The sequence below is a fragment of the Streptomyces niveiscabiei genome, assembly GCF_033794345.1.
In the GTDB taxonomy this organism is placed as follows: domain Bacteria; phylum Actinomycetota; class Actinomycetes; order Streptomycetales; family Streptomycetaceae; genus Streptomyces; species Streptomyces niveiscabiei.
Map to the genome: position 1 here is coordinate 113,334 of NZ_JARAYJ010000013.1, position 111,228 is coordinate 224,561.

At 69.5% G+C, this 111,228-nt stretch carries 120 protein-coding genes, 3 tRNA genes and 2 pseudogenes (1 of these 125 cut by a window edge); 91 read left to right on the forward strand and 34 right to left on the reverse strand.

Translation table 11 applies throughout. From position 1 onward, the window contains the following. Positions 1-240 precede the first annotated feature (240 nt). Positions 241-999 carry a GntR family transcriptional regulator gene (locus PV682_RS20000; protein WP_319731691.1) on the forward strand — a complete coding sequence of 253 codons (759 nt, stop codon included), beginning with the start codon at positions 241-243 and terminating at the stop codon, positions 997-999. Next, positions 996-1,667, forward strand: a complete 672-nt coding sequence (locus PV682_RS20005; RefSeq protein ID WP_319731692.1) for an AAA family ATPase — start codon at positions 996-998, stop codon at positions 1,665-1,667. Before PV682_RS20000 ends, PV682_RS20005 begins: the two co-directional genes overlap by 4 nt. A gap of 91 nt (positions 1,668-1,758) precedes the next feature. On the opposite strand, the gene PV682_RS20010 is transcribed toward PV682_RS20005, so the two are convergent. Both PV682_RS20010 and PV682_RS20015 read right to left on the reverse strand, forming a co-directional pair. Next, positions 1,759-2,244: a type II toxin-antitoxin system VapC family toxin gene (locus tag PV682_RS20010; protein WP_319731693.1), complete on the reverse strand. Its 486-nt coding sequence runs from the start codon at positions 2,242-2,244 to the stop codon at positions 1,759-1,761. Then, complete coding sequence (locus PV682_RS20015) at positions 2,237-3,064, reverse strand: hypothetical protein (RefSeq protein WP_319731694.1); 828 nt, start codon at positions 3,062-3,064, stop codon at positions 2,237-2,239. Before PV682_RS20015 ends, PV682_RS20010 begins: the two co-directional genes overlap by 8 nt. Positions 3,065-3,365: 301 nt before the next feature. Between PV682_RS20015 and PV682_RS20020 the strand changes: the two genes are divergently transcribed. Then, a complete protein-coding gene (locus PV682_RS20020; RefSeq protein ID WP_319731695.1) occupies positions 3,366-3,629 on the forward strand; it encodes a hypothetical protein in 264 nt (87 codons plus the stop codon). Between the two features lie 241 nt (positions 3,630-3,870). Here PV682_RS20020 and PV682_RS20025 read toward each other — a convergent pair whose 3' ends face one another. Next, positions 3,871-4,143 carry a hypothetical protein gene (locus tag PV682_RS20025; protein ID WP_319731697.1) on the reverse strand — a complete coding sequence of 91 codons (273 nt, stop codon included), beginning with the start codon at positions 4,141-4,143 and terminating at the stop codon, positions 3,871-3,873. 97 nt (positions 4,144-4,240) lie between these two features. On the opposite strand from PV682_RS20025, the gene PV682_RS20030 reads away from it, so the two are divergent. Then, the gene (locus tag PV682_RS20030; RefSeq protein ID WP_319731699.1) at positions 4,241-4,453 is read left to right on the forward strand and encodes a hypothetical protein; all 213 of its coding nucleotides are present in this window, start codon (positions 4,241-4,243) and stop codon (positions 4,451-4,453) included. A gap of 50 nt (positions 4,454-4,503) precedes the next feature. On the opposite strand, the gene PV682_RS20035 is transcribed toward PV682_RS20030, so the two are convergent. Both PV682_RS20035 and PV682_RS20040 read right to left on the reverse strand, forming a co-directional pair. After that, positions 4,504-5,160 carry an SDR family oxidoreductase gene (locus PV682_RS20035; RefSeq protein ID WP_319731701.1) on the reverse strand — a complete coding sequence of 219 codons (657 nt, stop codon included), beginning with the start codon at positions 5,158-5,160 and terminating at the stop codon, positions 4,504-4,506. Positions 5,161-5,271: 111 nt separating this feature from the next. Next, positions 5,272-6,525: an amidohydrolase family protein gene (locus PV682_RS20040; RefSeq protein WP_319731703.1), complete on the reverse strand. Its 1,254-nt coding sequence runs from the start codon at positions 6,523-6,525 to the stop codon at positions 5,272-5,274. Positions 6,526-6,771: 246 nt separating this feature from the next. Here PV682_RS20040 and PV682_RS20045 point away from each other — a divergent pair. The 6 genes from PV682_RS20045 (at position 6,772) to PV682_RS20070 (ending at position 9,410) form a co-directional block, all read left to right on the forward strand. Continuing rightward, positions 6,772-6,844: transfer RNA gene (locus PV682_RS20045), tRNA-Thr, on the forward strand. A 61-nt stretch (positions 6,845-6,905) separates the two neighbouring features. Continuing rightward, a tRNA-Met gene (locus PV682_RS20050) sits at positions 6,906-6,978 on the forward strand. An 89-nt stretch (positions 6,979-7,067) separates the two neighbouring features. Next, the gene (gene rpmG, locus PV682_RS20055) at positions 7,068-7,232 is read left to right on the forward strand and encodes a 50S ribosomal protein L33 (RefSeq protein ID WP_003948671.1); all 165 of its coding nucleotides are present in this window, start codon (positions 7,068-7,070) and stop codon (positions 7,230-7,232) included. Between the two features lie 102 nt (positions 7,233-7,334). Next, positions 7,335-7,790: a MaoC family dehydratase N-terminal domain-containing protein gene (locus PV682_RS20060; RefSeq protein WP_319731705.1), complete on the forward strand. Its 456-nt coding sequence runs from the start codon at positions 7,335-7,337 to the stop codon at positions 7,788-7,790. Positions 7,791-7,798: 8 nt separating this feature from the next. Further along, complete coding sequence (locus tag PV682_RS20065) at positions 7,799-8,227, forward strand: MaoC family dehydratase (protein WP_112476976.1); 429 nt, start codon at positions 7,799-7,801, stop codon at positions 8,225-8,227. Between the two features lie 127 nt (positions 8,228-8,354). After that, the gene (locus PV682_RS20070) at positions 8,355-9,410 is read left to right on the forward strand and encodes a UDP-N-acetylmuramate dehydrogenase (protein ID WP_319731708.1); all 1,056 of its coding nucleotides are present in this window, start codon (positions 8,355-8,357) and stop codon (positions 9,408-9,410) included. Positions 9,411-9,442: 32 nt separating this feature from the next. On the opposite strand, the gene PV682_RS20075 is transcribed toward PV682_RS20070, so the two are convergent. Beyond that, complete coding sequence (locus PV682_RS20075) at positions 9,443-10,075, reverse strand: NAD(P)-dependent oxidoreductase (protein WP_319731710.1); 633 nt, start codon at positions 10,073-10,075, stop codon at positions 9,443-9,445. Between the two features lie 113 nt (positions 10,076-10,188). Between PV682_RS20075 and PV682_RS20080 the strand changes: the two are divergent. Beyond that, positions 10,189-10,773 (forward strand): annotated as a pseudogene (locus tag PV682_RS20080) (TetR/AcrR family transcriptional regulator); the annotation flags it as partial. A 1,319-nt stretch (positions 10,774-12,092) separates the two neighbouring features. Here the strand turns inward: PV682_RS20080 and PV682_RS20085 are convergent. Both PV682_RS20085 and PV682_RS20090 read right to left on the reverse strand, forming a co-directional pair. Further along, positions 12,093-13,166: an adenosine deaminase gene (locus PV682_RS20085; protein WP_319731712.1), complete on the reverse strand. Its 1,074-nt coding sequence runs from the start codon at positions 13,164-13,166 to the stop codon at positions 12,093-12,095. A gap of 116 nt (positions 13,167-13,282) precedes the next feature. After that, entirely contained in the window at positions 13,283-14,506 is a 1,224-nt protein-coding gene (locus PV682_RS20090) for a pyridoxal phosphate-dependent aminotransferase (protein WP_319731714.1), read from the reverse strand. Between the two features lie 206 nt (positions 14,507-14,712). Between PV682_RS20090 and PV682_RS20095 the strand changes: the two genes are divergently transcribed. The 12 genes from PV682_RS20095 to PV682_RS20150 all read left to right on the forward strand — a co-directional run bounded on the left by PV682_RS20095 (position 14,713) and on the right by PV682_RS20150 (position 29,616). Beyond that, positions 14,713-14,785, forward strand: a tRNA-Trp gene (locus PV682_RS20095). A gap of 108 nt (positions 14,786-14,893) precedes the next feature. After that, entirely contained in the window at positions 14,894-15,181 is a 288-nt protein-coding gene (secE, locus tag PV682_RS20100; RefSeq protein WP_010354295.1) for a preprotein translocase subunit SecE, read from the forward strand. An 81-nt stretch (positions 15,182-15,262) separates the two neighbouring features. Next, positions 15,263-16,138, forward strand: coding sequence for a transcription termination/antitermination protein NusG (nusG, locus tag PV682_RS20105; protein ID WP_055723460.1), 876 nt, complete (start codon positions 15,263-15,265; stop codon positions 16,136-16,138). 168 nt (positions 16,139-16,306) lie between these two features. Next, complete coding sequence (gene rplK / locus PV682_RS20110) at positions 16,307-16,741, forward strand: 50S ribosomal protein L11 (RefSeq protein ID WP_010354293.1); 435 nt, start codon at positions 16,307-16,309, stop codon at positions 16,739-16,741. Positions 16,742-16,820: 79 nt separating this feature from the next. After that, positions 16,821-17,546 (forward strand): 50S ribosomal protein L1, encoded by a 726-nt coding sequence (gene rplA, locus PV682_RS20115; protein ID WP_055723461.1) that lies wholly within the window; start codon positions 16,821-16,823, stop codon positions 17,544-17,546. Positions 17,547-17,665: 119 nt separating this feature from the next. Beyond that, the gene (locus PV682_RS20120) at positions 17,666-18,454 is read left to right on the forward strand and encodes a hypothetical protein (protein ID WP_319731720.1); all 789 of its coding nucleotides are present in this window, start codon (positions 17,666-17,668) and stop codon (positions 18,452-18,454) included. A gap of 102 nt (positions 18,455-18,556) precedes the next feature. Next, positions 18,557-19,549: a LolA-like protein gene (locus PV682_RS20125; protein WP_319731722.1), complete on the forward strand. Its 993-nt coding sequence runs from the start codon at positions 18,557-18,559 to the stop codon at positions 19,547-19,549. 299 nt (positions 19,550-19,848) lie between these two features. After that, positions 19,849-20,379, forward strand: a complete 531-nt coding sequence (gene rplJ, locus PV682_RS20130) for a 50S ribosomal protein L10 (protein WP_055723463.1) — start codon at positions 19,849-19,851, stop codon at positions 20,377-20,379. Between the two features lie 125 nt (positions 20,380-20,504). Then, positions 20,505-20,888, forward strand: a complete 384-nt coding sequence (rplL, locus tag PV682_RS20135) for a 50S ribosomal protein L7/L12 (RefSeq protein ID WP_055723464.1) — start codon at positions 20,505-20,507, stop codon at positions 20,886-20,888. A 552-nt stretch (positions 20,889-21,440) separates the two neighbouring features. Continuing rightward, entirely contained in the window at positions 21,441-24,926 is a 3,486-nt protein-coding gene (rpoB, locus tag PV682_RS20140; RefSeq protein WP_112482587.1) for a DNA-directed RNA polymerase subunit beta, read from the forward strand. Positions 24,927-25,020: 94 nt separating this feature from the next. Continuing rightward, on the forward strand, positions 25,021-28,920 hold the full coding sequence (locus PV682_RS20145) for a DNA-directed RNA polymerase subunit beta' (RefSeq protein ID WP_319731726.1): 3,900 nt from the start codon (positions 25,021-25,023) through the stop codon (positions 28,918-28,920). Positions 28,921-29,067: 147 nt separating this feature from the next. Then, positions 29,068-29,616, forward strand: coding sequence for a DUF1707 and DUF4190 domain-containing protein (locus PV682_RS20150; protein WP_407705705.1), 549 nt, complete (start codon positions 29,068-29,070; stop codon positions 29,614-29,616). A 39-nt stretch (positions 29,617-29,655) separates the two neighbouring features. Here PV682_RS20150 and PV682_RS20155 read toward each other — a convergent pair whose 3' ends face one another. Then, on the reverse strand, positions 29,656-30,906 hold the full coding sequence (locus PV682_RS20155; RefSeq protein WP_319731728.1) for a glycosyltransferase family 39 protein: 1,251 nt from the start codon (positions 30,904-30,906) through the stop codon (positions 29,656-29,658). A 72-nt stretch (positions 30,907-30,978) separates the two neighbouring features. On the opposite strand from PV682_RS20155, the gene PV682_RS20160 reads away from it, so the two are divergent. From PV682_RS20160 to PV682_RS20195, 8 genes are all read left to right on the forward strand, one after another. After that, entirely contained in the window at positions 30,979-31,974 is a 996-nt protein-coding gene (locus PV682_RS20160) for a glycosyltransferase family 2 protein (RefSeq protein ID WP_319731730.1), read from the forward strand. A 254-nt stretch (positions 31,975-32,228) separates the two neighbouring features. Next, positions 32,229-32,600, forward strand: a complete 372-nt coding sequence (rpsL, locus tag PV682_RS20165; RefSeq protein ID WP_003948652.1) for a 30S ribosomal protein S12 — start codon at positions 32,229-32,231, stop codon at positions 32,598-32,600. A 2-nt stretch (positions 32,601-32,602) separates the two neighbouring features. Next, complete coding sequence (rpsG, locus tag PV682_RS20170) at positions 32,603-33,073, forward strand: 30S ribosomal protein S7 (protein ID WP_003992340.1); 471 nt, start codon at positions 32,603-32,605, stop codon at positions 33,071-33,073. 39 nt (positions 33,074-33,112) lie between these two features. Next, entirely contained in the window at positions 33,113-35,239 is a 2,127-nt protein-coding gene (gene fusA / locus PV682_RS20175) for an elongation factor G (protein WP_319731733.1), read from the forward strand. Positions 35,240-35,394: 155 nt separating this feature from the next. After that, positions 35,395-36,588 (forward strand): elongation factor Tu, encoded by a 1,194-nt coding sequence (gene tuf / locus PV682_RS20180; RefSeq protein WP_055719325.1) that lies wholly within the window; start codon positions 35,395-35,397, stop codon positions 36,586-36,588. Positions 36,589-36,709: 121 nt separating this feature from the next. Then, the gene (locus PV682_RS20185; RefSeq protein ID WP_319731736.1) at positions 36,710-37,819 is read left to right on the forward strand and encodes an acyltransferase family protein; all 1,110 of its coding nucleotides are present in this window, start codon (positions 36,710-36,712) and stop codon (positions 37,817-37,819) included. Between the two features lie 105 nt (positions 37,820-37,924). Next, on the forward strand, positions 37,925-38,311 hold the full coding sequence (locus tag PV682_RS20190; protein ID WP_319731738.1) for a hypothetical protein: 387 nt from the start codon (positions 37,925-37,927) through the stop codon (positions 38,309-38,311). An 86-nt stretch (positions 38,312-38,397) separates the two neighbouring features. After that, complete coding sequence (locus PV682_RS20195) at positions 38,398-38,808, forward strand: hypothetical protein (protein WP_319731740.1); 411 nt, start codon at positions 38,398-38,400, stop codon at positions 38,806-38,808. Positions 38,809-38,819: 11 nt separating this feature from the next. Here PV682_RS20195 and PV682_RS20200 read toward each other — a convergent pair whose 3' ends face one another. Both PV682_RS20200 and PV682_RS20205 read right to left on the reverse strand, forming a co-directional pair. Beyond that, the gene (locus PV682_RS20200) at positions 38,820-39,413 is read right to left on the reverse strand and encodes a Uma2 family endonuclease (RefSeq protein WP_319731742.1); all 594 of its coding nucleotides are present in this window, start codon (positions 39,411-39,413) and stop codon (positions 38,820-38,822) included. A 49-nt stretch (positions 39,414-39,462) separates the two neighbouring features. Next, entirely contained in the window at positions 39,463-40,320 is an 858-nt protein-coding gene (locus PV682_RS20205) for a helix-turn-helix domain-containing protein (protein ID WP_319731744.1), read from the reverse strand. A 429-nt stretch (positions 40,321-40,749) separates the two neighbouring features. Between PV682_RS20205 and PV682_RS20210 the strand changes: the two genes are divergently transcribed. From PV682_RS20210 to PV682_RS20245, 8 genes are all read left to right on the forward strand, one after another. Continuing rightward, a complete protein-coding gene (locus PV682_RS20210; protein ID WP_319731746.1) occupies positions 40,750-40,947 on the forward strand; it encodes a tautomerase family protein in 198 nt (65 codons plus the stop codon). Between the two features lie 115 nt (positions 40,948-41,062). Next, positions 41,063-42,358: a multidrug effflux MFS transporter gene (locus PV682_RS20215; protein WP_319731748.1), complete on the forward strand. Its 1,296-nt coding sequence runs from the start codon at positions 41,063-41,065 to the stop codon at positions 42,356-42,358. Between the two features lie 138 nt (positions 42,359-42,496). Continuing rightward, positions 42,497-43,402, forward strand: a complete 906-nt coding sequence (locus PV682_RS20220; RefSeq protein ID WP_319731750.1) for a LysR family transcriptional regulator — start codon at positions 42,497-42,499, stop codon at positions 43,400-43,402. 374 nt (positions 43,403-43,776) lie between these two features. Continuing rightward, positions 43,777-44,472: a beta/alpha barrel domain-containing protein gene (locus tag PV682_RS20225; RefSeq protein ID WP_319731752.1), complete on the forward strand. Its 696-nt coding sequence runs from the start codon at positions 43,777-43,779 to the stop codon at positions 44,470-44,472. A gap of 35 nt (positions 44,473-44,507) precedes the next feature. Further along, on the forward strand, positions 44,508-45,263 hold the full coding sequence (locus PV682_RS20230; protein WP_319731754.1) for an alpha/beta fold hydrolase: 756 nt from the start codon (positions 44,508-44,510) through the stop codon (positions 45,261-45,263). After that, positions 45,260-47,452, forward strand: a complete 2,193-nt coding sequence (locus tag PV682_RS20235; protein ID WP_319731756.1) for an isocitrate/isopropylmalate family dehydrogenase — start codon at positions 45,260-45,262, stop codon at positions 47,450-47,452. Before PV682_RS20230 ends, PV682_RS20235 begins: the two co-directional genes overlap by 4 nt. Then, positions 47,449-48,138, forward strand: a complete 690-nt coding sequence (locus PV682_RS20240) for an RraA family protein (protein WP_319731757.1) — start codon at positions 47,449-47,451, stop codon at positions 48,136-48,138. The genes PV682_RS20235 and PV682_RS20240 overlap by 4 nt, the downstream gene beginning before the upstream one ends. Then, positions 48,135-49,019, forward strand: a complete 885-nt coding sequence (locus tag PV682_RS20245) for a DUF6282 family protein (protein ID WP_319731758.1) — start codon at positions 48,135-48,137, stop codon at positions 49,017-49,019. Before PV682_RS20240 ends, PV682_RS20245 begins: the two co-directional genes overlap by 4 nt. A gap of 22 nt (positions 49,020-49,041) precedes the next feature. Here PV682_RS20245 and PV682_RS20250 read toward each other — a convergent pair. Together PV682_RS20250 and PV682_RS20255 are read right to left on the reverse strand one after the other, a co-directional pair. Then, positions 49,042-49,163, reverse strand: a pseudogene (locus tag PV682_RS20250) (IS5/IS1182 family transposase); the annotation flags it as partial. A 31-nt stretch (positions 49,164-49,194) separates the two neighbouring features. Further along, complete coding sequence (locus tag PV682_RS20255; RefSeq protein WP_319731760.1) at positions 49,195-49,689, reverse strand: ATP-binding protein; 495 nt, start codon at positions 49,687-49,689, stop codon at positions 49,195-49,197. Positions 49,690-49,848: 159 nt separating this feature from the next. Between PV682_RS20255 and PV682_RS20260 the strand changes: the two genes are divergently transcribed. Further along, positions 49,849-50,724 (forward strand): helix-turn-helix domain-containing protein, encoded by an 876-nt coding sequence (locus tag PV682_RS20260; RefSeq protein ID WP_319731762.1) that lies wholly within the window; start codon positions 49,849-49,851, stop codon positions 50,722-50,724. Beyond that, on the forward strand, positions 50,721-50,933 hold the full coding sequence (locus PV682_RS20265) for a DUF397 domain-containing protein (RefSeq protein WP_319731764.1): 213 nt from the start codon (positions 50,721-50,723) through the stop codon (positions 50,931-50,933). Before PV682_RS20260 ends, PV682_RS20265 begins: the two co-directional genes overlap by 4 nt. Positions 50,934-50,941: 8 nt before the next feature. Here the strand turns inward: PV682_RS20265 and PV682_RS20270 are convergent, their stop codons facing one another. Together PV682_RS20270 and PV682_RS20275 are read right to left on the reverse strand one after the other, a co-directional pair. Further along, positions 50,942-51,247, reverse strand: coding sequence for a helix-turn-helix domain-containing protein (locus PV682_RS20270; RefSeq protein ID WP_319731766.1), 306 nt, complete (start codon positions 51,245-51,247; stop codon positions 50,942-50,944). Continuing rightward, positions 51,244-51,633, reverse strand: coding sequence for a type II toxin-antitoxin system RelE/ParE family toxin (locus tag PV682_RS20275; RefSeq protein WP_319731768.1), 390 nt, complete (start codon positions 51,631-51,633; stop codon positions 51,244-51,246). Before PV682_RS20275 ends, PV682_RS20270 begins: the two co-directional genes overlap by 4 nt. A 114-nt stretch (positions 51,634-51,747) precedes the next feature. Between PV682_RS20275 and PV682_RS20280 the strand changes: the two genes are divergently transcribed. The 4 genes from PV682_RS20280 (at position 51,748) to PV682_RS20295 (ending at position 56,907) form a co-directional block, all read left to right on the forward strand. Next, on the forward strand, positions 51,748-52,383 hold the full coding sequence (locus PV682_RS20280; RefSeq protein ID WP_319731771.1) for a hypothetical protein: 636 nt from the start codon (positions 51,748-51,750) through the stop codon (positions 52,381-52,383). 155 nt (positions 52,384-52,538) lie between these two features. After that, positions 52,539-52,889, forward strand: coding sequence for an effector-associated constant component EACC1 (locus PV682_RS20285; RefSeq protein WP_319731773.1), 351 nt, complete (start codon positions 52,539-52,541; stop codon positions 52,887-52,889). 5 nt (positions 52,890-52,894) lie between these two features. Then, on the forward strand, positions 52,895-55,393 hold the full coding sequence (locus PV682_RS20290; protein ID WP_319731775.1) for a substrate-binding domain-containing protein: 2,499 nt from the start codon (positions 52,895-52,897) through the stop codon (positions 55,391-55,393). 203 nt (positions 55,394-55,596) lie between these two features. Beyond that, positions 55,597-56,907, forward strand: a complete 1,311-nt coding sequence (locus PV682_RS20295; RefSeq protein WP_319731777.1) for an extracellular solute-binding protein — start codon at positions 55,597-55,599, stop codon at positions 56,905-56,907. A gap of 21 nt (positions 56,908-56,928) precedes the next feature. On the opposite strand, the gene PV682_RS20300 is transcribed toward PV682_RS20295, so the two are convergent. Genes PV682_RS20300 through PV682_RS20315 form a run of 4 tightly spaced genes read right to left on the reverse strand, consistent with a single transcriptional unit; the run spans position 56,929 to position 60,153 of the window. Next, positions 56,929-57,600 (reverse strand): hypothetical protein, encoded by a 672-nt coding sequence (locus tag PV682_RS20300; protein ID WP_319731779.1) that lies wholly within the window; start codon positions 57,598-57,600, stop codon positions 56,929-56,931. Between the two features lie 4 nt (positions 57,601-57,604). Beyond that, entirely contained in the window at positions 57,605-59,125 is a 1,521-nt protein-coding gene (locus tag PV682_RS20305; protein WP_319731781.1) for a putative T7SS-secreted protein, read from the reverse strand. A 21-nt stretch (positions 59,126-59,146) separates the two neighbouring features. Then, positions 59,147-59,830 carry a hypothetical protein gene (locus PV682_RS20310; protein ID WP_319731782.1) on the reverse strand — a complete coding sequence of 228 codons (684 nt, stop codon included), beginning with the start codon at positions 59,828-59,830 and terminating at the stop codon, positions 59,147-59,149. Next, entirely contained in the window at positions 59,827-60,153 is a 327-nt protein-coding gene (locus PV682_RS20315) for a hypothetical protein (RefSeq protein ID WP_319731784.1), read from the reverse strand. The genes PV682_RS20310 and PV682_RS20315 overlap by 4 nt, the downstream gene beginning before the upstream one ends. Positions 60,154-60,674: 521 nt before the next feature. On the opposite strand from PV682_RS20315, the gene rpsJ reads away from it, so the two are divergent. The 26 genes from rpsJ to PV682_RS20445 all read left to right on the forward strand — a co-directional run bounded on the left by rpsJ (position 60,675) and on the right by PV682_RS20445 (position 74,986). Next, entirely contained in the window at positions 60,675-60,983 is a 309-nt protein-coding gene (rpsJ, locus tag PV682_RS20320; RefSeq protein ID WP_003948644.1) for a 30S ribosomal protein S10, read from the forward strand. An 18-nt stretch (positions 60,984-61,001) separates the two neighbouring features. Beyond that, a complete protein-coding gene (gene rplC / locus PV682_RS20325; RefSeq protein WP_055718844.1) occupies positions 61,002-61,646 on the forward strand; it encodes a 50S ribosomal protein L3 in 645 nt (214 codons plus the stop codon). Between the two features lie 7 nt (positions 61,647-61,653). Continuing rightward, complete coding sequence (rplD, locus tag PV682_RS20330) at positions 61,654-62,313, forward strand: 50S ribosomal protein L4 (protein WP_319731787.1); 660 nt, start codon at positions 61,654-61,656, stop codon at positions 62,311-62,313. Continuing rightward, positions 62,313-62,732 (forward strand): 50S ribosomal protein L23, encoded by a 420-nt coding sequence (gene rplW / locus PV682_RS20335; protein ID WP_055718842.1) that lies wholly within the window; start codon positions 62,313-62,315, stop codon positions 62,730-62,732. The genes rplD and rplW overlap by 1 nt, the downstream gene beginning before the upstream one ends. Before the next feature lie 38 nt (positions 62,733-62,770). Then, positions 62,771-63,607, forward strand: a complete 837-nt coding sequence (gene rplB / locus PV682_RS20340) for a 50S ribosomal protein L2 (protein ID WP_319731790.1) — start codon at positions 62,771-62,773, stop codon at positions 63,605-63,607. Between the two features lie 12 nt (positions 63,608-63,619). Beyond that, positions 63,620-63,901, forward strand: coding sequence for a 30S ribosomal protein S19 (rpsS, locus tag PV682_RS20345; protein WP_055718840.1), 282 nt, complete (start codon positions 63,620-63,622; stop codon positions 63,899-63,901). 43 nt (positions 63,902-63,944) lie between these two features. After that, positions 63,945-64,292, forward strand: a complete 348-nt coding sequence (gene rplV, locus PV682_RS20350; RefSeq protein WP_055718839.1) for a 50S ribosomal protein L22 — start codon at positions 63,945-63,947, stop codon at positions 64,290-64,292. After that, positions 64,292-65,116 carry a 30S ribosomal protein S3 gene (rpsC, locus tag PV682_RS20355; protein ID WP_319731793.1) on the forward strand — a complete coding sequence of 275 codons (825 nt, stop codon included), beginning with the start codon at positions 64,292-64,294 and terminating at the stop codon, positions 65,114-65,116. The genes rplV and rpsC overlap by 1 nt, the downstream gene beginning before the upstream one ends. A gap of 5 nt (positions 65,117-65,121) precedes the next feature. After that, entirely contained in the window at positions 65,122-65,541 is a 420-nt protein-coding gene (gene rplP, locus PV682_RS20360) for a 50S ribosomal protein L16 (RefSeq protein ID WP_055718837.1), read from the forward strand. Then, positions 65,541-65,765, forward strand: a complete 225-nt coding sequence (gene rpmC / locus PV682_RS20365) for a 50S ribosomal protein L29 (protein WP_003974259.1) — start codon at positions 65,541-65,543, stop codon at positions 65,763-65,765. The genes rplP and rpmC overlap by 1 nt, the downstream gene beginning before the upstream one ends. Next, a complete protein-coding gene (gene rpsQ, locus PV682_RS20370; protein ID WP_009327090.1) occupies positions 65,765-66,052 on the forward strand; it encodes a 30S ribosomal protein S17 in 288 nt (95 codons plus the stop codon). The genes rpmC and rpsQ overlap by 1 nt, the downstream gene beginning before the upstream one ends. A 101-nt stretch (positions 66,053-66,153) precedes the next feature. After that, positions 66,154-66,522, forward strand: coding sequence for a 50S ribosomal protein L14 (rplN, locus tag PV682_RS20375; RefSeq protein WP_055718836.1), 369 nt, complete (start codon positions 66,154-66,156; stop codon positions 66,520-66,522). Positions 66,523-66,524: 2 nt separating this feature from the next. Then, entirely contained in the window at positions 66,525-66,848 is a 324-nt protein-coding gene (gene rplX, locus PV682_RS20380) for a 50S ribosomal protein L24 (protein WP_045559456.1), read from the forward strand. Continuing rightward, on the forward strand, positions 66,848-67,405 hold the full coding sequence (rplE, locus tag PV682_RS20385; RefSeq protein ID WP_055718835.1) for a 50S ribosomal protein L5: 558 nt from the start codon (positions 66,848-66,850) through the stop codon (positions 67,403-67,405). The genes rplX and rplE overlap by 1 nt, the downstream gene beginning before the upstream one ends. A 2-nt stretch (positions 67,406-67,407) precedes the next feature. Further along, positions 67,408-67,593, forward strand: a complete 186-nt coding sequence (locus PV682_RS20390) for a type Z 30S ribosomal protein S14 (protein WP_003956452.1) — start codon at positions 67,408-67,410, stop codon at positions 67,591-67,593. A gap of 213 nt (positions 67,594-67,806) precedes the next feature. After that, on the forward strand, positions 67,807-68,205 hold the full coding sequence (rpsH, locus tag PV682_RS20395) for a 30S ribosomal protein S8 (RefSeq protein WP_030788259.1): 399 nt from the start codon (positions 67,807-67,809) through the stop codon (positions 68,203-68,205). Positions 68,206-68,229: 24 nt separating this feature from the next. Beyond that, on the forward strand, positions 68,230-68,769 hold the full coding sequence (rplF, locus tag PV682_RS20400; RefSeq protein WP_055718834.1) for a 50S ribosomal protein L6: 540 nt from the start codon (positions 68,230-68,232) through the stop codon (positions 68,767-68,769). Positions 68,770-68,772: 3 nt separating this feature from the next. Then, entirely contained in the window at positions 68,773-69,156 is a 384-nt protein-coding gene (rplR, locus tag PV682_RS20405) for a 50S ribosomal protein L18 (RefSeq protein WP_010354226.1), read from the forward strand. A gap of 36 nt (positions 69,157-69,192) precedes the next feature. Next, a complete protein-coding gene (rpsE, locus tag PV682_RS20410; protein WP_010354225.1) occupies positions 69,193-69,801 on the forward strand; it encodes a 30S ribosomal protein S5 in 609 nt (202 codons plus the stop codon). Next, entirely contained in the window at positions 69,801-69,983 is a 183-nt protein-coding gene (rpmD, locus tag PV682_RS20415; protein WP_005313525.1) for a 50S ribosomal protein L30, read from the forward strand. The genes rpsE and rpmD overlap by 1 nt, the downstream gene beginning before the upstream one ends. A gap of 2 nt (positions 69,984-69,985) precedes the next feature. Then, positions 69,986-70,441, forward strand: coding sequence for a 50S ribosomal protein L15 (gene rplO / locus PV682_RS20420; RefSeq protein ID WP_055718833.1), 456 nt, complete (start codon positions 69,986-69,988; stop codon positions 70,439-70,441). A 201-nt stretch (positions 70,442-70,642) separates the two neighbouring features. Further along, positions 70,643-71,956: a preprotein translocase subunit SecY gene (gene secY / locus PV682_RS20425; RefSeq protein ID WP_055718832.1), complete on the forward strand. Its 1,314-nt coding sequence runs from the start codon at positions 70,643-70,645 to the stop codon at positions 71,954-71,956. After that, positions 71,956-72,606: an adenylate kinase gene (locus PV682_RS20430; RefSeq protein WP_055718831.1), complete on the forward strand. Its 651-nt coding sequence runs from the start codon at positions 71,956-71,958 to the stop codon at positions 72,604-72,606. The genes secY and PV682_RS20430 overlap by 1 nt, the downstream gene beginning before the upstream one ends. Positions 72,607-72,809: 203 nt before the next feature. Beyond that, positions 72,810-73,181, forward strand: coding sequence for a hypothetical protein (locus PV682_RS20435; protein WP_319731804.1), 372 nt, complete (start codon positions 72,810-72,812; stop codon positions 73,179-73,181). A 147-nt stretch (positions 73,182-73,328) separates the two neighbouring features. Then, positions 73,329-74,165, forward strand: coding sequence for a type I methionyl aminopeptidase (gene map / locus PV682_RS20440; RefSeq protein WP_319731805.1), 837 nt, complete (start codon positions 73,329-73,331; stop codon positions 74,163-74,165). 161 nt (positions 74,166-74,326) lie between these two features. Beyond that, positions 74,327-74,986 (forward strand): hypothetical protein, encoded by a 660-nt coding sequence (locus PV682_RS20445; protein WP_319731807.1) that lies wholly within the window; start codon positions 74,327-74,329, stop codon positions 74,984-74,986. Between the two features lie 60 nt (positions 74,987-75,046). Here the strand turns inward: PV682_RS20445 and PV682_RS20450 are convergent, their stop codons facing one another. Beyond that, on the reverse strand, positions 75,047-78,784 hold the full coding sequence (locus PV682_RS20450; protein WP_319731809.1) for an nSTAND1 domain-containing NTPase: 3,738 nt from the start codon (positions 78,782-78,784) through the stop codon (positions 75,047-75,049). A gap of 284 nt (positions 78,785-79,068) precedes the next feature. On the opposite strand from PV682_RS20450, the gene infA reads away from it, so the two are divergent. The 7 genes from infA to truA all read left to right on the forward strand — a co-directional run bounded on the left by infA (position 79,069) and on the right by truA (position 83,277). Then, a complete protein-coding gene (gene infA / locus PV682_RS20455; protein WP_003948620.1) occupies positions 79,069-79,290 on the forward strand; it encodes a translation initiation factor IF-1 in 222 nt (73 codons plus the stop codon). A 59-nt stretch (positions 79,291-79,349) separates the two neighbouring features. Further along, complete coding sequence (gene rpmJ / locus PV682_RS20460) at positions 79,350-79,463, forward strand: 50S ribosomal protein L36 (RefSeq protein ID WP_004984509.1); 114 nt, start codon at positions 79,350-79,352, stop codon at positions 79,461-79,463. 196 nt (positions 79,464-79,659) lie between these two features. Beyond that, entirely contained in the window at positions 79,660-80,040 is a 381-nt protein-coding gene (gene rpsM, locus PV682_RS20465; RefSeq protein ID WP_055718827.1) for a 30S ribosomal protein S13, read from the forward strand. Positions 80,041-80,110: 70 nt separating this feature from the next. Then, a complete protein-coding gene (gene rpsK, locus PV682_RS20470) occupies positions 80,111-80,515 on the forward strand; it encodes a 30S ribosomal protein S11 (RefSeq protein ID WP_055718826.1) in 405 nt (134 codons plus the stop codon). A gap of 136 nt (positions 80,516-80,651) precedes the next feature. Further along, positions 80,652-81,674 (forward strand): DNA-directed RNA polymerase subunit alpha, encoded by a 1,023-nt coding sequence (locus PV682_RS20475; protein WP_003966937.1) that lies wholly within the window; start codon positions 80,652-80,654, stop codon positions 81,672-81,674. A 169-nt stretch (positions 81,675-81,843) separates the two neighbouring features. Next, positions 81,844-82,335 (forward strand): 50S ribosomal protein L17, encoded by a 492-nt coding sequence (gene rplQ, locus PV682_RS20480; protein WP_055718825.1) that lies wholly within the window; start codon positions 81,844-81,846, stop codon positions 82,333-82,335. 75 nt (positions 82,336-82,410) lie between these two features. After that, positions 82,411-83,277: a tRNA pseudouridine(38-40) synthase TruA gene (truA, locus tag PV682_RS20485; protein ID WP_055718824.1), complete on the forward strand. Its 867-nt coding sequence runs from the start codon at positions 82,411-82,413 to the stop codon at positions 83,275-83,277. A 15-nt stretch (positions 83,278-83,292) separates the two neighbouring features. On the opposite strand, the gene PV682_RS20490 is transcribed toward truA, so the two are convergent. Next, on the reverse strand, positions 83,293-84,177 hold the full coding sequence (locus tag PV682_RS20490; protein WP_319731815.1) for a hypothetical protein: 885 nt from the start codon (positions 84,175-84,177) through the stop codon (positions 83,293-83,295). A gap of 315 nt (positions 84,178-84,492) precedes the next feature. On the opposite strand from PV682_RS20490, the gene rplM reads away from it, so the two are divergent. The 3 genes from rplM to glmM all read left to right on the forward strand — a co-directional run bounded on the left by rplM (position 84,493) and on the right by glmM (position 87,121). Then, positions 84,493-84,936: a 50S ribosomal protein L13 gene (gene rplM, locus PV682_RS20495; RefSeq protein ID WP_055718822.1), complete on the forward strand. Its 444-nt coding sequence runs from the start codon at positions 84,493-84,495 to the stop codon at positions 84,934-84,936. A gap of 50 nt (positions 84,937-84,986) precedes the next feature. Further along, entirely contained in the window at positions 84,987-85,517 is a 531-nt protein-coding gene (gene rpsI, locus PV682_RS20500; protein ID WP_055718821.1) for a 30S ribosomal protein S9, read from the forward strand. Between the two features lie 245 nt (positions 85,518-85,762). Beyond that, positions 85,763-87,121 carry a phosphoglucosamine mutase gene (gene glmM, locus PV682_RS20505; protein WP_319731819.1) on the forward strand — a complete coding sequence of 453 codons (1,359 nt, stop codon included), beginning with the start codon at positions 85,763-85,765 and terminating at the stop codon, positions 87,119-87,121. Between the two features lie 451 nt (positions 87,122-87,572). Here the strand turns inward: glmM and PV682_RS20510 are convergent, their stop codons facing one another. Both PV682_RS20510 and coaA read right to left on the reverse strand, forming a co-directional pair. Beyond that, positions 87,573-88,508, reverse strand: coding sequence for a DUF389 domain-containing protein (locus tag PV682_RS20510; RefSeq protein WP_319731821.1), 936 nt, complete (start codon positions 88,506-88,508; stop codon positions 87,573-87,575). Between the two features lie 9 nt (positions 88,509-88,517). Then, positions 88,518-89,507 carry a type I pantothenate kinase gene (coaA, locus tag PV682_RS20515; RefSeq protein WP_319731823.1) on the reverse strand — a complete coding sequence of 330 codons (990 nt, stop codon included), beginning with the start codon at positions 89,505-89,507 and terminating at the stop codon, positions 88,518-88,520. Between the two features lie 137 nt (positions 89,508-89,644). Here coaA and PV682_RS20520 point away from each other — a divergent pair, with 137 nt between their 5' ends. Further along, positions 89,645-90,832 carry a COG1361 family protein gene (locus PV682_RS20520; protein WP_319731825.1) on the forward strand — a complete coding sequence of 396 codons (1,188 nt, stop codon included), beginning with the start codon at positions 89,645-89,647 and terminating at the stop codon, positions 90,830-90,832. Here the strand turns inward: PV682_RS20520 and PV682_RS20525 are convergent. Continuing rightward, on the reverse strand, positions 90,810-91,136 hold the full coding sequence (locus PV682_RS20525) for a hypothetical protein (protein WP_319731827.1): 327 nt from the start codon (positions 91,134-91,136) through the stop codon (positions 90,810-90,812). The genes PV682_RS20520 and PV682_RS20525 overlap by 23 nt on opposite strands. A gap of 7 nt (positions 91,137-91,143) precedes the next feature. On the opposite strand from PV682_RS20525, the gene PV682_RS20530 reads away from it, so the two are divergent. From PV682_RS20530 to glmS, 3 genes are all read left to right on the forward strand, one after another. After that, on the forward strand, positions 91,144-92,136 hold the full coding sequence (locus PV682_RS20530) for a COG1361 family protein (protein WP_319731829.1): 993 nt from the start codon (positions 91,144-91,146) through the stop codon (positions 92,134-92,136). Continuing rightward, positions 92,136-93,491 (forward strand): hypothetical protein, encoded by a 1,356-nt coding sequence (locus PV682_RS20535; RefSeq protein ID WP_319731831.1) that lies wholly within the window; start codon positions 92,136-92,138, stop codon positions 93,489-93,491. The genes PV682_RS20530 and PV682_RS20535 overlap by 1 nt, the downstream gene beginning before the upstream one ends. A gap of 141 nt (positions 93,492-93,632) precedes the next feature. Continuing rightward, the gene (glmS, locus tag PV682_RS20540; RefSeq protein WP_319731833.1) at positions 93,633-95,480 is read left to right on the forward strand and encodes a glutamine--fructose-6-phosphate transaminase (isomerizing); all 1,848 of its coding nucleotides are present in this window, start codon (positions 93,633-93,635) and stop codon (positions 95,478-95,480) included. Between the two features lie 91 nt (positions 95,481-95,571). On the opposite strand, the gene PV682_RS20545 is transcribed toward glmS, so the two are convergent. Continuing rightward, a complete protein-coding gene (locus tag PV682_RS20545; protein ID WP_319731837.1) occupies positions 95,572-96,258 on the reverse strand; it encodes an SDR family oxidoreductase in 687 nt (228 codons plus the stop codon). Between the two features lie 74 nt (positions 96,259-96,332). Here PV682_RS20545 and PV682_RS20550 point away from each other — a divergent pair, with 74 nt between their 5' ends. Beyond that, positions 96,333-96,905, forward strand: a complete 573-nt coding sequence (locus PV682_RS20550) for a TetR/AcrR family transcriptional regulator (protein WP_319731839.1) — start codon at positions 96,333-96,335, stop codon at positions 96,903-96,905. A 30-nt stretch (positions 96,906-96,935) separates the two neighbouring features. On the opposite strand, the gene PV682_RS20555 is transcribed toward PV682_RS20550, so the two are convergent. Continuing rightward, the gene (locus PV682_RS20555) at positions 96,936-98,366 is read right to left on the reverse strand and encodes an NAD(P)H-hydrate dehydratase (RefSeq protein ID WP_319731840.1); all 1,431 of its coding nucleotides are present in this window, start codon (positions 98,364-98,366) and stop codon (positions 96,936-96,938) included. A gap of 127 nt (positions 98,367-98,493) precedes the next feature. On the opposite strand from PV682_RS20555, the gene PV682_RS20560 reads away from it, so the two are divergent. The 3 genes from PV682_RS20560 (at position 98,494) to PV682_RS20570 (ending at position 102,864) form a co-directional block, all read left to right on the forward strand. Next, complete coding sequence (locus PV682_RS20560) at positions 98,494-100,029, forward strand: hypothetical protein (protein WP_319731841.1); 1,536 nt, start codon at positions 98,494-98,496, stop codon at positions 100,027-100,029. A 130-nt stretch (positions 100,030-100,159) separates the two neighbouring features. Continuing rightward, positions 100,160-101,383: an AAA family ATPase gene (locus tag PV682_RS20565; protein ID WP_319731842.1), complete on the forward strand. Its 1,224-nt coding sequence runs from the start codon at positions 100,160-100,162 to the stop codon at positions 101,381-101,383. Between the two features lie 149 nt (positions 101,384-101,532). Continuing rightward, the gene (locus tag PV682_RS20570; RefSeq protein ID WP_319731844.1) at positions 101,533-102,864 is read left to right on the forward strand and encodes a vWA domain-containing protein; all 1,332 of its coding nucleotides are present in this window, start codon (positions 101,533-101,535) and stop codon (positions 102,862-102,864) included. 91 nt (positions 102,865-102,955) lie between these two features. Here the strand turns inward: PV682_RS20570 and PV682_RS20575 are convergent, their stop codons facing one another. Continuing rightward, positions 102,956-103,327, reverse strand: a complete 372-nt coding sequence (locus tag PV682_RS20575) for a holo-ACP synthase (RefSeq protein ID WP_319731846.1) — start codon at positions 103,325-103,327, stop codon at positions 102,956-102,958. 81 nt (positions 103,328-103,408) lie between these two features. On the opposite strand from PV682_RS20575, the gene PV682_RS20580 reads away from it, so the two are divergent. Then, the gene (locus tag PV682_RS20580) at positions 103,409-104,344 is read left to right on the forward strand and encodes a hypothetical protein (RefSeq protein WP_319731848.1); all 936 of its coding nucleotides are present in this window, start codon (positions 103,409-103,411) and stop codon (positions 104,342-104,344) included. After that, the gene (locus PV682_RS20585) at positions 104,341-105,987 is read left to right on the forward strand and encodes a M16 family metallopeptidase (RefSeq protein WP_319731849.1); all 1,647 of its coding nucleotides are present in this window, start codon (positions 104,341-104,343) and stop codon (positions 105,985-105,987) included. Before PV682_RS20580 ends, PV682_RS20585 begins: the two co-directional genes overlap by 4 nt. 14 nt (positions 105,988-106,001) lie before the next feature. Here the strand turns inward: PV682_RS20585 and PV682_RS20590 are convergent, their stop codons facing one another. The 7 genes from PV682_RS20590 to PV682_RS20620 form a co-directional block, all read right to left on the reverse strand. Continuing rightward, positions 106,002-106,568 carry a Uma2 family endonuclease gene (locus PV682_RS20590; protein WP_319731850.1) on the reverse strand — a complete coding sequence of 189 codons (567 nt, stop codon included), beginning with the start codon at positions 106,566-106,568 and terminating at the stop codon, positions 106,002-106,004. A 134-nt stretch (positions 106,569-106,702) separates the two neighbouring features. Beyond that, positions 106,703-106,855: a hypothetical protein gene (locus PV682_RS20595; RefSeq protein ID WP_319731851.1), complete on the reverse strand. Its 153-nt coding sequence runs from the start codon at positions 106,853-106,855 to the stop codon at positions 106,703-106,705. A gap of 127 nt (positions 106,856-106,982) precedes the next feature. Beyond that, the gene (gene tsaE / locus PV682_RS20600) at positions 106,983-107,486 is read right to left on the reverse strand and encodes a tRNA (adenosine(37)-N6)-threonylcarbamoyltransferase complex ATPase subunit type 1 TsaE (RefSeq protein WP_319731853.1); all 504 of its coding nucleotides are present in this window, start codon (positions 107,484-107,486) and stop codon (positions 106,983-106,985) included. Beyond that, the gene (locus PV682_RS20605; RefSeq protein WP_319731856.1) at positions 107,458-108,681 is read right to left on the reverse strand and encodes an alpha/beta fold hydrolase; all 1,224 of its coding nucleotides are present in this window, start codon (positions 108,679-108,681) and stop codon (positions 107,458-107,460) included. The genes tsaE and PV682_RS20605 overlap by 29 nt, the downstream gene beginning before the upstream one ends. 24 nt (positions 108,682-108,705) lie before the next feature. After that, entirely contained in the window at positions 108,706-109,854 is a 1,149-nt protein-coding gene (gene alr / locus PV682_RS20610; RefSeq protein WP_319731858.1) for an alanine racemase, read from the reverse strand. A 13-nt stretch (positions 109,855-109,867) separates the two neighbouring features. Then, the gene (locus PV682_RS20615) at positions 109,868-110,716 is read right to left on the reverse strand and encodes a L,D-transpeptidase family protein (protein WP_407705706.1); all 849 of its coding nucleotides are present in this window, start codon (positions 110,714-110,716) and stop codon (positions 109,868-109,870) included. Between the two features lie 4 nt (positions 110,717-110,720). After that, positions 110,721-111,228, reverse strand: the 3' portion of a protein-coding gene (locus PV682_RS20620; protein ID WP_319731862.1) for an SMI1/KNR4 family protein. It continues 53 nt past the right edge of the window; only the last 508 of its 561 coding nucleotides appear in the window; the start codon falls outside the window, past its right edge; the stop codon is at positions 110,721-110,723.

Consider the following 111,228-nt stretch of genomic DNA (forward strand, 5'->3'; position numbering starts at 1 on the left):
CCCTATTGAATTCTCAAACAACTGACGCTGACTTCGTACTGACCCCTGCGGGCTTTCCTCCGGGCGTTGGTGCAGTTCCGAGGCGGTGCGCCCGTGCTTCAATGCGGGCATACCGGGACACGGTGACCCTCGGTCGGCGTTCCGACCGGCGGGCACATCCCTAAGGTTCCCTAGGGTTCCCTGCGGTGTCAAGCGGTAAGCTAGGGAACCTCAGGGAACCGAGACGAAGGAGCAGGTGAAATGGCCGGTCAGGCCGACAATCGGGCGCCGTACGCGAAGATTGCCGCCCACTACGCGGAGCTGATCACGTCCGGCCAACTACCGCCGGGAACGCTCCTGCCGAGCATCAAGAACCTGTCGGAAGAGTGGAGCGTCAGCACGGCCACAGCCGAGAAGGCGTTGCGCAAGCTGCGCAATGAGGGCATGGTCCGGGGCATCCACGGGATCGGAACGGAAGTTCTAGACCAGCCGGGCCCGATGTCGTCGGGATCTCAGCGTCAGGACCGGGGGCGCCGCACAGGATCAAGTTGGGGGTCCGGCGAACGGTCCGACTCGCACAAGGCTGGCGTGGTCCCTGCGCCTCTCGATGTGGCGCAGGCGCTCGGCATCGAGCCTCGCTCCGACGTGATTCGTCGGAGCCGGGTGTATCGGGACCGGCACGGCATCGTGGCGCACAGTACGTCTTGGATCCCGGCTCGATACGGGAAGCTGATCCCGCAGTTGGCGAAGGGCGAGCGGCTGACCGGGGGGACCTCACTCCAACTCATTGCTGAGGCGACCGGCCTCCCGATCAGTCATCGGATCGACACCGCCTCAGCGCGCCTGTTGACAGCGGAAGACACCCAGCTCTTGGAGTTGGACCCGGAGAACCCGCCAGCGGAACCCGTGGTCGTGATGACCGCGAAGTTCATCGACAGCGAGAACAACGTTGTGGAATACGGTGTTGACCTCGGTGGCCCTGGTCGCACCTGGCGGACGGAATCGGAGGTTTCCCCGTGACGACCTTGGATGACACGCTCTTGAGCGTGCTTGAAGATCGGATGGGCGCTCTACTCGCCGCTCGCCGTACCGGCACGCTCGAACCTGAAGCCGAACTGGAAATCCTCACGATCTCCCAGACCCTCACGAGACCGATGACCACACGTTCGCCGTTCTGTGTCCTCATGGCTGGACTCCCCGGCTCCGGCAAGACCACGCTTTCCCGAGTCCTCACCGATCGCGGGTTCGTACGCCTGTGCCCGGATGAGGAGATGTACCGTCGGCACGGCGTGTACGGGGTGGACTTCCCGCGGGGCACTTTCCCCACCCTTGAGCGACCCGTCCTTGAGGATGTCGCGGTTGAGTTGCGCGACCTGCTTCAGTCAGGGCGTGATGTCGTGGTTGACCATGGCTTCTGGACTCCGGAAGATCGCGCTCGGTGGCGAGCCATCGCGGCCGACGCCGGCGCGACTTCGATACTGGTCTATCTCGAAGCGAGCCATGACGAACTCTGGTCAAGGATCAACAAGCGCAACGAGTTCCACGCCGACGATCCGAACTCGATCTACTTTTCCGAGAGCGACCTTCAGCGCTACCGCACCCGTTTCATTCCGCCGGGGTCAGGCGAACCGCACCTTACGTACCACGGCGATCCTGCGGGCGTGATCGCAGCGTTGGGCAGTGAATGAGCGCCCTTGGTCTTCCCGGCGACCAAAAATACTGTTCGGCTAACGGTCAGTGCTGCGCTCGCGCCACGTCGCAGGTGCCGCAGTCAGGTTCTCAGGATCCTAGTTCCGCAGCAGCTAATGCGTCAATCTCTACGTCATCCGTAGTCGGATTCCAAAGCTCTCGGGGGCCCGTAATATGTGTTATCCCAATGGTCTCCCCGTAAGGGAAGGCTTTATCTCTCGAAATGAAGTAGTCGGCTTTCATCCGAATCGCCGTGGCAAGGTGGGTAGCGTCGGGACCCCTGAGTCCGTGATTCGCTGCGAGCTGGCGAACCTCCCTGGCAATCAGTATGTCGACCTCAACCCACTGTATTTCGAGGTTCTCTAGATATTCATCGACGATGCGGTCTCGCTCATCTGGGTCTACGTCACCCTTTTTGCCGTTCAGCTCGACAAGCAGAAGCGTCGAAGCGACTAGCTGGATGTCGCCCCTGTAGGCCGCTCGAAGAACCTTATAAGAGTTTGGCCACAAGCCCTTTTCTTTCTTTATGACGTTGAAGAAGATATCTGCGTCAACGTACACCAAGGGCTCAGGCACTTCTCACCTGCTTCAGGTATTCTTCGGTACTGAGATCACCCGTTATCCGAGGGTTGATGCCAAGGATGCTTGCCGGGTCGATGGGGCCTCGGGGATCGGGAAGGACTTCAAGATCTGTCATCTGCAAAGAAACAGCCTGCCCTTCCGAATTCCTCTGTAGGACTCCTGAAGCAATAACGCGACGCCCCCACGCGCTTCGCAGCATCTCGCTATGATCGCTATGAGCGACAACGCGAACGGCGTGTCGGGTTCTCGGATCGCGAATCAAGGCCCTCGGCGAGCTACCCCTGCTGTGACTCAGAACGTCAAGTGTTCCCGTTACGCTGGAAAATGCGCTCTTAGCCGGAAGGACGGCTTGTGTAGCGTTGGTTACGGTACCTTCATCAACGACGGCTGTGTGATGATCGCCATTCAAACTGGTAACCGCAACCTGCTCAATTCCGCCGGGGCCAATATGTTTCCCGATATGTCCCACGCGGGCAACGGTTCGCTCGCTGAAGAACGGAGGAATCTTTGGCGATTCGGTAAGCATTTCAACGCCGTCAACGAAACCGTTTAGCGGAGCTGCAATGGACTGTAGCGACCGCTTAGCGGGGACAATGGCCGGGACGAGGATAATCCGAATGTCCCTGCCCATTGTCATGCCTTTGATTGCCCACCGAAGTCGAGGGCTGCGCACCGGTAGGGCTGTTCGATCGACCTCTTCAAGGGACAACCTCACCTCACCAAGAATCTGGGTGTAGGTCTTGAGGTCGAGGCGAGACGATGTGGGGGCGATGCGCACTTCTAGGGCGCTGTCTTCACGGACGGCTGTGGTCACGGCTACACCCCTCTCCTGCGTCTAGCCCCATCGTCGCACCATGGTGTGACATAGGGGGGTCGTGCGTGCTGTCCTTTGCCGGGTGGTCGAGGCTACGGAGGTTCGGGCCGGAGCGCTCCATCGTTGATCACCCAAGTGACTCAATCGTTACACGATCAGTTACTACCCGGCTTGGCGGTGTGGCACGCCAGGCAAACCACCGGGGCACCACAGGCCTCATGTCGTCGTCCGGTTCGAGTACTGCGTACGTCCGTGGCCCCTTATGGGGGGTGGTCCCAGTTCAATCCTGGGGCTTCCGTGGGTGATTGACTGCAAGCTGCTGGCGATCTACCTCTCTGTCGGGATCGTCCTGACGTGGAGCACCAACTGGCTCATCACGCGAGTGATCGAACCGAAGGTGATCAAGATGCGGAAGCGCATCGGCAAGATGGAGATCCATGAGGTGGTGGTGGGAATGATCTCAAAGTGCGTGGGATGGATGGGCTCGAAGGCGACCGTCTTCATTCTCGCGGAAGCTGGAGTAATCGGAAGCTCGTCCCCGCTTAAGGGGCCACGGTCGCACTGATGAGCAAGCGCATGGAGCGGCGGTTCCCCCAGGCGTCCCCCGGGGATGCCTGGGGGAACCGAATTTCCTGGTCAGGGCCCCCAGAGCCAGCCCGCTGTAAATCTGCCGGCTCAGCCTTCCCAGGTTCGAATCCTGGCGCCGCCACACGGGAACGCAAGGGCCCGTGATCCACTCAAGCAGTGGATCACGGGCCCTTCGTCATGGGCGCCCCCGCGACGGCTCATGAAGAAGATCACACCCCCTACGGCGCCGGCTCGCGTGCGGTCCGTTTCACCTCCGCCTCGATCTCGCTGCGGGGGCGTTCCCCGGCGCGGGCGTGTTCCGTCACCGCCGCCTGCGTGTCGCGGGCGAGATCACGCCAGGCCCGCCAGGCCGTCTCGTACGTGTCCGTCCGGGTCTCGGACCACGGGGCGGCCGTGGGGGAGCCGTAGCTGTCGAGCAGGTCCCGTACGCGCGTATGCGCCTCGTCGGCGGCGCGCTGACGTTGCACCAGTTCCTCGAAGGTGTGTGACACGGCACCGGATGCTAGGGAGCTGATCGCACTTTTCCGCGCTGCCGCGCAGCGTGCCGCCAGGCCGTACCCGCGTGGCCCACTGAGGCACACTGACCTCATGTCCAGCCGCCGCAGAACCTGCCCCGAGTGCCGCCGCGAGATCGCTGTCGTCGCCGGACGGTTCGCCCGGCACGACCCGCCCGGCGCCCGTGAGGCCGGCGAGCTGACGTCCTGCCCCGGCTCCCGCCGCCCCGCCCAGCTCGGCGCCGCCCAGCCGTCGCTGGACGGCTTCACGGTCCCGGAGTTCCCGGGCCAGATGCCCCTGTTCTGACCCACGCCCTCAGTCCTGCAACGACCCTGAGGCCCCGTCGGTTCCCGGCGTCAGTTCCCCGCCACCGACTTCACCGCCACGGACACCGGCGTGGAACCGCCCACCAGCTCCAGAGTCAGCCCCGCCGTCGCCGGTGTCTCCAGCAACTCCGCGAGTACGGCGGCCACATCGTCGCGCGGAATCATGCCGCGCCCCGTACGCGCCTCCAGGCGCACCAGCCCGGTCCCGGCGTCGTCGGTGAGGCCCCCGGGCCGCAGGACGGTCCAGTCGAGGGCGTCCAGGCTCTGGACGTACGCGTCGGCGGCCCCCTTCGCGCGCAGGTACGCGTCGAAGATCTCGTCCCCGGCGTGCCCGGCGTCCGCGCCCATCGAGGACACGACGAGGAACCGGCGCACGCCCGCGCGTACGGCCGCGTCGGCGAAGAGGACCGCCGCCCCCTTGTCGACGGTGTCCTTGCGCGCGACCCCGCTGCCCGGCCCCGCGCCCGCCGCGAACACGGCCGCGTCGGCGCCCCGGAGAACCCCGGCGACCTCCTCGACGGACGCCGACTCCAGGTCCAGGACGACCGGTTCGGCGCCGGCCGCGCGTAGCGCGTCCTCCTGCTCGGCCTTGCGGACGATCCCCGCGACCTCGTCCCCGCGCGCGGCGAGCAACCGCTCAAGCCGCAACGCGATCTGACCATGACCTCCGGCGATGACAATGCGCATGCTGTCGACCGTACGCCCGCGAAGCCCCGTCCGCCGCACGGCTCCCATTAAGTGTGACGGTCAGTAAATATGACCAGCACCGCCGCTCCCGCGAGCCCCAGACTCAACCCCCTACGACACCTCCCCCCGCCCCTGCCGAGGCAGCCCCAACTCCGCGGCCACAGCCGAATTGCAGTACTCCCGCACCGCACTGGTCCGCGCCACCACCCGCCCCCGATGAATCACGATCCGGCTGTAGGCGAGCGACAACGCCCCCGCGAGCCGCTCCCCCCGCACCGCCAGCAACTCGGCCGGGAACCCCGCCTCCACCCGCACCTCCGGCAACCCGAGCACCACGCGCGCGGACGCGCTGACGGCGTCGTACGCGTCCTCGGGCCGCAACCCCTCGCGCGAGGCCAGCAGATACGCGGCCTCCAGCGGGTCACCGCGCCCCACGGGGTTGGAGACGTCCCGCAGCGCCCCGCTCCCGGCGGCGACCCGCACCCCCGCCGCCCGCAGGAGCCGCACAGGGGCCGTCCCACGGCCCTCCACGGCCCCGCAGGAGCCCTGGGGGAGGCAGACGACGGTGACGCCCGCGGCGGCGAGCTGGTCGGCCGTACGGGAGGCGTGCTCGGCGGGCAGCGCCCCGCAGGGGCCGAGCGTGACGCCGGGCCGCAGGCCCCCGCACTGCGCGGCGATGCGCGCGAGGCGCCCGGGGTCGGCGGCGTCGGTGTGCAGGTCGACCGGGCAGCCGTGCTCGGCGGCGACCTCCAGGACGGTCTGGACGTACCCCGTCGGGTCGGGGTCGAGGTCGGGGCAGCCGCCCACCACGCCCGCGCCCATCTTCAGCGCGTCCCGCAGCATCGCGAGCCCGTCCGCGCCCGCCACCCCGGTCAGCAGCCGGGGCACCGCCACGGCCGTCAGCTCAGCGAGCCCGCGCAGCGAACGGCGCGCCTGGAGGACGGCGCCGAGCGCGCCGAGCCCCTGGACGTCGCCCACGCGCACGTGCGCGCGCAGGGCGGTCGCTCCGTGGCCGAGCTGGAGGAGGGCCGCCTCGGTGGCGCGCCGCTGGACGTCCTCGGGGGCGTACGACACCGGCCCGTCCGTGTCGGCGGACAGCGCGGTGTCCGCGTGCGCGTGCGGTTCGGCGGGGGCGGGGAGCAGGAGGTAGCCGGAGAGGTCGACGCGGCCCCCGCGCGCGGGAGGGCCGGTCAGGCTGCCCGCCGTACCGACGGCCTCGATCCGGCCGCCGCCCAGCCGTACGTCCACGGTTCTGCCGTCGGTGAGCCTGGCGCCGCACAGCAGGAGGGCCGACGGGTCCTGCCGGCCGCCGGAGGATCCGCCGGAGGACGGCGACGGGGACGGCTGAGGCTGGCTGTCGGGCATCGCGCTCCAAAATCTCGGGACGGCGAAGGGGCCCCGGTCCGAGGGGCTGGAAGATCACACAGAGTGAGTCGAGCCTAGGGCGGTCGTCCGGTGCTGTCAGGGAGGGACGAAATAGTCGTACCGGTGTGGTCCGCCGTGCGGGGGAGGCCCCCGAGACCCTTGTGACAGGCCGGAAACCGGGCCCGCACAGGGCTGGACAACGGATTTGGGTGAACGCCCGGGGAGCGTGTAATGTCTTCCTCGCTCGCCCCAATAGCTCAGTCGGTAGAGCGTCTCCATGGTAAGGAGAAGGTCTACGGTTCGATTCCGTATTGGGGCTCTGGTGAGAGAGGTTCCCGCCGCAAGACTTCCGGTCGCGGGGCGGGAACGGATCTCATCACAGCGGTGTAGCTCAGTCGGTAGAGCAAGCGGCTCATAATCGCTGTGTCACCGGTTCAAGTCCGGTCACCGCTACGAACAGTAGCCGATTGTGGGGTCGGTCCTTCAGTCGGCTACTCTTTTATGCGTTAAACCAATCTATCCGTTCGTCAAGGAGCACTCACGTGGCTGCCACCGACGTCCGCCCGAAGATCACGCTGGCCTGCGTGGAGTGCAAGGAGCGGAACTACATCACCAAGAAGAACCGGCGTAACAACCCGGACCGACTGGAGATGAAGAAGCACTGCCCGCGTTGCAACGCGCACACCGCGCACCGCGAAACGCGATAAATCAGGCTCGTACGTGAGGCCGTCCCCGAGAGATCGGGGGCGGCCTCACGTCGTTGAACAGGCAGTACCGGTCAGTAGAGCAACCAGAGAGGTGCCGGACCCATGGCGCTCGACCAGTCCTTCGTGGGGCGGAGCTACCCGCCCACCGAGCCCTACGAGGTGGGCCGGGAGAAGATCCGCGAGTTCGCGGTGGCGGTCGGCGACGACCACCCCGCGTACACGGACCCCGAGGCCGCCAAGGCCCTCGGCCACCCGGACGTGATCGCCCCGCCGACGTTCGTGTTCTCCATCACCTTCAAGGCCGCCGGACAGGTCATCGAGGACCCCCAGCTGGGCCTCGACTACAGCCGCGTCGTGCACGGCGACCAGAAGTTCACGTACGTCCGCCCCGTGCGCGCGGGCGACCGGCTGAGCGTCACCACGACCATCGAGGCGATCAAGTCGATGGCCGGCAACGACATCCTGGACATCCGCGGCGAGGTCCACGACGAGGCCGGCGAGCACGTCGTGACCGCCTGGACCAAGCTCGTGGCCCGCGCGGTCACCGAGGAGGCGTGAGGAATCCCATGACGGCGAAGATTTCTTACGACGAGGTCGAGGTCGGCACCGAACTGCCCGCCCGCACCTTCCCCGTGACCCGTGCCACGCTCGTGCGCTACGCGGGCGCCTCCGGCGACTTCAACCCGATCCACTGGAACGAGAAGTTCGCCAAGGAGGTGGGCCTCCCGGACGTCATCGCGCACGGCATGTTCACCATGGCCGAGGCGGTCCGCGTCGTCACCGACTGGACCGGTGACCCCGGCGCGGTCGTCGACTACGGCGTCCGCTTCACCAAGCCCGTCGTCGTCCCCAACGACGACGAGGGCGCCCTCATCGAGGTCACCGCCAAGGTCGCCGCCAAGCTCGACGACAACACCGTCCGCGTCGACCTCACCGTCACCAGCGCCGGCCAGAAGGTCCTCGGCATGTCCCGGGCGGTCGTCCGCCTGGCCTGAGCCTTTCCGTACGACAGGCGCGCGCACGCGTACGTCGATGTAAGGGGCGTTCTCCATGGCGAGGCGCCCCTTACCCGTGCCCGGCGGGCGACCGGCGTTGTCAGTGCCGTCTCGTAGGCTTGGCCGCGTGCTCGAACTTCACGACGCTCCGCTCGCCCCGCTGACCACGTTCCGGCTCGGCGGCCCCGCCTCCCGCCTGGTGACCGCCACCACCGACGCCGAGGTGATCGAGGCCGTGCGCGAGGCCGACGCGGCCGGGACACCCCTGCTGATCGTCGGCGGCGGCTCCAACCTCGTCGTCGGGGACAAGGGCTTCGACGGCACGGCCCTGCGCATCGCCACCCGCGGGACCGAACTGAGCGGTACGACGCTGGAGCTGGCCGCGGGCGAGGTGTGGACCGACGCCGTCGCGCGCGCGGTGGACGCCGGGCTCGCCGGGATCGAGTGCCTCGCCGGGATCCCCGGGTCGGCGGGCGCGACGCCGATCCAGAACGTCGGCGCGTACGGCCAGGAGGTCTCCTCGACGATCACCGAGGTCGTCGCCTACGACCGGCGCGCGGGCGAGACGGTCACGCTCTCCGCCGCCGAGTGCGCCTTCTCGTACCGCCACAGCCGTTTCAAGGCGGACCCCGAGCGGTACGTCGTCCTGCGCGTGCGGTTCGCCCTGGAGGACGCGGGCGGAATGTCGGCGCCCGTCAAGTACGCCGAGACCGCGCGGGCGCTCGGCGTCGAGGTGGGGGAGCGGGTCGCGCTCGGCGCCGCGCGCGAGACGGTGCTGAGGCTGCGCGCGGGCAAGGGGATGGTGCTGGACGCCGAGGACCACGACACCTGGTCCGCCGGGTCCTTCTTCACCAACCCGATCCTCACGGACGCCGAGTTCGCGGCGTTCCGCGCGCGCGTGCGGGAGCGGCTCGGCGAGGGCACCGAACCGCCCGCCTACCCGGCGGGGGAGGGATACACCAAGACGTCCGCCGCGTGGCTCATCGACCACGCCGGTTTCCCGAAGGGGTACGGCACCGGCCCCGCCCGCCTGTCCACGAAGCACACCCTCGCCCTCACGAACCGGGGCACGGCGACCACGGAGGACCTCCTCACGCTGGCCCGCGAGATCGTCACCGGCGTGGAGAGGGCGTTCGGGGTGACGCTCGTGAACGAGCCGGTGATGGTGGGCGTGAGCCTTTGAGGGCGGGGCTTTGAGGGGGAGCGGCTGCCCCCTCAATACGCCACCCCCACCCCCTGCTTCACCGTCCCCGCCTCGCCGATCATCCCCAGCATCGCGTGTGCCACGTCCGCCCGGCCGATGAACCTCCCCGCGCGCGGGAAGCCGCCGATCACCCTGCGGTAGACGCCCGTGAGGGGCTTGTCCTGGAGGCGGGGCGGGCGGACGAAGGTCCAGTCGGTCGTGGAGCGGGCGACGTCCGCCTCCATCTCGCGCAGGTCGTCGTAGACGGGGCGCAGGATCGCCGAGACGGCGCTGCGCATCCCCCGGTCGAGGAGGCCGTCGTCCGCCGGGGCTGGGCCCACGGGCGCGGCGCTGACCAGCAGGAACCGGCGTACGTCCGTCGACTCCAGGGCCGTCAGGGCCGTACGGGTCAGGCGGGTGGCGACGCCGGCGTCCGCGCGTCCGCGCGGGCCGAGGCCGGAGAGGACGGCGTCGCGGCCGGTCAGTGCGGGGAGCAGGGACTCCGGGTCGGTGAGGTCGGCGCGGACGACCTCCAGGTGCGTGCCGGTGACGGTCAGGCGCGCGGGGTCGCGGACGATCGCGGTGACCTCGTGGCCCGCGTCGAGGGCCTGGCGGACGATCTCGCGGCCGATGCCGCCGGTCGCGCCCAGGACGGTGAGTTTCATGGTGGACCCCCATCGGGAATGATGGGTGAGTGAGTACTCACTCACCTTGTCTTCTCCTAGAGTGGGTAAGTAATCACTCACCCGTCAAGTGCCGATACCGAACGGATGCCCCCATGGAACCCAGGCCCACCCGGACCCGCATCCTCGACGCCGCCCACGACCTGATGCGTACGGCCGGGCTCGCCCGGGCCACCACCAAGGAGATCGCGAAGACGGCCGGCTGCTCCGAGGCGGCCCTCTACAAGCACTTCGACAGCAAGGAGGACCTCTTCGTCCAGGTCCTCACGGAACGCCTCCCGCGCCTCACGCCCCTCCTCGGCAGCCTCGCCGCGGAGCCCGGCCGGGGCACGCTGGAGGAGAACCTCACCGAGATCGCCCACCAGGCGTCCCTCTTCTACGACGAGAGCTTCCCGATCGCCGCGTCCCTCTACGCCGAGACCAGCCTCAAGCGGCGGCACGACCGGGCGATGCGCGAGAAGGGCACCGGGCCGCATGTCCCCATCGACCTCCTCGCCGCGTACCTCCGTGCGGAGCAGGGCCTCGGCCGCGTCGCCCCCGACGTCGACACCTTCGCCGCGGCGTCCCTCCTCCTCGGCGCCTGCGCGCAGCGCGCGTTCGCGTACGACGCGGCCGACACGCGCCCCGACACGGCGACGTTCGCGTCCTGCCTCGCACGCACGCTGGTCGCGGGGGTCGCGGGGGTCGCGGGGGTCGCGGGGGTCGCGGGGGTCGCGGGGGTCGCGGGGGTCGCGGGGGTCGCGGGGGTCGCGGGAACTGCGGCGGCTGCGGGGACTGCTGGGACCGTGGGGATCACAGGGACCGCAGGAGTGGCCGGGAACGCCGGAGCAGCCGTCACCATCGAGGCAACGCGGCCCGCGGACACGGCCGGAACAGCCGACGCGACCCGCCCGGCGCCCGCGAGGCCGGCGAGCTGATGCCTTGCCCAGGTTCCCGCCACCCCGCCCACCCCGAGGCTCGCCTGAGCCGCGTACCTCCACCCCGGGCTCGCCCAAGCCCAGGAACTCGCCCGCCCTGGGCCCGTCTGAGCCGTGCACCTCCGCCCCGGGCCCGCCCGAGCCCAGGAACCCGCCCTCTCAGGGCCCGCCCCAGCCCCCGAACCCACCCCGCCGACACCCCCGCGAAACCCCGTTGCGCACCCCCCGTCCACCCCCGACCCTGACCCCATGAGGCCCCCCGCATGCGCCTGAACCTCACCGAGTTCACGGCGCGCACCCACCGAGTCGTCCGGCCCCGGACCCCCCTCCGCCACACCTCCCTCACCGCTCCCGACCCCATCGGCTTCCTGTACGGCGACCGCGACGGTCTGAACCTCCTCGCGGGCCTCTTCGCGTTCGCGGCCGGCTCCCGCCGCACGATCGTCCATGTCCCCCTGCGCAACGGACTCCCCCCGATCGAGATGCCCGGCGAACGCGTCGACCTGCTCCTGGTCCACCACACCTACGGCCTGCGCGCGAGCAAGTGGCCGGAACTGCGCCGCAGCCTGGGCCAAGGCACGCCGCTGACCGCCCGCACGGACGAGCCCCGAACCGAGCGGTACGCCGAAGCCTGGCGCGCACGCAGCGGGCACGCCGACCTGCGCGACACCTTCCGGCACGCCACACACGCCGGGACGTTCTTCCTGTTCGGCAGCAGAGACCTGTTCGCCCGGACCGCGAGGGAGCTGACGCACGCGGCGCAGCAGGGCCCGCGTCAGAAAGAGGTCGCCGAGGGCCGCTCGACCCTGATGACGAACCTCCCGGCACTGCTCCAGCCCCCCGGCGGCGGCCACCCCCTGGAACTACTGGTCTGCTTCAAGCAGCGCCCCCCCACGCGACAGAAAACCAACCCCCTCCGCAAGACAACCCGCTCCCGCAAGGCCCCCGCCTCCACAAGGCAACCCCCTCCCGCAAGGACCCCGCCTCCACTGGGCCACCCCCCAGCTAGGCTCCCGCCTTCGCTGGGCCCCCGTCTCCGCGAGGCAACCCACCCCCGCCAGGCCCCCCGCCCCGCCCCGCCCTCAAGACACCGGCCCCGTCAGCCAGTCGTCCACCCCGGACAGCAGCTTCCCCCTGACGTCCTCCGGCGCGGCCGAGCCCCGGATCGACTGGCGGGCCAGTTCTGCCAGTTCCTCGTCCGTGAAACCGTGGTGACGCCGGGCGATCTCGTACTGCGCGGCCAGCCGGGAACCGAACAGCAGCGGATCGTCGGCGCCCAGAGCCATCGGGACGCCGGCGTCGTACAGGACCCGGAGGGGGACGTCCTCGGGCTTCTCGTACACGCCCAGGGCGACGTTGGACGCGGGGCAGACCTCGCAGGTCACCCCCCGCTCCGCGAGGCGCTTCAGCAGGCGGGGGTCCTCCGCCGCGCGGACCCCGTGGCCGATGCGGCTCGCGTGGAGGTCGTCGAGGCAGTCGCGGACGGAGGAGGGCCCGTTCAGCTCGCCGCCGTGGGGGGCGGACAGCAGCCCGCCCTCGCGGGCGATGGCGAACGCCCGGTCGAAGTCGCGGGCCATGCCCCGGCGTTCGTCGTTGGAGAGGCCGAAGCCGACGACGCCCCGTTCGGCGTAGCGGACGGCGAGCCGGGCGAGTGTACGGGCGTCCAGCGGGTGCTTCATCCGGTTCGCGGCGACCAGCACCCGCATCCCGAGCCCGAGGTCGCGCGAGGTCGTCTCCACCGCGTCCAGGATGATCTCCAGCGCCGGGATGAGCCCGCCCAGCCGGGGCGCGTACGAGGTCGGGTCGACCTGGATCTCCAGCCAGCCGGAGCCGTCCCGGACGTCCTCCTCGGCGGCCTCGCGCACCAGGCGCCGGATGTCGTCGGGCTCCCGCAGGCACGAGCGCGCGGCGTCGTACAGCCGCTGGAAGCGGAACCAGCCCCGTTCGTCCGTGGCCCGCAGCTGCGGCGGCTCCCCGCTGGTCAGCGCCTCGGTCAGCGCCTCTGGCAGCCGTACGCCGTACTTGTCGGCCAGCTCCAGCACGGTCGCGGGCCGCATCGAGCCGGTGAAGTGCAGGTGCAGATGGGCCTTGGGGAGTTGAGAAAGATCACGTACACCCGGGGGGTTCGGGGGGTGGCCCCCTGAAAGGCTCAGCATTCGCCGATACTGCCGTACGCGGGTGAGGCGCGGGTAATCGGTTCCCCGAACGTGGGTTTGCTCGTACAAAAAGGCGGGCCGCCTCCCCGAAGGAAGACGGCCCGCCCGGCGATGCCCTACTTGGCCTCGGCCAGCAGCTTCTGGATCCGGGAGACGCCCTCGACGAGGTCCTCGTCGCCCAGCGCGTACGACAGCCGCAGATACCCGGGTGTGCCGAACGCCTCACCGGGTACGACCGCGACCTCGGCCTCCTCCAGGATCAGCTCGGCCAGCTCCACCGAGGAGGCGGGCCGCTTGCCCCGGATCTCCTTGCCGAGCAGCTCCTTGACGGACGGGTACGCGTAGAACGCGCCCTCGGGCTCCGGGCAGAACACGCCGTCGATCTCGTTGAGCATCGCGACGATCTTCTTGCGCCGCCGGTCGAACGCGACCTTCATCTCCTCGACGGCCGCGAGGTCACCGGAGACCGCGGCGAGCGCGGCGACCTGCGCGACGTTCGAGACGTTGGACGTCGCGTGCGACTGGAGGTTCGTCGCGGCCTTGACGACGTCCTTGGGGCCGATGACCCAGCCGACCCGCCAGCCGGTCATGGCGTACGTCTTGGCGACACCGTTGACGACGATCGTCTTGTCGGCCAGCTCGGGGACGACGACCGGGAGCGAGTGGAACTCGGCGTCGCCGTAGACCAGGTGCTCGTAGATCTCGTCCGTCAGGACCCACAGGCCGTGCTCGGCGGCCCAGCGGCCGATCTCCTCGACCTGCGCGCGCGTGTAGACGGCGCCGGTCGGGTTGGAGGGGGAGACGAAGAGCAGGACCTTCGTGTTCGCGGTCCGCGCCGCCTCCAGCTGCTCGACGGAGACGCGGTAGCCGGTCGTCTCGTCGGCGACGACCTCGACCGGGACACCGCCGGCGAGACGGATCGACTCCGGGTACGTCGTCCAGTACGGCGCCGGGACGATGACCTCGTCGCCCGGGTCGAGGATCGCGGCGAACGCCTCGTAGATTGCCTGCTTGCCGCCGTTGGTGACGAGGATCTGGGCCGCGTCGACCTCGTAGCCCGAGTCGCGCAGGGTCTTCGCGGCGATCGCGGCCTTCAGCTCGGGCAGGCCGCCCGCCGGGGTGTAGCGGTGGTACTTGGGGTTCTTGCACGCTTCGACGGCCGCTTCGACGATGTAGTCGGGGGTCGGGAAGTCGGGCTCACCCGCGCCGAAGCCGATCACCGGACGCCCGGCGGCCTTCAGGGCCTTCGCCTTGGCGTCCACGGCGAGGGTCGCGGACTCGGAGATCGCGCCGATGCGGGCCGAGACCCGGCGTTCGGTGGGAGAGGTTGCAGCGCTCATGCGGCACATGTTTTCAGACCCGGAACACCACCGGCACGCCGGTTTCACGGACTGGGCAACCCGAGATGAATCCGATCAAGAGCGCTTCACGTTCGACGCACGGCCCCTGAGCACGTACACTCATCCGTCGTTGGCCCTCAACACCCGTGCCACGAGCGGTGCACACCAAGCACCCGGTTGGATACGGTAGGTTGAGGAGCACACAAAGGGTCGTAGCTCAATTGGTAGAGCACTGGTCTCCAAAACCAGCGGTTGGGGGTTCAAGTCCCTCCGGCCCTGCTTCACACTCCTTCTCCAGGAAGTGTGCGCAGGTACATACAGCATTGCACCGTCGTGCGGCTCAGACCGGGCGCGGCACGGCCACGACCCGGGAACAGGTGAGGACGAATGGCGGATGCCGTGGGCTCCATCGACACGCCTGATGCCCAGGACGAAGCGCCTGAGAGCAAGAAGAAGGCGCGCAAGGGCGGCAAGCGGGCCAAGCGGGGGCCGCTGAAGCGACTGGCTCTCTTCTACCGTCAGATCGTCGCCGAGCTGCGCAAGGTAGTCTGGCCCACGCGCAATCAGCTCACCACCTACACCACCGTGGTGATCGTCTTCGTGGTCATCATGATCGGTCTGGTCACGGTGATCGACTACGGACTCAGCCACGCCGCCAAGTACGTCTTCGGCTGAGCCGACCAGCGAAGGGCGCCGAGGAAACCGGCGCCCCTTTCGCATGTTCCACCCTTATGCAACCCAGGAAGAAGCAGCCACGTGTCTGACCAGAACCTGAACGACGACCACGAAGCTGTCGAGGCCGTCGAGTCCGTCGACGACGAGCTCGACATCGTCGAGGGCGCGGACGAGGACCTGGACGAGGTGGAGGCTGCCGACGCCGAGGCCGGCGAGGCCGCTGAAGAGGACGCCGTCCACCTCGAAGAGGACGCCGACGTCGAGGACGCCGAGCTCGAAGAGGGCGGCGAGGACGACGACGAGGAAGAGGAGTCCGGCGGCGACGTCGAGACCGCTCCCGTCGACCCCGTCGAGGCCCTCCGCGAGGAGCTGCGCACCCTTCCCGGCGAGTGGTACGTCATCCACACCTACGCCGGTTACGAGAACCGCGTGAAGACCAACCTGGAGCAGCGCGCCGTCTCGCTGAACGTCGAGGACTTCATCTTCCAGGCCGAGGTGCCGCAGGAAGAGGTCGCCCAGATCAAGAACGGCGAGCGCAAGACGATCCGGCAGAACAAGCTTCCCGGGTACGTCCTGGTCCGGATGGACCTCACGAACGAGTCCTGGGGCGTCGTCCGCAACACCCCCGGCGTCACCGGCTTCGTGGGCAACGCGTACGACCCCTACCCGCTGACGCTGGACGAGATCGTCAAGATGCTCGCGCCCGAGGCGGAGGAGAAGGCGGCCCGCGAGGCGGCCGAGGCCGAGGGCAAGCCGGCGCCGTCGCGCAAGGTCGAGGTCCAGGTGCTGGACTTCGAGGTCGGCGACTCGGTGACGGTGACGGACGGTCCGTTCGCGACCCTCCAGGCCACGATCAACGAGATCAACGCCGACTCCAAGAAGGTCAAGGGCCTGGTGGAGATCTTCGGCCGCGAGACGCCGGTCGAGCTGTCCTTCGACCAGATCCAGAAGAACTAGCTCTTTCTGGAAGACACACTTCCGGCCAGGTCAGACAGGCTGTCACAGCTTGTCTGACCTGCTCGGTTTTTGGCCGCGCATCTATACCCGCTATCGTTGTGCGGTATGCCTGCGTCCGGGTGATTCCCGAGCGCGGGCAGGACCCGAATCGAAAGGACCCGGAGAGCTATGCCTCCCAAGAAGAAGAAGGTCACGGGGCTCATCAAGCTCCAGATCAACGCCGGTGCGGCGAACCCCGCCCCGCCGGTCGGCCCCGCGCTCGGTCAGCACGGTGTCAACATCATGGAGTTCTGCAAGGCCTACAACGCGGCGACCGAGTCGCAGCGTGGCTGGGTCATCCCGGTGGAGATCACGGTCTACGAGGACCGCTCCTTCACCTTCGTGACCAAGACTCCGCCGGCCGCGAAGATGATCCTCAAGGCCGCCGGTGTCGAGAAGGGCTCGGGCGAGCCGCACAAGACCAAGGTCGCCAAGATCACCGAGGCGCAGGTCCGCGAGATCGCCACGACCAAGCTCCCCGACCTCAACGCCAACGACCTGGACGCCGCGGCGAAGATCATCGCCGGTACCGCGCGCTCCATGGGCGTCGTCGTCGAGGGCTGACCTCACCCCCCTTCACGCAGATCTGTGGGAGGGCCTGCTCGGCCCTGAACCACGACTCCAGAACCTCACAGGAGCAGTAATGAGCAAGCGCAGCAAGGCCCTTCGCGCTGCGGACGCCAAGGTCGACCGGGAGAAGCTGTACGCCCCGCTAGAGGCCGTCCGTCTCGCCAAGGAGACCTCCACCTCGAAGTTCGACGGCACCGTCGAGGTCGCCTTCCGCCTGGGTGTCGACCCGCGCAAGGCCGACCAGATGGTCCGTGGCACCGTGAACCTGCCGCACGGCACCGGCAAGACCGCCCGGGTCCTGGTCTTCGCGACCGGTGACCGTGCTGCTGCCGCGGAGGCCGCTGGCGCCGACATCGTCGGCTCCGACGAACTGATCGACGAGGTCGCCAAGGGCCGCCTGGACTTCGACGCCGTCGTCGCCACCCCGGACCTCATGGGCAAGGTCGGCCGCCTCGGCCGCGTGCTCGGTCCGCGTGGTCTGATGCCGAACCCGAAGACCGGCACCGTCACCCCGGACGTGGCCAAGGCCGTCACGGACATCAAGGGCGGCAAGATCGAGTTCCGCGTCGACAAGCACTCGAACCTGCACTTCATCATCGGCAAGACGTCCTTCGAGGACGAGAAGCTGGTGGAGAACTACGCCGCGGCGCTGGAAGAGATCACGCGTCTCAAGCCGTCCGCCGCGAAGGGTCGCTACATCAAGAAGGCCGCGATCAGCACCACGATCGGCCCCGGCATCCAGGTCGACCCCAACCGCACCCGCAACCTCCTCGTCGAGGAGGACCCGGCCGCGGTCTGAGCCTCACCGCTCACCTCGTAGTCGGACACGGGCCCCACGCCTTCGGGTGTGGGGCCCGTTCCCGTTGTCGGTGACCTGGGTTAACGTGCGGGAACGGAGATCGCACAGGGGGGGGACCGATGGCGCGGGTGGGGCTGTGGGCGGCGACGGCGGCCCTGCTGCTGGGGAGCGTCGCGTGCACGGCGTCGGAGCCCGGCGCGCGGGCGGCGGCGCCGAGCGCGCCCGTCGCGGCCCTCAGGAGCGCCGAGCGGGCCACCGGGGACGCCGGGTCGGCGAAGGTCGAGTCGAGCACGGTGATGGGGAAGCTGATGTCCCTGACGGCCGAGGGGGCGGTGTCGTGGGCGCGGGGGTTCACGGGGACGCTCGTGCTGACCTACACCGGGGGCAGCGTCGCCGAGACCATGCGGAAGGCGGGCGTGACCTCGACGGAGGCCCGCTATCTGCCGGACGCGTACTACGCGCGTACGGGCGCGCGGCTCGCGAAGGCGGCCGGCGGCAAGCAGTGGGTGCGGTACGCGTACGCCGACCTGGAGCGCTTCGCGGGCGGCGCCGGTGCCGTCCTGCCGGACCAGCTCCGGAACACGGCCCCCAGCCGCGCGGTGAAGCTCCTGGCGGCGTCGGGGGATGTGCGTGAGGTGGGCCGGGAGACGGTGCGGGGGCGGCGTGCGACGCACTACTCGGGGTCCGTGGACTCCGACGCGTCCAGTGTGACGACCGAGCGGGTGGACGTCTGGGTGGACGAGCGGAACCTGCTGGTGAAGAAGGTGGAGACGGGCGTCGCCTCGGGCGGGCCGTACAGCCAGACCGCGTACTACGGGGACTACGGCGCGAAGGTGACCGCCGAGCGGCCCCCGGCGAAGGACACGGCGGACTTCTCGGAGCTGGTGCGGGAACTGTCGGGTGGGTGAAAACGTCGGGGACAGTAAAGGGAGTCTCGGACTAAGGTTCTATACAGGTAAATCAAATGAAGGGGAGTCTGGGGAGGCTCCTTGGGACCCGTGGGGGGACTTGTGAACGTCCGGAAGAAGGCAGCCGCCGCCAGTGTGACCGCCCTGGTGCTGACCGGCGCCGTGGCCTGCGGGAACGCGTCCGACACCGTGGAGCGGACGGCCGCGCAGGTGCTGAAGGCGTCGTTCGAGAAGACGTCCGAGGCGAAGTCCGCGAAGGTCAACATGACCATGACCATGCCGAAGGCCATGGAGGGCGGCGGCAACACGACGATGACCGGCGTCATGGGGTGGGACCCGACCGTGATGGACGTCACGATGAAGGGCGACGGTCTCACGGACGAGCCGGGCGCCCCCGAGAGCGTCCGCATGATCATGGCGAACAACGTCATGTACATGGACATGGGCGCCTCGCCGGGCACCACCGAGCTGACGGACGGCAAGCGCTGGATCAAGTTCGACCTGATGGCCGCCGCCAAGGCCAGCGGTGACAAGGCGCTCCAGAAGCGGATGACCTCCGGCCTGGAGGACATGAACCAGAGCCCGGTGGACCAGCTCGCCCTGCTCCTCGAATCGCCGAACATCAAGCACGTGGGCAGCGAGAAGGTCGACGGCGTCGACACGGAGCACTACAAGGGCCTGCTCACGGTCAAGGAGATGATGGCGTCCAGCAAGTCGCTGGACGTCCTGGACTCCGCCGACCGCGACAAACTCCTCAAGGGCATCGAGAAGTCCGGCTTCACGGGCTACGACACGGACGTCTGGGTCAACAAGGACGACCTCCCGGTCCGGATGGACGTCGTCATGGACCACCCCGACGGCCCGGTCAAGATGAGCATGAAGCTCTCCGACTACGGCGCGCAGGCCAAGGTCACGCCGCCCGCCGCCAAGGACACCTTCGACCTGATGGACATGCTCAAGAAGCTCGGCGAGGAGATGAAGGAGCTGAAGGAGCTGGAGAGCCTGGACGAGGGCGACCTCGACCTCGAAGGTCTGGAGCCGAGCAAGGGCGACCTCGGCCTGGAGGGCTCGCCGGTCCCGGTTCCGTCCTCCTGAGCCGGGCGTTCGTATCCGTCGTACGACCGGATTTGCCCCGCGCCGATCCGGTCGCGTACTCTCCTTGAGAAGCCAAAGACCGCTGGTCGTCGCCGTGTGTCCGTCAGGATGTGCGGTGGCCGAAGGATCCGCTGATATGCGGACGACCCGCGCAGGTGATCGTGGAAGTGCTCCCGGAGTTCGCCGCCCGAGCGGTGTGCGAGTCCCGGTCGAGCTACGCCCCGTGCGCCTGCGCCGGGGCGTTTCGTTTTCCCCAGCCCCTTCCGAGCGGTCTCATCACCCGGAAGGAGGCCACGCTTATGGCAAGGCCCGACAAGGCTGCCGCGGTAGCCGAGCTGACGGAGCAGTTCCGCAGCTCGAACGCCGCCGTGCTGACCGAGTACCGGGGTCTCACCGTGGCGCAGCTCAAGACGCTGCGCCGTTCGCTCGGTGCGGACGCCCAGTACGCCGTGGTGAAGAACACGCTGACCAAGATCGCGGCCAACGAGGCCGGGATCTCGACGCTCGACGACCTGTTCAACGGTCCGACGGCGGTCGCCTTCATCACCGGTGACCCGGTGACGTCGGCGAAGGGTCTTCGTGACTTCGCCAAGGACAACCCGAACCTCGTCATCAAGGGCGGTGTCCTTGACGGCAAGGCGCTGTCCGCCGACGAGATCAAGAAGCTCGCGGACCTCGAGTCCCGCGAGGTTCTGCTCAGCAAGCTGGCCGGTGCCATGAAGGGCAAGCAGACGCAGGCTGCACAGCTCTTCCAGGCGCTGCCGACGAAGCTCGTCCGCACCGTGGACGCCCTTCGCGCCAAGCAGGCCGAGCAGGGCGGTGCCGAGTAATTCGGCTCGCATCATGACCGCCGCGTGAGGCATCCAGCCGTAGCGCAGCGGTCGTAGCGGGCCGCACGCCCGCCAGACACATACATCCGGCACCTGCCGATCTAGAAGTGGAAGGAGCAGCCACCATGGCGCTCACCCAGGACGAACTGCTTGCCGAGTTCGAGAACATGACCCTCATCCAGCTCTCCGAGTTCGTCTCCGCGTTCGAGGCGAAGTTCGACGTCACCGCCGCGGCTGCCGCGCCGGTCGTCGTCGCCGGTGGTGCCGCCGGCGGCGCCGCTGAGGCCGTCGAGGAGAAGGACGAGTTCGACGTCATCCTGACGGGTGCCGGCGACAAGAAGATCCAGGTCATCAAGGTCGTGCGCGAGCTCACCTCCCTGGGCCTCAAGGAGGCCAAGGACCTGGTCGACGGTGCGCCGAAGCCCGTCGTCGAGAAGGTCAACAAGGAAGCCGCCGACAAGGCGAAGGAAGCCCTTGAGGGCGCCGGCGCCTCGGTCGAGGTCAAGTAAGACCTTCCAGGTCTGAGATGCCCGTGAAAAACGGCCTCCAGGGGCTGTAACGCGAGCACCGCGAAGAGCGATCATCCATCCGGGTGGTCGCTCTTCGGCGTTCCTGGAAGCGTGGCCACGGTTGCCTTGAACCCCTGTTCACGAGGGGTATGGTGATCTTCGTCGTGTCTGCGGACACCCTCTGTTCGGGCGGGGGGCTCTTGACGAACAGCACGCAGCGCGCAATTCTCAGGACGCGTCGTCACAAGGATCCGAATCCGAGGCATGGATCGACGGCGAAGAGGGCAGGATGACCGTGCGCTCAGGGCAAGCGCGCCGAGGACTGTGAGTGACGACGAGGGCTGTTGAAAATCGGGGCTGGACATCAGTGTGCCGGATGGCTACACTGTCCCTTTGCGCTGCCTGTTAGCTATCCCCTGCCCGTCACCAGGGGTCTGCCCTCACTTGAGCATCAGCGACTGAAACGGCCCTGACCTGGGACTTTCGTCGTTTGTGCGCCGGGGAGGGGCCGGGAAGCGCGTAGTGAGTCCGAGCCCTCGGAAGGACCCCCTCTTGGCCGCCTCGCGCACCGCCTCGACCGCGAATACGAACAACGCCGCCAGCACTGCCCCGCTGCGCATCTCCTTTGCAAAGATCAAGGAGCCTCTCGAGGTTCCGAACCTGCTCGCGCTCCAGACCGAGAGCTTCGACTGGCTGCTCGGCAACACCGCCTGGCAGAGCCGCGTCGAGGCGGCTCTGGAGTCCGGTCAGGACGTCCCCACCAAGTCCGGTCTTGAGGAGATCTTCGAGGAGATCTCCCCGATCGAGGACTTCTCCGGGTCGATGTCGCTGACCTTCCGCGACCACCGCTTCGAGCCGCCGAAGAACTCCATCGACGAGTGCAAGGAGCGCGACTTCACGTACGCCGCGCCGCTCTTCGTCACCGCCGAGTTCACCAACAACGAGACCGGCGAGATCAAGTCCCAGACGGTCTTCATGGGCGACTTCCCGCTCATGACCAACAAGGGCACCTTCGTCATCAACGGCACCGAGCGTGTCGTCGTGTCGCAGCTCGTGCGCTCGCCCGGTGTCTACTTCGACTCCTCCATCGACAAGACCTCCGACAAGGACATCTTCTCCGCGAAGATCATCCCGTCCCGGGGTGCCTGGCTGGAGATGGAGATCGACAAGCGCGACATGGTCGGTGTCCGCATCGACCGCAAGCGCAAGCAGTCCGTGACCGTCCTCCTCAAGGCCCTCGGCTACACGACCGAGCAGATCCTGGAGGAGTTCGGCGAGTACGAGTCGATGCGCGCCACCCTGGAGAAGGACCACACCCAGGGCCAGGACGACGCGCTGCTCGACATCTACCGCAAGCTGCGTCCGGGCGAGCCGCCGACCCGTGAGGCCGCGCAGACGCTGCTGGAGAACCTCTACTTCAACCCGAAGCGCTACGACCTCGCGAAGGTCGGCCGCTACAAGGTGAACAAGAAGCTCGCCGCGGACGCGCCGCTCGACGCCGGTGTGCTGACCGTCGAGGACGTCATCGCGACGATCAAGTACCTCGTCAAGCTGCACGCGGGCGAGACCGAGACGGTCGGCGACAGCGGCCAGACGATCGTCGTCGAGACCGACGACATCGACCACTTCGGCAACCGCCGTCTGCGCTCGGTCGGCGAGCTGATCCAGAACCAGGTCCGTACGGGTCTCGCCCGTATGGAGCGCGTCGTGCGCGAGCGCATGACCACCCAGGACGTCGAGGCGATCACGCCGCAGACCCTGATCAACATCCGGCCGGTCGTCGCCTCCATCAAGGAGTTCTTCGGCACCAGCCAGCTGTCGCAGTTCATGGACCAGAACAACCCGCTGTCGGGTCTCACCCACAAGCGCCGCCTGTCGGCGCTCGGTCCGGGTGGTCTCTCCCGTGAGCGGGCCGGCTTCGAGGTCCGTGACGTGCACCCCTCGCACTACGGCCGCATGTGCCCCATCGAGACCCCTGAGGGTCCCAACATCGGTCTGATCGGCTCGCTCGCCTCCTACGGCCGCGTCAACGCGTTCGGGTTCGTCGAGACCCCGTACCGCAAGGTCGTCGACGGCCAGGTCACCGACGAGGTCGACTACCTGACGGCCGACGAGGAGGACCGCTTCGTCATCGCGCAGGCCAACGCCACGCTCAACGACGAACTGCGCTTCACCGAGAACCGCGTCCTGGTCCGCCGCCGCGGCGGCGAGGTCGACTACGTCCCCGGTGACGAGGTCGACTACATGGACGTCTCGCCGCGCCAGATGGTGTCGGTCGCGACCGCGATGATCCCGTTCCTCGAGCACGACGACGCCAACCGCGCCCTCATGGGCGCGAACATGATGCGCCAGGCCGTTCCGCTCATCAAGAGCGAGGCCCCGCTCGTCGGCACCGGCATGGAGTACCGCTCCGCCGTCGACGCCGGTGACGTCGTCAAGGCCGAGAAGGCCGGTGTGGTCCAGGAGGTCTCCGCCGACTACATCACCACCGCCAACGACGACGGCACGTACATCACGTACCGCCTGGCCAAGTTCGCCCGCTCCAACCAGGGCACCTCGGTCAACCAGAAGGTCATCGTCAACGAGGGCGACCGGATCATCGCCGGCCAGGTGCTGGCCGACGGCCCGGCCACCGAGAACGGCGAGATGGCGCTCGGCAAGAACCTGCTGGTCGCGTTCATGCCGTGGGAGGGCCACAACTACGAGGACGCGATCATCCTGTCGCAGCGCCTCGTGCAGGACGACGTCCTCTCCTCGATCCACATCGAGGAGCACGAGGTCGACGCCCGTGACACCAAGCTCGGCCCCGAGGAGATCACCCGGGACATCCCGAACGTCTCCGAGGAGGTCCTCGCCGACCTCGACGAGCGCGGCATCATCCGCATCGGTGCCGAGGTCGTCGCCGGTGACATCCTGGTCGGCAAGGTCACGCCCAAGGGTGAGACCGAGCTGACGCCCGAGGAGCGGCTGCTGCGCGCGATCTTCGGTGAGAAGGCGCGCGAGGTCCGTGACACCTCGCTGAAGGTGCCGCACGGCGAGATCGGCAAGATCATCGGCGTACGCGTCTTCGACCGCGAGGAGGGCGACGAGCTGCCGCCCGGGGTCAACCAGCTGGTGCGCGTGTACGTGGCGCAGAAGCGGAAGATCACCGACGGCGACAAGCTCGCCGGCCGCCACGGCAACAAGGGTGTCATCTCCAAGATCCTGCCGATCGAGGACATGCCGTTCCTGGAGGACGGCACGCCGGTCGACATCATCCTGAACCCGCTGGGTGTGCCGTCCCGAATGAACCCGGGACAGGTGCTGGAGATCCACCTCGGCTGGCTGGCCAGCCGCGGCTGGGACGTCTCCGGGCTCGGCGAGGAGTGGGCGCAGCGGCTCCAGGTGATCGGCGCCGACCAGGTCGCCCCCGGCACCAACGTCGCCACCCCGGTGTTCGACGGTGCGCGTGAGGACGAGCTCGCGGGTCTGCTGAACCACACCATCCCGAACCGCGACGGCGACCGCATGGTGCAGCCGACCGGCAAGGCGCGGCTGTTCGACGGCCGCAGCGGTGAGCCGTTCCCGGACCCGATCTCCATCGGCTACATGTACATCCTCAAGCTCCACCACCTGGTCGACGACAAGCTGCACGCCCGGTCGACCGGTCCGTACTCGATGATCACCCAGCAGCCGCTGGGTGGTAAGGCCCAGTTCGGTGGCCAGCGCTTCGGTGAGATGGAGGTGTGGGCGCTGGAGGCTTACGGCGCCGCGTACGCCCTCCAGGAGCTGCTGACCATCAAGTCCGACGACGTCACCGGCCGCGTGAAGGTCTACGAGGCCATCGTCAAGGGCGAGAACATCCCCGAGCCCGGCATCCCCGAGTCCTTCAAGGTGCTCATCAAGGAGATGCAGTCCCTGTGCCTCAACGTGGAGGTGCTGTCCTCGGACGGCATGTCCATCGAGATGCGCGACACCGACGAGGACGTCTTCCGCGCTGCGGAGGAGCTCGGCATCGACCTGTCCCGGCGCGAGCCGAGCAGCGTCGAAGAGGTCTGACGGGAGTCCGGCCGGGTTCCGCGTGAACCCGGCCGGCCCCAGGACCCCCGTTTCAGACCCCATGACTTACAACCCTGAGAGGGATTGACGCATAGTGCTCGACGTCAACTTCTTCGACGAGCTTCGGATCGGCCTGGCCACCGCGGACGACATCCGTCAGTGGAGCCACGGCGAGGTCAAGAAGCCCGAGACGATCAACTACCGCACCCTGAAGCCGGAAAAGGACGGGCTCTTCTGCGAGAAGATCTTCGGCCCCACCCGGGACTGGGAGTGCTACTGCGGCAAGTACAAGCGCGTCCGCTTCAAGGGCATCATCTGTGAGCGCTGTGGCGTCGAGGTCACCCGCGCCAAGGTGCGCCGTGAGCGGATGGGCCACATCGAGCTGGCCGCTCCCGTCACCCACATCTGGTACTTCAAGGGCGTCCCGTCGCGCCTGGGCTACCTGCTCGACCTCGCCCCGAAGGACCTGGAGAAGGTCATCTACTTCGCGGCGTACATGATCACGTACGTCGACGACGAGCGCCGTACCCGTGACCTGCCCTCCCTGGAGGCGCACGTCTCGGTCGAGCGGCAGCAGATCGAGAACCGCCGGGACTCCGACCTGGAGGCTCGCGCCAAGAAGCTGGAAGGCGACCTGGCCGAGCTGGAGGCCGAGGGCGCCAAGTCCGACGTGCGCCGCAAGGTGCGCGAAGGCGCCGAGCGCGAGATGAAGCAGCTGCGCGACCGCTCGCAGCGCGAGATCGACCGCCTCGACGAGGTCTGGACCCGGTTCAAGAACCTCAAGGTCCAGGACCTGGAGGGCGACGAGCTGCTCTACCGCGAGCTGCGCGACCGGTTCGGCACCTACTTCGACGGCTCGATGGGCGCCGCCGCGCTCCAGAAGCGCCTGGAGTCCTTCGACCTCGAAGAGGAGGCCGAGCGCCTCCGCGAGATCATCCGCACCGGCAAGGGCCAGAAGAAGACCCGTGCGCTCAAGCGCCTCAAGGTCGTCTCCGCGTTCCTCCAGACCTCCAACAGCCCCAAGGGCATGGTCCTGGACTGCGTGCCGGTCATCCCGCCGGACCTCCGCCCGATGGTGCAGCTGGACGGTGGCCGCTTCGCGACCTCCGACCTGAACGACCTGTACCGCCGTGTCATCAACCGCAACAACCGCCTGAAGCGGCTTCTCGACCTCGGCGCGCCCGAGATCATCGTGAACAACGAGAAGCGCATGCTCCAGGAGGCCGTGGACGCCCTCTTCGACAACGGCCGTCGTGGCCGCCCGGTCACGGGCCCCGGCAACCGTCCGCTGAAGTCCCTCAGCGACATGCTGAAGGGGAAGCAGGGTCGTTTCCGTCAGAACCTGCTCGGCAAGCGTGTGGACTACTCCGCGCGTTCCGTGATCGTCGTCGGTCCGCAGCTCAAGCTGCACCAGTGCGGTCTGCCGAAGGCGATGGCCCTCGAGCTCTTCAAGCCGTTCGTCATGAAGCGGCTCGTGGACCTCAACCACGCGCAGAACATCAAGTCCGCCAAGCGGATGGTCGAGCGTGGCCGCACCGTCGTGTACGACGTCCTCGAAGAGGTCATCGCCGAGCACCCGGTGCTGCTGAACCGTGCGCCCACCCTGCACCGCCTCGGCATCCAGGCCTTCGAGCCGCAGCTCGTCGAGGGCAAGGCCATCCAGATCCACCCGCTCGTGTGCACCGCGTTCAACGCGGACTTCGACGGTGACCAGATGGCCGTCCACCTGCCGCTCTCCGCGGAGGCGCAGGCCGAGGCGCGCATCCTGATGCTGTCCTCGAACAACATCCTCAAGCCCGCCGACGGGCGTCCGGTGACGATGCCGACCCAGGACATGGTCCTCGGTCTGTTCTTCCTCACCACCGACGGCGAGCTGCGCGACACCAAGGGCGAGGACCGCTCCTTCTCCTCGGTGCCCGAGGCGATCATGGCGTTCGACGCCGGGGAGCTCGCTCTCCAGTCGCCGGTCGACATCCGCTTCCCGGTGGGCACCATCCCGCCGCGTGGCTGGACGCCGCCGGTGCGCGAGGCGGACGAGCCGGAGTGGCAGCAGGGCGACAGCTTCCGGCTGCGCACCACGCTGGGCCGCGCGCTCTTCAACGAGCTGCTGCCCGAGGACTACCCGTTCGTCGACTACTCGGTGGGCAAGAAGCAGCTCTCCGAGATCGTCAACGACCTCGCCGAGCGCTACCCCAAGGTGATCGTCGCCGCGACGCTGGACAACCTGAAGGCGGCCGGCTTCCACTGGGCGACCCGTTCCGGTGTCACCGTCGCCATCTCCGACGTGGTCGTCCCCGAGGCGAAGAAGGAGATCGTCGCCGGGTACGAGGCCAAGGACGAGAAGGTCCAGAAGCAGTACGAGCGCGGTCTGATCACCAAGGAAGAGCGCACCCAGGAGCTCATCCAGATCTGGACGCAGGCGACCAACGAGGTCGCCGAGGCGATGAACGCGAACTTCCCCAAGACGAACCCCATCTTCATGATGGTTGACTCGGGTGCCCGAGGAAACATGATGCAGATGCGGCAGATCGCCGGTATGCGTGGTCTGGTGTCGAACGCGAAGAACGAGACCATCCCGCGTCCGATCAAGGCGTCGTTCCGTGAGGGCCTGTCCGTGCTGGAGTACTTCATCTCCACGCACGGTGCCCGTAAGGGTCTCGCCGACACCGCCCTGCGTACCGCCGACTCGGGTTACCTCACCCGTCGTCTGGTGGACGTCTCGCAGGACGTCATCATCCGCGAGGAGGACTGCGGCACCGACCGCGGCCTCAAGCTGGCCATCGCCGAGCGCGGCGAGGACGGCGTGCTGCGCAAGACGGGCAACGTCGAGACGTCCGTGTACGCCCGGATGCTCGCCGAGGACATCACCGTCGACGGCCGTGTGCTGGCCCCGGCCAACACCGACCTCGGCGACGTCCTCATCGACGAGCTGGTCCTGCACGGCATCGAGGAGGTCAAGACCCGCTCGATCCTGACCTGCGAGTCGCACGTCGGCACCTGTGCCATGTGCTACGGCCGCTCCCTCGCGACCGGCAAGCTGGTCGACATCGGTGAGGCGGTCGGCATCATCGCCGCGCAGTCCATCGGTGAGCCCGGTACCCAGCTGACGATGCGTACCTTCCACACCGGTGGTGTGGCCGGTGACGACATCACCCAGGGTCTGCCCCGTGTCGTCGAGCTCTTCGAGGCCCGTACGCCCAAGGGTGTCGCCCCGATCTCCGAGGCCCAGGGCCGCGTGCGGATCGAGGAGACCGAGAAGACCAAGAAGATCGTCATCACGCCGGACGACGGCAGCGACGAGACGGCGTTCCCGATCTCGAAGCGTGCGCGTCTGCTGGTCAGTGAGGGTGAGCACGTCGAGGTGGGCCAGAAGCTCACGGTCGGCGCGACCAACCCCCACGACGTGCTGCGCATCCTCGGTCAGCGTGCCGTCCAGGTCCACCTGGTCGGCGAGGTCCAGAAGGTCTACAACTCGCAGGGCGTGTCGATCCACGACAAGCACATCGAGATCATCATCCGGCAGATGCTGCGCCGGGTGACGATCATCGAGTCCGGCGACGCGGAGCTCCTGCCGGGCGAGCTGGTCGAGCGGTCGAAGTTCGAGACCGAGAACCGCCGGGTCGTCCAGGAAGGCGGTCACCCCGCCTCCGGCCGTCCGCAGCTCATGGGTATCACCAAGGCCTCGCTGGCCACGGAGTCCTGGCTGTCGGCCGCCTCCTTCCAGGAGACGACGAGGGTGCTCACGGACGCGGCGATCAACGCCAAGTCCGACTCCCTCATCGGCCTCAAGGAGAACGTCATCATCGGTAAGCTCATCCCGGCCGGTACGGGGCTCTCCCGCTACCGCAACATCCGGGTGGAGCCGACCGAGGAGGCCAAGGCCGCGATGTACTCGGCCGTCGGGTACGACGACATCGACTACTCGCCGTTCGGCACCGGGTCCGGCCAGGCTGTTCCGCTGGAGGACTACGACTACGGGCCTTACAACCAGTAGGCCGTAGGGCTCGGCAGTGCTTGAGGGCGGTCACCCCTTCCGGGGTGGCCGCCCTTCGGCTTTGCATGCGGGGGTGTGGAACCATGCGCGCGTCTCGGGCGTTGGGGGATGATAGGGGTAAGAGAAGTGCCGTCCGGGGGAGGTCCCGTGTCGTATCCGACGCCGTGGCAGCCGTGGCAGCCGGCTCAGGGGCAGGGTGGGCAGCAAGGTCTTCCGGGGGCGCAGCAGGGGATGCTGGCGTCCACGGCTGACCGGGAGCGGGCCGTGGATGTGCTGCGGGCCGGGTTCAGTGAGGGGCGGTTGCAGGCGGATGAGCTGGAGAAGCGGGTTGCCCGGGCGTATCAGGCCCGGACCGTGGGGGAGCTGTCGCTGATCGTCGCCGATCTGCCGCAGGGGCCCGCGCCTGTGCAGCAGTTCGGGCCGCCGCAGGGGTATGTGCCGCGGACGTTCCGGCCGATGCCCGCGCCGCCGACCAACGGGAAGGCCGTGGGGGCGCTGGTGTGCGGGGTGCTGACGACCATGACGATGGGGCTGACGGGGATTCCCGCGGTGATTCTTGGGCACTCGGCTCGGAGCGAGATCCAGCGGACCGGGGAGGGCGGCGAGGGGTTCGCCATGACGGGGATCATCCTCGGGTGGCTGTCCATCGCCGGGTGGGCCGCGTTCATGTTGCTGATGGTGCTGATCGCGGCGTAGGGGGGCAGGCCGGGGAGAGGGCTGGGGTGCGTTGGCGCTTTACGGAATCCCCAACTCGAACATCAAGTAGTGCGCGTACCAGCCCGACGCCACCGCGAACGTCCCGAACAGCGTTGCCAGTGTCGTCCACCTCAAGCGGCCCAGCGCCATCGCCGGGGCCAGGAGCAGGGGGAACGCCGGGAGGAGGTAGCGGGGGGTGTTGGCGAACATCTGCTGGGTGCCCAGGACTGTGATGATCGAGGCCAGTGTGTAGGCGACCAGGACCAGTGGGGGTTTCGCGCGGAGCATGAGGGCGATGAGGAACGGGAGGGTCAGGACCAGCAGGACGGCGATCAGGTCCGGCGTGGGGAAGGCGAACAGGTAGTCCGTCTTGCCGACCGCCGTGTTGCGCAGGACGTCGAAGGTGTACGCCCCGAAGTCGAAGTAGTGCGCCCAGCCCTCGCGTTGGAGGGTGAAGTAGGCGGTGAGGTCGCCCATGCTGAGGCCGACCCAGGTGATGTACGTCAGCAGCCCCATCGGCGCCGCGATCATCGCGTACACGGGTCCGGCGATGCCGTGTTCCCGGCGGGTCTCGCGCCGGGCGAGCGTCACCAGCGCCGCCAGCCCCACCGCGCCGATCAGGGCGGCGGACGTGGGGCGGTTCAGGCCGGCGAGGAAGGCGAGGAGCCCCGCCGCGACCCAGCGGCGTTTCATCACGCACCAGCAGGTCCAGGAGGCGATGGCGACGAAGAGGGACTCGGAGTAGACGGCCCACTCGACGCCGGCGCCGGGGAGGATGGCCCACAGGCCCGCGGCGATCGTGCCGGCGCGGGGGCCGGCCAGCAGGGAGACCACCGCGTAGATGCCGGCCGCGGCGACGAAGGAGCTGATGACGGAGACGAGGATCGCGGAGCCGTAGAGGCCGAGGCCGGTGATCTCCGAGGTGCCGCGGATCAGGGCGGGGAAGAGGGGGAAGAAGGCGACCGAGTCCTGCTGGACGGTGAACATGCCGCCGGGCGCGAGGTGCTGGAGGGGCTTCGGGTCGTACCCCTTTTCGGCGACCTGGAGGTACCACCAGCCGTCCCAGGTGGCGAGGACGTCCCACCAGTGCGCGCCGCCGCCGAAGCGGGGATCCTTGGTCTTGTAGTCCCCGGTCCACTCCAGGAGGTACGCGAAGACGGTCAGCCCGACCAGCTTGCACACGCCGTACAGCGCGAGCGCGGGAAGGTACGGTCGTACCCCGTCGGGCACCGCGAAGCGGCGCGGTGGCTTCGGCGCCGTCACCACGGAGTCGGTCGCGGTGGTACTCATTCGATGGGTTCCCCCCTAGGCATAAGATCGCACCAGAGTCGCACATCCGCTCCACAGGTTCGGGAGGGGCGCGTGGACCCAGCAGACGACAGACAGGACGATGGCATACCGGGCGAGCCGGTCGTGCTCTCGGTCGTCGTTCCGATGTTCAACGAAGAGGACGCGCTCCCCGCGCTGGTGAACCGGCTGCGACCGGTTCTGGACGCGATGGGGGTGGCGTACGAGGTCGTCGCGGTCGACGACGGAAGCGCGGACCGTACGGCCGTCCTCCTGGACGCCTTCCGGCTGGGCTGGCCCGAGCTGAGGGTGATCACGCTCAGGCGGAACTCCGGTCACCAGGCCGCGCTGACCGCCGGTCTCGACCGCTCGCTCGGCGCCTACACCGTCAGTATCGACGCCGACCTCCAGGACCCCCCGGAGAAGATCCCGGAGATGCTGGACCTGGCGCGCGGCGAGGGCCTCGACATCGTGTACGGCATCCGCGCCGACCGCGCCACCGACACCGGCTTCAAGCGCTGGACGGCGTCCCTCTACTACCGCCTCGTACGGCGCCTGGCGGGCCCCTCCGTGCCCGCGCAGGCCGGTGACTTCCGGCTGCTCAGCCGGGCCGCCGTGGACGCCCTGAAGGCGCTGCCGGACCAGCAGCGGGTGTACCGGCTGCTGGTGCCCTGGCTGGGCTTCCCGAGCGGCGAGGTGACGTACGAGCGGGAGGCGCGCGCGGCGGGGCACAGCAAGTACCCGCTGGGGCGGATGATCCGGCTGGCGGTGGACAGCGTGACCGGCTTCTCGGCGGCGCCCCTGCGGATCGCGACGTGGCTCGGCGGGTTCGCGTTCCTGGTGTGCCTGGGCCTGATCGGCTACACGCTGTGGGCGCACGCGTACGAGGAGACGGTGCCGGGGTGGACGTCGCTGTTCATCGGGGTGCTGTTCATCGGGGCGGTGCAGCTGGTGTGCGTGGGGCTGCTGGGGGAGTACGTGGGGCGGATCTATACGGCCGTGCAGAACCGGCCGACGTACTTCGTGGCCGGTGATACCCACGCGGATGCCGACGTCCGCACGAAGTCCTGAAATCACCGGCGTGTCGTGCCCTGCGTATTCGTTTTGACCGAAGTCGGTGTGCTGGGTACGCTCAGACCTTGTGCCTGGGGTGTGCCCTGGCTCCTGTGCGTGCCTTCAACCGCACACGGGCCGTGTACGGCCACCGAGATCCACGCCTCTTCCCGCCTCGCGGCGGGGGTCCGCCGGATCCGACACACCCGACCGCGTGGGTCGGCGACGTTCCAGGTTAGCTTCACCATCGGCACACAGAAACCGGAGAAGTAGTGCCTACGATCCAGCAGCTGGTCCGCAAGGGCCGGCAGGACAAGGTCGAGAAGAACAAGACGCCCGCACTCGAGGGTTCCCCTCAGCGCCGTGGCGTCTGCACGCGTGTGTTCACGACCACCCCGAAGAAGCCGAACTCGGCCCTGCGTAAGGTCGCGCGTGTGCGTCTGACCAGCGGGATCGAGGTCACCGCTTACATTCCGGGTGAGGGACACAACCTGCAGGAGCACTCCATCGTGCTCGTGCGTGGTGGCCGTGTGAAGGACCTGCCCGGTGTTCGCTACAAGATCATCCGCGGTTCCCTCGACACCCAGGGTGTCAAGAACCGCAAGCAGGCCCGCAGCCGCTACGGCGCCAAGAAGGAGAAGTAAGAATGCCTCGTAAGGGCCCCGCCCCGAAGCGCCCGGTCATCATCGACCCGGTTTACGGCTCCCCCCTGGTGACCTCCCTCATCAACAAGGTGCTGCTGAACGGCAAGCGCTCCACCGCCGAGCGCATCGTCTACGGCGCCATGGAGGGTCTGCGTGAGAAGACGGGCAACGACCCGATCATCACGCTGAAGCGCGCGCTGGAGAACATCAAGCCGACGCTCGAAGTCAAGTCCCGCCGTGTCGGTGGTGCGACGTACCAGGTCCCGATCGAGGTCAAGCCCGGTCGCGCCAACACGCTCGCGCTGCGCTGGCTCGTCGGCTACTCCCGCGCCCGTCGCGAGAAGACCATGACCGAGCGCCTGCTCAACGAGCTTCTCGACGCTTCGAACGGCCTCGGTGCGGCCGTCAAGAAGCGCGAGGACACGCACAAGATGGCCGAGTCCAACAAGGCCTTCGCGCACTACCGCTGGTAGTCGCTACCCCCATCGAGACCGAGAGAAGACCGAGCCCTCATGGCTACCACTTCACTTGACCTGGCCAAGGTCCGCAACATCGGGATCATGGCCCACATCGACGCGGGCAAGACGACCACCACCGAGCGGATCCTCTTCTACACCGGCGTCAGCTACAAGATCGGTGAGGTCCACGACGGCGCCGCCACGATGGACTGGATGGAGCAGGAGCAGGAGCGTGGCATCACGATCACCTCTGCTGCCACCACCTGTCACTGGCCGCTTGAGGACAACGACTACACGATCAACATCATCGACACCCCCGGGCACGTCGACTTCACGGTCGAGGTGGAGCGTTCGCTCCGCGTGCTCGACGGCGCTGTCACGGTGTTCGACGGTGTCGCCGGTGTGGAGCCGCAGTCCGAGACGGTGTGGCGTCAGGCCGACCGTTACGGCGTGCCGCGCATCTGCTTCGTGAACAAGCTGGACCGTACCGGCGCCGAGTTCCACCGCTGCGTGGACATGATCTCGGACCGCCTGGGCGCCGTCCCGCTCGTCATGCAGCTCCCGATCGGCGCCGAGGCCGACTTCCAGGGCGTCGTGGACCTCGTCCGCATGAAGGCGCTCGTGTGGTCGGCGGAGGCGGCGAAGGGCGAGATGTACGACGTCGTCGACATCCCCGCCACGCACACCGAGGCCGCGGACGAGTACCGCAACAAGCTGATCGAGGCCGTCGCCGACTACGACGACGAGATCATGGAGCTCTTCCTGGAGGGCCAGGAGCCGTCCGAGGAGCAGCTCTACGCCGCGATCCGCAAGATCACCATCGCCTCCGGCAAGTCCGACGGCGTGACGGTCACCCCCGTGTTCTGCGGCACCGCGTTCAAGAACAAGGGCGTCCAGCCCCTGCTCGACGCGGTCGTGCGCTACCTGCCGACTCCGCTCGACGTCGAGGCCATCGAGGGCCACGCCGTCAACAACCCGGACGAGGTCGTCAAGCGCAAGCCGTCGGACGACGAGCCGCTCTCCGCGCTCGCGTTCAAGATCATGAGCGACCCGCACCTCGGCAAGCTCACCTTCGTCCGGGTCTACTCGGGCCGCCTGGAGTCCGGCACCGCCGTGCTGAACTCCGTCAAGGGCAAGAAGGAGCGCATCGGCAAGATCTACCGCATGCACGCGAACAAGCGTGAGGAGATCGACGCGGTGGGCGCCGGCGACATCGTCGCCGTCATGGGCCTGAAGCAGACCACCACCGGTGAGACGCTGTGCGACGACAAGAGCCCGGTGATCCTGGAGTCCATGGACTTCCCGGCGCCGGTCATCCAGGTCGCGATCGAGCCCAAGTCCAAGGGCGACCAGGAGAAGCTGGGCATCGCGATCCAGCGTCTCGCGGAGGAGGACCCCTCCTTCCAGGTCCACTCGGACGAGGAGACCGGCCAGACCATCATCGGCGGCATGGGCGAGCTGCACCTCGAGGTGCTCGTCGACCGTATGCGCCGTGAGTTCAAGGTCGAGGCCAACGTCGGCAAGCCGCAGGTCGCCTACCGTGAGACGATCCGCAAGGTCGTCGACCGGGTCGACTACACGCACAAGAAGCAGACCGGTGGTACCGGTCAGTTCGCGAAGGTGCAGATCTCGATCGAGCCGATCGAGGGCGGCGACACGTCGTACGAGTTCGTGAACAAGGTCACCGGTGGCCGTATCCCGAAGGAGTACATCCCTTCGGTGGACGCCGGTGCTCAGGAGGCCATGCAGTTCGGCATCCTCGCGGGCTACGAGATGACGGGTGTCCGCGTCACGCTGCTCGACGGTGGCTACCACGAGGTCGACTCCTCCGAGCTGGCGTTCAAGATCGCCGGTTCCCAGGCGTTCAAGGAGGCCGCCCGCAAGGCCGGTCCCGTCCTCCTGGAGCCGATGATGTCCGTGGAGGTGACCACTCCCGAGGACTACATGGGTGAGGTCATCGGCGACATCAACTCCCGCCGTGGCCAGATCCAGGCCATGGAGGAGCGGGCCGGTGCCCGCGTCGTGAAGGGCCTCGTGCCCCTCTCGGAGATGTTCGGTTACGTCGGCGACCTGCGCAGCAAGACGTCCGGCCGGGCCAGCTACTCCATGCAGTTCGACTCCTACGCCGAGGTTCCGCGGAACGTCGCCGAGGAGATCATCGCGAAGGCCAAGGGCGAGTAACGCACCGCGTTTCCACGCCGTAGGCTTGACCCCGGTGTCTCACGGGCCTTTCCTCCGCATTCGCGGGGATAAGGCCCGGGGCCCGGGACCCAACAGCAAAGATCACCTGGCGCCGATGAACCCAAGGCGTACAGAACCACTTCAGGAGGACCCCAGTGGCGAAGGCGAAGTTCGAGCGGACTAAGCCGCACGTCAACATCGGCACCATCGGTCACATCGACCACGGTAAGACGACCCTCACGGCCGCCATTACCAAGGTGCTGCACGACGCGTACCCGGACCTGAACGAGGCCACCGCGTTCGACAACATCGACAAGGCGCCGGAAGAGCGTCAGCGCGGTATCACCATCTCCATCGCGCACGTCGAGTACCAGACCGAGGCGCGTCACTACGCCCACGTCGACTGCCCGGGTCACGCGGACTACATCAAGAACATGATCACGGGTGCCGCGCAGATGGACGGCGCGATCCTCGTGGTCGCCGCCACCGACGGCCCGATGCCGCAGACGAAGGAGCACGTCCTCCTGGCCCGCCAGGTCGGCGTCCCCTACATCGTCGTCGCGCTGAACAAGGCCGACATGGTGGACGACGAGGAGATCCTGGAGCTCGTCGAGCTCGAGGTCCGTGAGCTCCTCTCCGAGTACGAGTTCCCGGGCGACGACCTGCCGGTCGTCAAGGTCTCCGCGCTCAAGGCCCTCGAGGGCGACGCGGAGTGGGGCAAGTCCGTCCTCGACCTGATGAAGGCCGTCGACGAGTCCATCCCGCAGCCCGAGCGTGACGTCGACAAGCCGTTCCTGATGCCGATCGAGGACGTCTTCACGATCACCGGCCGTGGCACCGTCGTCACCGGTCGTATCGAGCGTGGTGTCCTCAAGGTCAACGAGACCGTCGACATCATCGGCATCAAGACCGAGAAGACCACCACCACGGTCACCGGTATCGAGATGTTCCGCAAGCTGCTCGACGAGGGCCAGGCCGGTGAGAACGTCGGTCTGCTCCTCCGTGGCATCAAGCGCGAGGACGTCGAGCGCGGCCAGGTCATCATCAAGCCGGGCTCGGTCACGCCGCACACCTCCTTCGAGGCCACGGCGTACATCCTGTCGAAGGACGAGGGTGGCCGTCACACCCCCTTCTTCAACAACTACCGTCCGCAGTTCTACTTCCGTACGACGGACGTGACCGGCGTCGTGACCCTCCCCGAGGGCACCGAGATGGTCATGCCCGGCGACAACACCGACATGACCGTCGAGCTGATCCAGCCCGTCGCCATGGAGGAGGGCCTCAAGTTCGCCATCCGTGAGGGTGGTCGTACCGTGGGCGCCGGCCAGGTCACCAAGATCAAGGCCTAGTTCTTACCGGCTTTCGGGCCACTGGCTTTCGGGCCACTGGGAAAACCCGTACGACTTCGGTCGTACGGGTTTTCTCTTTCCGTTCACCTTGAGTTACGGGCGCTCCGTAAGGTGACGGGCAATGACTGGCCTGACCTTCACTCAGCGTTCACAGCCGTCGGTGTCCGTGCCGGTGCGGCGTCCCCGGCTGTACGTCCTCGACGGGCTGCGGCTGTTCGCGGCGCTCTTCGTCGCGCTGCACCACTTCGCGGGGACCGCGCGGGCCGACCGGCCCGGCAACCCGATCTGGGACCGGCCCGTCTCCGAGATCATGCCGGGCGTGTTCCGGGTCGCCTCGTACGGCTGGATCGGCGTCGAGATCTTCTTCGTCATCAGCGGGTTCGTGATCTGCATGTCCTGCTGGGGGCGGACGCCCCGGCAGTTCTTCGTCTCCCGGGTGATCCGGCTGTACCCCGCGTACTGGTTCGCGGTCCTCTTCACGACCGGGGTGCTGGCCGCGTTTCCCGGGGTCTGGGAGAGGCTCGCTCCGCGGGATGTGCTCGTCAACCTCACGATGCTCCAGTCCGGGTCGCGGGTCGCCAATGTCGACGGGGTGTACTGGACGCTGTGGGCCGAACTCCGGTTCTACCTCCTGTTCCTGGTGGTCGTCGCGGTCGGGCTCAGTTATCGGCGGGTTGTGCTCTTCTGCTGTCTGTGGGGGGCCGCCGCGATGCTCGCGCCGTCCGCCGGGTGGCCGCTGTTCTCGCTGATCGCCAATCCCGACGGGGCCTGGTACTTCATCGCCGGGCTCGCGCTGTATCTCATGTACCGGTTCGGGCAGGACCTGCTCCTGTGGGGCATCCTCGGGATGGCCTGGCTGATGGGGCAGAAGGAGATCGGGCATCGCGTCGACAACGTCGAGGGGGTGTCCGGGTGGCGTGGGGCGGTGCTCATCTTCACCGTGTTCCTGCTCGTCATGGTCGCCATCGCGCTGGGCAAGCTGGACTGGGTGCGGGGGAAGTGGCTGGTGACCGCCGGGGCGATCACGTATCCCCTGTACCTGCTGCACTACGCCGCCGGTACGACGCTGATCAGCCGGCTCCGGGACGATCTCGACGCGCGGCTGCTGATCTGTGTCGTCCTCGCCGGGTTCATGGTGCTGAGCTGGGGTGTGCACCGGGTCGTGGAGCGGCCGTTGGCGGGGGTCGTCAAGCGGGGGCTGGACTCGTCGTTCGCTCGCCTGAAAGGGTGAGCCTCGCGCCGGGGACGTTTTGAGGAACTTCGAAATGCGTGACTCGGGTTCCTGAGCGCAGCAGGGTGGTGCCGTTCGTCGAACTCCGTCGGGGGAAGGACCACCATGCGTTTCAGGAACACCGCCGCCGCGCTCGGTACGGCCGCGGCCATGACCGGGCTGCTCTTCGCGACCAGCACACCCGCCTCGGCCAGCGGGGAGTGGTGCAACAACCAGACCTGCTTCTCCATCAACACGAACGGCCGGTACGTCGGGAAGATCGAGACGTCCGTCTGGTCCAGCAACATCAGCAACCGGGACATCAAGACGCACATCTGGAGCACGAACGGTCAGATCAACCTCTGGACCAAGGTCGAGAACGTCCCCGCGTGGACCACGTACCGCGACTACAAGAACATCAACCAGAACTTCCCGCCGGGGACCCGGATCTGCGTCGAGGGCTGGCACGACGGCCGTAGCGTCGGGCTCCCGTGCGTGACGATCACTGACTGAGCCCTTGCGCTGAGCGGCCCGGTGGGAACGGGGGTCCCACCGGGCCGCTTGTATGTTTGTACTTCCCTGAGAAGGAGTGCGAGGACATGGGCCGCCTGCGCGACAAGTTCACGGGCACGATCCGTCCTGCGGCGGGGGTGACGCCGGTCCCCCTCCCCGAACTCCGGGCCTCCCTCCGCGCCCTCGACGTACCCTTCACGGTCCGCGCACCCACCGCCGACGAGAAGGCCGACCTCGTCGCCGAGTGGTCCACCCGCCACCGCGTCCGCCTGCGCACCCGGATGCGGTTCGATGCCGGGCGGGGGGAGGTGCGGGTGCTGGAGGAGCGGTGGGAGAGCTTGGGGGTGTCGACGAATCGGAAGTACAGCAGGGGGCCGGGGAGAGTGGTCGTCCGGAGCGCGGGGGAGCGGTTCGACTCGGGGGAGATGCGGGAGGCGTTGACGGGGGTCGTGGTGGGGGCGGGGTGGGTTTGGCGGGGGGTGTTGGTGGGGTGGTGAGGGGTGCCTTGTCACTCGTCGTACCTCGGGAGGCCGTCCGTGGAGATCGTCCAGTCGGCGATCGTGACGTCCTCGCCGTAGAGGAAGTCCTTGCGGGTGGCGTAGCGGGGGCCCTCGGGGGTGGGGTGGATGTCGGTGAAGACTGCGCCTGTGGCGGTGCGGGGGTCGAAGACGGCGTACACGGGGACACCGATCAGGGGGTAGTCGCGCACCTTGGTGACCCAGTCGTTGTCCGGGTTGGAGCGGGAGACGACTTCGACGGCGGCGATGAGGGTCCGAGGGTCGAAAGCTCCTTGTCTTTCCATGTCCGCCTCAGCGATCACCATGAGGTCGGGGCGACGCAGGATGCCTTCGGACTCGTCCTCCACGTCGGGCTCGCCCGTGTGGGCCACGTTCTCCTCCGGCATCACCTTTTCCAGGCGCTTCCGCAGGCGCAGGAGGGTCAGTTCGTGTGGTCCGACGGGCGCCATCATGCTGTGGACGATGCCTTCCTTGGTGATCTCGAATTTGCCGGGGACGGTGTCGTCGATGGAGTCGAGGAGGTCCCTCATGGCGCGGTAATGGCGTGAGGTTTCCTGCTGCGCGTCGTCCGGTGCGATGGTCATGGCGCTCGCTCCTCGTCTCTGCCCGGGGGCAAGGATCGTCGCTTTCATGCTAGGCGGCCTCCTGGAGTTCGGTCGGGCGGCAGTCGCGGCAGCGGGTGCCTTTGGGGGCGCGGATGCCTCGGTCGCAGCCTTCGCATGTGGTGACCGGGTGGGGGCGGGGGGCGGTCGGAGGGAGGGGTGGGGGGAGGTGGTCGGTGAGGCGGTGGGCCAGGAGGGCGGGGGCGTGGTGGAGGGGGGTGGGGAGGGCTGTGGTGAGGGTGGTGCGGATCTTTTCCAGGGGGACGCCGCGCTCCAGCCAGGTGGCTACCGCCGGGGTGAGGTCCGTTACGTCCTTGCGGCGGAGGAGGAGGCGGGCGTCCGTCAGGTGGAGGGTGATCAGGAGGGCTTTCGCCGAGGCGGTGTGTTCGGGGTTGTCCGTGGTGGGGGTGGGGAGTGGGGGTTTCGGTTTGGGCGGGGTGGGGGGTTCCGTGCGTACGGGGGGCTGCGCTTTTGGCTTCGGCGGTACGGGTGGGTCGTCGTCGCCGGGGGCCTTGCTTCCGTACGCCCCCGGGTTGTTGTACGACACCGTCCGTGTCACCACGTGCCCCGAGGCCAGCCGCTGGCGTACCCGGCGGAGGTAGCCGTACGCCTCCAGCTCCCGTAGCGCGCGGGCGATCCGTACCTCGCCCTCGTCGAACTTCTCGGTGAGCGTCTTGATGTCGACGCGGGTGCCGGGCGGGAGGGACTGGATGTGGGTCGCCAGGCCGATCGCCGTGAGGCTGAGGTCGGTGTGCTGAGCGAGGTGGTTGCCGATCACCGTGAAGTGGGAGCGGTGGCGGACGGTGACGTGGGTGACGCCGTGGGGGGAGAAATCGGCGGGGAGGGGGAGGTGGGCGTACGAGGGCGCGTTACTGTTTTCTTTAGCCATCGGGAAGGTTGTGTCTTCCTAGGTGGTCAGGCCCTCGTTCGGGATTGAGAGTCCCGGCGGGGGCCGACTTTTTTCGGGTGTTGGCGGGAGCATAGGGCAGGCCCTTTTTGGGGTGTCAAGCTATGGGGAGAGCTTGCGCCGGGCTCTGCGGGGGGTGGAGGGGGTTTGGAGGGGTACTTTCCAACCCCGGTACTTACTGGTGGTTGACCTCGCGTCGGCTCGAACTCCCGCCCACCGGAACGCCGTTGCCCGCGTGCCGGTGAGGCGTGCCCCAAGTGGCCGCGGACCCATCACGATTCGTGATCGTCGCCAGAGCGGATTGCGTCTTGGACGGTCACCGGCCCGGTGCTGGACTTGATCCGCGGCGGTTTCCCGGCTCAGCGGACCGGGACCGCGCGTCGGAGTCCCCCTCGATCCCCGGAGACAGCCATGCCTCTCATCCATGTGCAGCAGACCCCCGGCAAGACCGCCGAGCAGAAGGCCGAACTGGTCCGTGAGCTGACCGATGCGTACGTGAAGGCCACCGGCAGCAAGCCGGAGAGCGTGTGGGTCACCGTGCAGGAGATCGCCGCCGACAGCTGGTCGATCGCGGGCGAGACGCTCGCCGCCCGGGCTGCCAAGCGCTGATCGCCAGGGCCCGCCGGACGGCAGGCGCACCGCCCGCCTCGACCCGCCCGAGCCGGTGCTCACCGGGGCGGGTGAGCCCGTCGCCCGCCCCGAACCGAGGAAGTCGTCCCTTGCCATGAAGACCGCATCGACACGCACGCCCCACGCGTTGCTGCTCGCCGTTCTGTGCTCGCTGAACGCCGGCGGCCTGTTCGCCTCCGACATCAATCTGCCGGGCGTGCCGGCCACCGCGCACGCCTTCGGTACCCCGGTCACGTCCGTGCAGTGGACGTTCAGCGCGTTCATGATCGGCATCGCGGTCTCGCAGGCGGTCTACGGGCCGGTCTCGGACGCGTACGGGCGCAAGCGCGTCATCGTCTCCGGGCTCGGCCTGTTCGTCCTGGCCTCGCTGATGTGCGCGGCGGCGCCGACGGTCGAGGTGTTCGGCGCCGGCCGGCTCCTCCAGGCGCTGGGCGCCGGCTCGGGCATGGTGCTCGGCCGGGCCGTGATCAGCGATCTGTACGAGGAGAAGGACGCGGCCCGGATGTTCGCCACGGTCATGCCGATCGTGGGAGTCTCCCCTTCCGTCGCCCCGCTGGTCGGCGGCTATCTGACCACGTACGTGTCCTGGCGCGCCCCGTTCGTGGTGACCGCGTTGCTCGGATGCGTGACGCTGGTCGTGATGGTCACCTCGGTTCCCGAGAGTCTGCCTCCCGAGCGGCGCAGCAAGCACCTGGCCGCCACGCTCAAGGGCTACCCCACGCTGCTGACCCGCCCGCTGTTCTGGGCGTACACCCTCAACCTGGCGGTCGCGTACGGCGGTTACTTCGGCTACCTGGCGGCGTCCCCGCTGGTCTTCGAGAAGATGGGCCTGGCCACCGAGACCACCAGCTACTGCTACATCACCGTCTCGGTCGCCTACGTGGCGGGCAACCTCACTTCGCGTGCCCTGCTCCGGAAGCGGCCGGTCAACCAGCTGCTGTGGGTGGGCCACGGATTCTTCCTCGCCGGTGCGCTGATGATGCTGGGCCTGGGGCTGAGCGGCGTCGGTGCGCCCTGGGGCCTGCTGGTGCTGGTCTTCATGCCGGTCATGACCTATGGGAACGGTTTCCTGCTGCCGTTGTCGATGAGCGCGGGTGTGACGAGCTTCCGTTCGACCGCCGGCTCGGCGTCCGGCCTGATGGGCGCGCTCCAGCTGCTGGCCGCCTCGCTCGGAATCTACATCTCCAGCCGGCTGCCGGCGGGCGATCTCTTCGCTCTGGGCTGGTATGTGCTCGTCGCTTCCGCGGTGGGAATCGTCGCTTTCGCTCTGTTTCTCTCGCTGGCGGCACGGCAGGCGTCCGGCGGGCGGACCGGTGAGCGGACAAAGAATGTCGAAACGTGTGGCGAAGGGGACCGCGCCGGGAATTTCCAGGGAGTGGCCGCCGAGTAGTCGAGCCGCGAGAATCCGGAGCGGCCCGTCCGCCGACGGGTGCCACTGCCCGGTGTGCGAGAATGCCCCGGTGCGATCCCGGGCAGCGGATCATTTCGCATCGGGCAAAAAGGGGTCGCCTGGAGAAACGGGGACCCTGTGGAACTGCGCCAGATCGAATACTTCGCCGCGGTGGCCGAAGAGCTGCATTTCGGCAGAGCGGCAGAGCGGCTGCACATAGGCCAGCCCGCGGTGAGTCAGCAGGTGCGCCGGCTGGAGCGCGAGTTGCGCGCCCAGCTCTTCGACCGTTCCGGCCGTACCGTCACTCTGACCCCGTTCGGGCAGGCGCTGCTGCCGGAGGCCCGGGACGTCCTGAAGGCCGTGGACGCGTTCGCCGCCAAGGCCCGGAGCCTGTCCCCGCAGGGCGAGGCCACCTTCCGCGTCGGCATCAGCTCCGCCCTGGGCGAGCGGCTGGACGACTTCCTGGACGCTCTCGCCGAGCGCGGCGTCGGCACCCGCTTCGAGTTCCAGACCCTCGATGCCGCCACCCGCCTCGAAGAGGTACGCGCCGGGCGGCTGGACGCGGCCTTCATCCGTGGCATCGAAAGCGCCCCTGGCCTGCTGCTCCTTCCCCTGTGGCGCGATCCGCTGGTGGTCGCGCTGGCGGCCTCCCATCCGCTGGCCGGCCGCAGCCGCCTGAACCTGGCCGACCTGGCCGGGCTGCCGCTGCGCATGGCGTCCCGCAACGAGAACCCCGTGCTCTTCGACGCCGTCGCCGCCGCCTGCCGCAAGGCGGGCTTCGAGGCGACCGTCGGCCCGGTCTCCACCGGGCTCCAGGACACGCTCGCCGAGATCGGTGCGGGGGCGGCGGGCTGGACGCTCGTGTACCCGACCGCGGTGGGCGCGGTCTCCTCACGCAGGATCACGCTGCTGCCGCTCACCGGGGACCCCATCGCCGTCGGCATGTCTCTCGCCGTGCGGGAAAACGCGGACCCTGGTCGGCTGGAATTGCTCACCGCGACGAGTGCACAGGTTCGCCGGAAGGTCGCGCAGGAGGCTCGGTAAAACCCGAGTACCTCGAAAAGAAGCTGCAAAAGTCCTGTGGTGGGGATTTTACTCGGCCATAAAGGTGGGTCCGAGGGTGTGCGGTAAGTTAGGAGCTGTCGAACTTCAGGCCCTGCCGTACGGCGCCTTTTCGCCGCCCGATGAGTATGGCTAGCTGGCCCATGGAGTTCGCTTAACGGGGTGATAGCGGGATTTCTTTTGGTGATGGATTCCGCATGCCACTCGTCACCCCGCAAACCGCTGCGCCATATACGGAGGGGTAATGATCGTCAATCTTGATGTGACTCGACTACGCGCTGCACCACGCTCGGAAGAGCGTCGCGGCCGGTCTGGAGTGGGCGGTCGCCGAGGTCGTCTCCCCCGAGCGGCTCTGCATGATCCTGCATCCGAAGAACATCACCGAGGGCGACCTTCCCCGGATGTACGAGGCCGGTGTCCGCCTTGTGCGGTTCTGCCTGCCCTCCGCCGCGCCCGAGCCAGGGCTCGCCATGCTCGCCAAGGCCGCGGACCTCGGTTTCACCACCACCGTCAACATCACCCGCGTCAGCCAACTGGACCGGCGTCGGCTGGTCGAACTGGCCGCGATGTCCGGAGACGCCGGCGCCGACGTGGTCTATCTGGCCGATTCCAACGGCAGCATGCTGCCGAGCGAGGTGTCCCGACTGGTCACCCTGGTCCGCTCGGTGACCGATGCCGCCATCGGTCTGCACGCCCACAACAACCTCGGCCTGGCGCTGGCCAACTCCATCGCCGCGGTGGACGCGGGCGCCACCTGGATCGACTCCGCCGTCCTGGGGATGGGCAAAGGCCCGGGCAACCTGGTCACCGAGCAGTGGCTGGCCTACCTCGGCCGGCACGCCGGACACGATGCGTACGACCTCGCCCGGATCCTCGAACTCGCCCACCGCATGGAATCCGAGTTCGTGGAGGCCGCCCCCGCCCCGCCGCTGCCCGATCTGGTCCTCGGTCACTTCGACCTGTCCGTCGAGGAGCGCGCCAAGCTTCCCGAGGGCCGGATCGGCGACGCCTTCTCGGCGGCCCGCGAGCTGACCGCGGCGGGCGCCCGGTGACCTCACCTCCCGTACATCCGGCTCCGGATGCCACCGTGCTCGGTGAGCCGGATGCACCGCGCCACGCGGTCGTCCTCGCGCCCGTCATGCCGCGCTGGGACAGCGGCGCGTTCTTCCAGCAGGTCACCGAGCCGCTGCTCGGCTCCGGGCACCGGATCACGATCTACGACACCCTGTCCCTGCTCCGCGACGGTGATGGCCTGAAGGCACTCGTGGACCGCTGGGCCGCCCAGCTGGCACCCTGCGCCGATGGCCTCGACGTACTGGCCGGCAACGCTCTCGGCGGAGCCGTCGTCCAGGCACTGCTCGCCCGCGAGTGGACCCACCGCGCTCGGGTGCTGCTGCTCTCGGCCCCTACCGTCGCCGACGCCGGACTGAACGGGAAGCTGGAGCGGATCGCCGCCGCCGTCGGCACACAGGGGCTGCCGGCGGCGGCGCGCCTCCTGGACGAGGCGGTGAGCGGGCCCGGCGGGCAGCCCTTCACCGGTACGGCGGCACAGAGCGGGCAACCTCCCGTGTACGACGGCGAGTCGGCGGGACGGCGGCTGGCCGCGGGGTTGCGCCTCCTGCGTGACGTCGATCTCCGGGAGCCCGTGCGGGCCTTCCCCGGACCACTGCTGCATCTCTACGGGGAACAGTCGCTGCTCGTACAGCGCCGGCACCTGGCCGCAGGCTCGCGGCCGGACCACTGCCTCGTGGGCATCCCCCAGGCCGGAATGCGCCCGCACACCGACCGGCCCGACCTCGTCCGAGACGCTGTCGCCCGCTTCCTGAGAGCTGAGAAGCCATGAACCGCAAGACTGTCGCAGTACTGCCCGGCGACGGAATCGGGCCGGAGGTCCTGGATGCCGCGCTGCCGGTCGTCGAGGCCCTCGGGCTGCCCGTCGACCTGGAATTCGGCGACATCGGCTGGGAATGCTGGCGCGCCGAGGGCAACCCCGTTCCCGACCGTACCTGGGACCTGATCGGCCGCAGCGACGCCGTCCTGCTCGGTGCCACCACCAGCAAGCCGCGCCGGGAAGCGCTGGCGGAGCTGGCCCCCGGACTGCGCGAGCATGCCCCGCAGTACATCTCTCCGATCATCCAACTGCGCCAGCGCCTGGACCTGTTCGCCAACCTCCGGCCGGTCGAGAACTACCTCGGCGGCGGTGCCCCGTACCGCTTCTGCGTGATCCGGGAGAACACCGAGGGCCTCTACGCGGGCCTGGACTGGAACCACGTACCGGCCGAGATGTGGCCGCTGGTCGCGGATCACCCCAACGTCCGCCGCAGCGGCCGTTCCGGTACGACCGCCGCCGTCCGGCTACAGACCTCGCACGGTCTGGACCGCATCCTGCGGTTCGCCTTCGACACCGCCCGGGGACACGGCTATGGGCGGGTCACCCTCGCGGACAAGCCCAACGTCCTGCGGCAGAGCAGCGCATACGTCCTGGAGCGGCTGGAGGCGATCGCCGCCGACTACCCGGAGATTCCCTACGAGGTCCTCAACGTGGACGCGGTCGCGCTGTGGATGGCCCGTCGCCCGGAACGCTTCGGCGTGATCGTCGCCGAGAACATGTTCGGCGACATCCTCTCCGACCTCGGAGGCGGTGTGATGGGCGGCCTCGGCCTCGCGGCCAGCGCCAACATCGGCGAGGCCGGCAACTACTTCGAGCCGGTGCACGGGAGCGCGCCGGGGATGGCCGGCCGCGGACGCGCCAACCCCGGCGCGGCGTTCCTCACCATCGGGCTGATGCTGGAGCACCTCGGCTTCGAGGACGAGGCGGCCAGCATCCAGGACGCCGTACGGCACGTCACCCGCCGCCGTGACCGGGTCACCTACGACCTCGGCGGCACGGCCACCACCACAGAGGCGGCCCGAGCGGTCATCGACGCCTGCCACGAGGTGCCGTACACGCCCACCGCCGCCGTCATCACCGTCGGCGACGAACTGCTCCGCGGCGACCTGGAGGACTCCAACGCGGGCAACGCCTCCCGGACGCTCGGCGAACGTGGCATCCCGGTCCGGGTCCGCCACACCGTCGGCGACGACGAGGCCGCCATTGCCGACGCCATCCGCCCCTCCATCGGCCGCGACGACGTCATCCTGGTGATGGGAGGTCTCGGCCCCACCTCCGACGACGTGACCCGCGGGGCCGTGGCCCGAGCGCTGGGACGCCCGCTGGAGCACCGGGAAGAGGCCTGGCAGGCAGTCGTGGAACGCCTGACCCGCTTCGGCGTCGCCGTCCACGACGACAACCGCCGTCAAGCGCTGTTCGCCGAGGGCACCGACCTGCTTCCCAACCCGAACGGCACTGCCTGGGGCTGTCGCGCCGAGGCCCAGGGCAGCACCGTCGTCATGCTCCCCGGCCCGCCGCGCGAATGCCTGCCGATGCTCGAAGCCGTGCTGCGCGACGGCCTGGCGCACCTCCCGGAGCCTCCTGAGGTGACCACGGTCTTCCGTCGTACCCTCGGCATCGTCGAGGCGGACGCGGCGGCACTCGTCGACGGTCTCGTCAGGGACAGCGGCGCGGCGGTCAAGCCCGCCTACCGCTGGCACTACCCCTACGTCGACATCCGGCTCGGCTGCCCGCCCGGGGCCGCCGACGACCTGGCCAAGCGCCTGGACTCGGCGCTGGCCGGCCACATCGTCACCGACCGGGACCGCACCGCGGTCCAGGAACTGGCACTCCTCCTCGACGAGCGCGGACTCGTCCTGCACCTCGAAGACCGCCTCACCGAGGGCGGTTTCGCCGACGAACTGGCCCGCGAACGCGACACCGGCGACGGCTCGGTCGCGCTGCCCGTGACGCTGTCCGGTGTCTGGCAGGGCGGGGACCGCACGACCTACACCGGCGTGATCACCCTCACCTGCACCGTCCGGGACGCGAGCAGTGAACTGACCGTTCCCAACCGAGGGCCCGAAGTCGCCGCGTACTTCTCCGAGTTCGCCGCCTGGTCCGTCGTCCGCCACCTGACGCTCACGAAGGAATCCGCATGACCACCGCCCACGCCGTGGACACCGAAGCCCTGCGCGAGCGGCTGTCCCGCCTGGACACCGCTGCCCTCTCCGACGCCATGGACGGCCTGCGCACCCCGCCGTGCGTGCTGCCCGGCATCGCGACCCGCACCTCCGGCGGCATCGCCTGCGGGCCCGCCTTCACCGTCCGGTACCGGCCCGTCGACGACACCACCACCTTCCACAACGCCGCCGACTACATCGACGACGTCCCGCCCGGTTCCGTCGTCGTCGTGGACAACGGCGGCAGCCGCACCTGCACCAACTGGGGCTCCCTGCTGAGCTCCGTCGCGCGACACCGCGGCATCTCCGGCACCGTCGTACACGGTTCGGTGCGCGATGTGCGGGAGAGCGGCGCCGCCGGCTACCCGCTGTTCAGCACCGATGTGACGATGGTCAGCGGCAAGAACCGGGTGGTGCTGGACCGTACGGGCGTCGAGGTCGACATCGCCGGTACGCCCGTCGCACCGGGCGACTGGATCTTCGCCGACGACAACGGCGCCGTGCGTATTCCCGCCGCCCTCGTCGAAGAGGTCGTCCGACGCGCCGAAGCCGTGGAGCGCACGGAGTCCCGCATCCGGGAAGCCGTCCTCGGCGGCAGCCGGCTGGACGAGGCGCGCGCCCGCTTCGGCTACGCGCGGCCGTGGGAGGACGGGGAGGCGGAGTGACGGCCGCCCTCGATCGGGTGACACCGCTGTCCCCGCAGGACGCCCGCTTCGTCGATGTCCACTACCACGCCGGCCCGGACGCCTACCTGCGCCGCCACGCCGCCGCCGCGGCCGGCGCGGTCTACGCCGCACACGGTGGCTGGGTCGTCCTGAAGAACCACCTCGGTTCGACCGCCGCCCAGGCATGGGAGGCCCGTCGGCAAGGTCTGCCCGTCTCCGGCTCGATCGTCCTCAACGACCTGGCCGGCGGCTTCGACCTCCGTGCCGTGGAACAGGCCGTCATCCAGCACGGCGACGACAGCGGGCTGCGGCTGATCGTCCACCTGCCCACGGTCACCGGCCGCACCCACCGCAGCCGCCTGGCCCGCACCCCCTCCCATCGGCTCCTCACCGATGGCATGCGGCCACTCACCGTCGCCGACGACACGCGCCTGCTGCGCCCGGAGGTGCGCGAACTCCTGAGGGCGGCCCGCGATCTGCCCGTGGTCGTATCCACCGGCCACGCGGACGCCCACGAGGTGCTGCTCCTGGTCGAGGAAGCCGTACGCCTGGATCTGCCGCGGCTGATGCTCAACCAGCCCGCCAATCCGATGACCGGCCTGACCTGCAAGGACCTGGTGGACGTGACATCCGCGGAACAGGTCTGGACGGAGCAGACCGCACTCACCCGCCTCCTCGAATACCAGGACTGGGCCGACTTCGCCGATGTTCTGTCCCTGCTCCCGCGGGTCGTCTACAGCTCGGACCTCGGCCAGCCGTCCCAGATGGACATCCAGCCCTGGCTGACGCGAAGCCAGGAATGGTTCACCGCCGCGGGACTGACCCCGGAACGCATCACCGAGGTGACCCGCTCGAACCCTCTGACGATGCTGAGCCTGTGACCAGCTCCTCGGCATCCGCACCGGAGACGATCCCGAGCGGAACTCCGCAGGCATCGGAGGCGATGACTGAGCGCTTCAGTCCCTGCTTGCCCCGGTCGGCCGGGACCGTCCCGCCTTCTCGCCGCCGGAGGGGGCCTTGGCGATGCGGCGCCGTGGGCACGGTCGTCCTCCGCGATCACCCGGACCCGTGCCCGCACCGCATCCGCCCCGAACTCCCGCCCACCGGAACGCCGTTCCCCGCGAGGCGGTCGGGCCGGAGGCCGATCTCCGCCCAGACGGTCTTGCGGGGGGTGGGGCCGAATGCGACGCCCCACCTGTCCGTCAGGGCCTCGACCAGCGCGAGTCCTCGGCCCGACTCGCCCTCCTCCAGCGGGAGTCGGCAGTTCGGGACCGCGTCGTCGCGCGTGTCGGTCACCTCCAGGCGGAGGGTCTCGCCGAGGACGTACATCGCGACGCGGAAGTCCCTGCCGGGGACTCGGCCGTGCGTCGCCGCGTTGTTCGCCAGCTCGGCGATCACCTGCTGCGCCGGGTACAACGGGAGTCCCCAGCAACGGAGTTGTTCCGTGACCAGGAGGCGGGCGAGGCGTGCACCCCGGCGGGTGGGGGAGAGTTGCACGCAGAAGGTGAGGGCGGGGAGGGGGGCTGGGGTCTGGGGAGATTCGCTGTTCACGTGACCCAGGGTGGCGGGAAGTGGCTAGCGTTATCGGCTACTTGGCGACTGCGTACGGTGACTGTCTTGGCGCTGTCCAGTGGTGTCTAGGGCGTCTAGGCCGTTGGTTGGGTACCTGGCGTCGCGAGGAGGTCACGGTACGCAGTGAAAGGGCGGGTCATGTCGGAGAGTGCGCAGCAGCAGGGCAACAAGGGTGAGGAAGAGCCGGGTTGGGCGCCGGACCCGGACGACGAGTGGGGTCTGGCGGTGCTGGAGACCGCCGGGCGGCAGATCAAGAAGTGGCGCGAGCTGCGGAAGATGCGGGCGGGGGAGTTCGGGAAGCGGGTGAACTACAGCGAGGACATGATCTACAAGATTGAGCGGGGGGAGCGGATTCCGGCGAAGTTGGACTTCTACGACCGGGCGGATGCGGTGCTGGACGCCGGGGGGATGGTCGCGGAGCTGAAGGAGAACGTGCGGAAGGTCCGATACCCCAAGAAGGTGCGGGACTTGGGGAAGATGGAGGCGGCGGCCGTCGAGATCGGGGTGTACGTCTGCAACAGCCTGCCGGGGTTGTTGCAGACGCAGGAGCACGCGGAGGCGTTGTTGCGGTCGTGGCAGCCGACCTATGCGCCGAAGGAACTGGAAAGGCTGCTGGCGGCCCGTATGGCCAGGCAGTCGATCTTCGAGCGGGACTCGGCGCCCTCGATGCACTTTGTGCTGGAGGAGGCGATTCTTCAGCGCCATGTTGGGGGCACAATGGCCTGGAAGCGGCAACTCGAACACCTCCTGGAGGTAGGGCGTCTGGACTTCGTCACCCTCCAGGTCATGCTGACCAACTCCGACCCGCACCCGGGGCTGGGTGGCAGGATGGAACTGTTTAAGTTCGCGGACGGATCGGCGGTCGGCCGCGCGGACGGCCTCTTCAACGGCCGTCCCGCCAACGAACCGAAACAACTCCGCCACATCGAGTTGCAGCTTGGCACTATCCGAGCGCTGGCCCTCCCGCCCCGGGAGACGCTGGCCCATATTGAACGACTGCTGGGAGAAACATGATCCGCAAGGCCCTCGCCGGTGACACCTCCGAACTGGCGTGGTTCAAGAGCAGTTACAGCGACGGCCCCAACGGCGAGGAGTGCATCGAGATCGCCACCACCCCCACCGGCGTACACATCCGCGACTCGAAGCTCACCTCCTCCAGCCCCACCTTCCAGGTCACCCCCACCACCTGGTCCACCTTCATCTCCCACACCACCTCCCCCTGACCCCGCCGTCAGGCGGCCTGAGACGTGAAGCTCACCGACAGTTCGCTGTCCGGCGTGATGTCCAGGTGGAGAGTGGACTCCAGGGCCGTGGCCAGGCGTTCGAGCAGCGGGATCGTGGGAGTCGCGCCGCCGTGTTCCAACCGGGAGACGGCGGCCTGAGTCATACCCGCGCGCTCGGCCAGCCGGGCCTGCGTCATCCCCAGTGCCGTACGGCGGTCCCGGACGGCCTTCCCGAACAGGTAGGCCCGGCGGGCCTCCTGGTATCCCTCACGGGACCGGTCGGCGTCGGTGATCTCCCAACGGGCGTGGCTCATGGCGTGTCCTCCGGGAAGCGGTCGTAGACGGTGTGGGCGGGTGGGTGCTCGGCTTCGCAGGTTTTCTGCGCGAGGAGAGCGCGTTGTACCTCCGCTGTCTCCTGGCGTTGCGTCTTGGGAAAGACGGTGAGAAACACGATGCGGTGGTTCGGAGCGAGCCAGTAGGTGATGCGGTAGTGCTGCTGCCCGAGGCGGAACCGGAGTTCCCGGACCTTGCCGCCGAGATGGCGGCTGTAGGGCTCGTCCAGTATCCCGTCGAAGTCGACGAGGAGGTCGGCGTAGAACATGACCCGCCCGTGGTCGTGCGGCGTGAGGGTATCCAGCCACTTCTCGACCTGGTATGTGCAAGGCGATGGGGCCGCCGAGCCGGTGGCAGGAACGAACATTGCGCGGAACGAGTCGGAGACGACTTCGGATCATTCACTCTTGAGGAATGCCGACAAGCCCTGGGCCTCCAGGTGACCGGCCCTCTGGCTGCTGAGGAAGGTGAGGAAGAGGGCATGAGCGACTCGTCCCCGGACGTGGTTGCTTTCGGTGGGCTCGGGGCTGCTGTGCGGGAGGCCGCGCGGCGGCGGGGGCGCGATGTCGGGGTGCCGGATTGGGCCACTGAGGACGTCACGGTCGAGACGACGAGGGGGTACGTGTCGGTCGATCCGTCCGACGAGGAGCGGCTCTTCCGTGTGCGTGTCCACATTCCCGGCTTCGCCTGGGAGATCGGGGCCACGGACGATCTCGGGCTCCTCGTCGACGTGATCGCCGCCTGGCGGGACGGTGTGCCGTTCGACGTGCTGGCCGAGGAGTTCGCGTTCCTGGAACTGGAGGAATTCGCCGGAGCGCTCGACAGAGGGGAGCCGACCGCTGCTCAGTGGACCGACCTCCTGTCCTCCGACTCCGGCCCGGGAGACCTTCTGCGCCGTCTCCACTCGGACGAGGTGCTGCGGAACATGTTCCCGACGGTCACGCACGGCGCCGTACGTCTGCGAGTGGACCCGCTGAACCGGTCGAGCTGGCAGGTCCTGGTGCACGATCTGCGCGAAGGCCGCTACGAGGTCCTCCGGCCCGGCACGGCCTGGGTGGAGGTCTCGGCCGAGGACCTCGTCCCTCACCTGAGAGCGGCCCTCGACGAGGACGGGTGAACGCCGTTGGATACGGGCCGGGGCTCTGCAAGTCCGTCGGCGGAGTTCGTGGCGCGGACGCCGGTGGAGGAGCCGGCCGGGTGTGGGTGAACGAGGGATCGGGGGTTGTGTCCAAAGGGTCCCCACGGGATGGGAGCGGTGCCATGATGAGGGGCATGGCTGAGGGGGAAGCGGTACCTGGATCGCGGGTGCGGATTCGGTTCGACGGGGACCCGGGGGACGCCGACGCGCTGAAGGCGTGGCTGGAGCGCGAGGAGTGGCTCGGCGCGCGGGTGCGTGAGGGGAAGCTGCGGATCGTGGAGCAGCCCGGCGCCGACGAGGGCCGGGAGCACATGGGGGGCGCGCTGGAGGTGGTGGTCCAGGTCCTCGCGGCGACGGCGAGCCTCACGGAGATCGTGCGGAACGTGCAGCTCTCGGTGCAGGCGTGGCGGGCCAACTCCAATCAGGTCGACCGGGAGGACACCCCCGATCCCCGGGTGGACCCGCTGGAACCCGACCAGGACTAGCCACGATGAGCGCCTTCGACCCGCGCGAGAAGGTCAACCGGGCACTGGTGGTCGGCGTCTCCGAGTACGACCGCGTGCTGCCCCGCGACCCGAGCGGTGTCCCCGGTCAGCTGGAAGCCGTCGTCCACAACCGCAACCGGCTCTACGACGTCCTGCGCTGGAAGGGCGTCTTCGGCGGCGAGGACGCGGTGAAGGTCAGCCCCTCACCCAGGCTGGACGACTTCTGGGACGACCTGGAACACGCGGTCCGGGACGCCGAGGGACTGCTGCTGTTCTACTTCGCCGGACACGCGGTCGCCTCCAAGTCCGGCGACGAGATCCACCTCCAGATGCGCAACGCGCAGATCGAACCCGGCGACGGCGAGACCAAGCTGGGCTCCGCGAAGTTCAAGGACGTCCTCGTCAAACTGGCCCGGAGCAGGGCCGAACGGGTCCTGGTGATCCTGGACTGCTGCTACGCGGGAAACGTGAGCGGCAGCCGCAACCGGATCGGCGACGCCCGGCGCCAGCAGGAGATCCTGCTCCTGATGAGCGTCCAGCAGAACCGCCGTATCCCGCCGGGCGACCACAGCCGGGCCACCCCCTTCACCCACCAGCTCATCGAAGTCCTCGACGGCGCCGGGGAGTTACGCCTCTCCACGCTGTACGAGGAACTGAAGAGGCGGATGAGCGAGGCACAGGTCCGCACGGACTCCGGCGAGCCCCAGACACCGAAGGGCGACTGGGAACAGGGCGAGGACCTCCTCCTGCGGTCCGACGAACCGCTGGAGCCGCCGCCCCCCGAACCCCCGCCCGGGGTGAACCTCGTACCACCCCGCCCCAACCCCCGCCGCGGCCTCCTGCGCCGAACCGGACGGCTCGCCCTGGCGCTCACCGCCGTCGCGGCCGTCGGCGGCGCCGCCGGGATCGTCGCCCTCGTCGGGGACGACGACAGCCGGTGCGCGCCGCCCCTCCAGCTGCGCGTGCTCACCGACCCCGACCTGGAACCCGTCCTGACGGCCGCCGCGAACGCGTACACCGAGTCGCGGGAGAACCGGGGCGGGTGCCGGAAGAGCGGGATCGGGGTGTACAGCGCGCGGGTCACCGACGCGGTGACGGGGCTGCGGGAACGTACGAACTACTGGTGGCGGCCGACCGGCAGGGAGGGCGACCCGCAGCCGCAGCGGGACATCGGCCCGCAGCCGGACGTATGGATCCCGGCGACCCGCACCGACCTCGCCCGCGCCGCACAGGACCCGGACGACCAGCACTCCGCCGAACTCCGCGTCGAGGGCGGCCCGTTCGCGTACTCGCCCGTCGTCCTGGCCGCGTCCGGCACCGTACCGGGACAGCGCACCGGCCGGCCGCTCGCCGCGATGGCCGCGGAGCTGGAGAGCGGCGGGACCGACGTACGCAGGCCCGACCCGGAGTCCACGGACGCCGCCCTGCTCGCGACCATGGGCCTGTACGGGGACGCGGCCGACGCCCGCGCCGGCGAGCACCGCGTCGCCTACGCGGGGCCCCCGGCCCGCTCGGCCGCCGACCTGCTGTGCGCCGCCTCCCCGGACCGGCGCAGCGCCCTCCTCGTACCCGAGTTCACGCTGCGCAACGACGCCGACTGCCCCTGGGGCGGGCTGCAACCCCGTACCGCGCTCTACCCGGACGACGTACCCGGCCTGACCCCCACCTTCGTCCGGGTCACCTGGACCCCCGCCGACCGGGACACCGAGGCCCGCGACGACGCCGTACGGCGGTTCCGGGACTGGCTGACCGGCGAGCAGGGCAGGGCGAAGCTCGGCGAGTACGGGCTGCGCTTGCCCGACCCCGGGCACGCGCTGCTCGGCACGGCGCCGCGCGGCGCCCAGACCGACCTCGCCGACCAGGAGCAGTACACCGACGTGACCGCCATGAACGCGACCCTGGACCGGTACCGCAACGCCCTCGGCCCCGGCCAGGTGCTCTTCCTGCTCGACAGCTCCGGGTCCATGGCCAGCCTGTGGCGGGGGCTGAGCAGCGGGCCCGGACTGATCCAGCAGTCGCTCGGCGGGCTCGGTGCGAAGGACCAGTACGGGGTGTGGGCGGTCGCCGGGCGCGGCAGCCGTACCCATACCGAGCTGCTGCGCTTCGGATCGCACACGCGCGACGCCGCCGTACGCGCCCTGGAGGGCGCGCGCAGAGCCGGAGCGCGCGGGGACCAGGCGGACCCCTACCGGGCGCTGCGCGACGCGCTGGCGTTCATGAAGGCGCAGGGCGTCGACAGCCAGCGGCCCCGGCAGATCGTGTACGTCACCGACGACGAGGACAACGACCGGCTGACCGGGGGGAACCTGGAGGACCTGCGGGAGCTGGCGCGCACCTCGGGGACACCGGTGACCATGGTGTCGCTGGTCACCGGGGGCTGCGAGGAGGGGCGCGCCGACGCGGTCGTCGCCGCTGCTTCCGAGGGGCGGTGTCTGGATCCTGGGGATGATCCGGCGGCTTCCCTGCGGGACGAAGTTGCGCGCACGGGGACGGGGGAGGGATGAGGGGGCTTGGGTGGCTCGTCGGGTTCGTCGGGGGCGGGGTGATGCGGCGCGTCGGGCTTGCGGGTGGCGGGGCGACGGGGCGTGCCTGGCTTGCGGGGGGAGGGGTGGCGCGGAGCGTCGGGCTTGCCGGGGGAACGGTGGTGCGGCGTGCCCGGCTCGGTGGGGGAGGGGGGACGCGGCGTGCCCGGCTCGCGGGGGGCGGGGTGGTGTGGCGTGTCTGGCTCGTGGCCCTGCTGCTGGCGGGCACCGCCTGTACCGGTGGTGCCCCCGCCGAGCAGCCGGTGTCCGGGCCCGACCGGATGCGGATCGTCGTCGCCAGCGGGCGTGACGTCACGGACGGCACCCGGCAGCGGCTCATCGACGCGTGGAACGCGCGGCAGGGGGCCGGCGGCTACAAGGCGTCGCTCGTCGAACTCCCCGGCTCCGCCGACCAGCAGCGCAGCCAGCTCCTCGGCGCGCTCCAGTCCGGGAGCAGTTCCTACGACATCGTCAACCTGGACGTCACCTGGGTGCCGGAGTTCGCCGCCGCGAAACTCGTCCAGCCGCTGCCGGACGACGCCGTCCGCGACCCCGCCGACCTCGTCCGGCCCGTCGACGAGACGTCCTTCTGGGCCGGGAAGCGCTACGCCGTGCCGTTCAACAGCGACGTCGGCCTGCTGTACTACCGGCGCGACCAGGTCGGGGGCGAGCTCGGGCCCGTCGTCACCTGGTCCGCCCTCCAGCGCTACCTCGACGCCGTACGCGGCAAGCGGTTCCCCGGCTGGGAGGCCGGCTGGACCACCCAGCTCGCCCCCTACGAAGGCCGGACCGTCAACGCGATCGAGGCGTTCGCCTCCGCCGTGGAGGATCTGGAGATCACCGACGAGAACGGACGGTACCGGGCCACCGAGGGCCAACTGACCCGGGGCGTCAAGGAGTTGCGCGCCCGTACGACGGACGTCCTGCGGCACGCGTTCACCTCGAACGAGTCCGATTCGCTCAGCGACTTCACCCAGGGGAAGACCACGTTCCTGCGCAACTGGCCCTACGCCTACCCCGCGCTGTACGCGGCCTTCAAAGGCGACCTCGGAGTGACCCAGCTGCCCGGCAAGGCCGTGCTCGGCGGCCAGAACCTCGCGATGACCCGGTCCGTCTCCGGGGACAAGGCCGCCAAGACCGCCGACCTCATCCGCTTCCTCACCGACGCCGACAGCGAACGGTGCCTGCTGTACGCCGGGTTCGCGGCGACCCGGGAGTCCTCCTACCGCGAGACGACCCGCTGCACCTACGCCGACACCTCCACCTCCGAGAGCACCGGCGAAACCCCCGACCGCTGGAGCCCCGAACAGGAGCGGTTCGCCCACGACGTCCTCCTGCCCGCCCTGCGCAGCGCCGTCCCCCGCCCCCGCACCCCCCTCTACGGCGCCCTCACCCAGACGTTCACCGACGAACTGGCCCCCCTCTTCACCAGCGGCGCCGACCCCACGACGGTGGCGAAGAAGCTGGACGAGGCCCTGGACCGCGAACTGCCGTGAGGGCGCGGGGTCTTCGCCTGTTCAGCGCTCGCGTCCGTACGTCTGGAGGACCGCCAGCGCGTACGCGATCCGCGGGTCCAGCCGGTGCGGGTCGCAGCGGTAGACCTTGCTCAGACCTCGGTAGTCCAGCGCCAGGCCGGTGCGCGGTGTACGCCAGCGGGTGCGGACGGGGCGGCCGAACGTGTAGTCGTCCGTCGTGCCGTCGAAGTAGGCGTAGAGCATCATGCAGAGCGCGAAGAGGAACCACACAGGGGCGGTGGTGGTGTGGATCAGCCAGGCGTACCAGGTGCCCTCCTTGCCGGTGACCGTGTCCGGTGCGCCGGTGAGCCGCGCCGACCAGCGGACCCGGCGCGGCCAGGGCAGGACCCGGCCGGGGCGGCGGGTGATCCTGGCCAGGGGAGTGCCGTCGGGGGCGTGGACGTCGTAGGTGTCCGCGGCGGCCGGGCGGACCGAGCACCACGGGCCGCCGCTCGGGCCGTCGTGGATCCAGAGGGGCAGCGGGACGGTTCCCTTCGCCTGCGCGGACCGTGGCGCGAAGACGCGGGCCAGCGGGGGGTCCTCGGAGCGCTGCGGGGCCCGGAGCCGGACCGTCGCCCCCATCTCGGCGTCGGCGGGCAGTCCAGGAACCGGCGGACCGGAGAGCGGGACGGGGTTGTTCACAGAGACCGCGAACGTGTACGAGGCGTCGTGCATGGAGTCATCCAAACGGGTTGGCGGTCGCCAGACGGCCTATGACCTCGCGAGCCTGGTCGTACTTCTCGTGGAGCTGCTCCGACGCGTACTGGACCTCCTCGGTGGCGTGGCGCACGCCCTCCTTGTAGAGGTCCTTCGCACCGAGCGCCGCCTCGTACCCGCGCGCTGTCCAGGAACGGGGGTCGATGTAGCGGCCGACGGTCTCGCCGGCGTCGTCCACGATCGGTTTGACGGAGTCCGCGAGCGCCGGGATCCGCCCCAGCGGGGTGTGCTCGATCAGTTTGGGCATGAGCTTCTGGAACGGCATGTCGGTGATTCCCGCACCCGGCCGGTAGAGGTTGCGGTCACCGAGCTCCTTGGCCACGGCGACCTTGAGGCGGTCCCCCAGCGTGTCCGCGGTGATGTGGATCGCATCCGCCTTGCGGCCGAGCACGCCGACGCTGCGCATCACCCATTTCTCGGCGTCCTCACCCAGTTTCGCGGTTCCTCCGGCGTGCTCGATGATGTCGGACGCCCGCTTCCAGGAATCGGCCGCCTTCACCCCGAAGTCCGTCACCCGCATCGGGATCTTGACGCCGGTGAACATCCCCTTGCCGACCTTCCCCACCCGTGCGAGGTCGCCGAACGGGATGAAGCCCGCCACGTCGAGCCCGATGTCCAGCCAGTTGCCCTTCTTCGAGCCTGCCGCCCAGCCGACCCCGTGCGCGAGGAGGGCGCCGCCGTTCAGGACCATGCCGATGCCCTCGAAGACCACGGCGCCGATGAGGGTCTCGGAGGTGAGGACCGCGAGGACGTCACAGGCGGCGCTGGCGTAGCCGAGCCAGTCGCCGATCCGGTAGATCGTGTCGGCGTGCTTCTGGACCCATTTCCACAGGTCGCCGGCGAGGTCGCCGATCTGCTGGGTCACGTCCTCGAACAGGTCCTTGAGCTTGTCGAGCAGTGACTTGCCAGGTGCTGCCTCGGCGGCCTTGCGGAGTCTTTCAGCGGCCTGGTGGGCCGTGGCCCGGTGGTCGTGCTGAAGCTGACGCGCTTTCTCGACGATCGCGTCGAGTTCGGCGCCGGCCTCGGTGACGCGCTTCGTCGCGTGGTCCAGGCGTCGCTGGGCGTCGCGGAGTTCCTCGCCCGTGGGAAAGGTCTGCCCGGCGAGCTTCAGGTCCGGGTCGGCTTTCGCCGCGGCCAGAGCCCTGCGGGACTCCTCGGCCTCCTCCTCGTAGCGCCGGGCCCTGCCCTGGAACTCCGTCAGCCGTGACTCCCAGGTGCGCAAGGCGTGCGCGGCGTCGGCCATGGAGCCATGGGCGTTGTCCAGATACCTCGGGAGGGCACCGGTTGTTCTTGAGAAGGCGGACGCCCCCTCGCCCGTCCAGGCGCCGTTCGTTCTGCCCAGCCGCGTCAGGGTGCCGTGAACGTCGTGGAGCTGTTTGGCCGTGCTGGTCAGCGAAGTGACCAGCTGGTGCACCGAGGCGGGGTCACCGGGGGCGGGATCGAAGCCGAGCGCGTCGTACGTCTCAGGCGTCCGGATGTACATGGAGCGGTCTCCTCGGCGCGGTCAGTAGGCGCGGAAGGGGGAGGGCGGCGGGGAGGCTGTGGCGGCGGACTCCTGTGCGTGGTCCTCCGGCAGGCCGAAGACGACGGTGTCCGCGATGTCCGCGAGGATCGCCTGGTAGCGGAAGAGGTCCTGGACGTCGGGGGTGCTCAGACACAGGAGCAGGACGCGGTCCTCGGAGGGGAAGGGGAGCCATACCTCGATCCGTACGAAGTGGTGCTCCTGCTCGCCCTCCGGCAGCTCCCAGACGGCGCGGGAAGCGGCGACATGAACGACCGCAGGGCCTGCGGGGAGGGAGACCGACCGGGTCTCGCCGCCGTCGTTCGCCCTGTCCAGAGCCTGGGCGATGCCCATGGCGGTGAACTGGGGGTCCGGGTTGTCCAGCTCGCGCGTGCCGACCGTGAGCGTGGCCCGGCTGACGCGTTCGGGCGGTTCGGTGCCGTCCGCGCTGCCGCCGATCGGGAAGACGCCGAGCGCGTTGTAGACGACACCGTTCTCGGCGAGGGTCTGCGCGCCGGCTGTATACGCGGCCTTGGTGAAAAGGCGCAGTGGCTCCAGATCGGCCCGCTCGCCCCAGTAGCCGTGGGCGAACTGCCGCATCCGCTCGTCGAACGAGTCCTCGCCGGTGCCCAGTGGGACGGCGTGGAACTCCGGCTGGACCTGGAAGGCGATCGTCGCGGAGGTCACCGGTCACCCGCCCGCATGGTCTTGTCGACCGTCTTCACGGCAGAGACGAGCCTGACCACCTCGTCTTCCGTGCCTTGGTAGAGCCGGCCCGCCTGCGCGACCTTCTCGGTGACGCCGTTCGTCGCGTCGGCGATCAGTTCGATGCCGTGTCCCCACTTGGCCTGGAAGTGGTGGCAGGCGGCTTCGAGTTCGCCGGAGCCGGTGCCTGAGGGACCGATGTCCTCCAGCTCTCGCATGGCGGTGCGCATGCCGCCCGCGCACTCGGCGAGGTTCACGATCAGTTTGGCGAGCGCCTCGAAATCGACCTTGTGACCATCGGCCATCCTTGCTGTGCTCCCCGTGAGGTCGGCTGAAGGCGCGATCATCGCACGGGGTCGGATCGCAGGTCAGGCGGGCCCTGGTCCCTCCCCGACAGGGGTGCACGAAAGGTCCACGAGGTCTCCACTCCGGCGGGTCTCACCCGGCCTCGCGTTTGAGCTGCGTCACTCCCGGGGTATGCTCCCCGACCCGATTGGCGGACCCGACCCCCCGTATGGCAGACTAGCGGGGTTGCTCGGTCGAGTGTTGATGCTGCGCGCCTCCCGCCGGGAGGACCGGAAGCGAGTCCCACAGTACTCGTCGCCTTAACTGCCCTGGAGGGCAGCGCTGGGGCGGACGTACGGGAATCTTTCGGGAAGTGTGGTGCGGCACCGGCCAGGGGCTCGGTGGAAATCCTTGAAGGTGGATGGTTCCCGGTGGGGAATCTCTGTCAGCGAGGGTGCGACACGCCCGACCGCGTGGGTCGGAGCGGGGAGCAGGGAACGCCGAATTCCGGAGCGAAGAAGAACAGGACTACTGAGTAGCCATGGCGGGACAGAAGATCCGCATCCGGCTCAAGGCCTACGACCACGAGGTCATCGACTCCTCGGCGAAGAAGATCGTCGAGACGGTGACGCGCACTGGTGCGTCGGTCGCGGGCCCGGTGCCGCTGCCCACTGAGAAGAACGTGTACTGCGTCATCAAGTCGCCGCACAAGTACAAGGACTCGCGCGAGCACTTCGAGATGCGCACGCACAAGCGCCTGATCGACATTCTCGACCCGACGCCCAAGACCGTTGACTCTCTGATGCGACTCGACCTCCCGGCCGGTGTCGACATCGAGATCAAGCTCTGAGGGTCGGTGATCTGAGTAATGGCTAAGCAGATCAAGGGCATCCTGGGCGAGAAGCTCGGCATGACGCAGGTGTGGGACGAGAACAACCGTGTTGTTCCGGTCACCGTCGTCAAGGCCGGTCCGAACGTCGTGACCCAGGTCCGTACGAACGACGTCGACGGCTACGAGTCGGTCCAGATCGCCTTCGGCGAGATCGACCCGCGCAAGGTGAACAAGCCCCTCAAGGGCCACTTCGCCAAGGCCGACGTCACCCCCCGTCGCCACCTCGTCGAGATCCGCACCGCGGACGCCTCCGAGTACACGCTGGGCCAGGAGATCTCCGCGGAGATCTTCGAGGCGGGCGTGAAGGTCGACGTCACCGGCAAGAGCAAGGGCAAGGGCTTCGCCGGTGTCATGAAGCGTCACAACTTCAAGGGCCTCGGCGCCGGTCACGGCACCCAGCGCAAGCACCGCTCGCCCGGTTCCATCGGTGGCTGCGCCACCCCGGGCCGCGTGTTCAAGGGCCTCCGCATGGCGGGTCGCATGGGCAACGAGCGTGTCACCACCCAGAACCTGACCGTCCACGCCGTTGACGCGGAGAAGGGTCTGCTGCTCATCAAGGGCGCTGTCCCCGGTCCGAACGGCGGCCTCGTCCTGGTCCGCACCGCGGCCAAGGGGGCCTGAGGTACCGATGAGCACTGTTGACATCCTTTCGCCTGCCGGCGAGAAGACCGGAAGCGTCGAACTCCCCGCGGAGATCTTCGGCGTGGAGAAGGTCAGCATCCCGCTGATCCACCAGGTCGTCGTCGCGCAGAACGCCGCTGCCCGCCAGGGCACGCACAAGACCAAGACCCGTGGCGAAGTCCGTGGTGGTGGCAAGAAGCCTTACCGCCAGAAGGGCACCGGCCGCGCCCGTCAGGGCTCGACCCGCGCGCCGCAGTTCGCCGGTGGTGGCGTCGTGCACGGTCCCGTGCCGCGCGACTACTCGCAGCGGACCCCGAAGAAGATGAAGGCCGCGGCCCTGCGCCACGCCCTCACCGACCGGGCCCGCCACAACCGCATCCACGTCGTCACCGGCGTGATCGCGGGCGAGACCCCCTCCACCAAGGCCGCCAAGACGCTGTTCGGCAAGATCTCGGAGCGCAAGAACCTGCTCCTGGTCGTCGAGCGCGCCGACGAGGCCGCGTGGCTGTCCGCCCGCAACCTGCCCCAGGTCCACATCCTGGAGCCGGGCCAGCTGAACACGTACGACGTGATCGTCTCTGACGACGTGGTCTTCACCCAGGCCGCGCTGGAGTCCTTCGTGTCCGGCCCGAACAAGGCCAACGACATCGAAGGGACTGAGGTCTGATGGCCATCCGTCACCCCTCCATCGCCCCCAAGGCCGCGAAGGCCGCCAAGGCCGCGCGCGTCGCCAAGGCGCGCCGCCACGCCGCCGAGGGCAAGAACACCGTCGTCACCCCGCTCAGCAAGTCGTACACGGACCCCCGTGACATCCTGCTGAAGCCGGTCGTGTCGGAGAAGAGCTACGCGCTCCTCGACGAGAACAAGTACACGTTCGTCGTCGACCCCAGCGCCAACAAGACCCAGATCAAGCAGGCCGTCCAGGCGGTCTTCTCGGTCAAGGTCACCGGCGTCAACACGATCAACCGCCAGGGCAAGCGCAAGCGCACCAAGACCGGTTTCGGTAAGCGTGCGGACAGCAAGCGCGCGATCGTGACCCTGGCCGAGGGCGACCGTATCGACATCTTCGGCGGTCCGACCGCGTAAGCGGGTCGGATCGTCCGATATCGGACGAGGACTGAGAAATGGGAATCCGCAAGTACAAGCCGACTACGCCGGGCCGTCGTGGCTCCAGCGTCGCCGACTTCGTCGAGGTCACGCGGTCCACGCCGGAGAAGTCGCTGGTCCGCCCCCTGCACAGCAAGGGCGGTCGTAACAACTCCGGTCGTGTGACCGTTCGCCACCAGGGTGGCGGACACAAGCGCGCCTACCGCGTGATCGACTTCCGTCGGCACGACAAGGACGGCGTGCCGGCGAAGGTCGCGCACATCGAGTACGACCCCAACCGCACCGCGCGCATCGCGCTGCTGCACTACGCCGACGGCGAGAAGCGCTACATCATCGCGCCGCGCGGCCTCACGCAGGGCGACCGCGTCGAGAACGGTCCCGGGGCCGACATCAAGCCCGGCAACAACCTGGCGCTCCGCAACATCCCGGTCGGTACCACGATCCACGCGATCGAGCTCCGTCCCGGTGGCGGCGCCAAGTTCGCCCGCTCCGCCGGCGCCTCGGTGCAGCTGCTCGCGAAGGAGGGCACCATGGCCCACCTCCGCATGCCCTCCGGCGAGATCCGCCTGGTCGACCAGCGCTGCCGCGCCACGGTCGGCGAGGTCGGCAACGCCGAGCAGAGCAACATCAACTGGGGCAAGGCCGGCCGTAAGCGCTGGTTGGGCGTCCGCCCGACCGTGCGTGGTGTGGCGATGAACCCGGTCGACCACCCGCACGGTGGTGGTGAGGGCAAGACCTCCGGTGGTCGCCACCCGGTCTCCCCGTGGGGTCAGAAGGAAGGTCGTACTCGTTCGCCCAAGAAGGCGTCGAACAAGTACATCGTCCGCCGCCGCAAGACGAACAAGAAGCGCTAGGAGCGGGTTTAGATGCCGCGCAGTCTCAAGAAGGGACCCTTCGTCGACGGCCACCTCGTCAAGAAGGTGGACGCCCAGAACGAAGCCGGTACCAAGAACGTCATCAAGACCTGGTCCCGTCGCTCCATGATCGTCCCCAGCATGCTGGGTCACACGATCGCGGTGCACAACGGCAAGACCCACATCCCGGTGTTCGTCACCGAGTCGATGGTCGGCCACAAGCTCGGCGAGTTCTCGCCGACGCGCACCTTCCGGGGTCACGTCAAGGACGACCGGAAGTCGAAGCGCCGCTAAGCGCGGATCGCATCAGACACGTAAGTAACTGAGAGGGACAACCATGGAAGCCAGGGCCCAGGCGCGGTACATCCGCGTCACGCCCATGAAGGCCCGCCGCGTGGTGGACCTTATCCGTGGCATGGACGCCACGGAGGCTCAGGCGGTCCTGCGATTCGCCCCGCAGGCCGCTTCCGAGCCCGTCGGCAAGGTGCTGGACAGCGCCATCGCCAACGCCGCTCACAACTACGACCACACCGACGCCACGTCGCTGTTCATCAGCGAGGCGTACGTCGACGAGGGCCCGACCCTGAAGCGGTTCCGGCCGCGCGCCCAGGGCCGTGCCTACCGGATCCGCAAGCGGACCAGCCACATCACCGTGGTCGTCAGCAGCAAGGAAGGAACCCGGTAATGGGCCAGAAGGTTAACCCGCATGGGTTCCGGCTCGGCATCACCACGGACTTCAAGTCCCGGTGGTACGCCGACAAGCTGTACAAGGACTACGTCAAGGAAGACGTCGCCATCCGTCGGATGATGACGTCCGGCATGGAGCGCGCCGGCATCTCGAAGGTGGAGATCGAGCGCACCCGTGACCGTGTCCGCGTGGACATCCACACCGCGCGTCCCGGCATCGTCATCGGCCGCCGCGGCGCCGAGGCCGACCGCATCCGCGGTGACCTGGAGAAGCTGACCGGCAAGCAGGTCCAGCTGAACATCCTCGAGGTCAAGAACCCGGAGACGGACGCTCAGCTGGTGGCCCAGGCCGTCGCCGAGCAGCTCTCCTCCCGCGTCTCCTTCCGCCGTGCCATGCGCAAGAGCATGCAGTCGGCGATGAAGGCCGGCGCCAAGGGCATCAAGATCCAGTGCGGTGGCCGTCTCGGCGGCGCCGAGATGTCCCGCTCGGAGTTCTACCGCGAGGGCCGTGTGCCCCTGCACACGCTCCGCGCGAACGTGGACTACGGCTTCTTCGAGGCCAAGACGACCTTCGGCCGCATCGGTGTGAAGGTCTGGATCTACAAGGGCGACGTCAAGAACATCGCCGAGGTCCGCGCCGAGAACGCCGCCGCCCGTGCGGGCAACCGCCCGGCCCGCGGTGGCGCCAGCGACCGTCCGGCCCGTGGTGGCCGCGGTGGCGAGCGTCGCGGTCGTAAGCCGCAGCAGGCTGCCGGTTCCGAGGCCCCCGTGGCCGAGGCGCCCGCCGCCGCTCCGGCTGAGAGCACCGGAACGGAGGCCTGACCGACATGCTGATCCCCCGTAGGGTCAAGCACCGCAAGCAGCACCACCCCAAGCGGGACGGCGCTGCCAAGGGCGGCACGCAGGTGTCGTTCGGCGAGTACGGTATTCAGGCCATCACCCCGGCTTACGTGACGAACCGTCAGATCGAGGCGGCTCGTATCGCCATGACGCGTCACATCAAGCGTGGCGGCAAGGTCTGGATCAACATCTACCCGGACCGTCCCCTCACCAAGAAGCCCGCCGAGACCCGCATGGGTTCCGGTAAGGGTTCCCCGGAGTGGTGGATCGCCAACGTCAAGCCCGGACGCGTGATGTTCGAGCTGTCGTACCCCAACGAGAAGATCGCCCGTGAGGCGCTGACGCGTGCGGCCCACAAGCTGCCGATGAAGTGCCGGATCGTCAAGCGCGAGGCAGGTGAAGCGTGATGTCGGCCGGTACCAAGGCGTCCGAGCTGCGCGAGCTGGGCAACGAGGAGCTTCTCGCGAAGCTCCGCGAGGCCAAGGAAGAGCTGTTCAACCTCCGCTTCCAGGCGGCGACGGGTCAGCTCGAGAACCACGGCCGGCTGAAGGCCGTCCGTAAGGACATCGCGCGGATCTACACCCTGATGCGTGAGCGCGAGCTGGGCATCGAGACGGTGGAGAGCGCCTGATGAGCGAGAACAACGTGACTGAGCAGACCGCAGAGGCCCGCGGCTTCCGCAAGACCCGTGAGGGTCTCGTCGTCAGCGACAAGATGGACAAGACCGTCGTCGTCGCCGTCGAGGACCGCGTCAAGCACGCTCTGTACGGCAAGGTCATCCGCCGTACGAACAAGCTCAAGGCCCACGACGAGCAGAACGCCGCCGGCGTCGGCGACCGCGTCCTCCTGATGGAGACCCGGCCGCTGTCCGCCACGAAGCGGTGGCGCGTCGTCGAGATCCTCGAGAAGGCCAAGTAATTCTCCTGCGGGGCATCCCCCGCAGGGCAGTTCCGCCAGGCTCGGCAGGGGTCTCGTACTGAGACCCCTGCCGGGAACCGGCAGACACACAGGAGATAGACGTGATCCAGCAGGAGTCGCGACTGCGCGTCGCCGACAACACTGGTGCGAAGGAAATCCTTTGCATCCGTGTGCTCGGTGGCTCCGGTCGCCGCTACGCGGGCATCGGTGACGTCATCGTTGCCACCGTCAAGGACGCGATCCCGGGCGGCAACGTGAAGAAGGGCGACGTCGTCAAGGCGGTCGTCGTGCGCACCGTCAAGGAGCGCCGTCGTCCGGACGGCTCGTACATCCGCTTCGACGAGAACGCCGCCGTCATTCTGAAGAACGACGGTGACCCTCGTGGTACCCGCATCTTCGGCCCGGTCGGGCGCGAGCTGCGCGAGAAGAAGTTCATGAAGATCATCTCGCTGGCTCCGGAGGTGCTGTAAGCATGAAGATCAAGAAGGGCGACCTGGTCCAGGTCATCACCGGTAAGGACAAGGGCAAGCAGGGCAAGGTCATCGCGGCCTTCCCCCGCGAGGACCGCGTCCTGGTCGAGGGTGTCAACCGGGTCAAGAAGCACACCAAGGCCGGCCCGACCGCCAGCGGCTCGCAGGCCGGCGGCATCGTGACCACCGAGGCCCCGATCCACGTCTCCAACGTCCAGCTGGTCGTGGAGAAGGACGGCAAGAAGGTCGTCACGCGTGTCGGTTACCGCTTCGACGACGAGGGCAACAAGGTTCGCGTTGCCAAGCGGACGGGTGAGGACATCTGATGGCTACCACCACCACTCCGCGTCTCAAGACGAAGTACCGCGAGGAGATCGCGGGCAAGCTGCAGGACGAGTTCAAGTACGAGAACGTCATGCAGATCCCCGGCCTCGTGAAGATCGTGGTCAACATGGGTGTCGGCGACGCCGCCCGTGACTCGAAGCTGATCGAGGGCGCGATCCGCGACCTCTCCACGATCACCGGCCAGAAGCCGCAGGTCACCAAGGCCCGCAAGTCCATCGCGCAGTTCAAGCTGCGTGAGGGCCAGCCGATCGGTGCCCACGTCACGCTCCGCGGCGACCGCATGTGGGAGTTCCTGGACCGCACCCTGTCGCTCGCGCTCCCGCGCATCCGCGACTTCCGCGGCCTGTCCCCCAAGCAGTTCGACGGCCGTGGCAACTACACCTTCGGTCTCACGGAGCAGGTCATGTTCCACGAGATCGACCAGGACAAGATCGACCGCGTCCGGGGTATGGACATCACCGTGGTGACCACGGCGACCAACGACGCTGAGGGCCGCGCGCTCCTTCGTCACCTCGGCTTCCCGTTCAAGGAGGCGTGAGCATGGCGAAGAAGGCTCTGATCGCTAAGGCTGCTCGCAAGCCCAAGTTCGGTGTGCGCGCGTACACCCGCTGCCAGCGCTGCGGCCGTCCGCACTCCGTGTACCGCAAGTTCGGCCTGTGCCGTGTGTGCCTTCGTGAGATGGCTCACCGCGGCGAGCTGCCGGGCGTGACCAAGAGCTCCTGGTAGTCCCGTACTTCGGGATTCCAGAGGCTCTCGGTAAGCACTGGGCGTGTCAGGTGCCCACCTCTCCATGGCTTAGGCTGGGAGGGTTGGGCGCCTGACGGTCGCCCGTACGACTTACTACGCCGTAGGTCCCCGCACCGCACCCGTCCCGCCACCGAGTGGGGAGAGGGATGGCGCATACAGGAAACCCCGGCGAGAGAGGCCGAAGGCCAATTCATGACCATGACTGATCCGATCGCAGACATGCTGACGCGTCTGCGGAACGCGAACTCGGCGTACCACGATTCCGTGACGATGCCGGCGTCCAAGATCAAGTCGCACATCGCGGAGATCCTCCAGCAGGAGGGCTTCATCACGGGCTGGAAGGTCGAGGACGCCGAGGTCGGCAAGAACCTCACCCTCGAGCTGAAGTTCGGCCCGAACCGTGAGCGCTCCATCGCGGGCATCAAGCGGATCTCCAAGCCCGGTCTCCGGGTGTACGCGAAGTCCACCTCCCTGCCGAAGGTGCTGGGCGGCCTCGGCGTGGCGATCATCTCCACGTCGCACGGGCTCCTCACCGACAAGCAGGCCGGCAAGAAGGGCGTGGGTGGGGAAGTCCTCGCCTACGTCTGGTAGCAGAAGGGAACGGAGGAAACAGCTATGTCGCGTATCGGCAAGCTCCCCATCGCGGTTCCCGCCGGCGTGGACGTCACCATCGACGGCCGCACGGTGAAGGTCAAGGGCCCCAAGGGCGAGCTGACCCACACCGTCGCAGCTCCGATCGACATCGCCAAGGGTGAGGACGGCGTGCTGAGCGTCACCCGCCCCAACGACGAGCGTCAGAGCAAGGCCCTGCACGGCCTGTCCCGCACGCTGGTGGCGAACATGATCACCGGCGTGACCCAGGGTTACGTGAAGAAGCTCGAGATCAGCGGTGTCGGTTACCGCGTGGCCGCGAAGGGCACGAGCCTCGAGTTCGCGCTCGGCTACAGCCACCCGATCGTCGTCGAGGCGCCCGAGGGCATCACCTTCAAGGTGGAGAACCCGACCCGCTTCCAGGTCGAGGGCATCGACAAGCAGAAGGTCGGCGAGGTTGCGGCCAACATCCGCAAGCTGCGCAAGCCCGACCCGTACAAGGCCAAGGGCGTCAAGTACGAGGGCGAAGTCATCCGCCGCAAGGTCGGAAAGGCGGGTAAGTAAGCCATGGCATACGGACAGAAGATCCTGAAGGGCGACGCCTACAAGCGCGCCGCGATCAAGCGCCGTCACCTGCGCATCCGCAAGCGGATCAACGGTACGGAAGAGCGTCCCCGTCTGGTCGTTACCCGCTCCAACCGCCACATCGTGGCCCAGGTGATCGACGACCTCAAGGGTCACACCCTTGCGTCGGCGTCCACCCTGGACACCTCGATCCGCGGTGGCGAGGGCGACAAGTCGGCTCAGGCCAAGCAGGTCGGCGCCCTGGTCGCCGAGCGTGCCAAGGCCGCCGGTGTCGAGGCCGTGGTGTTCGACCGTGGCGGCAACCAGTACGCCGGGCGCATCGCCGCCCTGGCGGACGCCGCCCGCGAAGCCGGGCTCAAGTTCTGAGCCGCTCGTAGCTAGCGGAAAGAGAGAGGTAATCCAATGGCTGGACCCCAGCGCCGTGGAAGCGGTGCCGGTGGCGGCGAGCGGCGGGACCGTAAGGGTCGTGACGGTGGCGCAGCCGCCGCCGAGAAGACCGCGTACGTCGAGCGTGTCGTCGCGATCAACCGTGTCGCCAAGGTTGTCAAGGGTGGCCGTCGCTTCAGCTTCACCGCGCTCGTCGTGGTGGGCGACGGTGACGGCACCGTAGGTGTCGGCTACGGCAAGGCCAAGGAGGTGCCGGCCGCCATCGCCAAGGGTGTTGAGGAGGCCAAGAAGCACTTCTTCAAGGTCCCCCGTATCCAGGGCACCATCCCGCACCCGATCACGGGCGAGAAGGCCGCGGGCGTCGTCCTGCTCAAGCCTGCCTCCCCCGGTACCGGCGTCATCGCCGGTGGCCCGGTGCGTGCCGTGCTGGAGTGCGCGGGCGTGCACGACATCCTGTCGAAGTCGCTCGGCTCGTCCAACGCGATCAACATCGTCCACGCGACGGTGGAGGCCCTCAAGGGTCTCCAGCGCCCGGAGGAGATCGCGGCCCGCCGCGGCCTCCCCCTGGAGGACGTCGCCCCCGCGGCTCTGCTGCGGGCGCGTGCCGGGGCTGGTGCTGCGTAATGGCCCGCCTCAAGATCACGCAGACGAAGTCCTACATCGGCAGCAAGCAGAACCACCGTGACACGCTGCGTTCGCTCGGGCTCAAGCGCCTGAACGACGTCGTCGTCAAGGAGGACCGCCCCGAGTTCCGCGGCATGGTGCACACCGTCCGCCACCTCGTGACGGTCGAGGAGGTCGACTGATCATGGCGGAGAACAGCCCGCTCAAGATCCACAACCTCCGTCCGGCCCCCGGCGCCAAGACCGCCAAGACCCGTGTCGGTCGTGGTGAGGCGTCGAAGGGTAAGACGGCCGGTCGTGGTACCAAGGGCACGAAGGCCCGCTACCAGGTTCCGGAGCGCTTCGAGGGTGGCCAGATGCCCCTCCACATGCGTCTTCCGAAGCTGAAGGGCTTCAAGAACCCGTTCAAGACCGAGTTCCAGGTCGTGAACCTCGACAAGCTGGCCGCCCTCTACCCCGAGGGTGGCGAGGTCACCGTCGAGGGTCTGGTGGCCAAGGGCGCGGTTCGCAAGAACAGCCTCGTCAAGGTCCTCGGCCAGGGTGAGATCTCCGTGGCGTTGCAGGTGACGGTCGACGCCGTCTCCGGCTCCGCCAAGGAGAAGATCACCGCCGCCGGCGGCACGGTCACCGAGCTCGTCTGATCACCTCAGGCGTCTCGATGACATGAGCGATCCCGACCGGGGATACCCCACAAAAGGGGTATCCCCGGTCGGTCGTTCCAGACGGGGCAGTGTCGCCGGTAAGGTGGCCTGCGCTGTCTCTTTTCAGCATCGTCATCAACCAACCGTCGAACCTCAGACCGTCACCCTTGGCGCAGCTGCGCGGGGGTCGCAGGAGGCACCGTGCTCACCGCGTTCGCCCGGGCGTTCAAGACGCCCGACCTGCGCAAGAAGCTGCTCTTCACGCTCGGTATCGTCGTGGTCTACCGGGTCGGTACCCACGTCCCGATCCCCGGCGTCGACTACAAGTCCGTACAGCAGTGCGTGGACGAGGCGTCCGGCAATCAGAGCCTCTTCGGGCTGATCAACATGTTCAGCGGCGGCGCGCTGCTCCAGATCACGATCTTCGCGCTGGGGATCATGCCGTACATCACGGCGAGCATCATCCTCCAGCTGCTGACCGTCGTGATCCCGCGCCTGGAAGCCCTCAAGAAGGAGGGCCAGGCGGGTACCGCGAAGATCACGCAGTACACCCGGTACCTGACCGTGGCACTCGCCATCCTCCAGGGCACCGGCCTCGTCGCCACCGCCCGCAGCGGCTCGCTGTTCTCCGGCTGCTCCGTCGCGAGCAGCATCGTCCCGGACCGCGACATCTTCACGACCATCGTGATGGTCATCTGCATGACCGCCGGCACCGCCCTCGTCATGTGGCTCGGTGAGCTCATCACCGACCGCGGCATCGGCAACGGCATGTCGATCCTGATGTTCATCTCGATCGCCGCGACCTTCCCCTCCGCGCTGTGGGCCATCAAGAAGCAGGGCACCCTGGCCGGCGGCTGGATCGAGTTCGGCACCGTCATCGCGGTCGGCCTCGTGATGGTCGGCCTCGTCGTCCTGGTCGAGCAGGCCCAGCGCCGGATCCCCGTCCAGTACGCGAAGCGCATGATCGGGCGCCGGTCCTACGGCGGTACCTCGACCTACATCCCGCTCAAGGTGAACCAGGCGGGCGTCATCCCCGTCATCTTCGCCTCGTCGCTGCTCTACATCCCGGCACTCATCGTCCAGTTCTCCAACTCGCAGGCGGGCTGGGCGACCTGGGTCACGCAGAACCTGGCCAACACCCGGGCCGGGGTGCACATCGCGCTGTACTTCCTGCTGATCGTGTTCTTCGCCTTCTTCTACGTCGCGATTTCCTTCAACCCCGAGGAAGTTGCCGACAACATGAAGAAGTATGGTGGATTCATCCCGGGCATCCGGGCTGGCCGTCCGACCGCTGAGTACCTTTCCTACGTACTCAACCGGATCACGTGGCCGGGCTCGCTGTACTTGGGTCTGATTGCTCTCGTCCCGACGATGGCGTTGGCTGGTTTCGGGGCAGACCAGAACTTCCCGTTCGGCGGTACCAGCATCCTCATCATCGTGGGTGTCGGTCTGGAGACCGTGAAGCAGATCGAGAGCCAGCTCCAGCAGCGCAATTACGAAGGGTTCCTCCGCTGATGCGAATCGTCCTCGTCGGGCCGCCGGGTGCCGGGAAGGGAACGCAGGCCGCGTTCCTGGCCAAGAACCTGTCGATCCCGCACATCTCCACGGGCGACCTCTTCCGCGCCAACATCAGCCGGCAGACCGAGCTGGGGAAACTCGCCAAGTCCTACATGGACGCGGGCAACCTGGTGCCGGACGAGGTCACCATCGGGATGGCCAAGGACCGCATGGAGCAGCCGGACGCCGAGGGCGGATTCCTCCTCGACGGCTTCCCGCGCAACGTCTCGCAGGCCGAGGCGCTCGACGAGATGCTCCGCACCGAGTCCATGAAGCTGGACGCGGTGCTGGACCTGGAGGTCCCCGAGGACGAGGTCGTCAAGCGGATCGCCGGGCGGCGCATCTGCCGCGAGGACTCCAGCCACGTCTTCCACGTGACGTACAGCCCGCCGAAGCGTGACGGCGTCTGCGACGTCTGCGGGGGCGAGCTGTACCAGCGCGACGACGACTCCGAGGAGACCGTCCGTACGCGTCTCGAGGTCTACCACACGCAGACCGAGCCGATCATCGACTACTACAAGTCCCAGGGGCTGGTCGTCACCATCTCCGCGCTGGGCAAGGTCGACGAGGTCACCGCGCGTGCCATGGAGGCGCTCCAGGGCGAGTAGGCACCTGTACCCCGGAAGCCCCCGGTGTCCCTCAGGGACGCCGGGGGCTTCTTTGGGTGGGCTTTGCCGATCTTTCAATTAATCATGGACACGCAAGATCTCCGTCTGTAGGGTCATGCCGACCAACGGGGGAAACGGTGGTCCCAACTTCCGTATGCCCCCGTCGAGTTGGGCCGTTTTCCGGCCCTCAACGGGGAGAACACATGAAGACTCTGCTCAAGCGCGGCAGCATCGTCGCCGCGTCCGCCGCCGTACTCGTCGGCTTCGCCTCCGCGCCCGCCTTCGCCGGCAACATCAACCTCAGTCTGCCGAGCGGTCGCGGCACGATGACCTTCATCGACGACGGCGACAAGTTCCGCGTCTGCGACACCAAGGCCGACGGGTACGGGGTCACCGGGTACGTCCAGACCATCAACACGCGCGGTGACATCATCACCGTCGCCACCATCGACGACGGTGGGGACGCCGGGTGTGACACCAAGGAGTACGACATCTACCTCAACAAGCCGCACGAGATGAAGCTGTGCTGGCACGGCGGAGGTGCCTGCGTGTACTCCGGGACCTTCGACGAGTAGGTCCTGAGCGGCGGGTGAACCCGCTGTTGAGCTGGTGAGGTCCCGGTGGTGCGGCAGAGTTGATCGCCTGTCCCCGCCGGGACCTCCGCTGTGCGGGGGCGTATTCTGAGGGGCCGAAATCACAGTGGCCAGGAGGCGCGAACCGGCATGGTGCAGATCAAGAGTCCCGAGCAGATCGCCAAGATGCGCGCGGCGGGGCTGGTCGTCGCTGCGATCCATGCGGCCACGCGCGAAGCGGCCGTGCCGGGGGCATCCACCCGTGACCTCGACGAGGTCGCCCGCAAGGTCCTCGCCGAGCACGGGGCCAAGTCCAACTTCCTCGGTTACGGCGGGTTCCCGGCGACCATCTGTACGTCCGTGAACGAGGTCGTCGTGCACGGCATCCCCTCCGACGAGGTCGTCCTCAAGTCCGGGGACATCATCTCCATCGACTGCGGGGCGATCGTGGACGGGTGGCACGGAGACGCCGCTTACACGGCGTTCGTGGGATCCGGGCACGCGCCCGAACTGGTCGAGCTGTCCCGGGTGACCGAGGAGTCCATGTGGGCCGGGATCGCCGCGATGAGACTCGGCAACCGGCTCGTCGACGTCTCCCGGGCCATCGAGACGTACATCCGCCGGCAGCCCAGGTCCGGTGGCGGGCGGTACGGGATCATCGAGGACTACGGCGGGCACGGCATCGGTACGGAGATGCACATGGATCCGCACCTCCTGAACTACGTGGACCGCAAGCGGGGCAAGGGCCCCAAGCTGGTGCCCGGGTTCTGCCTCGCGATCGAGCCGATGGTGTCCCTCGGCACCCCGAAGACGAAGGTCCTCGCCGACGACTGGACGGTCATCACGACCGACGGCACCTGGTCGTCCCACTGGGAGCACAGCGTCGCCCTCACGGAGGCGGGGCCGCTGGTCCTGACGGCTCCGGACGGTGGCAAGGCCAAGCTGGCGGAGTACGGGGTGACCGCAGCGCCCGATCCTCTGTCCTGACGTTCCTCGCCGGGGAGGCAACGGGCAGGTAAACGGCCCTCTATGCGCAGGTCAAGCAATTGATCGGCGTAGGGGACGTACCTGCGAACAACTCTGCCGCGGCCGACGTTGTTGCCAGGCGCCGGTCACACGCTTCCGGCGCATCGGCAGAGGAGAACAGAGTGAAGATCGGCAAAGAAGGCCCGAAGATGCGGGGCAAGTGGGTGGGCCTGCTGACGGTGGCGCTGGCCCCGCTGGTGGTGATCGCGGCCCCCGGCTCCGCCTCGGCGGCCGACGTGGTGTGCCTGGGGAACTGGGACGGCTCCCAGGCCGACATCGCGGGCAACTGGTCGACCCCCCAGAAGACCACGTCGGTGGTCACTCAGCGGGCGAAGAACACCTGGGACGACTGGGTCTGGCGGGGCGAGACGTTCAAGTGCCCCACGAACATCGACGAATGCGAGCAGGACTGGGGGAAGTCGCACACGTCCGGCTGGGAGTTCTCGTCCGGCCTCGACATCAAGGTCCCGATCCCGTTCGTCGGGGACCTCGCCAGCCTCACCCCCCAGTACGGGCGGCACGGCTCCACCACCACGTCGTACACCTTCAAGGTGCACCTGAAGAAGGGGCAGAAGGCCCAGCCGATCCAGGTCGTGGAGCGCCGCTGGACGAAGGGCGCCTTCAAGGGCATCTACCACTCCACCGGAAAGTCGTGCCTGTCGAGCCCGTTCCGGCCGGACAGCAACGCCTACCTGTACCGCTGGGACCCCAACAAGGTGTGGGGCAGCTGGACGACCAACCTCGAAGTGGACAACTACGCGTCGTACCACGTCTACCGCTGACCCTGACCGGTCGTGACCGGTCCCCTGAGGCACCTCGCCGTCCGGCGGGGTGCCTCTCGGTCACCCGGCGCAGATCCTGCGGTACGGGACGCCGGGCAGATAGGTCCGCCACTGCGCCCGCGTCAGCTCGCGCTGCCGGGTCCGGGCGCAGACCGCGTCGGCCGCCCTCGACTCGTCGACGGTGTAGGTCTGGAGGGGTACGTGCGCGCTGCCCGCGTACAGCGTGGTGCTGTCCGCGTCGAAGGCGACCGTGTCGACGGAGTCGCCCGGTGTCGCCAGGAGGGCGCCGAGCTGCTGGTGGGTGGCGAGGTCCCACAGCTGGAGGCTGCCGGCCTCGCCGCCGACCGCCAGCGTGCGGCCGTCGGGACTGACGGCGAGGGCGCTGACGGCCTCGGAGGCGTCGTCGACGAGGGCGTGGGGCGTGTCGTCCGGGAGCGCGGGAAAGACGCTGGGCAGTGTCCCCACCCGCTGGTGGAGCCCGCCGTCCCACAGCGCGACCCGGCCCGTCTGGTCCCCGGCCGCGAAGAGTGATCCGTCGGGGGCGAAGGCGAGGGCCCCGATCTCGTCCCCCCGGACCAGGTCGCGCGGGGCGGGCCTGCCGCCGGGCAGGGTGGTCGTGGAGTTGTCGCCGGCCAGGAGACGGCCGTCGGGGCTGATGGCGAGGTGGCTGCCGGCCAGGGCCGGTACGGCCGCCGTCCGGCGGTGGCGCGGGACGTCCCAGGTCTCGTCGCTCGGCTCCCCGACGACGCTCGCGCGGGTGAGGTGGAGCGTGCCGGCGTGGGGGCCGAGGGCCAGCGCGAACACCGTGCCGGCCGGAGTGTCCGTCGACAGGTCCAGCGTGGTGCGCACCCGGCCCCGGGCGACGTCCCAGAGCGTGAGCCGCGGCGGAGACGTCTCGACCCCGGACGGCGAGACGCCGTACGCGAGCGTCGTGCCGTCGGGATCGAACGCCAGGAGCGGGGCGGTGTCCTGCGGGGGCACCGGCCGGGAGGAGCCGCGCGCGGCGGGGAGCGGCGCGGGCGGCAGGGTGGCGAGCAGCCGTCCGTCGCGGGTGCCGCGCAGCTCGAAGCGGTAGGCGGCGCCCGTGCGCCGCGCGGTGGCGAGGGTGCGGCCGTCCGGGCTGAGCAGCACCTTGTCCAGGGGCTGGTTCCGCCAGGCCGGGGTCACGGCCGTCGCGACGTCCAGGGAGTGGACCGTGCCGGCCTCCAGATAGCGCAGTACCGGGCGCCCGGGGTCCCAGGCCAGACCGCCGTACGGGCGCTGGTTGTGCAGGGAGTGCCGGAACACCGGGGCGTCGGTGCCGGGCCGCCACACCCGGAGCTCCTCTCCGTCGGCGGTCGCCAGGAAGTTCCCGTCCTCGGTGAAGGCGACGTCCCGCACTCCGGGGTCGGAGAGCTCGGCCAGCCGCTTCCCCGACCGGGTGTCCCAGACGTGCACGCCGTTCGCGGTCATCGCCGCGAGCCGTCCCCCGCCGCCGAACACCAGCTGCGACGGCTCCCGGTCGCAGGCGTCGCGCACGTGCTCCCAGTCGCCGTGCGGCGTGCGCCGTCCGGCGAGGTCGCGCACCTGTACCGGGCCGCCCTCGGCGGGGCAGACCGCGATCAGGCGTCCGTCCGCGCTCGGCGCGACCGTCTCCGGGCCCAGCGCCTCGGTCTGGAACAGCAGGCCGCCGTCCACGGCCGAGCGCACCTGCACCCGGGAGCCGTCGGTGTCGCTCACGAGGTAGGCGCGGCCGGTGAAGTCCACGCCGGACCCGCTCGGCAGCCGGTCGCCGAACCACCGTCCGGTGGCCGTGTCCCACAGCCGTGCCCCGTCGTCGCCGGAGAGCGCCAGCAGCCGTCCGTCCGGGCTCACCGCGGTCACGGTGGCGCCCGATGGCAGCGGCCCCGAGGCGGTCGCCTGGTGCCGGACCACGTCCCAGGTCCGCCAGGTGCGGCCCGCGGCGCTGAGCAGCGTACGGCCGGAGTCCGTCAGCCGGCGGAAGGGCGTGTCGCCGGGCGCCGGGTCGCTGAAGGCGTCCCCCTCCTGCTGGCCGAGCGAGCCCAGCAGCGCCCGCCTGGTCTCCGGCAGCTCGGACACGCGCCAGGCCGCGACGCCCAGCAACTGGGCGGTGCGCGGGTCGGTCGTGCGCAGGGAGTCGGCGACGGCGGCGATCCGGCGGGCGGTGTCCTCGGTGCGGCGCCGCTCGATGTCCCGCCGCTGCTCCCAGACGGCCAGCCCGGCCACCAGCGCCACCACGAGGACGGCCGCCAGGACGCCCGTCCCGGCTCTCGCCCGGCGCGTCGCCCGGACCGCGGCCCGGCACTCGGCCTCCCGGGCGGCCAGCGCCGCGGTCAGGAACCGGCGCTCCGGCCCGGCCAGCGCGCTGTCGCGTTCGTGGTCGGGGAACAGCTCCTCCACGCGGGCCAGCCGGGTGCCCCGGTACAGGCTGCCGGGGTCGCGGTCGTGCTCCAGCCAGACGCGGGCGGCCTCGGTGAGCCCGCGGTGGTGCAGGAGCCGCTCACGGGCCTCCTCGATCCAGCCGTGCAGCCGCGGCCACGACGTGATCAGCGCCTCGTGGGCGAGCTGGACGGTGTCCTCGTCGGCGGTCAGCAGCCGGGCCCGGGCCAGCCGCTCCACCACCACCGGCACGTGGGGGCAGGCCCACTCCTCCCGCTCGGCCCGGCTCAGCGGGCGCCGGGTGTCGGGAGTGCCCCGGCCGGGCTCGACCATGCGCAGCAGCAACTGCCGGGCCGCGTCCGCCTGGGGCGCGGTCAGCTGCCCGTACGCCTCCTCGGCGCTCGCCGCGATGGCGCCGTGCACGCCGCCCGCGCTCTCGTACGCGGCCAGGGTCAGCAGCCGTCCCCTGCGCCGCCGCCAGGTCTCCAGCAGGGCGTGCGAGAGCATCGGCAGCCCGCCGGGCTCGTCGAGGACGTCCGCCACGATGCGCGCCGTCAGCTCCCGCTCCACCAGGAGCCCGGCCTGCTGCGCGGGTCCGACGACCGCCTCCCGCAGCTCGTCCCGCGTCATGGGCCCGACCAGCAGCCCGGCGGAGCGCAGCGCGTCCGCGAGGGCACGGTGCTCGCCGCAGCGCGGGTAGAAGTCGGCCCGTACGGAGATGACCACCCGCAGCCGGCCGCCGGGGTCGCGGGCGCTGAGCAGCAGGTCGATGAACCGGGCGCGTTCGGCCCGGTCCCGGCACAGGGTGAAGACCTCCTCGAACTGGTCCACCACCACCCAGCTCTCCGGTTCGTCCGCGGCCGGGGCCAGCAGATGGCCGTAGGTGGCGGCCGGCCGGTCCCCGGGGGTCAGGATCCGCAGCGCGGCCGGCCGGCTCTGGCGCGCGAGCTCCTGGCGCAGACGAGGGATCAGCCCGGCCCGCAGCAGCGAGGACTTCCCGCTGCCGGAGGCGCCGAACACGGCGGCGAACCGGTGCCCGCGCACCAGCTCAGCCAGCTCCTCCACCAGCCGGTCCCGGCCGAAGAACAGGTCCTGGTCGGCCGGCTCGAACCGGTCGAGCCCCCGGTACGGCGCGGGCGCGTCCTCGCCGTCCGCCACCGCCGTCTCCACGTCCTTCCAGCGGTCCGCCCACTGCTCCGGATCGCCGCCGCAGGCCCGTACGTACCCTTGGACGACGGCGAAGGACGGCAGCCGCTCGCCCGCCGCGGCCTGGGACAGCGTGGTCGCCGAGCAGCCCGCCGTCTCGGCCATGGCCCGGTACGACGGGTTCCCGGCCGCCCGGCGCAGCGCCCGCAGGTCGTACGCGAGCCGCTGGACGGGACCGGCCCCGGGATCCACGGGCTTCTCCGGACGCCCCATGAACCCACCTCCCAGGAAGTACGTAGGTGCCGTATGCACATCAAAAGGCATCAGGGGTGACGCAGCCGACTAGATGCCCTTCGGGGGCGGACGGTTGCCTGTCGGACTTGTGCCGTCGGCCTTTTGGGGGAGTGGGGGGCTTAAGGATCTCCCTGGTGGGGCATCCTTGCTCGATTCGTCTTTCTGGGTGGGGTGACGTAGACTGACGCGTCGGCTTTCGTGCATTCGTGTGTCTGGATGCGATAGCGGGAGTCGATCAAGGTAGTCGATTCGAAGGGCGAAGCGTGGCCAAGAAGCAAGGTGCCATCGAGATCGAGGGCACTGTCGTCGAGTCTCTGCCGAACGCCATGTTCAAGGTCGAGCTCCAGAACGGCCACCAGGTCCTGGCACACATCAGCGGCAAGATGCGGATGCACTACATCCGTATCCTCCCTGACGACCGGGTCGTGGTGGAGCTCTCTCCGTACGACCTGACGCGTGGCCGGATCGTCTACCGGTACAAGTAGATCTTGCCCGCATCCCGCTCCGGCGGGGTGGTGGCACTGACCCGGAGAACCTCAATCCCATGAAGGTCAAGCCGAGCGTCAAGAAGATCTGCGACAAGTGCAGGGTGATCCGCCGTCACGGCCGGGTCATGATCATTTGCGAGAACCCGCGCCACAAGCAGCGCCAGGGCTGATCGCAACCCGATCCACACCCTCTGCATCCGCAGAATCTTCGCGCGACGCGAGCTGAATTTGTTCATACGCAGGACCCAGGCGGCCGAGGCCGTCTGACACCCCCGGCTCGGAGGCCGGGGACCCGGTCCGTACCTCGTACGGCGGGCTGGGAAGCGGTCCTGTGGAAGACCTCCGACGATCACCAGGAGCCATTTAATGGCACGCGTTTCCGGTGTTGACATCCCGCGCGACAAGCGCGTGGAAGTCGCCCTCACCTACGTGTTCGGCATCGGCCGGACCCTCTCGCAAGAGACGCTGGCTGCGACCGGCATCAACCCCGACACCCGCGTCCGCGACCTGAGCGAGGAGCAGCTCGTCGCGATCCGCGAGTACGTGGACGCCAACATCAAGACCGAGGGTGACCTCCGTCGCGAGATCCAGGCCGACATCCGCCGCAAGGTCGAGATCGGCTGCTACCAGGGTCTGCGCCACCGCCGTGGCCTGCCCGTCCGCGGTCAGCGCACCAGCACGAACGCCCGTACCCGCAAGGGCCCGCGTCGCGCCATCGCCGGCAAGAAGAAGCCGGGCAAGAAGTAGTCCTCAGCGGACAACGCTTCATCAGCGGTCTTCGCTGTAGGACCGACCACCTCCCCGTAGGAGTTTGTAGATGCCCCCCAAGGGTCGTCAGGGCGCTGCCAAGAAGGTGCGCCGCAAGGAAAAGAAGAATGTCGCGCACGGCCAGGCGCACATCAAGAGCACGTTCAACAACACGATCGTGTCCATCACGGACCCGAGCGGCAACGTGATCTCCTGGGCCTCCGCCGGCCACGTCGGCTTCAAGGGCTCCCGCAAGTCCACGCCGTTCGCCGCGCAGATGGCCGCCGAGTCCGCCGCGCGTCGTGCGCAGGAGCACGGCATGCGCAAGGTCGACGTGTTCGTCAAGGGCCCGGGCGCCGGTCGTGAGACCGCGATCCGTTCCCTCCAGGCCACGGGCCTCGAGGTCGGCTCCATCCAGGACGTCACGCCCACCCCGCACAACGGCTGCCGTCCGCCCAAGCGTCGCCGCGTCTGATCTTCTGATCTGACGCAGGCCGCTTGGTCTGAGGATTTCGGGCGGTACGGCTCCGTAAAAGGGTCGTATCGCCCGTACCCTTGTAGTAACAGTCGGGCGTCAAATAGCGGGCGCCCACAACTGAAGGATTCACCACATGCTGATCGCTCAGCGTCCCTCGTTGACCGAAGAGGTCGTCGACGAGTTCCGCTCCCGGTTCGTCATCGAGCCGCTGGAGCCGGGCTTCGGCTACACCCTCGGCAACTCCCTGCGCCGTACGCTCCTCTCCTCGATCCCGGGCGCGGCCGTCACGTCCATCCGGATCGACGGCGTCCTGCACGAGTTCACCACCGTGCCGGGTGTCAAGGAGGACGTCACCGACCTGATCCTCAACATCAAGCAGCTCGTCGTCTCCTCCGAGCACGACGAGCCCGTCGTGATGTACCTGCGCAAGCAGGGCCCGGGTCTGGTCACCGCCGCCGACATCGCGCCGCCGGCCGGTGTCGAGGTGCACAACCCCGACCTCGTCCTCGCCACGCTCAACGGCAAGGGCAAGCTGGAGATGGAACTCACGGTCGAGCGTGGCCGCGGGTACGTCTCCGCCGTGCAGAACAAGCAGGTCGGTCAGGAGATCGGGCGTATCCCGGTCGACTCGATCTACTCGCCGGTTCTCAAGGTCACGTACAAGGTCGAGGCGACCCGTGTCGAGCAGCGCACCGACTTCGACAAGCTGATCGTCGACGTCGAGACGAAGCAGGCGATGCGTCCGCGTGACGCGATGGCCTCCGCCGGTAAGACGCTGGTCGAGCTGTTCGGGCTCGCCCGTGAGCTCAACATCGACGCCGAGGGCATCGACATGGGGCCGTCCCCCACGGATGCCGCCCTCGCCGCGGATCTGGCGCTGCCGATCGAGGAGCTGGAGCTCACGGTTCGGTCGTACAACTGCCTCAAGCGTGAGGGCATCCACTCCGTGGGTGAGCTGGTCGCGCGCTCCGAGGCGGATCTGCTGGACATTCGCAACTTCGGTGCGAAGTCCATCGACGAGGTCAAGGCCAAGCTCGCGGGTATGGGGCTTGCGCTGAAGGACTCGCCTCCCGGGTTCGACCCGACCGCCGCGGCTGACGCTTTTGGCGCCGACGACGACGCGGACGCGGGCTTCGTGGAGACCGAGCAGTACTAAGAGCTCGGGCCATCCGGTTCGTGCTTGGGTGCGGGTGCGCTGTGCTTGATCGCGCAGTTCCCCGCGCCCCTGACTCCGAGCTTCGCTCGGATCTCTGACAGGCGACCGTCTGCTCAGATACTGACCCCGGTACCTCGTACGGCCGGGGCAGACACCTCAGGAGAATGAAATGCCCAAGCCCACCAAGGGTGCCCGTCTCGGTGGTAGCGCTGCTCACGAGAAGCTGCTGCTCGCGAACCTTGCGAAGAGCCTCTTCGAGCACGGCCGGATCACGACGACCGAGGCGAAGGCGCGGCGGCTGCGGCCGTACGCCGAGCGGCTGGTGACCAAGGCGAAGAAGGGTGACCTTCACAACCGTCGCCAGGTGCTTCAGGTCATCACGGACAAGAGCATCGTCCACACGCTCTTCACCGAGATCGGCCCGCGGTACGAGAACCGTCCCGGTGGTTACACCCGCATCACCAAGATCGGTAACCGTCGTGGCGACAACGCGCCCATGGCTGTCATCGAGCTGGTCGAGGCGCTGACGGTCGCGCAGCAGGCCACGGGCGAGGCCGAGGCCGCCACCAAGCGTGCGGTCAAGGAAGCCGACGAGGCCAAGGCTGCCGAGGAGACCAAGGTCGAGGAGACCGAGGTCGCCGAGGAGTCGAAGGACGCGTAAGCGTTCGGCAGGCGTTGCGCGGGTCCGCTTCTTCACGGGAGCGGGCCCGTTCTCTTTTCCTGGGAGGAACTTTCCGTGAGCGATGACGTGCGGCCTGGATTCGTCCGGGTTCGGCTCGACCTTTCCTACGACGGCACCGATTTTCACGGGTGGGCCAAGCAGGCCGGGGGGAAGCGGACCGTGCAGGGGGAGGTCGAGGACGCGCTGCGGACCGTGACGCGGTCCGGGGACGTCACCTACGACCTGACCGTCGCCGGGCGTACCGATGCCGGGGTGCACGCCCGGGGGCAGGTCGCGCACGTCGATCTGCCGGAGGAGCTGTGGGGGGAGCACCGGGAGAAGCTGCTCAAGCGGCTGGCGGGGCGGTTGCCGAAGGACGTGCGGGTGTGGGCGCTCGCCGAGGCGGCTCCCGGGTTCAACGCGCGGTTCGCCGCTCTGTGGCGGCGGTACGTGTACCGGGTGGGGGATCAGGCCGGTGGGGTCGATCCGCTGCTGCGCAGTCATGTGCTGTGGCACGACTGGCCGTTGGACGTCGCCGTGATGGACGCCGCCGCCAAGTCGCTGGTGGGGGAGCACGACTTCGCCGCCTACGCGAAGAAGCGGGAGGGGGCGTCCACGGTGCGGGAGATCTTCGACTTCGGGGTGCGGCGGCGGGACGACGGGGTGGTCGAGGTCGAGGTGCGGGCCGACGCGTTCTGCCACAACCAGGTGCGGTCGATGGTGGGGGCGTTGCTGTTCGTGGGGGACGGGCACCGGGACGCGGGGTGGCCCCGGCGGGTGCTGGACGCCGGGGTGCGCGACAGTGCCGTCCACGTGGTGCGGCCGAACGGGCTGACGCTGGAGGAAGTCGCCTACCCGGCGGACGAGTTGCTCGCCGAGCGGCAGGTGCAGGCCCGCCGGGTGCGGGGGGCCGTGCACGTCGGCCGGCGAGGGGCTTCCTGAGGGGCCGGGGCGCGCTTACGGGGCGGTGGCCGCCTCCGCCGCCTGGGTCTCGCCGCGCCGGTTGATCTGCTGGAACGCGAACTCCGCGAGGGTGTCGCCCGCCGAGAAGACGGCCGTGTCGGTCTTCGTGACGTTCTTGCCGTTCGTGAAGCCCGAGACCGTGAAGTAGGCGTAGCGGCCGTAGGAGTTGGTCGTCGAGCGGCAGATCGCGCCGTTGCAGAAGGCGCCGATGCCGTTGCCGGTCAGCGGTTTCACGAAGCTCTTGTCGTCCGCGTCCTTCTTCGCCTTCAGCGCCTGCGCCTCGGTGTCGAAGACGGCCACGCCGACCGTCGTCGCTATGCCGTCCTTCACGTACGTGACGCGCATCAGGCGGGTGCAGCCGTTGTCCTTCAGGACCTTCGGGAGCGAGCCCTGGGAGCCGCTGTCGCAGGCGGGGCTGTCGGCGGACGGGCCCTTGCGGTATGTGCCGCCGGCGAGCGTGACCTGGGTGCCGGGGAAGAGGAGGTGCGGGCCGTTGGGCGCCGTGTCCTTCGCCTTGTCCGAGATGAACTCCTTCGGGTTCAGCGGCGGCGGGGCCGTCGTCGGCGCGAAGGAGGGGGCCGAGGAGGCGCTCGGCAGGTCGCCGGCCGCGGGCAGGGACGACGTCGGCTTGTTCGCCGTACCGCTGCCGTTCGCCGAGACCACGGCCATCGCCACGGCCGTACCGATCGCGACGGTCGCCGCGGCGCCGCCGCCGATCAGGAGGATCCGCTTGCGCTTGTTGCGCTTCTCCGACGACTCCGCGAGGGCGGCCCAGTCGGGGCCCGCCGGGCCGCCCGTGCTTTCGGGGGTCCACGGCTGCTGGGAGTTCGGTTTCCACGGATCCCACTGGGACTGAGGTCCCCCCTGCCCATAGCTCATGCGCCGCATCCTAGACGGGGCGACACACCGGTGGGGCGGCGTCGGGACGCTTTGAAACCCGCTCGCCCGCAGATGTCGTGTTTGGGTGTGAGGGAGGGCTCGTTTTGACCCGTCCGTGGGACGGCGGGTATTCTGCCTAGTCGTTGTGTATCGGCTTCCTCGTGTCCCTGCGAGAGGCCCTTACCTAGGTTCCCTGGAGCAGTTACCAGTGGGCGGCATACGGGCGGTGTCCCGGCATATTTGTCGTCCCCAGCTGCACGATCGCTTCAGTGATGCCATGTGTCAGCACCCATCCCTGAAGAAGAAGGCTGCTAAGTGCGTACGTACAGCCCCAAGCCCGGCGATGTGACTCGCCAGTGGCACGTCATCGACGCTCAGGACGTTGTCCTGGGCCGTCTCGCCAGCACCGCCGCCTCCATCCTGCGCGGCAAGCACAAGGCGATCTACGCGCCTCACGTCGACACCGGTGACTTCGTCATCATCATCAACGCCGACAAGGTGCACCTCTCCGGCAACAAGCGGACCCAGAAGATGGCGTACCGCCACAGCGGCTACCCGGGCGGTCTGCGTTCCGTCCGCTACGACGAGCTGCTGGACAAGAACCCGGAGAAGGCCATCGAGAAGGCCGTCAAGGGCATGCTCCCGAAGAACACGCTGGGCCGTCAGATGCTCTCGAAGCTGAAGGTCTACAAGGGTGACCAGCACCCGCACGGCGCGCAGCAGCCGCAGCCGTTCGAGATCACCCAGGTCGCGCAGTAATCCCGGCCACGCAGACCTTTCATCTAGCCAAGAGAATCTGAGGAAACACCGTGGCTGAGACCACCGCCGAGCAGCCGCTCGACAACGACGTCGACATCGAGAACGTCGACATCGAGAGCTACACCACCGAGTCCGAGGCCGTCCTGGAGGGCGACTACACCTCCGAGTCCCTCGCGGGCCGGTTCGGTGACCCCCAGCCGGCCGCCGGCCTGGGCCGCCGCAAGAACGCCATCGCCCGTGTCCGGATCGTCCCGGGCACCGGCAAGTGGAAGATCAACGGCCGCACCCTTGAGGACTACTTCCCCAACAAGGTGCACCAGCAGGAAGTCAACGAGCCCTTCAAGGTCCTTGAGCTCGAAGGCCGTTACGACGTCATCGCCCGTATCGCCGGTGGCGGTGTCTCCGGTCAGGCCGGTGCGCTGCGTCTCGGTGTCGCCCGTGCGCTGAACGAGGCCGACGTCGACAACAACCGCGGTGCGCTGAAGAAGGCGGGCTTCCTCCGCCGTGACGACCGTGCCGTCGAGCGCAAGAAGGCCGGTCTGAAGAAGGCCCGCAAGGCTCCGCAGTACAGCAAGCGCTAAACGCTCCGCTTGGGGGCGCCGAATTTCGTCTGCCGGTCCGGTTGTGGCTGGTCGCGCAGTTCCCCGCGCCCCTGGAGGGTGGCAGCTTCGCTGCCTACCCATCGCGCTTGTCCGAATGCCCCGGCGGCACGCCCGTGCTGTCGGGGCATTCGTTTATTGCTGCCTTGGGCGTATAACGGCACAAGACGCTCATAGGCTCATGTGATCGGATGATCTCCGTAAGTGACGCTTCCTCAGGAGGACAAGTGGGACGACTCTTCGGCACCGACGGCGTGCGTGGGGTGGCCAACGCGGATCTGACGGCCGAGATGGCGCTCGGTCTGTCGGTCGCGGCTGCTCATGTGCTCGCCGAGGCGGGTACGTTCGAGGGGCATCGGCCCACCGCCGTCGTCGGGCGGGACCCGCGGGCGTCCGGGGAGTTCCTTGAGGCGGCTGTCGTCGCGGGGCTCGCGAGTGCCGGGGTCGACGTGCTGAAGGTCGGCGTGCTGCCCACGCCCGCTGTGGCGTATCTCACGGGTGTGCTCGGTGCCGACCTCGGGGTCATGCTCTCCGCCAGCCACAACGCGATGCCCGACAACGGGGTCAAGTTCTTCGCGCGCGGAGGGCACAAGCTCGCCGACGAGTTGGAGGACCGGATCGAGGCCGTCTACGAGGCCCACCGGCACGGCGAGCCCTGGGAGCGGCCCACCGGGGACGGGGTCGGGCGGGTCCGCTCCTACGACGAGGGGTTCGACCGGTACGTCGCCCACCTCATCGGCGTCCTGCCCAACCGGCTCGACGGGCTGAAGATCGTCCTCGACGAGGCGCACGGGGCTGCCGCTCGGGTGTCGCCCGAGGCGTTCTCCCGCGCGGGTGCCGAGGTCGTCACGATCGGGGCCGAGCCCGACGGGCTCAACATCAACGACGGGTACGGGTCCACCCACCTCTCCAAGATCAAGGCGGCCGTTCTCTCCCACGGGGCCGACTTCGGGATCGCGCACGACGGGGACGCGGACCGGTGCCTCGCCGTCGACCACACGGGGGAGGAGGTCGACGGGGATCAGATCCTCGCCGTGCTCGCGCTGGACATGCGGGAGCGGGGGGTGCTGCGGGCCGACACCGTTGTCGCCACCGTCATGTCCAACCTCGGGTTCAAGCTCGCGCTGGAGCGGGAGGGGCTGTCCCTCGTCCAGACCGCCGTCGGGGACCGGTATGTGCTGGAGTCCATGAAGGAGCACGGGTACGCGCTCGGGGGTGAGCAGTCCGGGCACGTCATCATCCTCGACCACGCGACGACCGGTGACGGGACGCTCACGGGGCTCATGCTGGCGGCTCGCGTCGTCTCCAGCGGCAAGTCCCTCCGCGAACTCGCGGGCGTCATGCAGCGTCTGCCGCAGGTCCTGATCAACGTCCCCGACGTCGACCGGTCACGGGTCTCCACCTCCGCGGAACTCGCTGCGGCCGTCACCGAGGCGGAACGCGAACTGGGGGCGACGGGGCGGGTGTTGCTGCGTCCCTCCGGCACGGAGCCGCTGGTCCGCGTCATGGTCGAGGCCGCGGACCAAGGCCAGGCCCAGTCGGTGGCGTCCCGGTTGGCGGATGCGGTGAAGTCGGCGCTGGGGTAAGTGCCGGGTTCGGGAGGGGTAGGGATGGGGGGTGGCGGGGTGCGGGCGCGCTGTGGCTGGTCGCGCAGTTCCCCGCGCCCCTGAAGGACAGGGTTCCGTTCGGTGGTTGGGCGCGGGTGGATTGTGGTTGGTCGCGCTCGCGCGGCGGTAGCCGCATACGGATACAGTCCCGTGCCCCTGAAAAGACGGGGTGCTGCGCCGTGGTCGAGTGCGGGTGAGTTGTGGCTGGTCGCGCTCGCGCGGCGGTAGCCGCACATGGATACGGCCCCGCGCCCCTGAAGGACAGGGTTCCGTTCGGCGGTTGGGCGCGGGTGGATTGTGCTTGGTCGCGCTCGCGCGGCGGTAGCCGCACATGGATACGGCCCCGCGCCCGCAGTTGAGTGCCGGTCTGTGCCCGGGCTTTTAGGGGCGCGGGGAACTGCGCGATCAGCCACGACGCGCCCGCGGTCAACTACCGTCCCCCGCCCACCCCTTGTCTTCTCCACAGCCACTTCTGTACCAGCAGTGTTGCTACTCCTGCCAGGACGATGCCCAGGAGGTTCAGGAGGAGTTGGAGGGTGGAGCCCCAGGTCTGGCTGGGGTCGTTGTAGGTGAGGGCTACTGCTGCGTTGGCTGCTGCGGGGACTGTGGTGACCGAGATGGCTACGCCTACCAGGGCGCCGGATTTTGCTGAGGTGAGGGAGAGGGTGCCTGCTGCGCCGGCCAGGAGGGCTACTACGAAGCTGAAGGCGTCCGGGGCGTAGACGAAGGCTGTGTTGGGGCGGTCGCCCTCCAGGTCGGACTCGTGGAAGAGGTTCGCCGCGTTCATGAGCCAGCTGAAGGCGACGGTGAGGAGCATGGCTACGGCGAAGCCGACCAGGAGGGCGGTCAGGGCGCGGAGGGCGAGGCGGGGGGCCTTGCGGACGATGGAGGTGGAGAGGGCCGCCAGGGGGCCGAACTCCGGGCCCACCGCCATGGCGCCGACGATGAGGATCGCGTTGTCGAGGACGACTCCGCATGCCGCGATCATCGTCGCCAGCGTGAGGAACGCGACGTAGGTCCAGGAGAGGGTCGACTCCTCGTGGGTCGCGTCGGTGAGGTGCTCCCACAGGACCGCGTCCGCGCCCTCGCCCGGCGCCTCCGCTTCCGCCTTGTCCGCGCGGAGGGAGAGGGAGAGGTCGATGTTCTCGACGGCGATGGATCCCGTGCGGTCGAGGCCGAGGCCCTGGAGGGCCGTGAGGAGCCCGTCGCCGGCCTCGCGGGCGACGTCGCACAGGACGACGTCGCCGAAGGGGTTGCGGGCGGCGCCGGGGAGGACGACGAGGTGGGTGGTGCCCACCGTCTTCTCGATGAGGCGGACCGCGTCGTCCGTGGTGTCCGGCGGGGTGATGAGGCGCAGGTGCAGCATCGGCGGCCTTCAGAGTTTGCGCAGGTGCAGGCGTTGGACCTTGTGGTCGGGGCCTTTGCGGATGATCAGGGTCGCACGGCCGCGGGTGGGGGCGATGTTCTCCAGGAGGTTCGGCTTGTTGATGGTGCGCCAGAGGGTGCGGGCGTAGTCGAGGGCCTCGGGCTCGGAGACCTGCGTGTACTTGCGGAAGTACGAGTCGGGGTCCTGGAAGGCCGTCGCCCGGAGTTTGCGGAACCGGTTGAGGTACCAGCGCTCGATGTCGTCGGCGGCGGCGTCGACGTACACGCTGAAGTCGAAGTAGTCCGCGAGCCCGACCCTGGTCCGGCCGTCCGTGCCGGGGAGGGCCGGCTGGAGGACGTTGAGGCCCTCGACGATGAGGATGTCGGGGCGGCGGACGGTCAGTTTCTCGCCGGGGACGATGTCGTAGATGAGGTGGGAGTAGACGGGGGCCGTCACCTCGTCCTTGCCCGCCTTGATGTCGGCGACGAAGCGGGTGAGGGCCCGGCGGTCGTACGACTCGGGGAAGCCCTTGCGGGACATCAGGCCCCGGGCCTCCAGTTCGCGGGTGGGCAGGAGGAAGCCGTCCGTGGTGACCAGTTCGACGCGGGGGTGTTCCGGCCAGCGGGACAGGAGCGCCTGGAGGAGACGGGCCACCGTGGACTTTCCTACGGCGACCGAACCGGCGACGCCTATCACGAACGGCGTACCCGACTGGGAACCCCGTTCGCCCAGGAACGTGTTGAGGGCGCCGCGCAGGCCGTCCGTGGCGCCGACGTACAGGTTGAGCAGGCGGGAGAGCGGGAGGTAGATGTCCCGCACCTCGTCCAGGTCGATGACGTCGCCGAGGCCGCGCAGCTTCTCGACCTCCTCCGCCGTCAGCGACAGGGGGGTTTTGTTCCGCAGCGCGCTCCACTCGGAGCGGGTGAGGTCGACGTAGGGAGTCGCCTCCGGCCTGTGCCGGTGGGCGCTCCGGGGGATCGGGGAGACCGGAGAGATCACATTCCATTGTTAACGGAGTTTGAACGGGGCGGGAGGTGGGGTCCGTCACGCCGGGGGATCGGGCGCGTACAACCGTTCCTGTGTGCCGGCTGTCCAACGGGGCACTTCGGGCTGCATGGGAGATGAGGGGGCGCGGTATGCGTGGCGGGTCGGGAGTGGTGAGAGGGCTCGTGGTGGGGGCCGTCGCGGTGCTGGTGGGGGCCGTGGGGGTGACGGGGGCCGGGGCGGACACGGCGTCGCCGTCGCCGTCGGTGTCGCCGTCCGTGTCGCCGTCCGTCCCGGGGGCGCCGTCCGGGTCGCCGTCGCCCAGCGGGTCGCCGTCCGCGCGGGCCGCCGGTCCCGTGGACGTGCGGCTGTCGATCGGCTTCCCGCCGGGGGACATCCTGCCGGGGAGCAGGGCCTACCTCAGGGTGAACGCGGACATCGTCAGCGGGGCGCCCCGGACGCTGAAGGCGGTCATCCAGGTGCCGGTGGGGATGGAGTACTACTCCACGCTGGGCGACCACGACGAGACCAAGGAGTGCGCGAACTCCGCGGACAAGCGGACCGTGACCTGTACGTCGCAGTACACGCCGGCGCGGAAGCTGTCGTACCGGCTCCAGATGCTCACCCAGGTGAAGCCCCCGGCCGATCTGAAGGTCACCGCCACGGCCTCCACCGGTGACGAGCCCGACGCGAACCCGGCCGACAACACGGCCTCGGCGACCCTCCAGGTGCGCACGGGCGCCGACTTCGGCGTCGAGTGGTTCCCGGAGCGGACGGCCGTGAAGGTGGGGGAGCACGTCTCCGCGAAGCTGGTCGTCACCAACCACTCCGGCCGGACCACGCGCGGGCCCGGCGGCGTGGAGATGTCGACCCTCGGCATCGGCTTCTGGCCCTACCAGTCACCCGGACTGCCCTGCTGGGCCGACAACGAGCACTGGATCTGCGAGTGGGAGAAGGCGTTCGCCCCCGGGGAGAGCCGTACCTTCACCTTCGGGTGGAAGTTCCCGAAGGAGACCGCCGGGAAGACGATGCAGGCGTGGGCCGGGATCCTCTACGACGACCCCGACGACCCGGACCACGGCAACGACAAGGACACCGTGGCCATCAAGGTCCTCAAGGCGTCCGGGACACCGAAGCCGACGCCGACCGTCTCCGAGTCCGCCTCGGCCTCCGCGCCCCCGCCCTCCGCCTCGCCCTCGTCCGACCCGTCCGGTGGGGGCAACCTCGCGTCGACCGGTGCCGGGGTCGGGCCCGGGGTGCTGGGGGCGGCCGTGGGGCTCGTCGTCGCGGGCGGCGGGCTGTTCGTTCTCGTCCAGGTCAGGAGGCGGGCGCGGTCATGATCGGGCGGAGAGGGTGGGTCGCCGCGGCGGCCGGGGTGGCGGTGGTGTCGCTGGCGGCGGGGCCGGTGGCGCGGGCTGAGGAGGGCCGGGCGGTGTCGCCGTCGGCCCCGGCCTCGGCGGCGTTGCCCTCGCCCTCGCCCTCGGTCTCGTCCTCGCCCTCGTCGCCCTCGGCCGGGGGGCCCGGTTCGCCGGAGCCGTCGCCGTCCGGGGCGGGTACGTCCGGTCCGGCGCCGTCCGTGTCGCCGTCTCCGTCCGGGTCCGCGTCGGGCGGGCGGGGCGAGGGGGAGCCTCGTATCGATGCCACCGCCCGGATGTGGCCCGACATCGGGACCGTCTGGGCCGGGGAGTCGTTCGGGATCTGGGCCATCGCCGAGAACCTCTTCGACACGACGCCGAAGCTCGCGCTGAAGCTGACGCTGCCCGAGGGGGTGACGTACGAGGGGAACACGTCCGGGCAGACCAACGGGACCTGTACGCCATCCGGCGCGCGGACGCTGACCTGTCTCGCGGACGACGGGAACACCCAGCAGGTCATGGCGAAGATCAAGGTCAGGGCCGATGCGGGGCTGCCGCCGATGACCGGCCTGAAGTTCACGGCGTCCGCCGACATCGGGGACGCGGCCGACCCGAACCCCTCGAACGACAGGGACGACTGGACGATCACCGTCATGGAGAAGGCCGATGTCGGGGTCGAGTGGAGCACGGCGCCCTCCGGGCCGGTCGCCGTAGGGACCGACGTACGGACCGTCTTCACCGTCACCAACCACGGGCCCGGGGTGTCGCGGAGCGGGACCGTGAAGTTCTACCCGGGGTTTGATCATTGGCCCACGGAGATGCCGGACTATCCGCCGTGCTGGGTCGATCCCGGGGTGATCATCTGTGACCGGATGGGGGATCTCGCGCCCGGCGAGAGCTTCTCGTACGCGTTCACGTGGAAGTTCCCGAAGAAGGCGGCGGGGACGACGTACCGGGTCCGGGGCGAGCTGTACACGGCCAGCCGGCACGATCCCGTCGCCGCGAACGACCAGGCGGAGGCGGTGTTCAGGATCGTGAAGGCGGGGGGTTCGGGCGGTCCGACGCCGTCGGCTTCCGCGACGCCTTCCGCAACGCCTTCCGTACGGCCCACGCCCGCGCCGTCGGTCGCCGGGGGCGGGGGGAGCCTCGCGTCCACCGGGGCCGGGGGGCTGGGTGCGGCCGGGTGGGGTGCGGTCGGGCTCGTCGGTGCGGGTGCGGTGCTGTTCGGAGCAGTTGGGACCAGGGCGCGACGACGTGTCCTGGAGGAGAGAGCCAGGGGAGACATCTGATGTACGCAAGAGGGGGTCGTGTCGCCGTCGCGGCCGGGGCGGTGGCGTTGACGCTGCTCGCGGGGCCGGGGGCCTGGGCGGCGCAGGGGGAGACGGGGGCTGGGGCCGGCTCCGGGGTGGGGGAGGTGCCGGGGACGGCGCCCGCGCCCGTGCCTGTGCCGGAGCCGGGGACCGAGCCCGCGCCGGGGACCGAGCCGGGGTCGGGTACGAAGCCCGAGCCGGAGCCGGGTACGAAGCCCGAGCCGGAGCCGGGTACGAAGCCTGTGCCCGAGCCGGGGACGAAGCCCGCGCCGGACCCGGGCACCAAGCCCGAACCGGTCCCGGGGACGAAACCCGCGCCCGAACCCGGGACCGAGCCCGCGCCCGAGCCGCTCGATGTCGAGGCGCGGCTGTACCCCGACGCGGACATCATCGCGCCCGGCCAGTCGCTCGGTGTCCGGGCGATCGCCGGGATCGAGTCGGGGAGTGTGCCGAAGGCCGGGCTGACGCTGACGCTGCCGCCCGGTGTCACGTACGTCAAGAACATCGACGACGCGACCAACGGGACCTGCAAGCCGTCCGCCGACGGCCGGAGCCTCAGCTGTATGCCGAACGGCGGGGTCGGGGCGGTGTCCGCGTACGTCGAGCTCAAGGTCGGCGCGGACGTCGCGCCTGGCACCGTGCTGACGTTCACCAACACCGTCGACATCGGGGACGCCGTCGACAGCAAGCCGGAGAACAACGTCAAGTCCGCGAAGGTCACCGTCCGCACGACCGCCGATCTCGGGGTCGAGTGGACGACCGTGCCGAAGGGGCCGGTGAAGGTCGGGCAGGAGGTGCTGACCGAGGTGACCGTGACCAACCACGGTCCCGGGGCGGCGCCGCTCGACGCGGTCAGCTTCTGGATGGGCTTCGACAACTGGCCCGTCAAGTCGCCCGGTTACCCGCCGTGCTGGGCCGACCCGGGGGTCCTGATCTGCGACGTCTTCCGGGAGCTCGCGCCCGGCGAGACGCTGAAGTACGCGTTCACGTGGAAGTTCCCGAAGAAGGCGGCGGGCACGACGTACAAGGTGCCGGCCGGCCTGTACTCGGGGAGCCCGCTGGACCCGAACAAGGCGAACGACAGCGACGAGCTGGTGTTCAGGATCGCGAAGCCGGGGAAGCCGAAGCCGCCCGGGACGCCGAAGCCCGGCGGCACGCCCACGCCCACGCCGACTCCGTCCACCTCCCCGTCGTCCGCGCCCTCGCCGGCCGGCGGCAGCGGGCAGCTCGCGCAGACCGGGTCCGGGGTGCCGGTCGCCGGGCTGACGGCCGGGGCGGGGGCGCTCATCCTGGTGGGCGGGGCGCTGGCCGTACGGCGGAGGCGTTCCTCGTAAGGCTGTCGTGTGGGGTGTTCCCGTCGGGGTGCGAAACCCCGGCGGGGCCGGGGGTCCGGGGGTGTCCCCCGGGAAGGCACAGCCCGATTTCGGGCACAGGAGAGCCTGTTTCGGTGCCCGAACCCGCTTAGGCTGCCGCGCATGTGCGGAATCGTGGGATACGTGGGGTCTCAGTCGGCGCTCGATGTCGTGATGGGGGGACTGAAGCGGCTGGAGTATCGCGGGTACGACTCGGCCGGGGTGGCCGTGCTCGCGGACGGGGGGCTCGCCGCCGCCAAGCGGGCCGGGAAGCTCGTCAATCTGGAGAAGGAGCTGGTGCGGGGGCCGTTGCCGGCCGGGGGGACGGGGATCGGGCACACGCGGTGGGCGACCCATGGCGGGCCCACCGACGCCAATGCCCATCCGCACCTCGACAACGCCGGGCGCGTCGCCGTCGTCCACAACGGGATCATCGAGAACTTCGCCGCGCTGCGGGCCGAACTCGCCGAGCGGGGCCACGTGTTGGCGTCGGAGACCGACACCGAGGTCGTCGCGCACCTGCTCGCCGAGGAGTTCTCGGGGTGCGCGGACCTCGCGGAGTCGATGCGGCTCGTGTGCCGGCGCCTGGAGGGCGCGTTCACGCTGGTCGCCGTGCACGCGGACGAGCCGGACGTCGTCGTCGGCGCCCGGCGCAACTCGCCGCTGGTCGTGGGGGTCGGCGAGGGGGAGGCGTTCCTCGCCTCGGACGTCGCCGCGTTCATCGCGCACACCCGGTCCGCGATCGAGCTCGGGCAGGACCAGGTCGTCGAGCTGCGGCGCGACGGGGTCACCGTCACCGGGTTCGACGGGGCGCCGGCCGCCGTCCGCTCGTACCACGTCGACTGGGACGCCTCCGCCGCCGAGAAGGGCGGGTACGACTACTTCATGCTCAAGGAGATCGCCGAGCAGCCGAAGGCGGTCGCCGACACGCTGCTCGGGCGGATCGACGCGGCCGGGTCGCTCGTGCTCGACGAAGTCCGGATCTCCGCCTCGGAGTTGAGGGAGGTCGACAAGGTCGTCATCGTCGCCTGCGGGACCGCCTTCCACGCCGGGCTCATCGCGAAGTACGCGATCGAGCACTGGACGCGGATTCCGTGCGAGGTGGAGCTGGCGAGCGAGTTCCGGTACCGGGACCCGATCCTCGACGCGCGGTCGCTGGTCATCGCGATCTCCCAGTCCGGGGAGACCATGGACACGCTGATGGCGCTGCGGCACGCCCGTGAGCAGGGCTCCAAGGTGCTGGCCATCTGCAACACCAACGGGTCGACGATCCCCCGCGAGTCCGACGCCGTGCTCTACACGCACGCCGGGCCCGAGGTCGCCGTCGCCTCCACCAAGGCGTTCCTGACGCAGCTCGTCGCCTGCTACCTCGTCGCCCTCTACCTCGGGCAGGTGCGCGGCACGAAGTGGGGGGACGAGATCCGGGCCGTCGTACGGGACCTCGCGGAGATCTCCGGGGAGGTGGAGCGGGTCCTCGAAACGATGGAGCCGGTGCGGGAGCTGGCCCGGTCGCTGGCCGGCAAGAACACGGTGCTGTTCCTCGGGCGGCATGTCGGATACCCCGTCGCGCTGGAAGGGGCCCTGAAACTCAAGGAGTTGGCGTACATGCACGCCGAGGGGTTCGCGGCGGGGGAGCTGAAGCACGGGCCGATCGCCCTCATCGAGGACGACCTTCCCGTCGTCGTGGTCGTGCCCTCGCCGCGCGGGCGGTCCGTGCTGCACGACAAGATCGTGTCCAACATCCAGGAGATCCGGGCGCGGGGGGCCCGGACGATCGTCATCGCGGAGGAGGGGGACGAGGCGGTCGTGCCGTACGCGGATCATCTGGTGCGGATTCCCGCTACGCCGACGCTGCTGCAACCGCTGGTCGCCACCGTGCCGTTGCAGGTGTTCGCGTGCGAGCTGGCGACGGCTCGGGGGAACGAGGTGGACCAGCCTCGGAACCTGGCGAAGTCGGTGACGGTGGAGTAGGGGGGCGGCGCTCGGCCCGCCGGGGAGTCCGGCGGGCCGTCGTTTTTCGGAGCGCCGGGGGAGGTCGGCGTTCTGGGCGGCTTGTTTGCGGTCAGGCGACCGTCATTCCGCCGTCCACCGGCAGGATCGAGCCCGTCACGTACTCCGCGCCGATCAGGTAGCGGATCGCCGTCGCGACGTCCGTCGGGTTGCCGACCCGGCCCGCCGGGACCGTGTCCGCCGCCGCCTTGAACTGGGCCTGCCTGGCCTCCTCCGGGAGGAAGGACCACCAGGGGGTGTCGACGGCTCCCGGGGAGACCGCGTTGACGCGGACCGGGGCGAGTTCCGTGGCCAGGGGGGAGACGATCCGTTCGATCGCGCCGTTCACCGCGGCCAGCGCGGTCGTGCCGGCCAGGGCCGAGCGGGCCGTCGCCGCCGAGAGGAGGGTGATCGAGCCGGTGACCTCGGCCCGCTGGATCGCGAACAGGTACGGGAACAGCTTGCCCTCGAACGCGGCGCGTACGTCGGCGAGCCGGACGTCGGCGAGGGGGCCGAGGCCCACCGCGCCGGGGCTGAACGCGAGGACCAGGTGGTCGATCGGGCCGGTCCGGGCGAAGAACTCCGCGACCTCGGTCTCGTCGGTGGCGTCCAGCCGTACCGCCGTCGCCGGGAGGCCGTGCGCGGCGTCGAGCCTCGCGGCGTCGCGGCCCGTGACGGTCACCTCCGCGCCGTCCGCCGCGAGCGCCTTCGCCGTGGCGAGGCCGATGCCGGAGGTTCCGCCCATGATCACAACACGCATGACAGTGCACCTTCTTTTCGGGACGTGGCGTCTCGTTTTTATATCGAGACGCGGCGTCTTGTAAAGTGGCGGGCATGACGGGTGAACGACGGCCGGGCAGGCCGCGCAGCGCGGAGTCGCGGGGGGCGGTGCTCGCGGCGGCCATGGAAGGGCTGCGGGAGCACGGGTTCGCCGCGCTGACCATCGAGGGCATCGCCGCGCGCGCCGGGGTGGGCAAGCAGACGATCTACCGCTGGTGGCCCTCGAAGGCGGACGTCGTCCTCGACGCGCTCCTTGACCGCGTGGAGGAGCGGATTCCCGTCCCGGACGAGGGATCGCTGGCAGCGGACCTCGCGGCGTTCCTGGCCGCGACGTTCCGGGAGAGCCATCACCGTCCGGTCCTGGTGGGGTTGATGGCTCAGGCCCTGCTCGACCCGGCCTTCGCGGCGGCTTTCCGGGAGCGGTTCCTGTTCAGCCGTCGGGCGGTGCTGCGGGAGTTGCTGGACCGGGCGGTGGGGCGGGGGGAGGTCGCGGGGGATGTGGACCCGGAGATGCTCATCGACACGGTGTACGGGGTGCTGTGGTACCGGATGATGCTGGACCACGCGCCCCTGGACGAGGCGGCGAGCCGGGAGTTGGCGGCGTTGGTGGTGAAGGCGGCGCGGTGAGGCGGGGGTTGGGCGGGGTGCCTCTGCGTGCTACCCGTTCACGTCCCGCCACGCCCTCGGCAGCAGCTCCGCGACCTCGTACGCCGTCGTCGGCGCCCCCTTCGCCGCGAACCGGCCCGCGAGGCCGTGCAGGTACGCGCCCGCGCTTGCCGCGTCCAGCGTCGACAGGCCGGCCGCCAGGAGGGAACCCGTCAGGCCGGAGAGGACGTCGCCGCTGCCGGCGGTGGCCAGCCAGGGGGTGCCGGTGGGGTTCACCCGGACGGGGCCTTCCGCGTTGGTGACGAGGGTGGTCGCTCCCTTGAGGAGGACGGTCGCTTCGTAGCGGGACGCCAACTCCCTTGCCGCTGACAGGCGTTCGGACTCCACCTGGTCCCGGGAGACGCCGAGGAGGGCTGCCGCCTCGCCCGCGTGGGGCGTGAGGAGGGTGGGGGCCGTGCGGCGGCGTACCGTTGCCGGGTCCGCGAGGCGCAGGCCGTCCGCGTCGATCAGGACGGGGACGTCGTCCAGGGCGAGGATCTCGGCGACGGGGCCCGCGTCGTCGCCGGCGCCCGGGCCCGTCACCCAGGCCTGGACGCGGCCCGCGTTCTTCGGGCCCCGGTCGGTGACCAGGGTCTCGGGGAAGCGGGCGAGGACCGCGTCCCCGGCGGGGCCGACGTACCGTACCGCCCCCGCGCCGCCCCGCAGCGCCCCGGCGACGGCGAGGACGGCGGCGCCGGGGTAACGCCCCGAGCCCGCCGCGATGCCGACAACTCCCCTGCGGTATTTGTCACTTGACGCGCCGGGCCAGGGGAGGAGGCGGGCGACGTCGGCGTGCTGGAGGGCCTCCGCGTCGGCCTCCTCGGGCAGGTCGAGGCCGATGCCGACGAGGCGGACGACCCCGGCGTACTCCCGCGCGGGGTCGATCAGCAGGCCCGGCTTGTGCGTCCCGAACGTCACCGTCAGGTCGGCGCGGACGGCCGCGCCGGGCACCTCGCCGGTGTCCGCGTCGACCCCGCTGGGCAGGTCGACGGCGACGACGGGAACGCGGAACTCCTCGACGAGGCGGACGACGTGGGCCGCGTCCTCCCGCAACCCGCCCCGGCCGCCGATCCCTACGATGCCGTCGACCACCAAGTCGGCATTCCCGAGGGCGAGTTCGGCGCCGTCCAGCCCCGCGACCCGGCCCCCGGCCCGGACCAACGCCCGCAGTCCCCCCTCGTGCGCCCTCAACGGCGACAGCAGCACCGCCGTCACCCCCGCGCCCCGCCGCGCGAGCCGTGCCCCCGCGTACAGCGCGTCACCCCCGTTGTCCCCGCTCCCCACCAGCAGCACGACCCGCCGCCCGTACACCCGCCCCATCAACTCCCCGCAGGCCACGGCGAGTCCGGCAGCCGCCCGCTGCATCAACGCCCCCTCGGGAACGCGGGCCATCAGCTCGCCCTCGACCCGCCGGACGGTCTCCACGCGATAAGCAGTACGCATACGCCCAGTCTGCCTCCCCGCCGGGAAAACCCCTTGCGCCTGCGCCGCACCCCATGGCTACCATCACCCCGATGACTACCTCTTCTCTTGTGAGATTGGGGGCCCCGTCCGCTCAAGGTGAGTGCTGATGGCACACCACCTCACGGACGGCACCCTCTTCTGGCCGCGCGTACGCCGTTACGCCGTACCGCCCGCCATGATCAAGACCGCGACGGCCCGCCGGGAGACCGGCGACTGGGCCGGCGCCTGCGCCGCGGCGCGCGTCGAGGTGGACCTGGAACTCGGGTCCGCGAAACGCGCGTACGGCACGGCACTGGTATCCCGACTCCGGGCGGATCTGCGGCACTTGGCGCCCGATCTGCTGCGCTGGCACATGCCGAGAACCGCACCGGACGGCCTCCTGAGACCCGCGCTGACGATCCCGCTGGCCCGGTACGACACGGACGGCCGCGCTCTGTGGCTCGTCGTCCGCACGCCGCCCGCCTGGGCGGACGCGGGCCAGCGCATGAGCCTCGCCCTGTGGGACGGGAACCTCGCCGGGGACGCGTTGGCCCGGCGCCATCCACACCCCCACCCCAGCCGACGCTTCCGCCTCGACCTGCACCGGCATCTGTGGGACGCCCGCAGGGCCGGTGAACTGGCCGACCGCGCGACCGCCGACGACCAGCACGCGACGCGCCGCTGGTACGCCGAGGCCGCCCTCCTCCTGGACGCCGAGGGGCTTCCGGCGGGGCCGGTGGAGGTGCGGACGGGCGGGCGGCGGAGGGTGGTGGACACGCGGGAATCGCCGCCGGGGGGTGAGGGGCGGGGGTTCGCGCCGGATGCCGGATCGGCGGGCGGGGTGGGCGAGTTCGTGGCGTGCGTCGGATCGGCGGGGTGTGCGGGCGGGTTCGCGGCGTATGTCGGATCGGCTGGGTGTGTGGGCGAGTTCGCGGCGTGCGTCGGATCGGCTGGGCGTGCGGGCCAGTTCGTGGCCTGCGCCGAACCTCCCGACGGGGTAAGCGAGTTCGCCTCGTACGCCGAACTTCCAGCCCCCGTAAGGCAGTTCACGCGTCCCTCGCGCGCCACACCCCTCCCCCTCCTCCCCGACGCCTCCACCCACCCCCTCCCCGACCTCGTCCTCCTGCGCGCGGGCGCCCTCGACGCCGGGGATCTGCATCCGCTCGTCGCCGACGCGTTGGCCCCCGGGCGTGCCCGGCCCTCCGAGCCGGCGTCCGATCAATCGCACCGCTTCGTCGACTGCCGGGGCGAGCGGCACCGGATCGGCTTCGTCGGCGGGGTGCTCGCGCCGCTCGATCACGCGCCCGAACAGCTCCGCAGGGAGGAGCTGTTGACGGCGCTCAGTGGAACTCCCTTGCCCTGTCTGCGGGTTATCGACGAGGCGCATCGGCGGCCGGACTGCCTGACCGGCGTCCGGGAGCGGCTGGAACACGGGGACACGGCCGGTGCGCTCGCGGTCGTGGAGGAACTCCTCGGCCCTGACGCGGTGTTGAGGGACGGCCCGCTCAAGGACGCGCTGGCGGAGGCGGCCGAGCGGCGGGTCGTGTACGGGCTGTACCGGGCGGGGTTGAGCGAGGACGCGCCCGAGCGGAGGCGGGAGCAGCGGACCGGGCGGAGGAACCGGCCCCGACGGTCCGGGCGCCGGCCCCGGCCCAAGAAGTAAGCCCCGCCCAGCAGTTCAGCCCTCCCCTCCCCTTCCCTCCCCTCCCCTTCCCTCCCCTCCCCTTTCCCCCCTCCCCTTTCCTTCTCTTTCCGGTCCGCGTGGGCCCCTCTCCCCGAAACGGTGATCACTCATGCCCGAAAACACCCAACTCTCCCTCGCCGACGAGCTGTTGGCCCTGCTCTCCGACACCCGCACCGAACCCCGCCCCGACCTCCAGCTGGAGGCGTTGACGCTGGCCGTCGCCGCGGATCTCCCCGTCCTCCTGTGGGGTGAGCCCGGCATCGGCAAGACCGCCGCGCTCACCCAGCTCGCGGAGTCCCTGGACCTCCCCCTCACGACCGTCATCGCCAGCGTCCACGAGCCCTCCGACTTCTCGGGGCTGCCCGTCGTCGGTGACGACCCCGCCGTCCAGGGCGTTCCGATGGCCCCGCCGGACTGGGCGGTCCGGCTGGTGCGCGCCGGGAAGGGGCTGCTCTTCCTGGACGAGCTGTCCACCGCGCCGCCCGCCGTCCAGGCCGCGCTGCTGCGGCTGGTGCTGGAGCGGCGGATCGGTACGTTGCGGCTGCCGCCCGGCGTACGGATCGTGGCCGCCGCGAACCCGAGGTCCTCGGCGGCGGACGGGTGGGAGCTGAGCGCTCCGCTCGCCAACCGGTTCGTGCACCTCCAGTGGGTGCACGACCACGAGGTCGTCGTACGGGGGCTCGGCGGGACGTGGCCGCGCGCGAGCCTTCCCGTGCTCGACGCCGGGCGGCTCGCCGAGGCGGTCGCGTACGCGCGGCGCGCCGTGTGCGGGCTGCTGGAGGTGCGGCCCAAGCTCGTGCACCAGCTGCCCGGCGCCGAGACCCGGCGGGGCGGTGCCTGGCCCTCGCCGCGCAGCTGGGACATGGCGCTGCGGCTCACCGCGTTCGCGCGGGCCGCCGGGTCCTCCCGGGAGGTGCTGTCCTTCCTCGTGCGGGGAACCGTCGGCGACGGGCCCGGCCTCGAACTCCTCGCCTGCGTCGACCGCATGGACCTCCCCGACCCGGAGACGGTCCTCGCGGACCCGGCGAACGCCGAGCTGCCCCGCCGGGGCGACCTCCGCCAGGCCGTCCTGGACGGCGTCGTCGAGGCGGTCCGCAACCGGCCGACCCGGGCCCGCTGGGACTCCGCGTGGTCGGTCCTGGTCCGCGCGCTGGAGACGGGCGCACCGGATCTGGTCGTCGTCCCCGCGACGACCCTGGCCTCCCTGCGGCAGGAGGAGTGGGAGGTCCCGGCCGAGATCGAACGGCTCGCCGGGGTGGTGGAGCTGTCGCGGGGCGCGGACCGGGTGACGGCACGGGTGAAGAGCAAGGAGAAGGCGGGGGTGGGGCGTTGAGGGGGGAGCGGGGGGAGGGGGCGGACGTGACTTCGACGCCGGGGGAGAGCCGGACGGGGGGTCGGGTGGCCGGTGAGTCCTCGGCGCCGGAGCAGGATGCGGGTGGGGCGGTGATTTCGACGCCGGACCCGGACCGTACGCCGGATCAGGTGGCCGGCGAGACCCCGGCGCCGGCGCACATCCCCGCGCCGGACCAGGCAACCGGCCTGCCCCCGGCGCCGGTTCGCGGCCTCACCCCCGTACAAGGCCGCCCCCTCACCCCCGTACCAGCCCGCCCCCTCGACGCCGACAAGCTCTACACCGCCCGGCTCCAAGCCGCCCGTGCCCGGCCCTACCTCGCCTCCGCGCTGTTCGCGCTGCACGTCGTCGCGTCGGAGAGCGTGCCGACGATGGCCGTGGACGGTCACTGGCGCTGCTACGTGTCGCCGGGGTTCGTGGAGCGGACGCCGGTGGAGGAGCTGGCCGGGGTGTGGGTGCACGAGGTGTCGCATCTGCTGCGGGACCATCACGGGCGCGGTGACCGGTTCGCGAAGCGGCAGGGGCTCGACGGGCCGGGGGAGCGGCTGCGGATGAACATCGCGGCGGACATGGAGATCAACGACGACATCTACGGCGACGGGCTGGCCCGCCCGGCGGACGCGGTGACACCGGGGTCGCTGCGGCTGCCGACGGGACTCCTCATGGAGGAGTACCTGCGCCGGTTCCAGCTCAAGGCGTACGGCGACATCGCCTGGCTCGACTGCGGCAGCGGCGCGGACGGCCGCCGGCGCGGGTGGGACCTCGGCGCGGACGGTGCCGAGGGACTCACCCCGCAGCAGCGGGACGCCGTACGGTACCGGGTCGCCGAGGCGATCAAGGGACGGCCGGGGAGCGCGCCGGAAGGCTGGAAACGCTGGGCGCGGGACGCCTTCCACCCGCCCCAGCCCTGGCTGCGCCTCCTCGGCGCGGCGCTGCGCTCCGCCGTGTCCGGCGCGGGCGCGGGCCAGGACTACACGTACGGCCGCCCCTCGCGCCGCGCGTCCTCCCTCCCCGGCCTCGTCCTGCCCAGCCTGCGCCGCCGCCCGCCCCGTGTCGCCGTCGTCATCGACACGTCCGGCTCGGTCAGCGACGCGGAGCTCGGCAGCGCGCTCCTCGAAGTCGCCGCGATCACCCGGGCGGTCGGCGGACGCCGCGACCTGCTCACGGTCGTGTCCTGCGACGCGGCGGCCCACGTCGCCCACCCCCTGTGCCGGGCGGAGGACATCCCCCTGATCGGAGGCGGCGGCACGGATCTCTGCGAGGGCTTCAAGGCGGCCCTGCGCACCCGCCCCGACGTGGTGGTGGCCCTGACGGACGGCCAGACCCCGTGGCCACCCCAGCCCGCCTGCCGCACAGTGGTCGGCCTCTTCCCGCGCACGGGCCGGGGCCGCTGGCGCGAGACGGACCCCGACTACGTCCCGGAGGGGCCGCCGGAGTGGGCGAAGGTGGTGGAGATCGGGTGAGGGGCCCCGGGGGAGACGAGCTGTGGTCCGATCGTCGTACCAGCGAAGCCGGGACCCCGTACGCCGTGCCGCCCCCGCCCCTGCCCCGCCCCTACCCCTCCGCGATCACCACCGCCGAGGCCACCCCCGCGTCATGGCTCAGCGACACATGCCACCCCGTCACCCCCAGCTCGGCGGCCCGTGCGGCGACGCTCCCCGTCACGCGCAGCCGGGGCCGGCCACTGGGCTCGACGTACACCTCCGCGTCGGTCCACAGCAGCCCCCCGGGCGCCCCGAGCGCCTTCGCCAGGGCCTCCTTCGCGGCGAAGCGGGCCGCGAGGGAGGCCGGGCCCCGGCGTTCGCCGTTCGGGAGGAGGAGTTCGCTGTCGAGGAAGAGGCGCGCGGCGAGTGCGGGCGTGCGTTCCAGGGAGGCCGCGAAGCGTTCGATCTCGGCCACGTCGATGCCGACTCCGATGATGCTCATGCCGAGCACCTTAGAGGTCACCTGGGCTGTTACTCTGCGGCGTCTTGAAACAGATGTACGAATCACGTCAGGGTGGGGACAGTGGGCGGCGCAGAGCCGAGTTTTGACAGGTACGACGACATCCCCGAGCTGATCCCGTTGCGGGAGGCGGCGCACGCGGGGGACTGGACCGCCGTGCGGGGCTTCTTCGGGCGGCTCGGGAGCGTGGACGACATGGTCACCGCGCTCAACTCCGTCGCCGAGACACCCGGCGCGGAACAGTGGCTGGAGCGCGCGGCGGCCGACTTCCCCGCCGACCCCCTGCCGAGGACCATCCTCGCGAAGCGGTACGTGATGATCGGCTGGGACATCCGCGGCGCCGCGTTCGCCAAGCACGTCTCCGGGGAGCAGTTCGACCAGTTCCACGCCTGGCTGCGGCGCGCGGAGCAACTGCTGATCCAGGTCTGCGCGGAGCAGCCCTCGTACGCCCCCGCCTGGTACATCCGCATCACCCTGGCCCGCGGCCTGGAACTCGGCGTCACCGAGGCCCGCCGCCGCTACGACCGCCTCCGCGCCCACCACCCGCACGTGTACGGCGCCCAGGCCGCCCTCCTCCAGCAGCTGTGCCCGAAGTGGGGCGGCACCTGGGAGGAGGCGCACGGCTTCGCCGCCGAGGCGACCCGCGAGGCCCCCGACGGCGCCCCGACCGGCGTCCTCGTCGCCGACGCGCACATCGAGCACTGGCTGTCGCTGGAGGAGCAGGGGGGACCGTACCTGCGCGGCGTGAACGTCCTCCAGGACCTGCGCAACGCCGCCGCCATCTCCGTACGGCACCCGGCGTACCGCCCCGACTTCTCCAGCGGCTACGCGCACGGCACCTTCGCGATGGCCTTCTCCCTCGGCGGTCACCACGCCGACGCCGCCCCCCACTTCGCCGCACTCGGCGACCGGGCCGCCGGCCCCTGGTCCTACCTGTCCGACCCGCAGGCCGCGTTCCGCAGGCACCGCAAGTCCGCGCGAGAGGCGGTCGCCCGATGAACAGCACGGTCACGCAGGGCATCCCGACGCTCTACGCACCCGGCACGTCGTCCGAGATCACCGCCGGCCTCATGTTCCGCGTCGGACGGGCCGACGAGACCCTCGCCACCGCCGGCCTCACCCACCTCGTCGAACACCTCGCGCTGCACCGCCTGGGCCTGTCCGACCTGCACTACAACGGGGCGACGGCCAACACGTACACCCTCTTCCACGTCACCGGCACCGAGGCCGAGGTCGTCACGTACCTCAACAGCGTCTGCGCGTCCCTGCGCGAACTGCCGCTGGAGCGGCTGGAGACGGAGAAGGAGATCCTCCGTACGGAGGCGGCGGGGCGCGGCGGATCGTCGCAGCTCCCCCTCTGGCGGTACGGGGCGCAGGGGTACGGCCTCAGCAGCTACACCGAGCTGGGCACCTGGAGCCTCACGCCGGACGCCGTCCGCTACTGGGCCCAGACCCGCTTCACCCGCGACAACGCGGTCCTCTGGCTCACCGGCGACCACGTCCCCGCCGGCCTCGACCTCACCCTCCCGCCGGGCACCCGCATCCCCGCGCCGCCCGCCTCAGACGCGCTGCCGGTCACCCCGGCGTACGTCCACGGCGACGACGGCACCGTCGTCCTGTCCGCCGTGGTCCGCCGCTCCGCCGCCGCCATGGTCTTCACCGACCTCTTCGGCCGCGCCCTCTTCCACGACCTGCGCCAGGAGGGCGGCTACTCCTACCAGGCCGACGCGGACTACTCCGTACGGGACGCGGCCCACGCCACGATCACCGCCTACGCCGACGCCCTCCCCAAAAAACAGGACGCGGTCACCGGCGGCTTCATCGACACCCTCGCCCGCCTGCGCGCGGGCACGATCACCCAACAGGAACTGGACTCCTCCCGGGCCCGGATCGCCAAGCAGTACGACGACCCCGGCGCGGGCCTCCTCCCCGGCAACGCGCTCAGCGTCCTCCTCGGCCGCCCCGTCCAGTCGGTCGACGAACGCCGGGCCGACCTGAACGCCGTCACCCTCGCGGACGTCCACGAAGTCGCCCAGGAGACCTGGTCCACCGCGCTGATGCAGGTGCCGGGCCGGGGCGTCGACTGGGCGGGCTTCACCCTCGCCCCCCAGTACTCCTCGACCACGGTCACAGGTACGACGCACCCCTCACCGGACGGCGTGACCCTGACGATCGGCCAGGAGGGGGTCTCCTTGTCCACCCCCCGAGGCCCCGTCACCGTCCACTACGCCACCTGCGCCGCCATGACCACCCGCCCCGACGGCTCCCGCACCCTCACGGGCCACGACGGCTTCTCGGTCACGGTCGAACCCACCCTCTACAAGGGCGTAACCCCCGACCGCATCGCCGCGATCGACGCCTCGATCCCGTCCCACCTGGTCGTCCACCTCCCGCCCCGAGACCCCGCGACGATCCCCCAACCCCGGCGAACGGCTCCCTCCACCCCCACGAAATCCACCCCCGGCTGGACAGCCGGCCTCTGGGCCCTCGGCCTGATATCCGCGTTCTGGGCCCTCCTGGCCGTGATCATCACCACCGACAGCACCTCCACGACGGACGTCATCGTCACGGTCTGGATCATGTGGGCCCCGATGGCGGCGGGAACCCTGGCGCTGTACCAGGCGAGACGCCTACGCCGCTGATCTTGGGGGCCGCGTCACCGGATCGTCCTGAACTCGGTCCGCACCGACACGGCCACCCCGGCGACCTCGAACTCGACGGGTTCACCGAAGCGGTACGGCACCGCCGAGGTGTACTCGTCGCCCTTCGGGGCCTGGTAGAGCACGCACTCGCCGACGAGGACGTCCACGATGAGGTACGTCGGGATGCCGCGTGCGGCGTACTGGTTGAGCTCGCGTCCGTAGTCCTGTCCGACTGTCGACCGGGAGACGCTTTCGGCGACGAAGCGCACGTGCTTCTGGTCGACGAAGGCGTCACCCGGGCCGAGCACCCCGGCGTCGACCACCAGTACATCGGGTTCGGGCGTGTACCCGTCCAACTCCGGGAGCACACCCTTGTCCCGGGTGACATGAAGCCCGGACCCACCGCCGAGTTGTTCCGCCAACTGCGATCGGATCGAATCGTCCGCCTCGCTGTGCGCCTCTGTCACTGGAGACATGTACAGGCGCCCTTGATCGAACAGCAGCTTGACGGCCTTGGGCAGCTTCATCGAGTGGCGCACCTGACGCAGCCACTGCGCGTACTCCGGGTACATCGTGCTCATTGCGTCTCCCATGCCACCACGAGGTGCCACCACCGTAGAGGCGGCGCGGGAAGCCGGGCGCTGTGTTCACGGCACCTGCGGGAGCCGATCGGCTTTTGAGGCGCCGGGCCGGAGGCCGGTGTTGCCGGCATCCTCTACGCCGCTTCCTGAGCCATGTCCTCCTCCGGCTCCTCCGTCGGAGACACAGGCACAGGCACCGGCATCGGCGCCAGCGGAGGCAACGACACCGCCTCCGCCGCGGCGTTCGCCGCGAGGAGGTCGCGCAGGGAAACAACCGGCATGGACATGGACGCCTCCAGCGGGTCGGGGGCGAGTGCGGAGGGCTACTTAGGTAGACCTAACCACGGGCTGGATATCATAGGACCACGCCCGATGCCGGGGACGCAATGTTTTGCCGACATCGCGTCGGAACGTTCACACCTGGAGCACACGGTCCAGTTCGGCGCCGGCCCAGCGGGCCCCGAGCCCGCGCAGCGACACGTGCCGGACCTCGTCCGTCGTGTCCCCGACGGCCCGCTGGATCCGCACCACGAGCCGGTCGTCCGTCAGCTCCTCGACCTTCCCCTCCCCCCACTCCACGACGATCACGGAGTCGGGGAGGGAGACGTCGAGGTCGAGGTCCTCCATCTCGTCGAGCCCGCCGCCGAGCCGGTACGCGTCGACGTGGACGAGAGGGGGCCCGGAGCCCAGGGAGGGGTGGACGCGGGCGATGACGAACGTCGGCGAGGTCACCGCCCCCCGTACGCCGAGCCCTTCCCCGAGCCCTCGCGTGAGCGTCGTCTTCCCGGCCCCGAGCTCCCCGTCGAGCATGACGAGATCCCCGGCGCGCAGGATCGAGGCGAGCCTGAGACCGAGGTCGCGCATCTGCTCGGGGGACGTGACGGTCAGCTCAACCTGGCTGTGCTGTGCTGCTTCCATAGCCGCCAACCGTAGCCCCCGCCGGAAACGCCCCGGCCCGCATGAGCAGGTCGGCGAGCCGGTCGGTGACCACCTCGGGGTGCTCCAGCATCACCAGATGCCCGGCGTCGGGGACGAGCACCAGCTCGGCGTCCGGCAGCAGATCCCCGATGGCCTCGCTGTGCTCACTCGGCGTCACCAGATCCCCGACCCCGGCGAGCACCAGCACCGGCATCTCCCGGAACGACGCCAGCGCCTCGGTCTTGTCGTGCTCGGTGAACGCCGGATAGAACTCGGCGACGACGTCGATGGTCGTCCCCTCGATCATCCGCTCCGCGAACCGCGCGACCGCGGGATCGACGTCCCGCGAGGAGAACGAGTACCGCTTGATGATCCCGGCGAAGATCTCGGCGGTGGCCCGCCGCCCCTTCTCGACGAGCGCGGCCTGCTGCCCGAGCACCTTCAGGACCCCCGGCAGCACCCGCCGCACGGCGTTGACCCCGGCGGCCGGCAGCCCGTAGTTGACCTCCCCGAGCCGCCCGGAGGACGTCCCGACGAAGGCGGTCGCGACGACCCGCTCCCGGACGAACTCGGGGTACTGCCCGGCGAGCGCCATGACGGTCATCCCGCCCATGGAGTGCCCCACGAGCACGACGGGCCCCTCGGGCACCGCCGCGTCGATCACGGCCTTCAGATCCCGCCCCAGCTGATCGATGCTGACCGGCACCCCGTCCTTGAGCTGCGCGACCCCGTGCCCCGACCGCCCGTGACTGCGCTGATCCCAGTGCACGGTCCGGACGACCCCCCGCAGCGCCGCCCGCTGGAAGTGCCACGAGTCCTGGGTCAGGCAGTACCCGTGACTGAACACGACGGTCACCGGAGCCGGCGCCTTGCGCCCGAACAGGCGCCGCCGCCGGGGCGCGGACCCGCCCTCGGGCTCGACGTCGTCGACCTCGTAGTACAGCTCGGTGCCGTCGTCGGCGTACGCCTTGCCGGGCGTACCGCGCAGCGCGCCGTACGGACCGGCGGAATCCAGCGCGAGGCGCGCCTTCTTGCGCATCCCGCGCCCGACGGTCATCCGCTCCAGGGCGACCCCCGCGGCGGCGCCCGCCGCGATCACCCCTATCGCCGCGCCCGCGATGCCGGTCGCGCGGCGCCAGTTGCCCGCGGCGTCCCCCGTGGCGGAGACGATCGCCTCCACACCGCTCTCGCTCACGTACCGCTCCTCTCCACCGGGTGACTACCCATTCACATAGACGCGGGGAACCCGCGCGGAGATCCGGGTGACGATCTCGTACCCGATGGTCCCCGCGGCCTGCGCCCAGTCCTCGGCGGTCGGTTCCCCACGATCACCCGGTCCGAACAGGATCGCCTCCGCACCGGCCCCGACCTCGTCACCTCCGAGGTCCACGACGAACTGGTCCATCGCGATCCGCCCGGCCGTCGTACGCCACTTCCCGCCGATCAGCACCGGCCCGGAGCCCGAGGCGTGCCGGGGGACGCCGTCGCCGTAGCCCAGCGGGACCAGCGCGAGGGTCGTCTCGCCGGGGGTGACGTAGTGGTGGCCGTAGCTGACGCCGTGCCCGCCGGGTACGTGCTTGACCAGCGCGACCGGCGCCGTGAGCGTCATCGCCGGGCGCAGGCCCAGATCGGCGGGGGCGCCGAGGGCGGGGCTCGGGGAGAGGCCGTACATCGCGACGCCCGGCCGGACGAGGTCGTAGTGCGCCTCGGGGAGGGTGAGCGTGGCGGGCGAGTTCGCGATGTGCCGGACCTCGGGACGGACACCCCGCGCTTCCGCGTACGCCGTCATCTCGCGGAAACGATCCAGCTGGGCCTGGGTGGAGGGGTGCCCGGGTTCGTCCGCGCACGCGAGGTGCGACCAGATGCCCACGATCCGTACGGCGCCGGCGCGCTCGGCGTCCAGGGCGCGGCGTACGAGGTCGGACCAGTCGGCGGGCTGACTGCCGCCGCGGCCGAGACCGGTATCGGCCTTGAGGTGGACGAGGGCTGTGCTGTTTGCCGCTTTTGCGGCTTCCGTCGCTTCTTTCAGCGCCCACAGCGCGCTCACCGACACGTCGATGCCGGCCTCGATGGCCTCACGCCATGGGGCGCCCGGCGTCCACAGCCAGCACATGATCCGTACGTGGTCCGGGAGCCCGGCGTCCGCTTTGAGGGCCAGCGCCTCCTCCGGTGTCGCCGTCCCCACCCACGTCGCGCCCGCCTCCACCGCCGCGCGGGCGCACGGGATCGCGCCATGGCCGTACCCGTCGGCCTTCACGACCGCCATGAAGGCCGCGCCGGGTGCCTTCGACCGCAGCGCGCGCACGTTCGCCCGCAGCGCCGCCAGGTCGATCACCGCCCTGGGGCGCGCCCGTTCCGTCTCTCTCATCGCCCCCAGTCTCTCAGAGCCGCCTCTTCCCCCAGACGTACACCCGGTCGCCCTTCTTCAGCACACCCCACAGCTTGCGGGCGTCCGGCACGGTGAGATTGACGCAGCCCATCGAGCCGACCGTCGTGTGAATGCTGCCGTACACCGCGTGGAATGCCTGGCCGCCGCTGAAGAACTGCGAATACGGCATCGGGGTGTTGTACAGCGTGGAGACGTGATTCTTGTGCCGCCAGTAAATCTTGAACCAGCCGGTGCGGGTCGGATGCGCTTTCCGCCCGCTCCGCATGGAGACGGGGCCGAAGACGACTTTTTTCCCCTTCTGCACCCAAGTGATCTGCCGGGTGAGATCCACACACGCGACGCGGTAATTCCTGACGGGACACTTCTTCGCCGCATTCGGCTTCTTCTTGGCGGAGAGGAATTGCATCCGCTTCCAGGTGACCGGCCCCGCGAATCCGATAGCCGGCTTGATCTTCTGCTTCTTCTGGAACGCCTTGATCGCCTTGCAGTCCTTCGCCGACTGCTTCCCGTCCACTTTCAGCTTCAGCCACCGCTCGACCTGCCGCTGATAGGGCCCGGTCTTCTTGGTGCAGCTGATGCGGGCGACGGCTTCGCCGAGGGGTACGTATTCGACGAGTGCGTAGGCGTTGGGGGCGGCGTCCGGGGGCTCGACGGCGTCTTCCTCAGCGCCGGGTACGTACGTCTTCGGCGCCAGCACCTGATCCGGCGTGTCGACCAGCGCGGTCTGCTTCACGCCGGGCACGAGGTCTTCCTCCGGGACGGGGGTGGCACTGGCAGCAGTGCCGGGCAGCAATACGACGCCGGCCAGCAGCAGGGCGAGGGGTGTACGTCTGCTCATCATGCGATCAGACGTAACGCCCCTGGGGGCGCGGGGCGTGGAGGGCACGCGGTGGGGTCACCCGGAACGCGGAGCGCGGCGGCGCGCTACGGGGGGCCGGGCCTTGGTTCATCGGGGTCGGTACGGCCGTGTCCCGGTGGCCCGTCGCGTCCTCCACCGGGCGGTTCTCGTACAGGGCGTCGGCGGCCTCCTCGAAGGTGCCGATCCGTCCCTGACCCGGGCCCGGTGTGCAGTCGGCGAACAGGCCGTACAGGCCACCGCGGTCGGTCGCGGCGAAGGCGAGGTAGCGCAGGGCGGGGTCCGCCGGGCGGCCGATGGTGTGCGGGCCCTCGCTCCACAGCGGCAGGTGCCGGACCGGGGGGATCGCGCACTTCATGGGCAACAGCCAGGCCGTTCCCTGCCCTCGCGGGGGAAGTCCGGTGCCGGGCTCCGGGGCCCACCCGAAGTCGGCGGGGTGCCCTGTGCCGTCCCGCAGACGATAGAAAGCCCGCAGGCCCGGCGGGAAGACCAGGTCG

Bases quoted from the DNA above. Each gene is read 5' to 3' on its own strand.
- PV682_RS20285 (WP_319731773.1), top strand. From the start codon at position 52,539: ATGGCTGAGGGGGAAGCGGTACCTGGATCGCGGGTGCGGATTCGGTTC.
- rplR (WP_010354226.1), top strand. From the start codon at position 68,773: ATGGCATACGGACAGAAGATCCTGAAGGGCGACGCCTACAAGCGCGCC.
- PV682_RS20190 (WP_319731738.1), top strand. From the start codon at position 37,925: ATGCGTTTCAGGAACACCGCCGCCGCGCTCGGTACGGCCGCGGCCATG.
- PV682_RS20290 (WP_319731775.1), top strand. From the start codon at position 52,895: ATGAGCGCCTTCGACCCGCGCGAGAAGGTCAACCGGGCACTGGTGGTC.
- PV682_RS20000 (WP_319731691.1), top strand. From the start codon at position 241: ATGGCCGGTCAGGCCGACAATCGGGCGCCGTACGCGAAGATTGCCGCC.
- PV682_RS20205 (WP_319731744.1), bottom strand. From the start codon at position 40,320: ATGGCTAAAGAAAACAGTAACGCGCCCTCGTACGCCCACCTCCCCCTC.
- rplL (WP_055723464.1), top strand. From the start codon at position 20,505: ATGGCGCTCACCCAGGACGAACTGCTTGCCGAGTTCGAGAACATGACC.
- rplW (WP_055718842.1), top strand. From the start codon at position 62,313: ATGGCCATCCGTCACCCCTCCATCGCCCCCAAGGCCGCGAAGGCCGCC.
- PV682_RS20210 (WP_319731746.1), top strand. From the start codon at position 40,750: ATGCCTCTCATCCATGTGCAGCAGACCCCCGGCAAGACCGCCGAGCAG.
- fusA (WP_319731733.1), top strand. From the start codon at position 33,113: ATGGCTACCACTTCACTTGACCTGGCCAAGGTCCGCAACATCGGGATC.
- rplF (WP_055718834.1), top strand. From the start codon at position 68,230: ATGTCGCGTATCGGCAAGCTCCCCATCGCGGTTCCCGCCGGCGTGGAC.
- PV682_RS20200 (WP_319731742.1), bottom strand. From the start codon at position 39,413: ATGACCATCGCACCGGACGACGCGCAGCAGGAAACCTCACGCCATTAC.
- rplC (WP_055718844.1), top strand. From the start codon at position 61,002: ATGGCTAAGCAGATCAAGGGCATCCTGGGCGAGAAGCTCGGCATGACG.
- rpsG (WP_003992340.1), top strand. From the start codon at position 32,603: ATGCCTCGTAAGGGCCCCGCCCCGAAGCGCCCGGTCATCATCGACCCG.
- PV682_RS20075 (WP_319731710.1), bottom strand. From the start codon at position 10,075: ATGAAACTCACCGTCCTGGGCGCGACCGGCGGCATCGGCCGCGAGATC.
- PV682_RS20215 (WP_319731748.1), top strand. From the start codon at position 41,063: ATGAAGACCGCATCGACACGCACGCCCCACGCGTTGCTGCTCGCCGTT.
- rplA (WP_055723461.1), top strand. From the start codon at position 16,821: ATGAGCAAGCGCAGCAAGGCCCTTCGCGCTGCGGACGCCAAGGTCGAC.
- glmS (WP_319731833.1), top strand. From the start codon at position 93,633: ATGTGCGGAATCGTGGGATACGTGGGGTCTCAGTCGGCGCTCGATGTC.
- PV682_RS20060 (WP_319731705.1), top strand. From the start codon at position 7,335: ATGGCGCTCGACCAGTCCTTCGTGGGGCGGAGCTACCCGCCCACCGAG.
- rplO (WP_055718833.1), top strand. From the start codon at position 69,986: ATGGCGGAGAACAGCCCGCTCAAGATCCACAACCTCCGTCCGGCCCCC.
- rpsS (WP_055718840.1), top strand. From the start codon at position 63,620: ATGCCGCGCAGTCTCAAGAAGGGACCCTTCGTCGACGGCCACCTCGTC.
- PV682_RS20435 (WP_319731804.1), top strand. From the start codon at position 72,810: ATGAAGACTCTGCTCAAGCGCGGCAGCATCGTCGCCGCGTCCGCCGCC.
- tsaE (WP_319731853.1), bottom strand. From the start codon at position 107,486: ATGGAAGCAGCACAGCACAGCCAGGTTGAGCTGACCGTCACGTCCCCC.
- PV682_RS20535 (WP_319731831.1), top strand. From the start codon at position 92,136: ATGTACGCAAGAGGGGGTCGTGTCGCCGTCGCGGCCGGGGCGGTGGCG.
- alr (WP_319731858.1), bottom strand. From the start codon at position 109,854: ATGAGAGAGACGGAACGGGCGCGCCCCAGGGCGGTGATCGACCTGGCG.
- rplK (WP_010354293.1), top strand. From the start codon at position 16,307: ATGCCTCCCAAGAAGAAGAAGGTCACGGGGCTCATCAAGCTCCAGATC.
- PV682_RS20030 (WP_319731699.1), top strand. From the start codon at position 4,241: ATGTCCAGCCGCCGCAGAACCTGCCCCGAGTGCCGCCGCGAGATCGCT.
- PV682_RS20260 (WP_319731762.1), top strand. From the start codon at position 49,849: ATGTCGGAGAGTGCGCAGCAGCAGGGCAACAAGGGTGAGGAAGAGCCG.
- PV682_RS20565 (WP_319731842.1), top strand. From the start codon at position 100,160: ATGCCCGAAAACACCCAACTCTCCCTCGCCGACGAGCTGTTGGCCCTG.
- PV682_RS20280 (WP_319731771.1), top strand. From the start codon at position 51,748: ATGAGCGACTCGTCCCCGGACGTGGTTGCTTTCGGTGGGCTCGGGGCT.
- rplV (WP_055718839.1), top strand. From the start codon at position 63,945: ATGGAAGCCAGGGCCCAGGCGCGGTACATCCGCGTCACGCCCATGAAG.
- rpsH (WP_030788259.1), top strand. From the start codon at position 67,807: ATGACCATGACTGATCCGATCGCAGACATGCTGACGCGTCTGCGGAAC.
- rpsK (WP_055718826.1), top strand. From the start codon at position 80,111: ATGCCCCCCAAGGGTCGTCAGGGCGCTGCCAAGAAGGTGCGCCGCAAG.
- rplD (WP_319731787.1), top strand. From the start codon at position 61,654: ATGAGCACTGTTGACATCCTTTCGCCTGCCGGCGAGAAGACCGGAAGC.
- PV682_RS20065 (WP_112476976.1), top strand. From the start codon at position 7,799: ATGACGGCGAAGATTTCTTACGACGAGGTCGAGGTCGGCACCGAACTG.
- PV682_RS20265 (WP_319731764.1), top strand. From the start codon at position 50,721: ATGATCCGCAAGGCCCTCGCCGGTGACACCTCCGAACTGGCGTGGTTC.
- PV682_RS20305 (WP_319731781.1), bottom strand. From the start codon at position 59,125: ATGTACATCCGGACGCCTGAGACGTACGACGCGCTCGGCTTCGATCCC.
- rpsQ (WP_009327090.1), top strand. From the start codon at position 65,765: ATGAGCGAGAACAACGTGACTGAGCAGACCGCAGAGGCCCGCGGCTTC.
- PV682_RS20240 (WP_319731757.1), top strand. From the start codon at position 47,449: ATGACCACCGCCCACGCCGTGGACACCGAAGCCCTGCGCGAGCGGCTG.
- rplX (WP_045559456.1), top strand. From the start codon at position 66,525: ATGAAGATCAAGAAGGGCGACCTGGTCCAGGTCATCACCGGTAAGGAC.
- rplJ (WP_055723463.1), top strand. From the start codon at position 19,849: ATGGCAAGGCCCGACAAGGCTGCCGCGGTAGCCGAGCTGACGGAGCAG.
- PV682_RS20085 (WP_319731712.1), bottom strand. From the start codon at position 13,166: ATGCTGAGCCTTTCAGGGGGCCACCCCCCGAACCCCCCGGGTGTACGT.
- rplP (WP_055718837.1), top strand. From the start codon at position 65,122: ATGCTGATCCCCCGTAGGGTCAAGCACCGCAAGCAGCACCACCCCAAG.
- PV682_RS20490 (WP_319731815.1), bottom strand. From the start codon at position 84,177: ATGAGCTATGGGCAGGGGGGACCTCAGTCCCAGTGGGATCCGTGGAAA.
- rpmD (WP_005313525.1), top strand. From the start codon at position 69,801: ATGGCCCGCCTCAAGATCACGCAGACGAAGTCCTACATCGGCAGCAAG.
- PV682_RS20430 (WP_055718831.1), top strand. From the start codon at position 71,956: ATGCGAATCGTCCTCGTCGGGCCGCCGGGTGCCGGGAAGGGAACGCAG.
- PV682_RS20235 (WP_319731756.1), top strand. From the start codon at position 45,260: ATGAACCGCAAGACTGTCGCAGTACTGCCCGGCGACGGAATCGGGCCG.
- PV682_RS20390 (WP_003956452.1), top strand. From the start codon at position 67,408: ATGGCGAAGAAGGCTCTGATCGCTAAGGCTGCTCGCAAGCCCAAGTTC.
- rpsC (WP_319731793.1), top strand. From the start codon at position 64,292: ATGGGCCAGAAGGTTAACCCGCATGGGTTCCGGCTCGGCATCACCACG.
- PV682_RS20270 (WP_319731766.1), bottom strand. From the start codon at position 51,247: ATGAGCCACGCCCGTTGGGAGATCACCGACGCCGACCGGTCCCGTGAG.
- PV682_RS20315 (WP_319731784.1), bottom strand. From the start codon at position 60,153: ATGGCCGATGGTCACAAGGTCGATTTCGAGGCGCTCGCCAAACTGATC.
- PV682_RS20510 (WP_319731821.1), bottom strand. From the start codon at position 88,508: ATGCTGCACCTGCGCCTCATCACCCCGCCGGACACCACGGACGACGCG.
- PV682_RS20555 (WP_319731840.1), bottom strand. From the start codon at position 98,366: ATGCGTACTGCTTATCGCGTGGAGACCGTCCGGCGGGTCGAGGGCGAG.
- PV682_RS20155 (WP_319731728.1), bottom strand. From the start codon at position 30,906: ATGAGTACCACCGCGACCGACTCCGTGGTGACGGCGCCGAAGCCACCG.
- PV682_RS20040 (WP_319731703.1), bottom strand. From the start codon at position 6,525: ATGCCCGACAGCCAGCCTCAGCCGTCCCCGTCGCCGTCCTCCGGCGGA.
- PV682_RS20090 (WP_319731714.1), bottom strand. From the start codon at position 14,506: ATGAGCGCTGCAACCTCTCCCACCGAACGCCGGGTCTCGGCCCGCATC.
- PV682_RS20545 (WP_319731837.1), bottom strand. From the start codon at position 96,258: ATGCGTGTTGTGATCATGGGCGGAACCTCCGGCATCGGCCTCGCCACG.
- rpsE (WP_010354225.1), top strand. From the start codon at position 69,193: ATGGCTGGACCCCAGCGCCGTGGAAGCGGTGCCGGTGGCGGCGAGCGG.
- rpmC (WP_003974259.1), top strand. From the start codon at position 65,541: ATGTCGGCCGGTACCAAGGCGTCCGAGCTGCGCGAGCTGGGCAACGAG.
- PV682_RS20590 (WP_319731850.1), bottom strand. From the start codon at position 106,568: ATGAGCACGATGTACCCGGAGTACGCGCAGTGGCTGCGTCAGGTGCGC.
- PV682_RS20560 (WP_319731841.1), top strand. From the start codon at position 98,494: ATGGCACACCACCTCACGGACGGCACCCTCTTCTGGCCGCGCGTACGC.
- rplQ (WP_055718825.1), top strand. From the start codon at position 81,844: ATGCCCAAGCCCACCAAGGGTGCCCGTCTCGGTGGTAGCGCTGCTCAC.
- PV682_RS20530 (WP_319731829.1), top strand. From the start codon at position 91,144: ATGTGGCCCGACATCGGGACCGTCTGGGCCGGGGAGTCGTTCGGGATC.
- PV682_RS20575 (WP_319731846.1), bottom strand. From the start codon at position 103,327: ATGAGCATCATCGGAGTCGGCATCGACGTGGCCGAGATCGAACGCTTC.
- PV682_RS20585 (WP_319731849.1), top strand. From the start codon at position 104,341: ATGAACAGCACGGTCACGCAGGGCATCCCGACGCTCTACGCACCCGGC.
- PV682_RS20120 (WP_319731720.1), top strand. From the start codon at position 17,666: ATGGCGCGGGTGGGGCTGTGGGCGGCGACGGCGGCCCTGCTGCTGGGG.
- rpsM (WP_055718827.1), top strand. From the start codon at position 79,660: ATGGCACGCGTTTCCGGTGTTGACATCCCGCGCGACAAGCGCGTGGAA.
- PV682_RS20195 (WP_319731740.1), top strand. From the start codon at position 38,398: ATGGGCCGCCTGCGCGACAAGTTCACGGGCACGATCCGTCCTGCGGCG.
- rpmJ (WP_004984509.1), top strand. From the start codon at position 79,350: ATGAAGGTCAAGCCGAGCGTCAAGAAGATCTGCGACAAGTGCAGGGTG.
- PV682_RS20615 (WP_407705706.1), bottom strand. From the start codon at position 110,716: ATGATGAGCAGACGTACACCCCTCGCCCTGCTGCTGGCCGGCGTCGTA.
- PV682_RS20595 (WP_319731851.1), bottom strand. From the start codon at position 106,855: ATGTCCATGCCGGTTGTTTCCCTGCGCGACCTCCTCGCGGCGAACGCC.
- PV682_RS20225 (WP_319731752.1), top strand. From the start codon at position 43,777: ATGATCCTGCATCCGAAGAACATCACCGAGGGCGACCTTCCCCGGATG.
- rplE (WP_055718835.1), top strand. From the start codon at position 66,848: ATGGCTACCACCACCACTCCGCGTCTCAAGACGAAGTACCGCGAGGAG.
- PV682_RS20520 (WP_319731825.1), top strand. From the start codon at position 89,645: ATGCGTGGCGGGTCGGGAGTGGTGAGAGGGCTCGTGGTGGGGGCCGTC.
- PV682_RS20475 (WP_003966937.1), top strand. From the start codon at position 80,652: ATGCTGATCGCTCAGCGTCCCTCGTTGACCGAAGAGGTCGTCGACGAG.
- PV682_RS20185 (WP_319731736.1), top strand. From the start codon at position 36,710: ATGACTGGCCTGACCTTCACTCAGCGTTCACAGCCGTCGGTGTCCGTG.
- PV682_RS20550 (WP_319731839.1), top strand. From the start codon at position 96,333: ATGACGGGTGAACGACGGCCGGGCAGGCCGCGCAGCGCGGAGTCGCGG.
- PV682_RS20450 (WP_319731809.1), bottom strand. From the start codon at position 78,784: ATGGGGCGTCCGGAGAAGCCCGTGGATCCCGGGGCCGGTCCCGTCCAG.
- PV682_RS20300 (WP_319731779.1), bottom strand. From the start codon at position 57,600: ATGCACGACGCCTCGTACACGTTCGCGGTCTCTGTGAACAACCCCGTC.
- secE (WP_010354295.1), top strand. From the start codon at position 14,894: ATGGCGGATGCCGTGGGCTCCATCGACACGCCTGATGCCCAGGACGAA.
- rplB (WP_319731790.1), top strand. From the start codon at position 62,771: ATGGGAATCCGCAAGTACAAGCCGACTACGCCGGGCCGTCGTGGCTCC.
- map (WP_319731805.1), top strand. From the start codon at position 73,329: ATGGTGCAGATCAAGAGTCCCGAGCAGATCGCCAAGATGCGCGCGGCG.
- PV682_RS20275 (WP_319731768.1), bottom strand. From the start codon at position 51,633: ATGTTCGTTCCTGCCACCGGCTCGGCGGCCCCATCGCCTTGCACATAC.
- PV682_RS20035 (WP_319731701.1), bottom strand. From the start codon at position 5,160: ATGCGCATTGTCATCGCCGGAGGTCATGGTCAGATCGCGTTGCGGCTT.
- rpsJ (WP_003948644.1), top strand. From the start codon at position 60,675: ATGGCGGGACAGAAGATCCGCATCCGGCTCAAGGCCTACGACCACGAG.